This window comes from Pseudoalteromonas sp. NCIMB 1079 (assembly GCF_040567695.1).
Classification (GTDB): Bacteria; Pseudomonadota; Gammaproteobacteria; order Enterobacterales; family Alteromonadaceae; genus Pseudoalteromonas; species Pseudoalteromonas distincta.
This window is the reverse complement of record NZ_JBEWZA010000001.1, coordinates 3287272-3402614: the sequence shown is the minus strand read 5'-3', so window position 1 is coordinate 3402614 and position 115343 is coordinate 3287272. Positions and strand designations below refer to the sequence as shown.

General features: G+C 39.5%; 115 protein-coding genes, 3 tRNA genes, 1 other RNA gene, 1 pseudogene and 1 riboswitch (2 of these 121 only partly in view). Of the genes and pseudogenes, 70 read left to right on the top strand and 50 right to left on the bottom strand.

All coding sequences use genetic code 11. From position 1 onward, the window contains the following. The 19 genes from ABX891_RS15880 to ABX891_RS15790 all read left to right on the top strand — a co-directional run. On the top strand, positions 1–2211 hold the 3' portion of the coding sequence (locus tag ABX891_RS15880; RefSeq protein WP_354629898.1) for a glycosyltransferase. Its footprint begins 471 nt before the window's first position; only the last 2211 of its 2682 coding nucleotides appear in the window; its start codon lies beyond the left edge, outside the window; its stop codon occupies positions 2209–2211. Between the two features lie 37 nt (positions 2212–2248). Next, the gene (locus ABX891_RS15875) at positions 2249–2875 is read left to right on the top strand and encodes an SCP2 sterol-binding domain-containing protein (RefSeq protein ID WP_354629896.1); all 627 of its coding nucleotides are present in this window, start codon (positions 2249–2251) and stop codon (positions 2873–2875) included. After that, complete coding sequence (locus ABX891_RS15870) at positions 2876–3070, top strand: hypothetical protein (protein ID WP_354630145.1); 195 nt, start codon at positions 2876–2878, stop codon at positions 3068–3070. Between the two features lie 624 nt (positions 3071–3694). Then, positions 3695–4765: an HAD family hydrolase gene (locus tag ABX891_RS15865; protein WP_354629894.1), complete on the top strand. Its 1071-nt coding sequence runs from the start codon at positions 3695–3697 to the stop codon at positions 4763–4765. Next, positions 4765–6783, top strand: coding sequence for a rhamnan synthesis F family protein (locus tag ABX891_RS15860; RefSeq protein WP_354629892.1), 2019 nt, complete (start codon positions 4765–4767; stop codon positions 6781–6783). The genes ABX891_RS15865 and ABX891_RS15860 overlap by 1 nt, the downstream gene beginning before the upstream one ends. A gap of 6 nt (positions 6784–6789) precedes the next feature. After that, positions 6790–7674 (top strand): hypothetical protein, encoded by an 885-nt coding sequence (locus ABX891_RS15855; protein WP_354629891.1) that lies wholly within the window; start codon positions 6790–6792, stop codon positions 7672–7674. Beyond that, positions 7665–8375, top strand: coding sequence for a glycosyltransferase family 32 protein (locus tag ABX891_RS15850; RefSeq protein WP_354629889.1), 711 nt, complete (start codon positions 7665–7667; stop codon positions 8373–8375). Before ABX891_RS15855 ends, ABX891_RS15850 begins: the two co-directional genes overlap by 10 nt. 8 nt (positions 8376–8383) lie before the next feature. Further along, positions 8384–9595, top strand: coding sequence for a hypothetical protein (locus ABX891_RS15845; RefSeq protein WP_354629887.1), 1212 nt, complete (start codon positions 8384–8386; stop codon positions 9593–9595). A 66-nt stretch (positions 9596–9661) separates the two neighbouring features. Then, on the top strand, positions 9662–11482 hold the full coding sequence (locus ABX891_RS15840) for a glycosyltransferase family 2 protein (protein WP_354629885.1): 1821 nt from the start codon (positions 9662–9664) through the stop codon (positions 11480–11482). Between the two features lie 140 nt (positions 11483–11622). Next, a complete protein-coding gene (locus tag ABX891_RS15835) occupies positions 11623–12516 on the top strand; it encodes a glycosyltransferase (RefSeq protein WP_354629883.1) in 894 nt (297 codons plus the stop codon). A 3-nt stretch (positions 12517–12519) separates the two neighbouring features. After that, positions 12520–13389, top strand: a complete 870-nt coding sequence (locus ABX891_RS15830) for a glycosyltransferase family 2 protein (protein WP_354629882.1) — start codon at positions 12520–12522, stop codon at positions 13387–13389. 430 nt (positions 13390–13819) lie between these two features. Continuing rightward, on the top strand, positions 13820–14728 hold the full coding sequence (cysD, locus tag ABX891_RS15825; RefSeq protein WP_354629880.1) for a sulfate adenylyltransferase subunit CysD: 909 nt from the start codon (positions 13820–13822) through the stop codon (positions 14726–14728). Positions 14729–14824: 96 nt separating this feature from the next. Continuing rightward, positions 14825–15169: a four helix bundle protein gene (locus tag ABX891_RS15820; RefSeq protein ID WP_024596727.1), complete on the top strand. Its 345-nt coding sequence runs from the start codon at positions 14825–14827 to the stop codon at positions 15167–15169. Between the two features lie 89 nt (positions 15170–15258). Continuing rightward, positions 15259–16671 carry a sulfate adenylyltransferase subunit CysN gene (gene cysN, locus ABX891_RS15815; protein WP_024596726.1) on the top strand — a complete coding sequence of 471 codons (1413 nt, stop codon included), beginning with the start codon at positions 15259–15261 and terminating at the stop codon, positions 16669–16671. A gap of 75 nt (positions 16672–16746) precedes the next feature. Beyond that, positions 16747–18477 (top strand): SLC13 family permease, encoded by a 1731-nt coding sequence (locus ABX891_RS15810; RefSeq protein WP_354629878.1) that lies wholly within the window; start codon positions 16747–16749, stop codon positions 18475–18477. A gap of 93 nt (positions 18478–18570) precedes the next feature. After that, positions 18571–19176 carry an adenylyl-sulfate kinase gene (cysC, locus tag ABX891_RS15805; protein WP_002963143.1) on the top strand — a complete coding sequence of 202 codons (606 nt, stop codon included), beginning with the start codon at positions 18571–18573 and terminating at the stop codon, positions 19174–19176. 84 nt (positions 19177–19260) lie between these two features. Next, positions 19261–20217 (top strand): DHH family phosphoesterase, encoded by a 957-nt coding sequence (locus ABX891_RS15800; protein WP_354629876.1) that lies wholly within the window; start codon positions 19261–19263, stop codon positions 20215–20217. A 1047-nt stretch (positions 20218–21264) separates the two neighbouring features. Further along, positions 21265–22431 (top strand): nucleotide sugar dehydrogenase, encoded by a 1167-nt coding sequence (locus tag ABX891_RS15795; RefSeq protein WP_354629875.1) that lies wholly within the window; start codon positions 21265–21267, stop codon positions 22429–22431. Positions 22432–22736: 305 nt separating this feature from the next. Next, complete coding sequence (locus ABX891_RS15790) at positions 22737–23741, top strand: NAD-dependent epimerase (RefSeq protein ID WP_354629873.1); 1005 nt, start codon at positions 22737–22739, stop codon at positions 23739–23741. Positions 23742–24063: 322 nt separating this feature from the next. Here the strand turns inward: ABX891_RS15790 and ABX891_RS15785 are convergent, their stop codons facing one another. The 7 genes from ABX891_RS15785 to lptD all read right to left on the bottom strand — a co-directional run bounded on the left by ABX891_RS15785 (position 24064) and on the right by lptD (position 32792). Then, positions 24064–26079, bottom strand: a complete 2016-nt coding sequence (locus tag ABX891_RS15785; protein ID WP_354629872.1) for a methyl-accepting chemotaxis protein — start codon at positions 26077–26079, stop codon at positions 24064–24066. 136 nt (positions 26080–26215) lie between these two features. Continuing rightward, positions 26216–27034, bottom strand: a complete 819-nt coding sequence (locus ABX891_RS15780; protein WP_354629870.1) for a symmetrical bis(5'-nucleosyl)-tetraphosphatase — start codon at positions 27032–27034, stop codon at positions 26216–26218. A gap of 8 nt (positions 27035–27042) precedes the next feature. Next, a complete protein-coding gene (apaG, locus tag ABX891_RS15775) occupies positions 27043–27432 on the bottom strand; it encodes a Co2+/Mg2+ efflux facilitator ApaG/CorD (RefSeq protein WP_354629868.1) in 390 nt (129 codons plus the stop codon). Then, entirely contained in the window at positions 27416–28222 is an 807-nt protein-coding gene (gene rsmA, locus ABX891_RS15770) for a 16S rRNA (adenine(1518)-N(6)/adenine(1519)-N(6))-dimethyltransferase RsmA (protein WP_002960838.1), read from the bottom strand. The genes apaG and rsmA overlap by 17 nt, the downstream gene beginning before the upstream one ends. Then, positions 28219–29211 (bottom strand): 4-hydroxythreonine-4-phosphate dehydrogenase PdxA, encoded by a 993-nt coding sequence (gene pdxA / locus ABX891_RS15765; RefSeq protein WP_039485530.1) that lies wholly within the window; start codon positions 29209–29211, stop codon positions 28219–28221. The genes rsmA and pdxA overlap by 4 nt, the downstream gene beginning before the upstream one ends. Positions 29212–29216: 5 nt before the next feature. Continuing rightward, entirely contained in the window at positions 29217–30509 is a 1293-nt protein-coding gene (gene surA / locus ABX891_RS15760) for a peptidylprolyl isomerase SurA (RefSeq protein ID WP_182681674.1), read from the bottom strand. Positions 30510–30539: 30 nt separating this feature from the next. Beyond that, complete coding sequence (gene lptD / locus ABX891_RS15755; RefSeq protein ID WP_309168288.1) at positions 30540–32792, bottom strand: LPS assembly protein LptD; 2253 nt, start codon at positions 32790–32792, stop codon at positions 30540–30542. Positions 32793–32892: 100 nt separating this feature from the next. Here lptD and ABX891_RS15750 point away from each other — a divergent pair, with 100 nt between their 5' ends. Genes ABX891_RS15750 through djlA form a run of 3 tightly spaced genes read left to right on the top strand, consistent with a single transcriptional unit; the run spans position 32893 to position 35445 of the window. Beyond that, positions 32893–33894 (top strand): aminoglycoside phosphotransferase family protein, encoded by a 1002-nt coding sequence (locus tag ABX891_RS15750; protein WP_354629865.1) that lies wholly within the window; start codon positions 32893–32895, stop codon positions 33892–33894. After that, entirely contained in the window at positions 33891–34547 is a 657-nt protein-coding gene (murU, locus tag ABX891_RS15745) for an N-acetylmuramate alpha-1-phosphate uridylyltransferase MurU (RefSeq protein ID WP_354629863.1), read from the top strand. The genes ABX891_RS15750 and murU overlap by 4 nt, the downstream gene beginning before the upstream one ends. 31 nt (positions 34548–34578) lie before the next feature. Continuing rightward, positions 34579–35445, top strand: coding sequence for a co-chaperone DjlA (gene djlA, locus ABX891_RS15740; protein ID WP_002960826.1), 867 nt, complete (start codon positions 34579–34581; stop codon positions 35443–35445). Here the strand turns inward: djlA and ABX891_RS15735 are convergent. The 3 genes from ABX891_RS15735 to rsuA form a co-directional block, all read right to left on the bottom strand. Next, on the bottom strand, positions 35428–36378 hold the full coding sequence (locus tag ABX891_RS15735; RefSeq protein ID WP_354629861.1) for a DUF3530 family protein: 951 nt from the start codon (positions 36376–36378) through the stop codon (positions 35428–35430). The two genes, djlA and ABX891_RS15735, sit on opposite strands and share 18 nt — an antisense overlap. 92 nt (positions 36379–36470) lie before the next feature. Further along, positions 36471–37124, bottom strand: coding sequence for a bifunctional tRNA pseudouridine(32) synthase/23S rRNA pseudouridine(746) synthase RluA (gene rluA / locus ABX891_RS15730; protein ID WP_165743705.1), 654 nt, complete (start codon positions 37122–37124; stop codon positions 36471–36473). 120 nt (positions 37125–37244) lie between these two features. Next, the gene (gene rsuA / locus ABX891_RS15725; protein WP_138488517.1) at positions 37245–37943 is read right to left on the bottom strand and encodes a 16S rRNA pseudouridine(516) synthase RsuA; all 699 of its coding nucleotides are present in this window, start codon (positions 37941–37943) and stop codon (positions 37245–37247) included. 59 nt (positions 37944–38002) lie between these two features. On the opposite strand from rsuA, the gene zapE (ABX891_RS15720) reads away from it, so the two are divergent. Next, positions 38003–39112 (top strand): cell division protein ZapE, encoded by a 1110-nt coding sequence (gene zapE / locus ABX891_RS15720; protein ID WP_165743703.1) that lies wholly within the window; start codon positions 38003–38005, stop codon positions 39110–39112. 210 nt (positions 39113–39322) lie between these two features. Here the strand turns inward: zapE (ABX891_RS15720) and ABX891_RS15715 are convergent, their stop codons facing one another. The 6 genes from ABX891_RS15715 to ABX891_RS15690 are packed head-to-tail and all read right to left on the bottom strand — an operon-like array spanning position 39323 to position 44308. Continuing rightward, positions 39323–40750 (bottom strand): tetratricopeptide repeat protein, encoded by a 1428-nt coding sequence (locus ABX891_RS15715; RefSeq protein WP_165743701.1) that lies wholly within the window; start codon positions 40748–40750, stop codon positions 39323–39325. Positions 40751–40769: 19 nt separating this feature from the next. Beyond that, positions 40770–41426, bottom strand: coding sequence for an energy transducer TonB (locus tag ABX891_RS15710; protein ID WP_165743699.1), 657 nt, complete (start codon positions 41424–41426; stop codon positions 40770–40772). Position 41427: 1 nt separating this feature from the next. Beyond that, positions 41428–41832, bottom strand: a complete 405-nt coding sequence (locus ABX891_RS15705; RefSeq protein ID WP_036981164.1) for an ExbD/TolR family protein — start codon at positions 41830–41832, stop codon at positions 41428–41430. 4 nt (positions 41833–41836) lie between these two features. After that, positions 41837–42217, bottom strand: coding sequence for a MotA/TolQ/ExbB proton channel family protein (locus tag ABX891_RS15700; protein ID WP_002960812.1), 381 nt, complete (start codon positions 42215–42217; stop codon positions 41837–41839). Then, complete coding sequence (locus ABX891_RS15695; RefSeq protein ID WP_024596705.1) at positions 42210–43535, bottom strand: MotA/TolQ/ExbB proton channel family protein; 1326 nt, start codon at positions 43533–43535, stop codon at positions 42210–42212. The genes ABX891_RS15700 and ABX891_RS15695 overlap by 8 nt, the downstream gene beginning before the upstream one ends. Further along, positions 43535–44308 carry a DUF3450 family protein gene (locus ABX891_RS15690; protein WP_024596704.1) on the bottom strand — a complete coding sequence of 258 codons (774 nt, stop codon included), beginning with the start codon at positions 44306–44308 and terminating at the stop codon, positions 43535–43537. Before ABX891_RS15690 ends, ABX891_RS15695 begins: the two co-directional genes overlap by 1 nt. 217 nt (positions 44309–44525) lie before the next feature. Here ABX891_RS15690 and ABX891_RS15685 point away from each other — a divergent pair, with 217 nt between their 5' ends. After that, positions 44526–46706 (top strand): TonB-dependent receptor, encoded by a 2181-nt coding sequence (locus ABX891_RS15685; RefSeq protein ID WP_354629857.1) that lies wholly within the window; start codon positions 44526–44528, stop codon positions 46704–46706. An 89-nt stretch (positions 46707–46795) separates the two neighbouring features. Then, positions 46796–47476: a Fe2+-dependent dioxygenase gene (locus ABX891_RS15680; protein WP_354629856.1), complete on the top strand. Its 681-nt coding sequence runs from the start codon at positions 46796–46798 to the stop codon at positions 47474–47476. A gap of 219 nt (positions 47477–47695) precedes the next feature. On the opposite strand, the gene galE is transcribed toward ABX891_RS15680, so the two are convergent. Beyond that, on the bottom strand, positions 47696–48712 hold the full coding sequence (gene galE / locus ABX891_RS15675) for a UDP-glucose 4-epimerase GalE (RefSeq protein ID WP_002960801.1): 1017 nt from the start codon (positions 48710–48712) through the stop codon (positions 47696–47698). Positions 48713–48989: 277 nt separating this feature from the next. On the opposite strand from galE, the gene ABX891_RS15670 reads away from it, so the two are divergent. Further along, positions 48990–49481: a DUF3016 domain-containing protein gene (locus ABX891_RS15670; RefSeq protein WP_024596701.1), complete on the top strand. Its 492-nt coding sequence runs from the start codon at positions 48990–48992 to the stop codon at positions 49479–49481. A gap of 47 nt (positions 49482–49528) precedes the next feature. On the opposite strand, the gene ABX891_RS15665 is transcribed toward ABX891_RS15670, so the two are convergent. Beyond that, positions 49529–49819 (bottom strand): hypothetical protein, encoded by a 291-nt coding sequence (locus ABX891_RS15665; RefSeq protein ID WP_007585044.1) that lies wholly within the window; start codon positions 49817–49819, stop codon positions 49529–49531. Positions 49820–49890: 71 nt separating this feature from the next. Here ABX891_RS15665 and ABX891_RS15660 point away from each other — a divergent pair, with 71 nt between their 5' ends. After that, positions 49891–50100, top strand: coding sequence for a hypothetical protein (locus ABX891_RS15660; RefSeq protein WP_002960797.1), 210 nt, complete (start codon positions 49891–49893; stop codon positions 50098–50100). An 8-nt stretch (positions 50101–50108) separates the two neighbouring features. Here ABX891_RS15660 and epmB read toward each other — a convergent pair whose 3' ends face one another. Further along, positions 50109–51122, bottom strand: coding sequence for an EF-P beta-lysylation protein EpmB (epmB, locus tag ABX891_RS15655; RefSeq protein WP_033013297.1), 1014 nt, complete (start codon positions 51120–51122; stop codon positions 50109–50111). Between the two features lie 41 nt (positions 51123–51163). On the opposite strand from epmB, the gene efp reads away from it, so the two are divergent. Together efp and epmA are read left to right on the top strand one after the other, a co-directional pair. Further along, on the top strand, positions 51164–51730 hold the full coding sequence (efp, locus tag ABX891_RS15650) for an elongation factor P (protein WP_077536047.1): 567 nt from the start codon (positions 51164–51166) through the stop codon (positions 51728–51730). Positions 51731–51786: 56 nt separating this feature from the next. Beyond that, a complete protein-coding gene (epmA, locus tag ABX891_RS15645) occupies positions 51787–52761 on the top strand; it encodes an elongation factor P--(R)-beta-lysine ligase (protein ID WP_354629853.1) in 975 nt (324 codons plus the stop codon). Between the two features lie 184 nt (positions 52762–52945). On the opposite strand, the gene ABX891_RS15640 is transcribed toward epmA, so the two are convergent. After that, the gene (locus tag ABX891_RS15640; protein ID WP_354629852.1) at positions 52946–55063 is read right to left on the bottom strand and encodes a TonB-dependent receptor; all 2118 of its coding nucleotides are present in this window, start codon (positions 55061–55063) and stop codon (positions 52946–52948) included. A gap of 84 nt (positions 55064–55147) precedes the next feature. Between ABX891_RS15640 and ABX891_RS15635 the strand changes: the two genes are divergently transcribed. The 8 genes from ABX891_RS15635 to ABX891_RS15600 all read left to right on the top strand — a co-directional run bounded on the left by ABX891_RS15635 (position 55148) and on the right by ABX891_RS15600 (position 62860). Continuing rightward, positions 55148–55546 (top strand): acyl-CoA thioesterase, encoded by a 399-nt coding sequence (locus ABX891_RS15635; protein WP_010555268.1) that lies wholly within the window; start codon positions 55148–55150, stop codon positions 55544–55546. A gap of 126 nt (positions 55547–55672) precedes the next feature. Next, positions 55673–56071, top strand: a complete 399-nt coding sequence (locus tag ABX891_RS15630; protein WP_306344991.1) for an META domain-containing protein — start codon at positions 55673–55675, stop codon at positions 56069–56071. Positions 56072–56178: 107 nt separating this feature from the next. Continuing rightward, positions 56179–56293, top strand: a riboswitch (TPP riboswitch). 143 nt (positions 56294–56436) lie between these two features. Next, positions 56437–58389 carry a phosphomethylpyrimidine synthase ThiC gene (gene thiC, locus ABX891_RS15625; RefSeq protein ID WP_220492788.1) on the top strand — a complete coding sequence of 651 codons (1953 nt, stop codon included), beginning with the start codon at positions 56437–56439 and terminating at the stop codon, positions 58387–58389. Between the two features lie 130 nt (positions 58390–58519). Next, positions 58520–59530: an FAD-dependent oxidoreductase gene (locus ABX891_RS15620; RefSeq protein WP_354629851.1), complete on the top strand. Its 1011-nt coding sequence runs from the start codon at positions 58520–58522 to the stop codon at positions 59528–59530. Between the two features lie 7 nt (positions 59531–59537). After that, positions 59538–59732, top strand: coding sequence for a sulfur carrier protein ThiS (gene thiS, locus ABX891_RS15615; RefSeq protein WP_002960781.1), 195 nt, complete (start codon positions 59538–59540; stop codon positions 59730–59732). Between the two features lie 5 nt (positions 59733–59737). Then, a complete protein-coding gene (locus ABX891_RS15610; protein ID WP_165744953.1) occupies positions 59738–60529 on the top strand; it encodes a thiazole synthase in 792 nt (263 codons plus the stop codon). Positions 60530–60539: 10 nt separating this feature from the next. Next, positions 60540–62075 carry a thiamine phosphate synthase gene (gene thiE / locus ABX891_RS15605; RefSeq protein WP_354629850.1) on the top strand — a complete coding sequence of 512 codons (1536 nt, stop codon included), beginning with the start codon at positions 60540–60542 and terminating at the stop codon, positions 62073–62075. A 35-nt stretch (positions 62076–62110) separates the two neighbouring features. Continuing rightward, the gene (locus ABX891_RS15600) at positions 62111–62860 is read left to right on the top strand and encodes a HesA/MoeB/ThiF family protein (protein ID WP_354629849.1); all 750 of its coding nucleotides are present in this window, start codon (positions 62111–62113) and stop codon (positions 62858–62860) included. 144 nt (positions 62861–63004) lie between these two features. On the opposite strand, the gene asd is transcribed toward ABX891_RS15600, so the two are convergent. Beyond that, positions 63005–63871 (bottom strand): archaetidylserine decarboxylase, encoded by an 867-nt coding sequence (gene asd / locus ABX891_RS15595; protein WP_309168315.1) that lies wholly within the window; start codon positions 63869–63871, stop codon positions 63005–63007. 15 nt (positions 63872–63886) lie between these two features. Then, positions 63887–64945, bottom strand: coding sequence for a small ribosomal subunit biogenesis GTPase RsgA (gene rsgA / locus ABX891_RS15590; protein ID WP_004336055.1), 1059 nt, complete (start codon positions 64943–64945; stop codon positions 63887–63889). 121 nt (positions 64946–65066) lie between these two features. Between rsgA and orn the strand changes: the two genes are divergently transcribed. From orn to ABX891_RS15565, 5 genes are all read left to right on the top strand, one after another. Then, the gene (orn, locus tag ABX891_RS15585) at positions 65067–65612 is read left to right on the top strand and encodes an oligoribonuclease (RefSeq protein ID WP_004336052.1); all 546 of its coding nucleotides are present in this window, start codon (positions 65067–65069) and stop codon (positions 65610–65612) included. Positions 65613–65873: 261 nt separating this feature from the next. After that, positions 65874–65949, top strand: a tRNA-Gly gene (locus ABX891_RS15580). Positions 65950–66054: 105 nt separating this feature from the next. Next, a tRNA-Gly gene (locus ABX891_RS15575) sits at positions 66055–66130 on the top strand. Positions 66131–66173: 43 nt separating this feature from the next. Continuing rightward, positions 66174–66249: transfer RNA gene (locus ABX891_RS15570), tRNA-Gly, on the top strand. 338 nt (positions 66250–66587) lie between these two features. Continuing rightward, complete coding sequence (locus ABX891_RS15565; protein ID WP_354629848.1) at positions 66588–67571, top strand: IS110 family RNA-guided transposase; 984 nt, start codon at positions 66588–66590, stop codon at positions 67569–67571. 117 nt (positions 67572–67688) lie between these two features. On the opposite strand, the gene ABX891_RS15560 is transcribed toward ABX891_RS15565, so the two are convergent. The 3 genes from ABX891_RS15560 to ABX891_RS15550 all read right to left on the bottom strand — a co-directional run bounded on the left by ABX891_RS15560 (position 67689) and on the right by ABX891_RS15550 (position 69094). Continuing rightward, positions 67689–68117, bottom strand: coding sequence for a secondary thiamine-phosphate synthase enzyme YjbQ (locus tag ABX891_RS15560; RefSeq protein ID WP_309168316.1), 429 nt, complete (start codon positions 68115–68117; stop codon positions 67689–67691). Continuing rightward, positions 68114–68581 (bottom strand): chemotaxis protein CheX, encoded by a 468-nt coding sequence (locus ABX891_RS15555; RefSeq protein ID WP_024595807.1) that lies wholly within the window; start codon positions 68579–68581, stop codon positions 68114–68116. Before ABX891_RS15555 ends, ABX891_RS15560 begins: the two co-directional genes overlap by 4 nt. Before the next feature lie 75 nt (positions 68582–68656). Beyond that, entirely contained in the window at positions 68657–69094 is a 438-nt protein-coding gene (locus tag ABX891_RS15550; protein WP_007580267.1) for a transcriptional repressor, read from the bottom strand. Between the two features lie 95 nt (positions 69095–69189). Here ABX891_RS15550 and ABX891_RS15545 point away from each other — a divergent pair, with 95 nt between their 5' ends. The 8 genes from ABX891_RS15545 (at position 69190) to ABX891_RS15510 (ending at position 74860) form a co-directional block, all read left to right on the top strand. Further along, positions 69190–69810, top strand: coding sequence for a MarC family protein (locus ABX891_RS15545; RefSeq protein WP_007580269.1), 621 nt, complete (start codon positions 69190–69192; stop codon positions 69808–69810). A gap of 123 nt (positions 69811–69933) precedes the next feature. Further along, a complete protein-coding gene (gene dusA, locus ABX891_RS15540) occupies positions 69934–70866 on the top strand; it encodes a tRNA dihydrouridine(20/20a) synthase DusA (protein WP_354630144.1) in 933 nt (310 codons plus the stop codon). Positions 70867–71108: 242 nt separating this feature from the next. Further along, on the top strand, positions 71109–71789 hold the full coding sequence (locus tag ABX891_RS15535; protein ID WP_354629847.1) for a PspA/IM30 family protein: 681 nt from the start codon (positions 71109–71111) through the stop codon (positions 71787–71789). A 9-nt stretch (positions 71790–71798) separates the two neighbouring features. After that, a complete protein-coding gene (locus tag ABX891_RS15530) occupies positions 71799–72005 on the top strand; it encodes a PspC domain-containing protein (RefSeq protein ID WP_002957924.1) in 207 nt (68 codons plus the stop codon). 170 nt (positions 72006–72175) lie between these two features. Further along, positions 72176–72502, top strand: a complete 327-nt coding sequence (locus ABX891_RS15525; protein ID WP_024595804.1) for a hypothetical protein — start codon at positions 72176–72178, stop codon at positions 72500–72502. Between the two features lie 79 nt (positions 72503–72581). After that, positions 72582–73091: a copper chaperone PCu(A)C gene (locus ABX891_RS15520; protein ID WP_024606365.1), complete on the top strand. Its 510-nt coding sequence runs from the start codon at positions 72582–72584 to the stop codon at positions 73089–73091. 8 nt (positions 73092–73099) lie between these two features. Then, positions 73100–74086 carry a DUF2333 family protein gene (locus ABX891_RS15515; RefSeq protein WP_024603343.1) on the top strand — a complete coding sequence of 329 codons (987 nt, stop codon included), beginning with the start codon at positions 73100–73102 and terminating at the stop codon, positions 74084–74086. A 3-nt stretch (positions 74087–74089) separates the two neighbouring features. Then, a complete protein-coding gene (locus ABX891_RS15510) occupies positions 74090–74860 on the top strand; it encodes a TIGR04219 family outer membrane beta-barrel protein (protein ID WP_354629846.1) in 771 nt (256 codons plus the stop codon). A 33-nt stretch (positions 74861–74893) separates the two neighbouring features. Here ABX891_RS15510 and ABX891_RS15505 read toward each other — a convergent pair whose 3' ends face one another. Together ABX891_RS15505 and ABX891_RS15500 are read right to left on the bottom strand one after the other, a co-directional pair. Then, positions 74894–75781, bottom strand: a complete 888-nt coding sequence (locus tag ABX891_RS15505) for a TIGR03899 family protein (protein WP_002957930.1) — start codon at positions 75779–75781, stop codon at positions 74894–74896. Then, positions 75750–76331, bottom strand: coding sequence for an SRPBCC family protein (locus ABX891_RS15500; RefSeq protein ID WP_024595802.1), 582 nt, complete (start codon positions 76329–76331; stop codon positions 75750–75752). The genes ABX891_RS15505 and ABX891_RS15500 overlap by 32 nt, the downstream gene beginning before the upstream one ends. Positions 76332–76442: 111 nt before the next feature. Here ABX891_RS15500 and ABX891_RS15495 point away from each other — a divergent pair. Together ABX891_RS15495 and ABX891_RS15490 are read left to right on the top strand one after the other, a co-directional pair. Further along, positions 76443–78631 (top strand): annotated as a pseudogene (locus tag ABX891_RS15495) (bifunctional diguanylate cyclase/phosphodiesterase). A 400-nt stretch (positions 78632–79031) separates the two neighbouring features. Further along, positions 79032–81209: a YgiQ family radical SAM protein gene (locus ABX891_RS15490; protein WP_354629845.1), complete on the top strand. Its 2178-nt coding sequence runs from the start codon at positions 79032–79034 to the stop codon at positions 81207–81209. A 160-nt stretch (positions 81210–81369) separates the two neighbouring features. On the opposite strand, the gene ABX891_RS15485 is transcribed toward ABX891_RS15490, so the two are convergent. The 13 genes from ABX891_RS15485 to ABX891_RS15425 all read right to left on the bottom strand — a co-directional run bounded on the left by ABX891_RS15485 (position 81370) and on the right by ABX891_RS15425 (position 91293). After that, positions 81370–81921, bottom strand: a complete 552-nt coding sequence (locus ABX891_RS15485; RefSeq protein ID WP_354629844.1) for a protein disulfide oxidoreductase — start codon at positions 81919–81921, stop codon at positions 81370–81372. 58 nt (positions 81922–81979) lie between these two features. After that, positions 81980–83338: a magnesium transporter gene (gene mgtE / locus ABX891_RS15480; protein WP_002957935.1), complete on the bottom strand. Its 1359-nt coding sequence runs from the start codon at positions 83336–83338 to the stop codon at positions 81980–81982. 132 nt (positions 83339–83470) lie between these two features. Beyond that, complete coding sequence (locus tag ABX891_RS15475) at positions 83471–83743, bottom strand: HPr family phosphocarrier protein (RefSeq protein WP_002957937.1); 273 nt, start codon at positions 83741–83743, stop codon at positions 83471–83473. 42 nt (positions 83744–83785) lie between these two features. Beyond that, entirely contained in the window at positions 83786–84631 is an 846-nt protein-coding gene (gene rapZ / locus ABX891_RS15470) for an RNase adapter RapZ (RefSeq protein ID WP_002957938.1), read from the bottom strand. An 18-nt stretch (positions 84632–84649) separates the two neighbouring features. Further along, a complete protein-coding gene (ptsN, locus tag ABX891_RS15465) occupies positions 84650–85102 on the bottom strand; it encodes a PTS IIA-like nitrogen regulatory protein PtsN (protein ID WP_024595797.1) in 453 nt (150 codons plus the stop codon). A gap of 4 nt (positions 85103–85106) precedes the next feature. Beyond that, positions 85107–85394, bottom strand: a complete 288-nt coding sequence (hpf, locus tag ABX891_RS15460) for a ribosome hibernation promoting factor (RefSeq protein WP_007580301.1) — start codon at positions 85392–85394, stop codon at positions 85107–85109. A gap of 26 nt (positions 85395–85420) precedes the next feature. Then, entirely contained in the window at positions 85421–86920 is a 1500-nt protein-coding gene (locus tag ABX891_RS15455; RefSeq protein ID WP_002957941.1) for an RNA polymerase factor sigma-54, read from the bottom strand. Between the two features lie 69 nt (positions 86921–86989). After that, positions 86990–87715 (bottom strand): LPS export ABC transporter ATP-binding protein, encoded by a 726-nt coding sequence (lptB, locus tag ABX891_RS15450; protein ID WP_002957942.1) that lies wholly within the window; start codon positions 87713–87715, stop codon positions 86990–86992. Beyond that, positions 87712–88257, bottom strand: coding sequence for a lipopolysaccharide transport periplasmic protein LptA (gene lptA / locus ABX891_RS15445; protein ID WP_002957943.1), 546 nt, complete (start codon positions 88255–88257; stop codon positions 87712–87714). The genes lptB and lptA overlap by 4 nt, the downstream gene beginning before the upstream one ends. After that, positions 88247–88801: an LPS export ABC transporter periplasmic protein LptC gene (lptC, locus tag ABX891_RS15440; protein WP_024606357.1), complete on the bottom strand. Its 555-nt coding sequence runs from the start codon at positions 88799–88801 to the stop codon at positions 88247–88249. The genes lptA and lptC overlap by 11 nt, the downstream gene beginning before the upstream one ends. Then, positions 88798–89349 (bottom strand): 3-deoxy-manno-octulosonate-8-phosphatase KdsC, encoded by a 552-nt coding sequence (gene kdsC / locus ABX891_RS15435; protein ID WP_007580311.1) that lies wholly within the window; start codon positions 89347–89349, stop codon positions 88798–88800. Before kdsC ends, lptC begins: the two co-directional genes overlap by 4 nt. Next, positions 89350–90321, bottom strand: coding sequence for a KpsF/GutQ family sugar-phosphate isomerase (locus ABX891_RS15430; protein ID WP_002957946.1), 972 nt, complete (start codon positions 90319–90321; stop codon positions 89350–89352). 3 nt (positions 90322–90324) lie between these two features. After that, positions 90325–91293 carry a calcium/sodium antiporter gene (locus ABX891_RS15425; RefSeq protein WP_354629843.1) on the bottom strand — a complete coding sequence of 323 codons (969 nt, stop codon included), beginning with the start codon at positions 91291–91293 and terminating at the stop codon, positions 90325–90327. Positions 91294–91548: 255 nt separating this feature from the next. On the opposite strand from ABX891_RS15425, the gene ABX891_RS15420 reads away from it, so the two are divergent. The 7 genes from ABX891_RS15420 to murA are packed head-to-tail and all read left to right on the top strand — an operon-like array spanning position 91549 to position 96213. Continuing rightward, the gene (locus ABX891_RS15420; RefSeq protein WP_101163663.1) at positions 91549–92364 is read left to right on the top strand and encodes an ATP-binding cassette domain-containing protein; all 816 of its coding nucleotides are present in this window, start codon (positions 91549–91551) and stop codon (positions 92362–92364) included. Next, positions 92364–93143 (top strand): lipid asymmetry maintenance ABC transporter permease subunit MlaE, encoded by a 780-nt coding sequence (gene mlaE / locus ABX891_RS15415; RefSeq protein ID WP_002957949.1) that lies wholly within the window; start codon positions 92364–92366, stop codon positions 93141–93143. Before ABX891_RS15420 ends, mlaE begins: the two co-directional genes overlap by 1 nt. Positions 93144–93156: 13 nt before the next feature. Beyond that, on the top strand, positions 93157–93705 hold the full coding sequence (mlaD, locus tag ABX891_RS15410) for an outer membrane lipid asymmetry maintenance protein MlaD (RefSeq protein ID WP_002957950.1): 549 nt from the start codon (positions 93157–93159) through the stop codon (positions 93703–93705). A 5-nt stretch (positions 93706–93710) separates the two neighbouring features. Continuing rightward, positions 93711–94391, top strand: coding sequence for an MlaC/ttg2D family ABC transporter substrate-binding protein (locus tag ABX891_RS15405; protein WP_354629842.1), 681 nt, complete (start codon positions 93711–93713; stop codon positions 94389–94391). Next, positions 94384–94677, top strand: a complete 294-nt coding sequence (locus tag ABX891_RS15400) for an STAS domain-containing protein (RefSeq protein WP_002957952.1) — start codon at positions 94384–94386, stop codon at positions 94675–94677. The genes ABX891_RS15405 and ABX891_RS15400 overlap by 8 nt, the downstream gene beginning before the upstream one ends. Before the next feature lie 5 nt (positions 94678–94682). Then, on the top strand, positions 94683–94940 hold the full coding sequence (locus tag ABX891_RS15395; protein ID WP_002957953.1) for a BolA family protein: 258 nt from the start codon (positions 94683–94685) through the stop codon (positions 94938–94940). Between the two features lie 13 nt (positions 94941–94953). Then, complete coding sequence (murA, locus tag ABX891_RS15390; protein ID WP_002957954.1) at positions 94954–96213, top strand: UDP-N-acetylglucosamine 1-carboxyvinyltransferase; 1260 nt, start codon at positions 94954–94956, stop codon at positions 96211–96213. 86 nt (positions 96214–96299) lie between these two features. Here the strand turns inward: murA and ABX891_RS15385 are convergent, their stop codons facing one another. The 3 genes from ABX891_RS15385 to ABX891_RS15375 all read right to left on the bottom strand — a co-directional run bounded on the left by ABX891_RS15385 (position 96300) and on the right by ABX891_RS15375 (position 99410). After that, positions 96300–97382 carry a trypsin-like peptidase domain-containing protein gene (locus ABX891_RS15385; protein WP_024595792.1) on the bottom strand — a complete coding sequence of 361 codons (1083 nt, stop codon included), beginning with the start codon at positions 97380–97382 and terminating at the stop codon, positions 96300–96302. Positions 97383–97484: 102 nt separating this feature from the next. After that, a complete protein-coding gene (locus ABX891_RS15380) occupies positions 97485–98837 on the bottom strand; it encodes a Do family serine endopeptidase (protein WP_024606350.1) in 1353 nt (450 codons plus the stop codon). A gap of 129 nt (positions 98838–98966) precedes the next feature. Further along, entirely contained in the window at positions 98967–99410 is a 444-nt protein-coding gene (locus ABX891_RS15375) for a Z-ring associated ZapG family protein (protein ID WP_002957957.1), read from the bottom strand. Between the two features lie 134 nt (positions 99411–99544). Here ABX891_RS15375 and zapE (ABX891_RS15370) point away from each other — a divergent pair, with 134 nt between their 5' ends. From zapE (ABX891_RS15370) to ABX891_RS15335, 8 genes are all read left to right on the top strand, one after another. Beyond that, positions 99545–100633 carry a cell division protein ZapE gene (zapE, locus tag ABX891_RS15370; RefSeq protein ID WP_354629841.1) on the top strand — a complete coding sequence of 363 codons (1089 nt, stop codon included), beginning with the start codon at positions 99545–99547 and terminating at the stop codon, positions 100631–100633. Between the two features lie 282 nt (positions 100634–100915). After that, entirely contained in the window at positions 100916–101344 is a 429-nt protein-coding gene (rplM, locus tag ABX891_RS15365) for a 50S ribosomal protein L13 (RefSeq protein WP_002957960.1), read from the top strand. 8 nt (positions 101345–101352) lie between these two features. Then, positions 101353–101745, top strand: a complete 393-nt coding sequence (gene rpsI, locus ABX891_RS15360; protein ID WP_024595789.1) for a 30S ribosomal protein S9 — start codon at positions 101353–101355, stop codon at positions 101743–101745. 581 nt (positions 101746–102326) lie between these two features. Then, complete coding sequence (gene petA / locus ABX891_RS15355; protein WP_002957962.1) at positions 102327–102917, top strand: ubiquinol-cytochrome c reductase iron-sulfur subunit; 591 nt, start codon at positions 102327–102329, stop codon at positions 102915–102917. Next, the gene (locus ABX891_RS15350; RefSeq protein ID WP_002957963.1) at positions 102917–104182 is read left to right on the top strand and encodes a cytochrome b; all 1266 of its coding nucleotides are present in this window, start codon (positions 102917–102919) and stop codon (positions 104180–104182) included. The genes petA and ABX891_RS15350 overlap by 1 nt, the downstream gene beginning before the upstream one ends. Then, complete coding sequence (locus ABX891_RS15345) at positions 104179–104928, top strand: cytochrome c1 (RefSeq protein ID WP_002957964.1); 750 nt, start codon at positions 104179–104181, stop codon at positions 104926–104928. The genes ABX891_RS15350 and ABX891_RS15345 overlap by 4 nt, the downstream gene beginning before the upstream one ends. Positions 104929–105008: 80 nt before the next feature. Further along, positions 105009–105635 carry a stringent starvation protein SspA gene (gene sspA / locus ABX891_RS15340; RefSeq protein ID WP_002957965.1) on the top strand — a complete coding sequence of 209 codons (627 nt, stop codon included), beginning with the start codon at positions 105009–105011 and terminating at the stop codon, positions 105633–105635. Next, a complete protein-coding gene (locus ABX891_RS15335) occupies positions 105635–106072 on the top strand; it encodes a ClpXP protease specificity-enhancing factor (protein WP_002957966.1) in 438 nt (145 codons plus the stop codon). The genes sspA and ABX891_RS15335 overlap by 1 nt, the downstream gene beginning before the upstream one ends. Before the next feature lie 58 nt (positions 106073–106130). On the opposite strand, the gene dolP is transcribed toward ABX891_RS15335, so the two are convergent. The 4 genes from dolP to ABX891_RS15315 are packed head-to-tail and all read right to left on the bottom strand — an operon-like array spanning position 106131 to position 109589. After that, complete coding sequence (gene dolP / locus ABX891_RS15330; RefSeq protein WP_002957967.1) at positions 106131–106697, bottom strand: division/outer membrane stress-associated lipid-binding lipoprotein; 567 nt, start codon at positions 106695–106697, stop codon at positions 106131–106133. After that, positions 106690–107283: an SIS domain-containing protein gene (locus tag ABX891_RS15325; RefSeq protein WP_002957968.1), complete on the bottom strand. Its 594-nt coding sequence runs from the start codon at positions 107281–107283 to the stop codon at positions 106690–106692. The genes dolP and ABX891_RS15325 overlap by 8 nt, the downstream gene beginning before the upstream one ends. 32 nt (positions 107284–107315) lie before the next feature. Next, positions 107316–107687, bottom strand: a complete 372-nt coding sequence (locus ABX891_RS15320; RefSeq protein ID WP_002957970.1) for a YraN family protein — start codon at positions 107685–107687, stop codon at positions 107316–107318. Between the two features lie 24 nt (positions 107688–107711). After that, positions 107712–109589: a penicillin-binding protein activator gene (locus ABX891_RS15315; protein WP_002957971.1), complete on the bottom strand. Its 1878-nt coding sequence runs from the start codon at positions 109587–109589 to the stop codon at positions 107712–107714. 61 nt (positions 109590–109650) lie between these two features. On the opposite strand from ABX891_RS15315, the gene rsmI reads away from it, so the two are divergent. Then, on the top strand, positions 109651–110508 hold the full coding sequence (gene rsmI, locus ABX891_RS15310) for a 16S rRNA (cytidine(1402)-2'-O)-methyltransferase (RefSeq protein WP_024595588.1): 858 nt from the start codon (positions 109651–109653) through the stop codon (positions 110506–110508). Between the two features lie 41 nt (positions 110509–110549). Continuing rightward, an RNA gene (gene rnpB, locus ABX891_RS15305) (RNase P RNA component class A) lies at positions 110550–110927 on the top strand. Positions 110928–111001: 74 nt separating this feature from the next. Here the strand turns inward: rnpB and ABX891_RS15300 are convergent. Continuing rightward, a complete protein-coding gene (locus tag ABX891_RS15300; protein ID WP_354629840.1) occupies positions 111002–112081 on the bottom strand; it encodes a mechanosensitive ion channel family protein in 1080 nt (359 codons plus the stop codon). 127 nt (positions 112082–112208) lie between these two features. Between ABX891_RS15300 and ABX891_RS15295 the strand changes: the two genes are divergently transcribed. After that, positions 112209–113162 carry a YihY/virulence factor BrkB family protein gene (locus ABX891_RS15295; RefSeq protein ID WP_024595416.1) on the top strand — a complete coding sequence of 318 codons (954 nt, stop codon included), beginning with the start codon at positions 112209–112211 and terminating at the stop codon, positions 113160–113162. 3 nt (positions 113163–113165) lie between these two features. Here the strand turns inward: ABX891_RS15295 and ABX891_RS15290 are convergent, their stop codons facing one another. Continuing rightward, positions 113166–114050: a LysR family transcriptional regulator gene (locus ABX891_RS15290; RefSeq protein WP_165723745.1), complete on the bottom strand. Its 885-nt coding sequence runs from the start codon at positions 114048–114050 to the stop codon at positions 113166–113168. 88 nt (positions 114051–114138) lie between these two features. Then, positions 114139–115343, bottom strand: the 3' portion of a protein-coding gene (locus ABX891_RS15285; RefSeq protein ID WP_024596386.1) for a bifunctional diguanylate cyclase/phosphodiesterase. 1900 nt of this gene lie beyond the right edge of the window; 1205 of the gene's 3105 nt are visible here — the last part of the coding sequence; its start codon lies beyond the right edge, outside the window — the gene reads right to left on this strand; the stop codon is at positions 114139–114141.

Below are 115343 nucleotides of genomic sequence, written 5' to 3'. Positions count from 1 at the left end.
GCGTTTTTAATTACGGTACCACCACAATTTAGCTGGCTTACTGCCGGCTTTTTTCGTTTGGCGGTTAATGGTTTTCCTTGTTTTGTTTGGGGGGATTATATTGAATTGTTACCCCTAGTGGCTGGGAGCACCAATGTTGTTAAAAAAAATCGCGAGCAAAAAGGGTGTATAAATACAAATCGGTTAGCGCTACTTGCTAACAAAATTAATACCGTTGCTGCTAATAGCGTTGATAGTACCAATGTGATTAATGCGTATCATGATTTGACGCTTAATCGTTCCAATGGTTTTAGTTTTCCAAGTGCTGCTAAACCTAAAGTTAGTATCATATTACCGGTTAATATCACTGATAAACTAGGCAAAATGCTAGCATCGCTTTATCTCAGTATGCCAAATGAAGATTATGAGGTTTTAGGGTTAAGTAATGTACTTGTTGGTAGTTATATAGATGGTCATGCGAGTCATATTGTTAATGTAGACGTCGCAGAGCAAGCGCCTTTGGCTGAAAAAATAGCTGCATTACTCAGCCGTGCCAAAAGTGACTATGTTGTTTTTTGCCCTCGCGATTGTGAATTTGGTATTGCGAGTATTGAGCGTTTGGTTGACGCTTTAGAATTTGAACAGGTTGGATTTGCCGCTCAACGCTTAGTTGATGACATAGGGCTTTTGGTTAATAGTTCAGGTTTATTGTCCGAGTTGTCTACCACATTAACTGAGCCTACTGATCCTATATGCTTTGCATCACCAGAACGCCGATATTCTGCGAATGATAGCCGTAAGCGTTTTGTTAAAACAATTGACTTTGCTATTGGTACGGCTGCAGCTTACCGTAAGTGTGATTTATTGTTTCAATCTATCCCGCCTGATTGCTATAGTATTGAGGATGTATTTTTTTATTGGCAGACAGAGTTTAAACAACAAGGCAAGCTTGGTCTTGAGGTATGTGAAACCCAAGATTATTGTCATGTTGCCCCTAATGTGAATAAGCCACTACTTTCTCCAATTAATCCTGATTTATTACAGCTGCTTTATCAACAAAGTGTCGATTTACCAACACTTTCGGTGGTGACTGGCAAAGCGATATTAGGCACTGTGATGATGTTAGACCTCCAAACACCATCACCAGACCAAGATGCAGGTTCGTACGCGGCAATACAAGAACTGCGATTAATTCAGTCATTAGGTTACAAGGTCATATTTGTGCCAATGAATTTCGTTGAGACAGATAACTATACTGCACAGTTACAGTCACAAGGGGTTGAAGTGTGCTATGCGCCTTATTATCCGACCCTTGGAGATGCGATTTGTCAGCGTTTGCCAGAGCTTAGTGCCATTTATATCACACGTTATAATGTTGCAACCCATTTTATCGATTTTCTAAAAGAAACCGCGCCAAACCTACCAATAATTTTCAACAATGCTGACTTACACTTTTTACGTGAAATTCGTTCAGCATTGGCCGCTCAATGCTCGTCTGAACACACTCAGCAAGCTTTAGCTAACGCTTTAAACACTAAACGGCTTGAGTTAGATGTGATCAGAAAAGCTGATGCGGTATTGTCATATAACGAAACAGAGCACGCAGTGATTGCCTCGCATGTGTTAAGGCAAGACAACATTTTTAAGTGCCCATGGGTATTAGATGAAAAGCCGTTACCCGCTTCGTTTGAAAGCAGGGAAGGAATTGCTTTTTTAGGTGGGTATCGTCATTTACCTAACGTAGAAGCGGTTGACTTTTTTATGGCAGAAGTTTTTCCTCTCTTGATTGATAACAACCCAAGTGTGACCGTTTACTTTTACGGCAGTAACATGCCAGATTCTTTTAAAAAATATCTACATCCGCAAGTGAAATTTATTGGTTATGTGGCAGATTTAGATGATGTTTTTCAGCGTCATAAAGTCTTTATTGCGCCGCTATTGTCTGGTGCGGGGATTAAGGGAAAAGTGCTTGAGTCTGCCGCGTATGGATTACCTAGTGTGCTATCCCCTATTGCGGCAGAAAGTACAGGGCTAAGCCATAACATCAGCACACTTATTGCTGAAACACCGCAACAATGGGTTGAGTATATTGCTTGTTTAAATACTGACAATGTTTTATGGAAAAGGTTATCAAGTAATCAACGCATCCTTGCCAATGAAAAATACTCTTTTAGTCAGGCTCAAGCTAAAATGCGTAAAGTGTTTACCTACTTAAAGATGGCCACTTGTTAAAGATTAATATAAGAGTAAAAGAGATTAAATCACACTTATGAATACAAAAATTTTAATCGCAGCAGTAAAAATTATACCTAAAAAACTACAGTATAGGGCTATTTGTAAAGCGCTAAATTTACTTTTAGCTAAACCGCTAAGCCAAAGTAAAGGGAAAGCAATTAGTATTTCTGTTACTGATTTAAACAAAAAATGGTTTGTTACTATTGATAACAATGGTTTTACGCCTTTAATTGTCGATAAAAATGCAGATATAGATATTAACGTTGAGGCATCTATAGGTGCTGTAATGGCTGCGCAACGTAAAAGTAGGCTTTTAAACGCTATAAACTCAGAGCAAATCAAAATCACCGGTGCAGCTCCTTACCAGCAAGAGTTTTTAGAAGCCATTAAATCAATAGAACAGCCTAAAATTGATGGCTTAGTTCAACGTGGCTACCGTTACCTGCGCATGAAACCACCAGTTAGATTAAATTTATCAACTGTTACGCTTGAGGATGTTGAGTGTCAGAAGGATGTTGACTTTATTCGCGATCAAGCCGTGCTGCTTGAAAGTAGCAATCTCGAACAAGCTTTAAGGTTAATGGAAATAGCTCACAAAGCCAGACCTGAAGGGCCATTTATTAAAGGTAAGCTTTTCGAGTATCGTAAAAAGTTATCTTAGATTTTATATTTAAGCATTACGAAGATTGTTATAAACGTTACAATTGCTGGCACAAGTTATGTTGGTTCATCTAATGTAATTTTACTCGCCCGACATAATAAATTGATTGCATTTGATATTACGCAAGAGAAAGTCGATTTATTAAACAATATAGTGTTGCCTATTGTTAATAATGAGATTGAACATTATTTGTAAAATGAAGTATTAGGTTTCATTGCAATTTTAGATAAAAGCTTAGCCTTACAAAATGTTGATGTTGTTATCATTGCCACACTTACGGATTATGGTTCAGTCAACAATTACTTAACACAAGCTCTGTAGAGGCTGTGATTGCTGATGTATTCGATAAAGTGTATACCCGTGACTTATTTGGCAGTGGTTAATTGTGCTGGGATAGGTGTTCCCAATACGTCATATATTTCAACGCCCTTGGCTCTGTTTTTGTTTGTGTTGATGATAACTATTATGCATGAGGTGACTCATTAGGCCTGGTGGGTAATGACATTGTTATCATACATACCTCAATTTTATATTGCTAACTTACATCTCTAAATCAATATCGTGTGGAGTGGTTATCTAAGTGAAAGGTCCTGTGGTTGTGTTGTTATATGTTAACGGTTGTGCTCTTTACATTTAGCCAGTTCTCTATAATTGAATCACAAGTGATCATTATTGCTAAAGTAGGGGACGTTCAGGTTTACTTCACTCTGTGTGCCACTTACACTAGCTTCTAATTTATGAAGATTGGCAATCATCGACAGTGAAATAGTTCTTGTATTAGGGTGATTTTTTGGTTTTAAATATCAAGGTGTTAGTTGAATGATGGCAAATGTAAACGAATCTAGAGTACACGAAGCGCGCTTTACGTCTTTTGGGGCGACTTTTATGGGTCCGTTACTGAGCTTCTTTTCACGAAACTTAGTTAATAATGCCCCAGCTAATACCCCTCTTTATTTTTTAGCGCGTGAAGGTTATTGGCTAGAAAAGGCTTATACACACTATCTTTGTGGTGCAAACTTACAGCGTGAGAGCCATTATTTGCTGGCATCACGTGCCTTTTTGTTCAAAATCCTTTTCAGTGATAGTCGTAGTTATGTTTATTCACTTAAAAGCGACTTCAGTGGTTCATTTTATGACTTAATTCGTACCCGTTTTTTACTGTCTAATGCGCAAATAAAGCATATTTTTGCTCAAGACATTCGTCAGCAACAGGTGTCGTTACCTGAAGATAGACAGAAAATTATTAAGGTACTTTGTGAGCATACCTCACGAATAGAAGAGATTATCTCACCGAGTAAGCACGCATACCTTCTTTACCTCGATAGTATGGGGGTTAGCCAGCAGGATAAGCTGCATATAGTTGATTTAGGATATTCTGGTACGATTCAGTCTTTGCTGGGTATATTGCTTGATAAAGATACCCATGGCCATTATTTAATTTCTTCTAACCCTGGTGAGCACATTATTGAAAATGACAATGCGACCATGCAGGGATATTTGAAAGAAAATGTCAAAATTGGTGATGGCTACCTACCGCTTGATCGGTCAATGTTTTTAGAATGTTTACTGACGGCTCCTTTTGGCCAGTTTAGAGGTATTCGCTTGAATACTTTTGACCTAAGCAAATTCGATTTTTATTATGGCCGCAAAGTGGCGTCGCAGCGATATTTTCATGAACTTGAACAAGTGATGGTAGGCGCTTTAGATTACTGCGAACATACTGCAAAAAACGGTGTTATATTCAGTGTTGAAGAGCTTGAAATGCTCTTGAACAGTTATATGAGTAAACCGAATATGATACCGCATACGGTTAGGCATATTTTTGATATAGATGACGATGTTACTGGTAACGGTACGGTAAATGCCCTTCAATTTTTTGGTTTAGCATAATGATTAATAAACAGTTTATTAAAACGAAAATGCCTGCAGTATTTAATTTCGTTAAACAGCAGCCATTTCTCTTTAGAGTTGCCAAGGGCATTGATAGGCGCTTGAGCGCTCGTGCCTACGCTAAACTTAACAGTGATGATAAAAGTTACACTCAATATGAAGTAGAGCACTTACTTAACCTAGCTAAAGCTCAAGGTTTATTTGACTATGCTTGGTATAGCGCGAATCAATGCCGAGTGTTTAGTTGTGAGCAAGAAGCATTTGAAGATTACTTATTAAAAGGGGCTTTTTCGTGCGTTAACCCAAGCCCAGCATTTGATACTGAGTTGTATTACAAGTGCAATACCGACATATATTTGCAAGGTGAACAAGGTTTAGTCCAGTATTTAAACCACGGTAAAGCAGAAGGGCGAATGTCACCACCTGCAACGCCTAAATGGCACCCTAAAGCCATTCCAACCACAGCTGATGGCGAAGCGACAACACATAAAATAGCCATGTGTTTTCATGTGTTTTATGGTGAGTTTATTGATTACTATTGCAATGCTTTAGCTAAGTTTCCGCAATCGGTGGATGTTTTTGTTAGCGTCAGTAGTGAAGATTTAGTTGCTAAAGCGCAAGCGCAATTTACTGAATGCGCAAAGGTTAATAATGTCTCAGTGAAGGTAGTTCCTAACCACGGGCGTAATTTTGGCCCGATGTTGGTTGAGTTTGCTCAAGATTTACAAGCGTATGACTTATTTTGTCATATGCATTCTAAAAAGTCTTTGTATTCAGGCCGAGCTCAAACGCAGTGGGCTGACTATTTGGGCGAATATTTATTGAATGATCAGCATGTGATTAAACAAATGCTTAATCATTTTAGCGATAACCCCCATACCGGTATGTACTACCCAACCTCGTTTTGGATGATGCCTAATTGGGTTAACCATTGGCTTAAAAACAAGCATCACGCTAAAAAGATGGCGCAAGAGTGGGATATTGAATTAAGTAACGACTTTTTGGCTTACCCTGCTGGTGGTATGTTTTGGGCAAGGCCAGATGCATTAAAGCAATTACTTGATAAAAACTATCAATATGAAGACTTTCCTGCAGAGCCTTTACCTAACGATGGTTCCCAATTGCATGCGCTTGAGCGAATGCTGGGGTTACTGGTTGAAAAAAATGGTTATAAACAGCTGTTTTATTACCCTACTACTGGCCAGTTTACACACGACCAAAGTTATATATTAGCGCAATACGTAAATAGCGCTGAAGGTATAAAAAACCAGCTTTTTAACTTTGAACACGTGAGCTTTGATGTGTTTGACACACTTGTTAGGCGCAAGTACTTTGTGCCCGATTACGCTAAATTATTATTAGGTAAAAGTTTAGTTACGCAAGGCATTGTTGACGATGCACATACTTTTGTTAAAACGCGTAACAATGCCGAGTTTGAAGTAAGGCAGCAGAAAAACTTTATAGGCGATGTAACTATTTTTGAAACTTACGAGCATTTGGCTGATAGTTACAATTGGACGAGCGAGCAGGCAAAAAACTATGCTGAGCAAGAGTTTGCTTACGATTTAGCAATGATTGAACCTAAAGATGAGATGGTTGATGTGTTTAACGCTTTAATTTTAGCGGACAGGCAAGTAACCGTAGCGTCAGATACTTATTACACTCAAGAACAAGTGGCACTTATGCTTGCCAAAGTAGGCGTCAGTGTAGGGTTTGAATTGTTGGTATCGAGCGGTTTAGGCAAACGCAAAGACAATGGCACGTTATGGCAACATATAAAAGACAGCATTCCAGAAGGACAAAGCTTTATTCACGTAGGTGATAACGCTGTTGCCGATGCGCAAATAGCGGGGGATTTTGGTTTGCAAAATATGCATATTTTAAACCCGCTCGATAAATGGTATGCCGCAGGATTCGAAAACCCTTTTGTGGGTGATTTAAGTTTAAATGAAGAACAAATTCTCAAATGGGGTTTGTTGGTCAGTGATTTTGGCCGTTTTCCGTTTTTAGGTGAGTAGTAATTAATGTTTGAAACTTTATATTTGCATATCGGTTGGTCTAAAACGGGCACGTCAGCGATTCAATTTCAGTTAGATTTGCAACGTGATACGTTAAAAGAAAAAGGTATTTTATACTCTAAATCTTTGCAAATGAACGACCAAGCGCATCATCATTTTGCTTTAGCTTTTGCCCCAATTCATGGTTACCCAGCTCAGTACACAGTTGCTGAAGCACTTAACCTATTGGATGAAGAAATGGCGGTAGAACAGTGTCACTCCGCAATAGTCTCAAGTGAATTGTCGCCATTTTTCTTCAATAACCCTCGATTTGCTGAATGGGTTAAAAAGTTTAACAAAGTCGTTGTTATTGGTACGGTTAGGCGACAAACAGATTTGTTGTTGTCATTGTTTAATCAGCTAGTTAAAGATCCTCAAGTACGTTATCACGGCCGTTTTTTTCAAATGGCTTTGAACAACTTTCCTCGATTAAATTATTTTCAGCAATTAAATCGTTGGGCAGAGAAGGTCGGTAAAGAGAATATTCGAGTTATTAATTATGATGATGGTGTTGTTGAATCATTTTTGTCTCTCTTTGAATTGACACTGAAAAATAACGAAGATAATGTGGTTGTTAACCCCTCGTTGCCTACCTCTGCATTGCTATATGTTCAAGAGCGTACATTGAATATTGAAGACATTCCGCAATATACCAAAATCCGTAACGATATTATTGAAGAAGTAAAGTCTTTTTCTGATGAGCAGTTACCTAAGCGTATTTTACTTACTGCAGGTGAAATGTACGCTATAGATAAGCACTTTGAAGCTTCAAACAATCATTGTGCCAAAAACTTTCTCAACAAAGATGAGTTGTTTAAAGGGAAGGGGCATAAGGATATTTTATGCTTTTAAAGACTCTCTTTAATAAAAGCAAAGTTTCAGCAGTTGATACAAGAACTCCAGTTGTAGGCGAACGTAACATTTTTCAATTTGCGCATGATATTACTCAATTGCCATCTTTGTTATTAGACGTTGTTGAGCATCATAAAGTTAATAATCCAACATGGAATGTTTATCTTGTTGATGATCTTTTTATGCTTGATTTTATTGGTACTCATTATGGAAAGGACGTTAAATCCTTGTACGAGCATAATAAAATTCCTGCATCAAGATGCGATATGGCAAGAATAATGCTTATTCAACATTATGGTGGTATCTACGCAGATCTTTCTTTCAAGTTTAATCAACCATTTGACAAAGTAGTTGCAAACTTTGACTTGGTATTGGTGCAACGTGATGATTTTGAAAAATATAAAGATGATTCCAGCAAAGCTCATTTTACGAACTCATTTATTTATGCGCCAGCAAAATCTGTATTTACGACGGCTTGTTACAATCAAATCGTTAAGAATTTAACCACTAAGAAGTTTAATTTCGATGTTATTAATGCTACTGGTCCTGGAGTGATTAACTCTAATTTATCGCACAGTAAAAATAATAATTTAGGTATTGTTAGTTTTAAAAATGGAAAGAATACTTTATTTGATTATGTTCGTGTGAGCGGCTTTTCTAACTCATGGTTAGCAGAGCAATCTAAGGGTATTTTCCGGTAAAAATTAGCATGAATGTAATTATCCATATCGGCCCTCCTAAAACGGGCACCTCTGCTATTCAAAAATGGCTTAAAGACAATACTGCTTTACTACTTCAGCATGGGATTTATTACCCACAACACAATGAAGACAGCAACGGTATTAGCTCAGGCAACTTTTTATCTGTTTTTGAACCTTTTGAAGACGACTTTCAGGTTTCGCCAAGCCGTTTAAATATGCTGTTATCACAAGCTAAAGCCGAAAACTGTCATACCGTTCTGTTAAGCTCTGAGTACTTTTTTAGTCGCTTAAAGCCTGTGGTTGATGCTATAGCATCTGTAAAATGTATTGCCTATGTTCGAAACCCGGCTGAGTTACATGAGTCGCATTACAATCAATCGGTTAAGCGTCATGGTAATATTGAGCAGATACGTAAAGCTGAATCTCTACCTATGCATACCATTAAGGTGTTGGGTGAGCATGCGCAATTACTCAGTGAGCGACTGATTTTACGGGCTTATCATGAACAATTATTTGTAGGCGGTAACATTGTTGCTGACTTTGTTGATGCATTGGCGCTTAACGATGATATTATTGCAGCTATTGGTGATGTTAAAATAGTCAACCGCAGTTATTGCTTAGAGGCTTTAGAGGTTAAACGTTGGTTTAATGCTTATGAATTAGGTGACTTGGGTAACCGTTTAGACCGCACCTTACAAGCATATGATAATGGCATTACGGCTTTCTCTTTTGTTGACCGTGACCAGTATAACGATTACAAACGACAATCAGTTCGTTGGATTGAGCGGTTAAATGAACAAGTTCCATTTGAGAATGCAAAAGCCTTAATTGAATTGGTTAGAGAGCAACAACATAAACCTTTTTTTCGTCAAACATTAACCGCCGAGCAATGCAATGAGGTGTTAAACTTTATTGCTAGCCAAGATGGCGATTTATTAAAAAGGTTAGCATTTTGCGTTTATGGGCAACCTTCAGTAAAAGATACTGCTCCATTTACGCAGTGTATTTTTGATCTTGTACCACCAAGACAAGCATTACCGAGTTTGAATAATTACATTGTTAGTTGCTTAAAGTCGAAAAGGAATACGACAACCCGTGAGCCGAATGTGTTAATAGATAATTATACGAATCACAAAGAGTTTAGATTTTATGCGCAACAATTACTGCAATCTAGGGTAAACTTATGGGCTTACTGGAATGCGTTTAGGTATTCTCGATAGTCATATCGTTATGTGGATTTTAAGTACATAGTGTATTAGTGTACTGGGTTGTATAAGGACAGGGCGATGCAAACAGTAAGAAAACTTGCGGTTAAATTAGTTAAATCTATTATCGCTATTACCCCGAATACTTGGGTTGAATACGTTAAACGCCACCCCAAGTTGGTCGCCGCGTATAGCCGTAACTTACATAAAAGTGGTTTGCTGTACCAACTACAAACCATTGAAGAGCTAACACGCTCCTATGATGCCTTTCAAGCTTACCAACGAACTTATATTGACTCTTTGTTATCCGTTGCAGCCAAGCAAGATGCTAACGCATCAAACCTGTCAAAAACCTCTACTTTACCCGCCTTAAACTTACTCGTTTGTATATCTAAATACGATCCTGAATTAATCCAGCATACTTTAGACAGTATTGCTGAGCAGTCACATGCTTTTTCTGCAATAATTTTTTTATGCCATGAGGAGCATGAAAAAAGCTTGAATGCATTGTTAGCGTCGCAATTAGATAGCCCATTTATTGTGGTGTCAGAGACTACTGCTATTGATTTAACCGTACTCGAGCAAGCCTGCTTTGTGATGTACGCAGGCGATAAGCTTGCCAAAAATATTCGCCTGCTAATACCTGAGGTTGTGGATGTAAATACTCAGGTGGCTTATGTTGACACCGACAGTTACAACTCGCTTGGTGAAGTATGTTTTCCTGATTTTAAACCTGATTGGAACCCAGATTTACAGTTAACCACTGGGTATATTCATTCTGGGGTGTGGGTAGACTCATTAAGTCGCCTATTTAAGGTTTGGAGCGAAGTGTTTAGTGGCAAATCTCATGCGATATCTAATTTCGATGTGAGTGCTTTTTTATGCTATAGCTATCTTTATTTTGCCGATAAAAATATTCAGCATATTCCATTGGTGTTGTTATCTCGTCCAGGCGATACGCCTTGTTTTACCCAAGCAGCTGCTTTGGTTACTGATTTATACCAACCGTTTGCCGACTTATTGCCCTCAACAAACCCTGCTTTACGATTACGTTGGCATGCTGATGATTCATCTCTTGTGTCTATTATTATTCCTACTCGTAATGGTTTGGCTTTAGTTAAAGCATGTATTGAGTCAATATTAAATAAAACCACCTACGTGAATTATGAAATTTTGTTGATAAACAATAGCTCTGATGATGCAGAGTGTTTACAATATTTCGCAGAGCTTGATTTACACCCTAAGATTAGGGTGATTAATTATGACAAAGTGTTCAATTATTCTGCCATTAACAACTTTGCGGCTAAGCACGCCAAAGGTGACATTTTAGCCTTGGTGAATAATGATATAGAAGTGATCTCTGCTGATTGGTTACGCGACATGGTGTGCCAAGTATTACGACCTGATATTGGCTGTGTAGGTGCAAAGCTGCTTTTTTCTGATGATCGCATTCAACATGCTGGCGTGGTGATGGGCTATGGTGGTGGTGCAGGACATGCACATAAATATTTTCCTGCGGAGCATAATGGTTATATGAACCGTCTAGTGGCAAGTCATAATTATAGTGCGGTCACTGCGGCTTGTTTGCTTGTAACAACCAATGATTTTTGGGCTGTGGGTGGTTTGAATGAAGAAAAGCTTTCGGTTGCATTTAATGATGTAGATTTATGCTTAAAAGTACAACAACTTGGGCGGCGTAATTTATATTGCGCAGAGGCTATTTTATATCATCACGAATCGGTTTCTCGTGGGCACGAAGATACGCCCGAAAAAGTATTGCGCTTTAATGCTGAGCTTAATTACTTGCAAACTACGTGGTGTGATGCAATTGCTCATGACCCTGCATATAATCCTAATTTAACCCGTAGACGTGAAAACTTTGCGATTAAGCCTTTTAGGTAGTTAATAAAAGATACAAGTCGCGTTAGTATTAGCTGTATATTTTGTATTGTTAATTAAAGTGCACTAATATTAGGCTTTGTTATTTTAAATAACTGTTTTTAGTTGTTTTATGTTTTTATTGAGAGAGTGTGATTCCCATTTTGACAACTAATAATCAGTTTGTATTACAGTCTACTTACCCTATTGCTGACAATGTGAATGTGGTTTGTGGTATGTCTGTTTATATAAATGATCGCTTGGAGTGGGTTACACAAGCTATTGAAAGTGTTTTAAAGCAAACACTACCCCCTGATCTTTTTATGGTTGTGATTGATGGTAAAGTCTCTGATGATATTTCACTTTACTTAACTAAAATTGAAAAAGAGTATGTAAACTTAATGCTTGTGCATGGTATTAAAAACCAGGGGTTGAGTGCATGTATGAATCATATTATTAATATTACTTTGCCTTTAAAGCCTAAATACTTTTTTAGGATGGATGCCGACGATATATGCGTTTTGCATCGCTTTGAAAAGCAAATTAATTTACTAGAAAAACATCAAGATGTAGATATATTAGGCTCTGCTTTGTGGGAAGTTGATGAGCAGGGGAATAGAGCTGGTATTCGCAGACTTCCATTAAGCCATACTAAGCTGCTACAGGCCTTTTCACGACGCTGCCCTATCAATCATCCAACAGTGGCTATTAGATATAATGTATTTGAACGTGGACACCGTTATTTAGTGGCTATGCGTAATACCCAAGATTATTTTTTATGGATTGCCTTGGCTAATGATGGCTGTAGATTTGCTAATGTAAAAGAGCCTTTACTTCACTTTAGACGCATTAATGGTTTTTATAAAAGACGTGGCAGAGGTAAGTCGGTTAATGAGTTTAGGGCAAGGTTGCTTGCTATGGATTTACTTTCACAAAAGTCTATTAAAAACTATTGCTATGCATTGTTTGTTTTGGCTTTGCGTATGATGCCGTCTTGGGTAATTAAATTGGCCTACAAGGCTGACCGTTTTTTACTTAATTTAAAGAAGCATAACTAAATTATGATTGGTACAGTATTAGTTGTGTATAAGCCAGACTTACCTTTGCTTGAGCGTTTATTAACCCGTTTATACGGTCAAACAGAAGAAGTGGTTATTGTAGATAATAGCCCGACCCCTCACGATTTTAGTAAAATTATAGAGCACTATCACTATATTCATCTCTCTTCTAATTCTGGGATTGCGTCGGCGCATAACGCAGGCTTAATACATTTGCTAAAAGCGGGTTGCGAGTACGCTATTTTACTTGATCAAGACAGCTCAATACCTACTGATATGGTGTTTAATTTAAGTAGTTTGCTTAAGGCATCGAATAAAATCAAACAAAATGTGGTTGCTATTGGACCTAGGATCCGTTGTAGTTTTTCGGATAAAAAAGTAAACCCTATGGTTCAAAAAGAGGTGTTCGAATACGACGACCTAGTTGGTGTTACTCAAATAATCGCTTCTGGGATGATGATAGATTTAAGCGCTCTTGATCATATAGGTTTAAAAGACGAATCTTTATTTATTGATGGGGTTGATCACGAGTGGTGCTGGCGTGCTCGAAGTATGGGATTTGATGTTGCTAAAGCCAAAAATGTAGAAATGGTTCATCGCTTAGGTGATTCTCGCAGCAAGTTTGTGGGTATAACTTATAAAGTAGGGGCTCCTATTAGGCTATATTACCAGTTTAGAAATATTTTGTTGCTGAGCCGTAGGGCTTACGTTCCTAATTATTGGAAAGCGAGATGTTTGTTTTTTATGCCAATACGCTTTTTTTTAAATTCAGTCATGCAAAAAAATAGACGCAATCGTGCTGGATTTATGCTCAAAGGCATTTACGATGGGTTGCTAGGTCGAAAAGGCCCTTATGATCAACATTGGAAATAGTTTTAAAATTTACTATTTAGATGAAATTTTGTATTTAGCTCATAAAGAGAATAAATAATTATCACCACCGAGAACACAGAGAAGTGAAGGAGAAGTAATTAGAATTTGTAGACACGCAGCTTGCTGGCGTTACTTATTACCAATTACTTCTCAGTGTAGCGCGCAGCGCCTCGGTGCCCTCGGTGGTAAAATTGTCTTATAGGTAAGGTTTTATACCTCGCTTATAGAGTAAATAAGGATTATTTATTTTCTTGATGAAGCACTCAGCACCTTAGTGAATAATATAGTACTATGAACGCATACTTGCGCATTGAATGCGGTGTTTATAATATTTAAACTAGTACGCATAATAGTTTTAGTTTAGCCAAATAAAGTAATGAAGATAATTGGCTTGGATGGATTTTGATAATTTAGGATATAAACAAACGTTATGAATGAAGAAAAGTTAACCCACCTAAAGGCGCTCGAAGCTGAGTCAATTCATATAATGCGTGAAGTGGCCGCAGAGTTTGGTAATCCGGTAATGCTTTACTCTGTAGGTAAAGATTCTTCGGTGCTATTACACTTAGCCCGTAAAGCTTTTTATCCTGGTAAAATCCCTTTTCCGTTAATGCATGTAGATACAAACTGGAAATTTAAAGAAATGATTCAGTTTAGAGACCAAATGGCTGACAAGCATGGTTTTGATTTAATTGTTCATAAAAATCCAGAAGGTTTAGAAATGGGGATTAGCCCATTTGTTCACGGTAGTGCTAAACATACTGACATTATGAAAACTCAGGGTTTAAAGCAGGCGCTTGATATGAACGGTTTTGATGCTGCGTTTGGTGGTGCTCGACGTGATGAAGAAAAATCTCGTGCTAAAGAGCGTGTTTATTCATTCCGTGATAAAAACCATCGCTGGGATCCTAAAAATCAACGCCCAGAGCTTTGGAATGTTTATAACGGCAAAGTTGATAAAGGTGAAAGCATTCGTGTATTTCCACTAAGTAACTGGACTGAGTTAGATATTTGGCAATACATATACCTTGAAGGCATTGAAATTCCGTCATTATATTTTGCACAAGAGCGTCCTGTTGTTGAGCGTGATGGCACATTAATTATGGTTGATGATGAACGAATGGAGCTTGAAAAAGGCGAAGAAGTTCAGCAAAAAATGGTTCGCTTTAGAACATTGGGTTGCTATCCATTAACTGGTGCTGTTGAGTCTGTGGCTCAAACACTACCTGAAATTATCCAAGAAATGCTGCTTTGTACTACGTCTGAGCGCCAAGGTCGAGTAATCGATAACGATTCAGCTGGTTCTATGGAAAAGAAAAAAATGGAAGGGTATTTTTAAAACAAAGCTATAAGTTTAAAGCCGTAAGTTGTAAGTAAAACAAGTGATATATAGATTTTAAATCTTAGATCTGATGACTTTATAAAAAGGATTATTATGAACTTTGAAAAGCTAGAAGTATGGAAACGTTCAGCAAGGTTATCCGCACAAATTTATAAAATAACAGCAGACTTACGTGACTATGGCTTTAGAGATCAACTCACACGTGCAGGATTATCTGTACCGAGCAATATAGCAGAAGGGATGACTAGAGATAGTAATAAAGAAAAGCGCCGCTTTTTAGATATTGCACGTTCATCTCTTTCAGAAGCCCGAACCCAGATTTATATCGGCATAGAAATTGGTTATATAAATAACGATACTGGCCGTGAATGGGTTATAGAATCCAAAGAGTTACACGCTATGATCAATAGCTTAAAAAACTCAATAGCAACAGAATAATGCTTATAGCTTATAGCTTATAGCTTATAGCTTATAGCTTATAGCTTATAGCCCGCAGCTCGTAGCTTACAGCTTATAAAGGAATTAAAATGACTGAACAAACCCAACCAAACTTACTTGCAACCGATATTGAAGCTTATTTAAAAGTACACGAAAACAAAGATATGCTGCGTATTTTAACCTGCGGCAGTGTAGATGATGGTAAATCAACGTTAATTGGCCGTTTACTTTACGACAGCAAAATGATCTTTGAAGATCAGATGGCTGCTATCGAAAAAGATTCAAAACGCTTTAACACTACAGATAACGATTTTGACTTAGCGCTTTTAGTTGATGGCCTTCAGTCGGAGCGTGAGCAAGGTATTACAATTGATGTTGCATATCGATACTTTGCAACGGATCAACGTAAATTTATTATTGCCGATACGCCAGGGCATGAGCAATATACTCGTAATATGGCAACGGGCGCTTCAACATGTGATTTAGCAATTATTTTGATTGATGCTCGCCATGGTGTGCAAGTTCAAACACGTCGCCATAGCTATATTTGTTCTTTGTTAGGAATTAAAAATGTAGTTATTGCCATTAATAAAATGGATGCAGTCGGTTACGAGCAATCTGTTTATCAAAACATTAAAAAAGATTACCGAGAGTTTGCTGAAAAATTATCTTTTGATGATATACGTTTTGTACCAATTTCGGCACTGCGTGGTGATAACGTAGTAAATGAAAGTGAAGCGATGTCTTGGTATCCTGGTTCTACGCTAATGAAGCTTTTAAACACGGTTTCAGTGACGCATGCTAAAAATGATGAATTTAGACTGCAAGTACAATATGTTAACCGCCCTAATTTAGATTTTCGTGGCTTTAGTGGCACTATAGCTGCTGGCGATATTAGAGTAGGGGATACTGTTGCGTCATTACCTTCAGGTAAAGAAAGTAAAGTTAAATCAATAGTTACTTTTGATGGCAACCTTGAAAAAGCTTCTGCTGGTATGGCTATTACATTAACGCTTGAAGATGAGATTGATGTTAGTCGTGGCGATATGCTAGTGCGCCCTCATCAAAAACCTCATTCATCTGCTAATTTAGAAGCTGATGTGGTTTGGATGACTGAAGAGGCACTACAAGTTGACCGTGAGTATGAAATAAAAGTTGGCAGTAAGTCTGTTTTTGGCCACGTAGAAGCTGTTAACTATAAAGTTGACGTGAATACGCTAGAGCAAAAAGAAGCGTCGCAGCTAAACTTAAATGAGATTGGTAACTGTCAATTTGCTTTGACAGCACCTGTACAATTTGATGCTTATGATACTAATAAGCACACAGGAGCGTTTATTATTATTGATCGCTTAACTAACGTAACTGTTGGTGCTGGGATGATACGTAAGCCTCTGGATGCTAAAACGAATAAATCGCAAAGCCAACACTCTGTTTTTGAAGTTGAGTTTAATGCGTTGGTTCGTAAACACTTTCCTCATTGGGATGCAAAAGTAATCCGATAGATTGCTCGTGCTAAGCATTGTGGGCTTTTTGAGCCCGCACTTTTGTTTTATTAACTATGGATGGCTACTATAATTATGCCATTAGATGCTTATCTAACGCTTTTTATTTTTGCACTTACGGTTACTGGATTAATTGTTATTCAAGGAAGGCCTGTCGCTGTTTTTGGAGCGACACTTATTGCTTTGATAGCTTGTGATTTGGTTACTAAAGAACAATTTTTAACAAGCATTGCAAACCCTGGTTTAGTGACTTTAATTTTACTTGTATTGTGCTCTTTAGCACTTGAAAAAACACGTTTGTTAAGGGTTGTAGCATCTAAAATAATTGTGAGTAGTTACCATTCTACTTGGTTTAGGTTATTTGGAGTTACTACACTTTTTTCGTCTATTTTAAATAATACAGCTGTTGTCGCTACGTTACTTTCTCCTATACGTAATAATCCTCACCACTTTTCGAGTAAACTACTTTTACCTCTTTCCTACGCTTCTATTTTAGGTGGTACTTTAACACTTATAGGAACGTCAACTAATTTGATTGTTAACTCAATGTATATTGAGGTTTCTGGACGTTCACTGTCGTTTTTTTCGTTCACAGCAATTGGGGCTATTTTAGTTGTTTGCTGTGGTGTTGTTATGTATTTTTGCACGAATATGTTACCCAGTATTGAGCAAAAAAAGGCGACCTCTGAAGGGTATTTTATTGATGCTAAGGTTGCTGAAAACTCTGAGCTTATCGGGCGTTCCGTTGAAGCTAATGGCTTGAGGCATTTAGAGTCATTGTTTTTAGTTGAAATAGTGAGAAAGGGGCACTTAATTAGCCCCGTGTCTCCTTCGGAGGTTATACAGTGCTCTGATAGGCTTATATTTTGTGGCGAAGTTACTAAGTTACTTCAGCTTGGACAATTTACAGGCTTAGAGATTTTTGCTGAAAAAAACGGTACGTTAAATAGCAATTTAACTGAAGTAGTAGTTAGACAAGAAAGTATTATTGTTGGTAAAACCTTAAAAACAACAGGTTTTAGGGCTTTATTTGATGCTGCTGTAGTTGCAATTAGACGCGATGGTGAGCAGGTCTCTGGAAAGTTAGGGGATGTTGTAATTCGTTCTGGTGACTTTTTAGTCTTAGCGGTGGGTAAAGATTACAAAACAAGAACCAATATTAATAAAAACTTTTTAGTACTTTCTGGTGTTGAGCCTGAATCAAGAATAAATGGGTGGCGTGCTTGGCTATCTATTGGTGGTTTTATTTCAATCATTGTACTGGCCGCTTTTGGTATTCTAGATTTATTAGAAGGTTTGGTATTATTACTCGGAGCGTTATTATTCACTCGTAGTTTAACTACGAATGAGCTGGTTAGACGCTTTCCAGTTGATATTTGGTTAGTTGTTTCGTCGGCAATTTTGCTTTCAAATGCTTTAGTTAATTCTGGTGTAGTAGTTACATTAGGCGATTTTATTGGTCAGTATAACGATCCGAGTTATGTATATATTGCTTTAATTTTTGTTTATATAGCAACTTGGTTAATGACTGAGTTTGTGACTAATAACGCGGCAGCTGCATTAATGTTTCCTATAGGTTATACGATTGCGCTTGGGTTTGGAGTAGATGTTTTGCCGTTTGTTATGACAGTTGCTTTTGCTGCAAGTGGAAGCTTTATAAGCCCTTATGGTTATCAAACTAATTTAATGGTTTTTAATGCCGGTAACTATAGATTAAATGACTTTGTTAAAATGGGCTTACCTGTCAGTGTTGTTTATGCAGTGGTTGTTTTAGTTTGTATTCCGGTGTTTTTTCCGTTTAAGTAGACATGTAATGGACTATAGTGTCACATTTTAAATTATATTACGTCGGTGTGGGGTTACCTCGGGCCGTACAAGAATAAAAGGTAAGGTATATTAATGAGCCAGGATGAAAATATAGTATGGCACACGCAAACGGTGTCACGAGAACAAAAGCAAGGTCATAAAGGACATAAGCCGGTTTTGCTTTGGTATACGGGATTAAGTGGCTCAGGTAAGTCTACTATTGCTAATGCGGTGGAATTAAAATTATTTGAATTAGGTTGTCATACTTATTTGTTAGATGGTGACAATGTTCGTATGGGTCTCAATAAAGGGCTCACATTTAGCGATGAAGACCGTATTGAAAATATTCGTCGTATTAGTGAAGTTGCTAAGTTATTTGTTGATGCTGGCTTAATAGTGTCGACAGCATTTATTTCTCCATTTGCTACAGATCGTGCCCAGGCTCGCAGTATTATGGCCAACGGTGAGTTTATTGAGGTGTTTATTGATACTCCAATAGAAGTATGCGAAAGCCGCGATCCTAAAGGTTTGTATAAAAAAGCGAGAGCTGGCGAAATACCTAACTTTACGGGGATTAGCTCTGCTTTTGATGTACCAACATCACCAGAGTTACATGTAAAAACAGCACAGCAAAGTATTGAACAAAGTGTTGAGCAAATTATTCAGTATTTAAAAGAAAAAGAAGTTATAAAATTATAGGTATTCAGATTTTGATACCTGAATAATTTAAAGATTAACCGCTTTGTTAAGCTAAGTACTTTGTTTTCTGACTTTGAGACTATTATGAAATACGATGTTTTTAATGGTGATGCTGATGGTATTATCGCATTACTTCAGTTACAACTCGCTAATCCGACAGACACAGTTAAAGTAACTGGGGTTAAGCGTGATATTCAGTTACTAAAAAAAGTAACACCACAATCAGGCGACTGTATTCGTGTGCTTGATATTTCAATGGAAAAAAATATGCCAGCTCTTCATGATGCTTTAACGGCTGGCGCTAAAGTTATGTATGTTGACCATCACAAAGCAGGTGACATTCCTAATCACGCAAATTTATTTCCTCATATAGATCTGGATGCAAATATGTGCACCAGTTTAATTGTGAGCGATTTACTTAATAATCAATTCCACCTGTGGGCAATTACTGCTGCATATGGTGATAATTTATTTGCAAAGGCTGATGCTGAAGCTGATAAGTTAAAACTGACTGAATTACAAAAATCGCAGCTAAAGGCATTTGGTACGTATATTAATTATAATGGTTATGGGAGTGAAGTTGCTGATTTACATTTTGCACCAGAGAAGCTTTACGAGCAACTTTTGCAATATAAATCGCCGCTTGATGCCATTAACGATGAAAACTCTGCTTACTATACTTTAGAGCGTGCTTATAAAGCTGATATGAAAAAAGCTGCAGGAGCCAAAGTTCTGCATGATTGTGATACTGCAAAAATTATTTTATTGGATGATGAGGCTTGGGCTCGTCGTGTTAGTGGTGTATTGGGTAATGATTTAGCTAACCAAGCTCCGGCTAAAGCTCATGGTGTTATTACAAGTAACAATAAGGGAAGTTACACTGTTAGTGTGCGTGCTCCGCTTAGTAATAAGCAGGGAGCTGTTGATATATGTAGTAAGTTTGCAACTGGTGGTGGGCGAGCGGCTGCTGCTGGAATTAATGAGCTGCCTGAGTCGCAACTTTCAAGTTTTATAACTGAACTAGTAGGTTACTATAAGTAATGTATTTATATGAGTTCTAAATCTTATTTATTAAGTGAATTCACGAAGTGAATAAGCAATAGTTATCAACACAGAGGGTAAAGAGAAGTGAAAGAGAAGATCTAATAACTTCTCTGTGTAGCGCGAAGCGCCTCGGTGTTCTCGGTGGTAAAATTGTTTTGGGCTAAATGCTCATAAAGTGATTAAGACATTATTACCACCACCGAGAAGACAAGGAGAAGATCAAATAACTTCTCTGTGTAGCGCGAAGCGCCTCTGTGCTCTCGGTGGTAAAATTGTTTTGGGCTAAATACTCATAAAGTGATTAAGACATTATTATCACCACCGAGAAGACAAGGAGAAGTGAAGGAGAAGATCAAATAACTTCTCTGTGTAGCGCGAAGCGCCTCGGTGTTCTCGGTGGTAAAATTGTTTTGTAGGTGAGGTTTTATACCTCGCTCATAAAGTAATTAAGACATTATTATCACCAACGAGAAGACAAGGAGAAGTGAAGGAGAGGATCTAATAACTTCTCCGTGCAGCGCGAAGCGCCTCTGTGTTCTCGGTGGTAAAAATGTTTTGTAGGTGAGGTTTTATAGCTTGTTTATAGAGTAAGTGATTAAGACATTATTATCACCACCGAGAAGGCAAGGAGAAGTGAAGGAAAAGATCTAATAACTTTTCTGTGTAGCGCGAAGCGCTTCTGTGTTCTCGGTGGTGAAATTGTTTTTAGGCGAGGTTTTATACCTTGCTTATAGAGTAAGTAATTAAGACATTATTATCACCACCGAGAAGACAAGGAGAAGAGCTAATAACTTCTCTGTGTTGCGCGAAGCGCCTCAGTGCTCTCGGTGGTGAAATTGTTTTTAGGCGAGGTTTTATACCTCACTTTTTGTAAAGTTAAATTAGATGAACGCGAAGTAAATTCGCACCTACGGGGTGGGTTTTTATTGTGCTAATAACTTCTCGATGTAGTACCTCTGTCTTATGGGTGATAAAATTGTTCTTAAGTGAACGCTCATAAAGTAAAATTAAAATGATTAATACTATAAATATTAAGGGAATAAAATGAAGGTTTCCGTAGTGGGTACAGGTTATGTAGGCCTTTCTAATGCTATGTTGCTAGCACAACACAATGAAGTAGTTGCATTAGATATAGATGAGCAAAAAATAGCACTTTTAAATGACAAAAAGTCACCTATTGTTGATATCGAAATTAGTGAGTTTTTAACACGAAGCAACTTAAATTTTACAGCCACTACAGACAAAGTGGCAGCCTATAAAAATGCTGATTTTGTCATTATAGCTACACCCACTGATTACGATGTAGAAAACAATTACTTTAATACAAGTTCTGTAGAAGCTGTAATTAAAGATGCGATAGCGCATAACCCAAATGCGGTTATGGTGATTAAGTCGACTATACCCGTTGGTTTTACGCAAAATATTAAAGAGACGTTGGGTATTAGTAATTTAATATTTTCACCGGAGTTTTTACGTGAAGGTAAAGCGCTACACGATAACCTATACCCATCGCGTATTGTTGTTGGTGAGCAAAGTGAGCGTGCAAGTGTATTTGCTAACTTACTTAAGCAAGGCGCTATCAAAGAAGATATTGAAGTACTTTTTACTGACTCAACAGAAGCCGAAGCTATTAAGTTATTCTCAAATACTTACTTAGCAATGCGCGTCGCTTATTTTAATGAGCTTGATAGCTACGCTGAAGCACATGGCTTGAACTCTAAACAGATTATACAGGGCGTTAGTTTAGACCCGCGTATTGGTGGTCATTACAATAACCCATCATTTGGTTATGGTGGCTACTGCTTGCCAAAAGATACAAAGCAATTGCGAGCAAACTATGCAAGTGTACCAAACAACATTATTGGTGCAATTGTTGATGCCAATACCACACGTAAAGACTTTATTGCAGACTCAATAATTAAGCGCAGCCCTAAAGTGGTTGGTGTTTATCGCTTAGTAATGAAAACAGGATCTGATAACTTTAGGGCTTCTGCTATTCAAGGCATTATGAAGCGTATTAAAGCGAAAGGTATTGAGGTTGTAGTTTACGAACCTGTACTTAAAGAAAATGAGTTTTATCACTCTCGTGTAATTAAAGATTTAAACGAGTTCAAGCAAATATCTGACGTTGTTGTATCTAACCGTATGGTTGAAGAGCTCAGTGATATTGCTGACAAAGTTTATACTCGCGATTTGTTTGGTAGCGATTAATAAACAAAGTTCAAAGGTTAAAGGCTTATAGTTGAAATTAGTGTTTTTTGTACGTGCGCAAACTTTACGCCTACGACTCAGCCGTATAATTGCGATGTTATTGTTGTAGGCGCCTTGCTTGCTGGCGCGTTAGAAAATAAGTATAGCTTTAAAAGTTAAAGGCATTGAGGTAAAAGTACGGACTTGGATAGAAGAGTCTAGGCAGTTATCAAAAATAATATCTGCCTTAATGAAAACTATTGAAACTTGGGGTTAGGCTTTTAGTCTTCAACTTTCAACTTTATCTACTTAAAGCATAGGAAATTATGAAATATTTAGTAACGGGTGCTGCTGGTTTTATTGGTGCGGCAACATGCCAAAAATTGTTAGCGGCCGGCCATGTAGTCGTTGGTATTGATAACCTTAATGACTATTACGATGTAAATTTAAAACTAGCTCGTTTAGCGCAGTTTGAAAGCCATGAAGCGTTTACATTTATTAAGCTTGATATAAGTGAACGCTCAGCAATGAGCGAGCTATTTAAAGCACAGCAGTTTGATAAAGTAATCCATTTAGCGGCGCAGGCCGGTGTTAGGTATTCAATAGAAAACCCAGATGCTTATGCAGACTCTAACTTAGTAGGGCACTTAAATGTGCTTGAAGGGTGTCGTAATAATAAAGTTAAACACTTGGTTTATGCTTCATCGAGCTCTGTATATGGCTTAAACGAAAAAACACCGTTTGAAACAACTGACAGTGTTGATCACCCGGTATCGTTTTATGCCGCAACTAAAAAAGCGAATGAGCTAATGGCGCATAGCTATTCTCACTTGTATAGCCTACCTACAACAGGGCTGCGCTTTTTTACCGTTTATGGCCCATGGGGTCGCCCTGATATGGCGCCGTATATTTTTACTAAAAAAATACTTGCCGGCGACACGATTGATATAAACAACAACGGCGATATGTGGCGTGATTTTACTTACATAGACGACATAGTAGAAGGGGTTGTACGTGCAGCCAATGTTATACCTGTTGCGAATCCGGATTGGAGAGTAGAAACTGGCTCGCCAGCATCTAGCTCTGCTCCTTATTCAGTTTATAACATTGGTCACGGGAGCCCAATAAATTTAATGAAGTTTATTGAAGCTATTGAGGCTGAGTTAGGTACTGAAGCTAAAAAGAACTTCCGTGAAATGCAAGCAGGTGATGTTTATAAAACCTTTGCCGACACTACAGATTTATTTAATGTAACAGGTTATAAAGCGCAGGTTGACGTTAAGCAAGGTGTTAACGAATTAGTTAAATGGTATAAAGATTTTTATAAATAAAAGCAGTATTTTCAGTTGCATAAGGGTGAAGTAAATTCGCACCTACAGGTGGGCATATATTGTAGGTTAGGTTTTATACCTCGCTTTGGTGAAGTTTAATTACATTAGCGCGAAGTAAATTCGCACCTACAGGGTGTGTATATTGTAGGGGAGGTTTTATACCTTGATTTGGTGAAGTTAAGTTAGATGAGCGCGAAGTAAATTCGCACCTACAGGGTGTGTATATTGTAGGTGAGGTTTTATACCTCGCTTCTAAAGTACAGATAAACAAAAACCCCGATGATACACTGTATCATCGGGGTTTTTAATCGTTTTAGTAAACCTAAACTTTGAATTCGTCTACCGACAAGCGAAGTTCTTCGGCAAGTTTTGCTACTTCTGAACTTGAGATGTTGGTTTGATTAGCACCTTCGGCTGTTTGCTCTGCTATGGCTACAATCGACTCAAGACGTTCGCTAATTTCTTGTGCTACTTGTTGTTGCTCAAGCGCTGCTGTCGAAATCTCTTCACTTACATCATGTGCTTGCGAAACGGCAAATGTAATCGAATCAAGTGCGCTACTTGCTAGGTCTGTTTGCTCAACACACGATACAGCGCGTTGCTTACCTTTGCTCATTGCCGTTACTGCGGCTTCTGCGCCTGTTTGTAGCGATTCAATCATCGCTTGTATCTCTTGGGTCGACTCTTGAGTTTTACTCGCTAGTGAGCGTACTTCGTCTGCTACAACAGCAAAGCCTCGGCCATATTCACCAGCACGTGCGGCTTCAATTGCGGCATTTAGTGCAAGTAAGTTAGTTTGATCCGCTATTCCTCGTATTACATCTAAAATACTGCCAATTGATGCGCTATCTTGATGTAGTTTATTAATAACTTGTGAAGCGTCATCTACTTCACGAGCAAGCTGTTCAATAGTTGCTTTATTGTTGTTCGAAATACCTTTAACACGCTCAGCTTCTTTGTCAGCATTTTTAATTTCGCTAAGTGCTTGTTGAGCGCTGTTGCTAACTGTTTGCGATGTACTGCTCATTTCGGTTGTTGCAGTAGCCGCTTGTTCAACTTGTGCTTGTTGATTACGGATTGCTTGGCTTGATTCAGCGGTAATGGCAGATGTTTCCTCTGATGCTGCTGCAAGCTGAGTAGAGCGGGAAATAATGCCTTTAATTAAGCTGCGTAAGCTATCAATTAGCGTATTACAACTTTTAGATAGTTCGCCAAATTCGTCTTTAGCGCTGTCGTCTAATCGTTGTGTCATGTCACCACTGGCAACAATATCTAAAATACGGTTGACTTCAGCAAGGGGCTTAGTAATGCGGCTAACGGTAATAATAGCAATCGCGATAGCTAATAAAGTGGCTATGATCATACCAACCCAGGTCCATAAATTAGCTGAATCTACGTCGCTACGTACACCTTGCTGTAATTTGAACGCAACGTCACTTGCTTGATTAACTAACTCATCAATTTGGTTAAGTGCCATTTTGGTTGCTTGCTCCGACTGGGCAAGCTCTGTTTGCGTAAGTGTAATTGAATCAATTAAACGCTTTTTGTTTGCTGCTAGGCCGTTGTTACCTTTGATATTATTTTCTAGGGTATCAACATACCCTTTTAAGCTTGAATATAGGTCGGTATGTGTTTGCTCAATAGCAGGTTGAATTAACGCAACGGTACGTATTACTTCTTCTAAGTAATACGTTTGCTCGTTTTTAACGATGTCGAGTGTATTAAGTGTTTTAACAGTTAGCATATCGGTGCTGTTACTAACTACCGACATAAAGTTGTTTTCTAAATTATTTGCAGCTTGATAAGCACGTGGATAGTTTTGCTCAAACCCATCTATATCAATAATATCAAGTACAACTGAATTGGCATCCTCAGCTGTAAGCTCAATGCTTTCGAGTTGTGCATTCAAAGATTTATTAAGCGCAAGTTGTTTGCTTTTGTCTTCTAATAAATTTTCAACAGTACTTAAAAAGCTTAAATAGGTTTTTTCAACGTTTTGGCTACTTTGATTAAGCGCTGTATCGTTTTTTACTACGTCTTGAAGTTCACGGTGCAAAGTGTTGAATAACTGTTTTTGCTCAAGTACCTGAGCTTTTATTGGCGCAAGCTCATTGGCTGATGTTGTGTAAAAGCTCGCTTGGGCTGCTTTACTCATTAAAATAAATTCGGCTTGCAGCTCAGAGCTTTTATTTAATGCAGGAAGTGATAGTTGGTTCACCTTTTGAGTAGAACGATCGATGTTTGCTATTTTTATTAAGGAGTTACCACCAATTATTAATAATAATAAGGTGATAAATATAAAACCACCCCAAATACGTTGGCTTACTGTCAGGTTCATAAGATTTCCACTCAAAAGTACTTCAATTAAGACTTATCGGCTTTAATTCAGATAAGTTAAGTAATTAAAATCAATTACTTTAACTAATTTTAACTATTAATTGATAAATCTAACAGATGTATTAGTTTTTTTCAGTTTATTTAGACGAAAGGTGGGATTTTTCTGTAATTACTTTTTTAGTACTCAGCTCCATTAGGCTCATGGTGTTACCCCATACGCAGCCTGTATCTAGGGCGTGAACCCGTGAATTACCTGTTCTACCTTCAAGTGCGGCCCAGTGACCAAAAATAATATCGTGTTTAGATTTAGCTATATTGGGGTGGTTAAACCAAGGAGTGAGAGTTTCGCTGTCGGTTATTCCACCCTTTGCATTAAGCTCGAGTGTGTTATCACTTGTTAAAAAACGCATGCGGGTAAAGTAATTAACTATGTATCTAAACTTTGCAAAGTCATCAAGGGTGTTAGACCACTTTGCGGGGTGAGGCTGATACATGTGTTCAAAAAACGCTTTTGCGTTACTTGATTGATAACAGCTTTGTGCAAATTGAGCTTGTTTTAGCGCATCTTCAACAGACCAATCGGGATTTAACCCCGCATGAGATATAAAGCAGTTATGTTTTATAAGCTCTAAAGCCAATGGCTGGGTTTGTAAAAAAGCGATGTAGTTAGCCAATTTAGGGCTTTCAAATATTGAGTTTAATTTATCTTTTGGATTGATAGGTTTGTTAAGAAAGTAGCAGGCAACCATGTGAAGGTCGTGATTGCCTAAAGTGATGGTCATGCTATTTTGATGTTGGTAAATATAGTCTAAGCAGGCTAGGGAGTCAGGCCCGCGAGCAACTATGTCGCCAACTAAATATAGGTGATCTTTACTTGGCTTAAAATCAACCCGTTGTAAAAGGGTGTTAAATTCACTAAAACACCCTTGTAAATCACCTATCGCATAATCTGCCATCTAAGTGCTTAATGCAAAATGTTAGGGCAAGCCAAACGAAACACATTAATAGGCGCCTGAAACTCAGAGCCAAACTCGTTGCGTAACGTGTAATGGCCTTGCATAGTGCCTACAGGTGTATCTAAAATTGCACCGCTGGTGTATTTATAGCTTTCGCCTGGGCCAATATCTGGCATTTCGCCAACAACGCCTTCGCCTTCAACTTCTACTTGTTTGCCATTTGCATCGGTAATTAACCAATAGCGGCTCAGTAATTTTGCACTGCATAAACTATGGTTTTTAATTGTTACCGAGTAAGCAAATACGTATTTTTCAAGCTCAGGTTGAGATTGGCCTTCTACGTAAAATGTTTCTACAGATACCTTTACAGGCGATTCAATGTTACTGCTTGTTGTCATAAATCCAGTTAGCTATATCAATAAATTGTTGTAAAGATAAGCGCTCAGCACGCAGCGTTATATCAATGCCAATGCTAGTTAGTTCTTCTGCGGTAAGTAAGTTACCTAAACTATTACGTAGCGTTTTACGGCGCTGGTTAAATGCTTCTAAACACACGGTGTTTAAAATTTTAACGCTTTTTGCTGTACGTTGCTCTGGCTTTTTAGGTATTAAACGAATAACAGCAGAGTCAACTTTTGGCGCTGGTTTAAAGCACTCAGGTGGTACTTCAACAACCGGCATTGCATTACAGTAATATTGAGTCATTACGCTTAAGCGACCAAATGTTTTACTACCTGGGCCTGCTACCATGCGTTTTACTACTTCTTTTTGAAGCATAAAGTGCATGTGCTCAATATGATCTGAAAATTCAAAAAGGTGAAACAATAACGGTGTCGAAATATTGTAAGGTAAGTTACCAAACACTTTTAATTTTTTGTCATCGCGAACCAAGCTTGCAAAGTCAAACGTCATTGCATCGCCTTGGTTAACGGTTAATTTAGGACCCAAAAATGGATGTTCAATTAATCGCTGTGCTAAATCTTTATCTAATTCAACAACCGTTAAATGGCCGCTTAAGTCGGCTACTGGCTCAGTAATTGCGCCAAGGCCGGGGCCAATTTCTACTAAGTTGTCTTCTGGTTTAGGATCAATCGCAGAGACTATTTTATCGATGATAGATTCATCAAATAAAAAGTTTTGCCCAAAACGCTTACGAGCGCGGTGTCCTAAATGTACTTTATCGGTCATTGATTTTGTGCTTTTTCTTGGGCGAGCTTAATTGCTTCGCGGATCGCTAATTCAAAACTGCCAACGTCAGCTGTACCAGTACCTGCTAAATCGAGTGCAGTACCGTGGTCAACTGAGGTGCGGATAAATGGTAAGCCAAGGGTAATATTTACCGATTTACCAAATCCTTTGTATTTTAGCACAGGTAATCCCTGATCGTGATACATAGCAAGTACTGCATCTGCTTCAGATAGGTATTTATGTTGAAATAAGGTATCGGCCGGTAGTGGGCCAATTAAATTCATCCCTTCGCTTCTAAGTATTTCAAGCGTTGGGGTGATTGTTTCTATTTCTTCACGACCTAAATGGCCATCTTCACCTGCATGTGGGTTTAAGCCACACACTAAAATACGTGGTTTTTCTATCCCAAACTTAGTTTGTAAGTCGTGATTTAAAATACCCGCTACTTTAGTTAAGCGCTCAGGAGTAATGGCACGCGATACATACGCAAGAGGAATATGCGTGGTTACAAGTGCAACACGTAAACCTTCAGTTGCAAGCATCATAACCACATCTGCAGTATTTGATTGCTGCGCAAAATACTCAGTGTGTCCGCTAAATGAAATGCCCGCTTTGTTAATAATGCCTTTGTGAACAGGGCCCGTAACAACCGCATCGAACGTGCCATCCATGTTTTTTTCACTTGCTATACGCAAGGTATCTAACACGTATTGGCCGTTACCGTCGTTTAGTACGCCAAGCTCTACATCCGCACCTAAATCAACCTGATGAATATACAAACTGCCTGCAGGTGCTGCTATGGCGGGGGCATTATCATCAAATTTAATTAAGTTTATTGTTAAGCCTAAATGCTTTGCACGCTCTTTTAATAGTTTGCCATCAGCAATCGCTATTAGTTGAGCGTCCCACGCTTGCTGAGCAAGCGTGAGTAGCAAATCTGGGCCAATACCGGCTGGTTCACCCGGTGTAATAGCAATTCTTAGAGTCATATTTATTAGTCTATAGGGAAAATTTCAACGTGAGCTTGCTCGCGCATTTCTTGCTGCCAGTTAAAACTTTCTTCCTTAAATTTACGGTTAAACAACATACCGTGAGCACGGTTACGTTTAGCTAGTTCAGTTTTATCAGCTACACGTTTGCCAAGTAACTGCACAATATGCCAACCAAACTGTGTTCTAAACGGTTCGCTTATTTCATTTTCTTTAAGAGAAAGTAATGTATCTTTAAACGCAGGTACGTAGGTAGTTGGATCTGTCCAATCGTACTCGCCACCTTTAAGTGCAGAGCCAGGATCTTCTGAGTACTCTTTAGCAAGTTCACCAAAGTCGGCTGTTCCTGCACGTAAGTCTTTTGCAAAGCCTGCAAGCATTGAGCGTGCTTTTTCTTCACTTAAAATAATTGAAGGTTTAATAAGTATATGGCGTGAACGTACTTCAGTTGTTTCTACAACTTGTAGGCCACGAACGTCTTGTACTTTAATGATATGAAAACCAGCACCAGAGCGAAGTGGGCCAACAATAGCGCCTTTCTTTTGCCCTTTTACTGCTTCAGCAAAAAGCGATGGCATTTCGTTAATGCCCATGTAACCAAGTTGTCCACCTTCAAGTGCTTTAGAGCCGCTTGATGATGAAATAGCAATACGCTTAAACTCTTGGCCATCGTTTAATAGCTCAATAACCTTATCTGCACGTGTTTTTGCATCAGCAATTTCGTCAGCTGTCGCATCGTTAGGGATATCTATTAAAATATGACCAATGTCGTACTCTTCAGCACTTTGACCTTGGGTTTCCATAATTTTTAAAAGGTTATCAACTTCTTGTTCGCTAATATAAATACGACGATCAACGCTTGCACGTGTTACTTGCTGCGTTGTGATTTCTTTACGAATTTCTTCACGGTAAGCTTGAAAGCTTTCGCCCGAACCTTCAATAGTGCGGCGTAAGTCGGCAATTGTTCCGCCTTGCTCTTTTGCCATGTTAGCGAGAGTTTGATCGAGTTGGCTGTCTGAGATTTGTAACCCCATACGCTCAGCCATTTGCATCATAAGCGCTTGATTAACTAAACGCTCTACAGCTTGTACACGAAGTGTTTCATCTTTTGGTAATTGCTGGCCTTGTTCTTGTGCTTGCTTTTTAACACGATCAATTATGGTGTCTACTTCGCTTTTTAAAATTACGCCTTGGTTTACAACGCCAATAACTTTATCTATTTCTACTGGTGCAGCCATTACACTTTGACAAAGGCTGGCACTTAAAACTGCTGATGTTAATAATTTTTTTAAATTCATATTCTTTTTACTACTCTTGCTGATAGTACTCTAGTTACTAAGAAAATACGGTCTACGATAGCCAAAAATACCTTGTTGTAATAATTTTTGTGCATCATAACGGCTTTTACTGCCAAGTCCTTTTAATACAAAATTCAAACTAATACCTGAATCAAAAGTTGCTTGTTCTTGTCCTATTGACTGATTTAAATCAGTTTCAATTTGGCGATGGCCAGTAATTTGGATAGCCCAACAGCATGATTCATACTGTAATCCGCTCAATACTTCGATACTTCTGTTGTTTTCAAGATCTCGATGATAGCTCGCAATAAATTGCCATTCGTCGCTAATAGGAATACTTGTAAATACACCTGCTTGCTCGATTGTATTTCCTGAGACATCATTTGCATAGCGATGGTTCAATTGTACTAGCTGATTATTATCACCTTTATAATCAAGCGTTACATTTGACTGTACCATTTGCTTGCCATCTGTATCATATTGAATACCTCCAGCGAGGTACCAACGGCGGTGCCAATGTAACATGGTTTGAGCTGCAAATAGTGCATTATAATTAGTGTCTGAGTTTAAGCCTTGCTCTGTTGGCTTGGCATCGTCACTTAAATAAAATATTTGGCCCGCACTAAAGTTAAACACTTCTTCTTGTTTTTTATCAAATAAGCGCGTTGTAGCACCTAAAGTAAACTGATTAGCAGCTGCTATACGGTCAACACCCGAAAAGCGCACGTCTCTAAATAAACCATAATAATCATCTTGCAGTTTGGTTGTATCAAACAAGCCAATGTCTGACTGATCTTTATTAGGTGTATATAAATACTGAATTTGCGGCTCTAGTGTTTGTATACCATCTTCGAAAAAGTAAGATGCTTCACGCTCAAAGTTAAGTTGAGAGTACAAACGTACTTTTGGGATAGTACGCGATACGGTATCGCTGTATTGCGTGCCGGTTAAGTTTCCGCTTTGCTTATAATTTGTTTGTAATAAGCTCACTTCAGATAAAAATGACCACGCATGCGTAGCGTAGTTGTAGCGTGCTTTTGGCTCTACGTGTACACGAGTTGCGCTGTCTATGGCCACTTCTGATGAATCATTAGTAAAATGGCTAATCTCGCCCGACACACTAAAGTCAAAATTATCAAAACGCCAAGGCGCTGTTTGCGTAAAATTAACTTGTGGTATTGCAGTGTATGACTCTAAGTGATCGCCGAGTACTTCAAAGTTTTGCACTTTTATATCGGTGCGCCATGTATCACCTAAATGGGTAAGTGAGCCAGTACGATACAATTGAGTATCGGTTTTACTTGCGTAGTTTGAAGTTAAGTCGGTGATGTAGTTATCATCACTCACATTGGTTATATCAACGTTTGCGCGCCAGTTTTCACCTAGGTAGCTTTGCTGTTGCCAATGAAACATGTAGCGTTCATTTAAATCAGGCTCAGAATCATCACTATCTAAGTATTCAATCCCTACTAAGCCTTCGTGTTGCTCTGTTAGGTATCTAAATTCTGTTTGTAATTGCAGCCCTTTGTTAGACATATAACGAGGGGTAATAGTGGCATCAAAATTAGGTGCAATATTTAAATAATACGGCGTAATTGTTTCAAGGCCGTATTTGTCAGAGCTTGAAATGGTCGGGGTAAGTAAGCCCGATTTACGACGCTCATCCAGCGGGAATGTAAAATAAGGTAAATATAAAACCGGTGTATCTAAAATACGCAATACGGCGTTATATGTTTCGCCCCAGCCTTCTTCGCGTGAAAGGTTTATTTCGTCAGCTTCAATTTCCCATGCTGGGGTGTCACTTGGGCAAGTAGTAAAGCTTGCATTCATGAGTAATAGGCCAGACTGATTAACAGTGAGCTTTTCAGCGCCGCCTTTACCTTGTTGTTCGGTTAGGCTGTAGTCTGCGCCTAACAAACTGACTTCTGAATTATTTAAATCGGCATTTAATCCGGTGCTGTTTACTTTACTTACGTAGTCTTGATAAGTAATTGGCCCCGTTGCATTTAATAAACCACGCTGTTTGTCTATCAACGCAGTTTGTGCGGACAAACTCATCTTAAGGGTGTTAATATCAACATTGCCGGTAAATTCAGCGCTTTGAGTGCCAAGTAGCTCAACATCATCAGCTTGGATATCAACTTCACCAAGGTTAAGGCCTTCAAGTGGTTGCCAAGCTCTGGTTTGCATTGAAATGCCACAAAGGTTGTGTGCCAGTTCAGTTTCGGCAAGCGATGGTGCGCTAACTACGCTTAGCATCAATATGCCCCAGGTTTTGCTCATTTATCGACCTTAATACTTTGTGTTTAATATAATATACACATAATAAAGGAAAATAATGGCAATTACAGTAATTGACCTATAAAAATAGATATCTAATAAAATGACACGCTTTGAGAATTTACAACAATTTATAAACACACACCTTAATGCCAAGTCGCATACTTTAAACGCGATCACGGGGGATGCTAGCTTTCGCCGTTATTATCGTTTAAATCACGATAATAAACATTTAATAGTGATGGACTCAGATCCAAAAAAAGTGAATAACGAACCTTACATTTCGCTAAACCAGGTGTTTGTTGAGCAAGGTTTTTTACTTCCCACTATTATTGCAAGCGATGAAAAGCAGGGCTTTTTTATCCTCAGTGATTTAGGCAGTACGCACTTAGCTGACATGCTTGATGATGCAAATCGCACCGAGCATTACCAAGCATTAATTAGTTTAAGTGCTCAGTGGGCAAAAACGCCCACAGCTTCTGCTATGCAAGCGTATAACGAAGATTTTATAAAGCTAGAGCTTGATATATTTAGCCAGTGGTTAGTAAGCGACTTTATTAATGAGCCACTCAGTGCCGAACAAAAAATAATATGGCAAACAAGTTCAGAGCTATTAATAAAGGCCATGCTTGAGCAACCCACTGTTACCGTTCATCGCGATTACCATAGCCGTAATATTATGAACAGTAACGGCCAGTGGGCAATTATAGATTATCAAGATGCTGTACGCGGGCCGCTTTGCTACGACTTAGTATCGCTACTACGCGATTGCTACTTTAAACTGCCTCAAAAAGAGTTAACAAGTTTACTTGATTTTGCTTATCAAGAGTTTACAGCTCAAAATTTAATGGCTAACACTTCATTCGATGAGTTTAAATATTGGTTTGATTTAACCGGATTACAGCGCCACTTAAAGGCTGCGGGTATATTTTGTCGATTGTATTTACGCGATGGTAAAACAGGTTATTTAGATAATATTTTACCGACGCTTGATTACATTATTGAAGTAGCAGCAAATTACCCAGAGCTTAAAGCATTGAGTGAGTGGACAAAAAATACCATAGTGCCAAAAGTGACTGAAAAGTTAGCAAAGGAGCGCTCATGAAAGCGATGATTTTAGCTGCAGGGCGCGGTCAAAGAATGATGCCACTAACGCAAAATATGCCAAAGCCAATGTTAAAAGTGACAGAAAAACCACTTATTGAGCACCATATAAATAACCTTAAAGCTGCCGGCATTACCGATATTGTAATAAACCTTGCGTGGCAGGGTGATAAAATAAAAGACTACTTTAAAGATGGCAGTCAATTGGGCGTAAATATACTTTATAGCCAAGAAGTTGAAGGTGGCCTTGAAACTGCCGGCGGTATTATTGAAGCGTTACCGTTGTTGGGCGACTCGTTCATTGTAATAAATGGCGATGTATACACCGACTACGATGTAAGCGCGCTAATGCAACTTCATTTACAACCCGGTGAGGCGCACATAGTGCTTATAGAAAACCCGCCACACAATCCAGATGGCGACTTTGCGTTGAGCCATTTGCCGGCCGAGAGTCAAAAATATACATTTTCAGGGATTGGCCGCTATCAGGCTGATTTTTTTAAAGGATTAACGCAAGGTATTCGCCCTTTAGGGCCTATTTTACGTGAAAAGCTAAATGAACATTTAGTCTCTACTGAGCTCTATATAGGGCAGTGGGATGACATTGGTACACCAGAGCGTTTAAACCAATTAAACACGCGCCTTGAGGCGTAACAACTCAATTTTTAAAAAGGCAGTATTATAGATGTGGGGAAAAATTCTCGGTTTTTGTTTTGGCTTTATGTTTGGCAAAATATTTGGTGCTATTTTAGGTTTATACCTAGGACATTTATTTGATAAAAGCTTAAAAAATAACTTTGATAAAGCAGGCGGTTTTTCTAGCTTATTTAGTGGTGACGATGTTCACGAGCGCCAAGCTTTATTCTTTTCAAGCTGCTTCGCTGTTATGGGGCACATTGCAAAATCGAATGGCCGAGTGAGCGAAATACACATAAAAGCGGCTAACTTGTTTATGGATGAAATGGGCTTAAAGGGCGAAGAACGCCGCGAAGCACAACATGCATTTCAGTCAGGTAAAGAGAGCGACTTTTCACTTAAAGAAACAGTACACGATTTTAAAGAACGCTTTGCTAAACGAAACGATCTAATACAGTTGTTTTTAGAAATACAAATACAAATGGCGTTTTCTGACGGGGTATTAGCCGAACAAGAAAAGCAATTATTAGCAGAAGTAAGTAAACAGCTAGGCATTTCTAAAACACACTTTGCATTTGTATTAAAACGTTATCAAGCTGAGTTTAACTTTAGAAAGCAACAACAGCGCTTTAATCAGCAGCAACAAAGCCAAGGTCAAAGTAGTAGTTACCGTGAGGGTTCTGGCCACCATGTACCGCCAAATAATAATATGAACCGCGCTCAAGCATTGGCGTTATTAGGCTTAAATAGCGATGCAACACAGCGTGATATAAAGGTAGCGTACCGTAAACTTATGTCGCAACACCATCCAGATAAATTAGTATCGCAAGGTTTACCAAAGCACATGATGGAATTGGCTGTTAAAAAGAGCCAAGATATTCAAGCCGCTTATGAGTATTTAAAAAAGTCGGCGTAAAAAACCGTCTATTTCTTTTGTTAGGCGTGCGTGTTGACTAGGTTGATCGCGCAGGCCAAACAATTGGCGTTGGCGGTAATCAAATTTTGCATTTCGGTTAACCCAGCGCTGACGACTTTTAAGGCTCATTAAAATGTCTGTGCTGTCATTTGCGTAGTAAATATCAAGTAAGGCGGGTGTAACAAGTGACGCTGTCTGGCTCAAACTTTCGTTACGTTTAGTATTAGGTAAGTAACTGCTCAAACTTATAAACGCATCTAGTCTCTCATCTGGAAAATCTGCATAGTACTCCAACAACACACCTGCACTTGTACCTTGTGCAATAACCACTATATTACTCGAATCTTCCATAGCGGTTTGATACAGCGCATTAAACCGAGAAATGAGATTTATTTTATAGTTATCAAGTATGTCGTCAGTTACTTTTTCAATTGCATTAACGTAATGAGGCTCATCTTTGATTTTTGCAGGCTGTGATTGTGCGTTTGTTGCTGTGTCGGGTGATGCAGGTTCATCGGTTTTACTAGGCGCAGCTTCGGTTTCGCTGGGCGTTGTTTTTGCCAGTTTACTTGCTTGCCAGTCAATGTCGGGCACTGTCATTGCGTAGGTGCTGTAACCTAAATTATTAAGCTCTTTGCGCAAGTAGCTCATACCTGAATTATTGGTAGGTGAAGAATGCCAATCGGGTATAAGTATTACGATACCTCTAAAATTACTACTCATGTACTCGCTGTAAAGGCTTAAAAATTCTGTTTCACCCGCCAATATAGGCTTTATTTCATCACTTGGCAGTAGTCGCTCAATATCGCTATTTTCAATACTTGATAGGCTAGGTGGAGCAATATATTCAGCCGCGCTGATGGGGTTAGCTAAAAGTAGGGCACAGCTGAGCTGTATATAAAAAGCCCCTTTTAAAAACCGTGTAAATAGCATAACGCACCTAACTAATGACAATTAGTTAGGTATCGGCAAGGTTATCTAAAAGTTTAATGTATAGAGCGAATTAGCTAGTAAATTTAAACCTGTTAAAACTCTAATTCGGCTTCAAAAGTAAGTACTTGCTCAGTTACGGGGTGCTTTAATTTCAGCATTTGTGCATGTAATTGTAAGCGAGGAGCGGCAGCAAGTGCCTCTTTGTGGGCGTAAAGTCTATCACCTAAAATAGGATGACCCAGGCTTAACATATGCACACGTAATTGATGTGAGCGACCAGTGATGGGAGTTAGCTCTACACGGGTTGCATTTTCTTCACGCTCAAGTATTTTGAAATGCGTAAGCGAAGGTTTACCTCTGTCGTGATCAACCATTTGTTTAGGGCGATTAGGCCAATCACAAATAAGGGGTAAATCTACTGATCCTGTTTCAGCTTCAAGTTGTCCGTATACACGTGCTATGTAACGTTTAGCTGTTTCGCGCTCTTGAAACTGCATACTTAAATGTCTGTGCGCTGCTTTATTCATGGCAAGGCACAGTATGCCAGAAGTCGCCATATCTAAGCGGTGCACTATTCTTGCTGTTGGAAAAACACGATTAACACGATTAATTAAGCTGTCGGCATGTTTAGGATCTTTACCTGGGACAGTTAATAACTCACTTGGTTTATTAACTATCAGTAAGTCGTCATCCTGAAAAAGTATCGTTAAATACGGACTCATAGGGGGATTGTAGTTAACTAACACGGCCGACCTTAGTAATTTTGAAGGGCGCTATTTTAGTAGAGCAAGCCAACAGGCTCAAGTAAAAGTTTGGCTATATTGTTTTAACTAATAGTCCAAGCCTTAGGCTCCTTTAAAGCGCTTTTATAACTTAATTTCTTCGGGTGTTAATAATCGATATTCACCACTGGCCAAGTTTTCATCTAGGGTAATCCCCGCAATCTGCTCGCGATGTAACTCAACCACTTTGTTATCTACCGCGTAAAGCATACGCTTAACTTGATGATACTTTCCTTCACTTATTGATAAACGTAGTCCGTAATTAGCAAGTCGTTCGGCAATAGCTGGGCGGGTTAAATCTTTTTCGTTATGCAGCATGACACCTGTGCGTAATTGCTCAAGTGCTTCATCGGTAATCGGTTCTTGAGTTTCTACTAGGTAGGTTTTAAATTTATTGCTTTTAGGCGACGTAATTTTATGTGACCAATCGCCATCATTAGTAATAATAACTAACCCGGTGGTATCTATATCAAGGCGACCTGCTACGTGAAAGTCGCTCATATTTGGCTCATCAAGTAAGTCAAAAACAGTTTTATGTAGCTCGTCGCTGTTAGCGCATACATAGCCAACAGGTTTATTTAACATGTAATAGCGCTTACCTAAAAATACCAAAGGCGTACCTTGGTGCAGTACTTCATCTTGCTGGGCTAGCTGAAAATTATGTGATGTGATTACTTCGCCATTAACGCTTACTTCTTTTCGCTTAATACTAGCGCGAGCTTGGGTGCGCGGTATTTCAGCTAAGTGGCTAATAAATTTATCTAAGCGGCAAGGGAATTTCATTTTGGTTCACATTTTTAGTCGGCTACAATGGGCGCGATTATAGCCGATAGTGAAATACCATGACAGTGCACAGCACACAAATTTTAAGCCTTTACCAAGCAAAAATAGACACGGGAGAACTGTGTTTTGATGCAGCGCAGCAAAATGCGGTGGAAGCTTTAAATACGCTAAGCGAGCAACTTCAAGCTCACACATCATGGTGGCAAAAAGCGCCCTTAATAAAAGGCATTTATTTATATGGATCCGTAGGGCGTGGTAAATCCATGTTAATGGATTTATTTTATAAAAACCTACCTATTGAGCAAAAGCAGCGGCTGCATTTTCATCATTTTATAGCACAAGTGCATGCCCAACTTTCGCAGCTACAAGGTCAAAAAAATCCACTTATTCTAATTGCAAAACAGTGGGCTAAAAATATTCGAATACTGTGTTTTGACGAGTTTTTTGTGAGCGACATTGGCGATGCCATGATTATGGCCAGATTGTTCAATGCGTTGTTTGAACAAGGTGTTGTGCTGGTGGCCACATCGAACGCAAAGCCAGAGCAGCTTTATTACAACGGCCTACAACGAGCGCGGTTTTTACCTACTATTGATTTAATTAATAACCATTGCTATATAATTAACGTGGCAGGGGAGGACGATCACCGCTTTAGATATGGTAAAAACAGTCGTCACTATTTTATAAATTTATCAAATCTCGATTTTAAAAATGAGTTTTTAGCTTCGTATCCGGTTGTAACATGTAGCAATACAATTACTGTGCATGGGCGTGACTTACCCTATTTATTAAGAGCCAATAATGCCTTGATGATTGATTTTATGGCGTTATGCTCTGGCCCTCGTAGTGCTAACGATTATATGTTGTTAGCAACACAATTTGATGTGTTATATGTATCGAACGTGCCGCAAATGGGTGTTAAAGCAACGGGTAAAGTTATTGTTCACGGTATAGAAGATAGCTACCAACGCGAAAAACAAACGCTTGATGAGCACACATTTGACGACGAAGCACGGCGCTTTATTGCCTTAGTAGATGAGTTTTACGATTGCCATAAATTGCTGGTAATAAATGCGCAAACCGACATTGAACATTTGTATAAAGGTAAAAAGTTGAGCTTTGAATATGCGCGCACGCAATCACGCATAGTCGAAATGCAAAATTGGTAACGCTTTAATATATATTGTAAACGAGCTTGGTAAACGAGCTTGCTCACGCGAAAAGCGCAGCGCCTTCTCAACCTCTTTGTGAATAAATCACTTAAGATCTTATCGCACAAAGAGGAGTAAATGAGAAGACATTAAAACATAGAAATTACGAGCTTTGCTCGTCACGCCAGCAAGCTGTGCGTACAAGTAAATTTAACCACGGCGTTAAACTTACCCTTCTTGGCGCACTATATTCTCAAGGGCGCGAATATTAGTAATTAAGTCCTGGCGTTGTGGGTTGGCTTGTAATGCTTTTCTAAGATGCTTTAGCGCACTCGGGTAGTCTTTAGAATCAATCGCTATTTGCGATAATCCAAGCCACGCCGATAGTTGGTAATCAGGTAGAGCTTGTGCACGAACATACATAAGTTTAGCTTGGGTAAGTTGGCCTTTACTACGATATATACTTGCTAAACTAAGTAGGGCATCACCTAAATTCGGATTTATTTTAAGTGCATTATTTAAGCTTTTAAGAGCACGTTTAGTATTACCTTGTTGCATAGCAATTTGTGCGCTGTATACAGAAAACTGCGCTTGTTCATCACGGGGTAGCTGCTTAGTTAATCTTTTTGCGCTGCCTATTAGCTCTTTAGCTAAATCCCATTTTTGTTGAGATACAAGCCAGCCTAAAGTTTGCATCGTGGTATTAATAACCTCAACTTGCTGCTGTTTAGTGGCGTGTTTTAAACCTTGCTTTAATAAACTCACTGCGCGTTCAGTGCTGCCTTCAGTTAAATGCAGCTGGGCTGCTAAAAGCTGATTACTGGCATCTTTAGGGTTGAGTTTTAGGGCTACTTCAATAGCAGCTAGCGCTTGCTTTTTTTGATCAAGTTGTAACGCTATTTGCGCACGTTGCAGCCAAAGTTCAGCTTTATCAGGGCTTTTATTAAGTAATTCTTTTAGTAATGCACTTGCCTGACTTAAATCACCCGATTCAATTAACGCAAACAATAGACCTTGTTGATATTGGCTTGTTTCTGGCGCTAGCATAAGCGCCTGGCGGTACGCCGCTACTGCGCTCCAAGGTTGGCTATGCTGCACGTGTATATAAGCAAGTTGCGCATAACTTTGTGCGTCAGCTTGGCCTAGTTCAATACTGTGAACTAGGTGTGTTTGTGCTTTGTCATACTTTGCTTGTTGCATGTATAAAAGGCTCAAACCTTGGTGTGCTTTTACTAAATCAGGTGAAGCTTTTAAACACGCTAGGTAAGCTAGTTCAGCGTTATTAAAGTCTTTTGTTGAAAGCAGTACTTGTGCACGTAATAAGTTTAAAGCAGTGCTATCTTGGCTTATATCTCGGCCTTTAAATAGCGCCGCAACTTCACTGTAATTACCGGCTTGTAATAGTGGTTGTACTTGGCGAGCAAAACCGCGCTCGGTCGGCTCAATAAGAACCTCTGTAGGGCCTAGTAATTTATTATTTATAGCCAACTGCCATGTTGGATCGCTAGGTGATAAGGTTACTTTTAGTGGCGCACTTTTCAATGGCGTACTAGCAGCGCTTGCATGCACGCTACTTACACCTAATAAAGGGAGTGAGCACATTAAAGTAGTGATAACTGCGCGAGTTAATGGTTTTAGCGTTTTAAATATATTCATATTTTTCATTTTAATAGGCTTAAGGTTTAAATTCGATTGGCCAAATAAAGCGAGCGCGTACGGTTTCACCTTCTTTTTTAGGTGCACTAAAGCGGCTTTGTTTAATAATTTTGTCGATAGCTGGTTTAAGTTCAGGGTATGGGTTTTGTACTACCTCAATTAAACTTAACTTGCCACTTTCATCAATAAATACATCGAGTTTTACAGTAAATACATCAACACCTCGGCGGGTTAAGCTTTTTGGTAAAACGGCCTTGACGGGAGTAAGTAAAGTGGGGAGACCATCGAGTTGATTTAAGCTAAATGCATCCCAATTTACACTCATTGATTGCCATTGTGGCGCGCTTACTTTTACGTTGGGTGTATCGGGTTTTACAATACTTAAATCACTCTTTATCTTAATTTTTACGGCTTGAATTGACGCGCCTGCACCTTCTACCGCTAAGCTTTGCATTGGCTCATTTGTTTGCTGTTGTGATATTGATGGAGGTGGCGGAGGTGGCAGTGCCACCATGGCAATCTCACGTACAACCACTTTGTCTTGTATATGATGTTCTGCAAGTTGTCCAAGCCATAAAAGCAGTAATGCAGCACTAAGCACAATGAGGCTAAGGCCAAATGCAAACAGCGGATGGCGATTGTTTTTTGTTTTTTGAAGCGGGTTAATCGTGTGCATATTATTGTTTCGTAGCTAAGTTAACTTGCGCTGCGCCTGCCAGCTTTGCTTCGTCAATTACTTGAACAAGTAATTCAGTAGGTACTGTTTTATCAGCTTGAATAACTACAGGGCGTTGTTGCTGTTTTAACATTTGCTCGACACTACTACGTACACCCGCAACACCAATTTGGCTGCCATCAAAAAATACTTGTTGGTTGTCGGTTATTGCTAAAAATATAACTTGCTGCTCAAGACGACTGGCCGATACGGCTTGTGGTTTATCAACCTCAACGCCGCTTTCGCGCACAAATACGGTTGTAACAATAAAAAATATTAGCAATATAAATACCACATCAAGTAGCGGCGACATATCAATATGTTGCCCCGCTTCTTGCTCTAGCTTGTGCTTTAATCGTGATTGCATAGTGTTACCCTAACTGCTTACTTAACGTATGTAATTTAGGATTACGCTGTGAATATGCTAAGTAAGCTTGCATTAACCACGCGGGAATAGCGCACACAAGGCCCAATTGAGTTGTTAGTAATGCGTCACCAATGGCGTCACTCATTAACTCGTTATGGCCCAGCGCCATTACTTTAAATGTATCAAGCAAACCAACAATGGTGCCTAATAAACCAAGTAGCGGAAGCGCTGCAGTTAAAATAGAGCTAACTTCTTGCCAATAACCTTTGCGCTGTGCTTGGTATTGTTTAAGGTGCAGTAAGTCATGAAAAATCAGCTGGTATACAAATAAAGCGAGTAAAAGAATACACCAGCAAATAGGGTTACTAACGATTTTCTCAAACATTGTTATCTCCTTTTTCTAGTTGGCTTAGCTGTAATGCAAAGCCTTCTAGTTGGCTGTAGTACGCTTTTGCTTTACGCGATAACAGTGCATTTAATACCAATGCAGGTATGGCCACGACTAAACCTAATTCAGTTGTTATAAGTGCTTGTGCAATACCGCCCGATACAACTTCTGGGTCACCTGAGCCAAACAAGGTCATCATTTTAAATGTTTCGATCATGCCGCTAACAGTGCCTAATAACCCCAGTAGTGGGGCTACTGCTGCAGTAACGGCAATAGCGCCAATAAAGTTATCGAGTTTATGCTTATCATGAATTAACTGATTAAATAATTGATCGTCTCGTACTTGGCCTTTTTCGCTTTGCAGCGTTAAGTTAAATAACTGCTGCTGCATGCCTGCAAATTCACTGCTATTTTCAGCTTTAAAAAATTGCTGTAATTGCATTTGAGAGTGCATTTTAATTTTACTTAAACGTAGTAGCTGTGCGGCTTTTAATAGCGCAATGGTAAGTGCAAAGCAGGCAAATAAAATAATAGGGATAGCCCATAAACCGCCTTTTTCTAGGTGTTCAAGCGGACTTTCTTGTTGGGCTTGGCTAGTTACTAAGTGCGTTAAACTAGGATCAAAAGTAAGTAATGTAGAGCCTACACCGTTTTGCTTTAAAGTATTATCGAGTGGGTTGTCGTCACTTGTTGATTGTACTAACGCTACTTTTAATGCATTAGATTCATCATCCAAATTTAATAAACCCATAAGTTTAGGTGTTTGCGTACTAAACCATGCAACAGGCCCGACTTGAAGGGTATTAGCTTGGCTTAATTCGCCATTACTTAGCACAACCGATTGTTTTTTTAACTGTGGATAAAGTGCCTGCTCTTGATTATTAATTAGCGATACAACACGGCTTAATAACTCGTTTTGGCTATTAGCCGACTCGTTACTGCTAGCACTATTGCTGGTGTTTTGGCGTACAAAACGGCTAAGTAAGTTTAATTGATATTGCTGCTGCTGTTGCCAAGTGTCTAATCGGGTTTGTAACTGATCAAGGCTTAATGTGTTTTCGTCAGCTAGGCGGCGATTAACGGCTGCTTGTTCGCGTAATTTACTGAGCGATTGCTGCTTGGTAAAAATTTGCTTTGCAAGGGTCGCTTGCTCTTTTGAAATGCTCTTTTGAGTTTTACTTAGAGTACGCTGCGCTGTTTTAATATCACTTAAAATACTTTGCTTAGCATCATCACTGCTAGCTGCAAAAGAAATGTTTGCACTAAAAAGTAAAACTGTGGCGCTAAATACTTTAATTATGCTGTTAGTAGCCATTATTTAGCCCCTTGCTGGTTTTTATTTACATAACTTAATATTGGGAGTGTTACCCAATCAGCAGCGCGCTTTTTTTGCTGTACAGCAATACCCAGTGCAACTTGTTCTGCATTAATGCTTGAATCAAACTCCCACTGCCAACCTAAGTCACTTGGAAAACCAATACCTACGTAACTTAAGTCTTCGCTTACAAACCATGCTTGAGCTGCACCTAAATAAAGCTGCTTAACCCATACTTCTTGCCCGTCAGGATGCTTAATAGCCATTTCGTGAATAGAAATACGTTGTTGAAAATCATTAAGTAGAGTCAGCATTTTTAGTGCTGTTTGTAATTTGTCAGTTGTACTGAGTTTTGAATCGCTTAAATCACCAGCGTTTTTCCAACTACTCAAAAGTGGCGGGGGGAGTTGCACTTGTAATGAAAGTAATTGCCCAGAAATACGTGCTAGTTGATCATTTAATTGCTGTTGATCATTTTCAAGTTCTGATTGCTGAGTTACAAGCTGTTCGCGTTTTTGGGCAAGCTCACTGGTGCTTTTTTTTCTACGCTGATTAAGCTCGCTAAGTTGCTGCTGCTCGGCATTAAGAAGCGTTAAGGTTTGCTCCATACTGCTTTTTTGTTCAAGCCAATGAGTATTTAATTCTGTGTTTTGATTTTCTATTTGTAGCCATTTATTAACGAGTTGTTCTAGCTCACTAACAGTGTCGGCTTTTACTGCCATAGTGCTACAAAGCGCGATAACTACGCTAATTGGTTTAATTAAGCTTCGCATTACTTAACAACAATCCTGAAAGTTACGACGAGCAATTACAAGGACGTAATTACTGTTAATTTTTGAGTGTGTATACAATATAGTAATTCACATAACAATGCAATTGATAACAGTTATCGTTTACATTGCGTTGTTTGAGTGGTAGGATTTCGCCGAAATTAAATATGTACCTTAAATTAACAATAGTTAAGTGCTTAATAAAAACTACGGAGTAACCATGAGTAAGCCATCGAATAAAGGAAATGCGTACGTGAAGCCAATTGCAGCGGTTGTTACAGCTACGCTTTCAACTTGGGCAAGTGCACAGGATGTTCAAGAACTATCGGTAACCAAAGCAGAAACTAAAACTGAGTCTAGTTATGTTGTAGAAAAATCAACGTCGCATAAATACACTCAACCGCTACTCGATACAGCTAAAACGGTAACAGTAATCAACCAAGCGGTAATGAAAGACAGAAACGTAGATAGCCTACGTGATGCTTTGCGTAATGTTTCAGGTATTTCTTTAGCAGCAGGTGAGGGTGGCTCACCTACTGGCGATAGCATGTCGATTCGTGGTTTTAGTGCAACAAATGATATTTTTGTTGATGGTATTCGCGATGTTGCAGGTTACACACGTGATATTTACAACATTGAAGCCGTTGAAGTTGCAAAAGGCCCAGGCTCTGCAGTTTCTGGTCGTGGCGCAACAGGTGGTAGTGTTAATTTAGAAAGTAAAAAAGCGAAGTTAGACAACTTTAACGACGTTTCTCTACGTTTAGGTACAGAAAACGATTACCGTGGTCGTTTTGATACTAACATTCAAGTAAACGACACAAGCGCACTACGTATTAATCTTCTTACTGATAAAGGTGATGTTGCAGGTCGCGATCATGTTGAAAACGAAACAAATGCTGTTGCGTTTGCATTTGCAACAGGGCTTGGTACAAACAGCCGTTTTGATTTAAACCTAGAGTATCAACGCCAAGACAATTTACCAGATTATGGTATTCCTTGGGTTTACAGTGATACGCCAGTAGCTGAACTTGCAGATAGTGCACGCTCACCTTCTCCTGTCGACTTTGATAACTTTTACGGTAATATTTACCGTGATTACGAAGATATTGAAGCTTACTCAACAACAGCTCGTTATGAGTATGATTTTTCTCAAAATACTACGTTACGTGTGCAAGGTCGTTTAGGTAAAGTTAAGCGTGAGTCAGTAACAACTGCACCGCGTTATTTCTCGGTTACAACAGACACTGATATTACCTTTGCGGATGAAAAAACACGTGATACAGAAAATTCACTTGCTGCACTTCAAGTTGATTTAATTGGTAACTATGAATTTGCTGGCTTTACTCACGACGTAGTAGTGGGTGTTGAACTTGCAAATGAAACGTTTACACGCCATAACTTTGTTGCAACTACGCCTGATAACCTAATTGAAGATGGAATACGTAACGACTTATACAATCCTGATGCAACAATTGCATTTACGGGTGTATACGGCCGTGATGGTACAAGCATTGAAGCTAAAGCTAAAAACCAAGCTATTTATGCATTTGATACAGTGACGCTTAACAAGCAATGGGAAGTTACAGGTGGAATTCGCTTTGATAGCTTCACTACGGATTATCACAACGATTACAATGACTCAAGCGCTTTAATTTCTACAAGTGACGACTTATTTAGCTGGAATGCAGCTGTAGTTTATAAACCTACAGAAAATGGCAGTGTATATTTAGGCGCAGGTAATTCATTTAATCCATCGGCTGAAAGCCTAACGGTATCTACGCGTTCAAATGCAGCTGATTTAGACGCAGAAGAAAGCCGCAGTTATGAATTAGGAACTAAATGGAGCCTAATGGATGGCCGCCTGCAAACTAATGCTGCACTTTTCCGTACTGAAAAAACCAATGCCCGTACTGATGACCCATTTGCAGATAGCTCAAGTGACGAAATACTCGGTGGTGAGCAGCGCGTTCAAGGTTTAGAGCTTTCAGCAACAGGCCTAATTACTAAAGAGTGGACTGTAATTGCTTCATACACTTACCAAGATAGCGAAGTAACTGAAGCATTAGGCGACGACGCAACTCAAATTGGTAACGAGCTTGCGCGTACGCCTAAAAATAGCGCAAGTGTTTGGACTACGTACGATATGTCGGATAAGTTATCGTTTGGTTTAGGTGCGCAGTATGTAGGTGAGCGTTACAACGGCACTACGTCAACACGCTCTCGTGCGCCAGGTTATACTATTTTTGACCTGATGGTTGCGTATGACATATCAAAAGATTTGAGCCTGCAGCTTAATGGTGAAAACCTAGGTGATAAAGATTACGTTGATCAGTTAGGTGGTGGACACTTTGTACCAGGTGATGGTCGTAAGTTTAGTTTAACAGCGAGCTACTCTTTTTAATTTTAAAACAAATTAAAAAATAAAAGTAAGCATAAGGGCAGGCCTATTACCTGCCCTTAATTATTTGATGAAAATGTGAGAGGGCGCACATGATAGTTAAAGTTCCAGAGCTATTAACGAAAGAAGAAGTGGCGTATTGCCATGAGGTTTTGCTTAAAGCGCAGTGGGCCGATGGCAGTATTACAGCAGGTCATCAATCAACCAAAGCAAAAAATAACTTACAACTACCTGAAAATAGTCCTGAATGCCAAGAGCTTGGCGATATTATTATGGCAGCACTTGCGCGTAGTAATTTGTTTATGTCGGCTGCACTTCCTGCAAAAATTTTTCCTCCATTATTTAATTGCTATCAAGGCGGGCAATCGTTTGGTGTACATGTAGATAATGCAATTAGACAAGTGCCGGGTACGCCAGTAAAAATTCGTACAGATGTATCAATGACGTTATTTATTAACGACCCTGAAGACTATGAGGGCGGTGAACTTGTTATTGAAGACACTTATGGCTCACATAGCGTAAAGCTCCCAGCAGGCAGTATGGTGTTGTACCCTTCAACGAGTTTACATCGTGTAATACCAGTAACGAGTGGGCGCAGATTAGCCTCATTTTTTTGGTTACAGAGCATGGTAAACAGCGACGAAAAACGTGGTTTGTTATTTGATTTAGATATGTCGATTCAAAGTCTGCGCAGCAAAGTAGAAGATAGCCCAGAGATTATTCAATTAACAGGTGTGTACCATAACTTACTAAGACAGTGGGCACAGACATAACGAATATACTCGTTATTAAATACTGGATATAAGTATTTAAATATAAGTATTTAAATATAAGTATTTAAATATAAGTAATTAAAAGCTGCGCTTTTCGCGTGGTAAGCGCTACGCTTACAGCCAAAACTTAACGCTGTGGTTAAATTACAAGGCGCTCAGCTTGCTGGCTGTGACGAGCGAAGCTCGTAATTTCTATATTTGCTCACTTGCCGTTTTTGCTTAACCTTTATAACCGTTAGGGTTATTTGACTGCCAGCGCCAGGTATCTTGCATCATTTCATCAATACCGCGCACTGCTTCCCAGCCAAGTTCATTAAGTGCTTTTTCTGGCGCTGCATAACACGCTGCAATATCACCAGGGCGGCGAGGTGAAACCTGATAGGGTACAGCCTGATCGCTTGCTTTAATAAATGCATTAACCATTTGTAGTACAGAGTAACCATTACCAGTACCTAGGTTATAAACTAATGCCCCCGTGCTGCTGGCAATTTTATCAAGCGCTTTTAAATGACCAATCGCTAAATCTACAACATGTATATAGTCGCGCACGCCTGTGCCATCAACTGTGTCGTAGTCATCACCAAATACAGCAAGCTGCTTTAGTTTACCTACTGCAACTTGGGCAATAAATGGCAGTAAGTTATTAGGAATACCGTTAGGGTCTTCGCCAATCAAGCCCGATTCATGTGCACCAACAGGATTAAAGTAACGCAAAATAGCAAACGCAAAGCGCTCATCTGATTTAGCGATATCTTGTAGCATCATTTCAACCATTAGTTTAGATGTGCCGTAAGGGTTAGTAGTGCCGCCTACAGGAAAGTCTTCTTTGATTGGTAAGCTTGCAGGGTCGCCGTAAACCGTGGCTGACGAGCTAAATACCAATTTAAATACACCCGCATCGCGCATCGCATCAACAAGAGTAAGCGTACCTTGAACGTTGTTTTGATAGTACTCAACTGGCTTTGCAACCGACTCGCCTACTGATTTTAAACCCGCAAAATGTATAACACTATCAACCGTGTGTTTTGCAAATACAGAATCTAAAAAGGGTTTATCGAGAATATCGCCTTGGTAAAAAGTGGCTTCTTTACCTGTTATATTTTTTACGCGCGCAAGTGATTCTTGTGATGAGTTACTTAAGTTATCAATAACAACAACATCGTTACCTTGCTGTAAAAGTTCTAAAACAGTGTGCGAGCCAATATAGCCTGCGCCACCGGTTACTAAAATAGTCATGAAAGCTCCGTGGGTACCTTTTATCAATTAAGTTAATTTCACCATAAATAGAGGTGATTTACATGTTTTATCTGTAATTTATATGATTTTAATCGTATTTTTTTGATATCAGCACATTAAATGCTTTTGATTACATTTTGTGCAAAACAAGTAACACTTGATTGGTAAGATTAAGTTATAGTTAATAAACAAGTGCTAAAATAGCTTTAGTAATAGCTAATACTAGGTTTACTCCAATCCACATTTTTGTGATTGGTTTACCTCTTTGGAGAAAGATATGAATTTAGTTAAAAAAATAGCAACAACAATGTGTATCGCATTACCTGCGCTTGCCCATGCTGGTGAGTCTGTTGTTAAATGGAATGACTTTAATGATTATCGTGATGTGCGAGCGTCTAACCAAGCTAAGAGCTCATATCACAAAAGTGTGGCAGCAAGTTTCGAAAAGCATATGGCTAAACTAGCCGAGCAATTGCCAAAAGACTATAAATTAAATGTAGAGTTTACAGATTTAGATTTAGCAGGTGATGTGCGTTATGGTGGTATGGACGAGATTCGTGTAGTAAAACCAATTTATTTTCCACGCATTAAGCTAAATTATTCGTTAACCGATAACGACGGTACAGTGCTAAGTAAAGATACTGATGTGGAGCTTAAAGATATGGGCTTTATGGATAAAATTAAAATGGGCCGCGACGAATCATTTTATTACGAAAAACGCTTACTAACAGAGTGGTTTGGTGAGCAAATATTACCAAGTTTAGATTAACTGAAAATAAAAATGCCGCTAAATAGCGGCATTTTTATTTTTAAGCTTTACTTAAAAGTAGCTAACAACGTGAGTATTTGTTGTAACTTAATAACGGTTGTTTTCAGTTTTTCTTCTTCAAAACCATCGTTAGATAAGCTTTCAACATCAGCGGCTACGTCAAGTACGTAAGGCTTAAAACGTTTAGCTTCAAAGCTAAAGCCAGAATCGGCAGTAAATAAGGCTTTAAACTTACCGTGACCTTGCTGTTGAAGCTCGTCGAGTTTTTTGTCAGCATCAAGTGCCTGACGGTAAACAATTTTTAAGTTGGCATTGAGTTGTTCAATAATAGAATCCATGGTTTTCCTAAAGCTTTGCACTGCATTGCCGACATAATACTTGGATTACATTTAAAAGTCAGGTTTGTTATATGAATATATCAGGCACAAGTTTACCCGCTGTTTCTGGCTCAGGCCAAGGCAGTGAGCTTTATAGCGCTGCTTTATCTAAAAAGCAGCAACTCGCAGATGGCGCAGCAGCACTTGCACTTATTGAAGGTGCTGCACAATCGTCAAGTGCGCAAACACCGGCTAAATCGGTAACAGCATCATTGGGTAACAACGTAAATATATACGTTTAAATGCTGTTTTAAATTAGCTTAAGATCGATAGGTGTTTTGCTTTTTTGACCACCGATTTCTCTTACTAATTTAGGCACTAAAAATCCAGGCAGAGCTTTTAATAGCTCTGCCATTATTTCAATTGCTTGCGCTTCATTAATATCAAAGTGGCTCGCCCCTTCAACTTTATCGAGCAAATACAAATAATACGGCAATACGTCTGCGTCAAATAACGCTTCGCTTAAATTTATTTGCGCATCGAGCGTATCATTCACATCTTTTAAAATTACAGCTTGGTTTAAAAGCGTTACGTTTGCTTGTTTAAGCTTTTGCATAGCTGCTTTAAAATCAGCGTCTATTTCGTTGGCGTGGTTTATGTGATTAATAAAAATAATTTTTAATGGCGATTTTGCTAATCTCTCACATAACTCATCGGTCACTCGCGCCGGTATAACTACTGGCAAACGGCTATGAATTCGCATTCGTTTTATTTGTGGTAATTGCTCAAGCTCATCCAAAAACCAGCTTATTGCATCGTCTTTGGCCATGAGCGGATCGCCACCACTTAAAATCACTTCGTTTATATTGGCATCAGATTTTATGTAGCTTAGTGTTTCAAGCAGGCTTTTTTTATTAAGTTGGTTTTCTTGATACGGAAAATGCCTTCTAAAGCAGTAACGACAATTGACTGCACAGCCGGTTTTAAACATTACTAAAACACGTGATTTATACTTATGTAAAAGGCCGGGTTGTTCGTTGTCTTGCTCAAGTAGGGGATCTTTATTAAAACCCGATTTAGTCAAAAATTCTTGATGGCGTGGCATAACTTGTAGCAAAAGAGGATCGTTTGGATCGCCTTTGCGTATTTTTTTTATAAAAGGGATAGGCACGCGTACCGGAAATAAACTGCGGGCTTTTAGGTCGTTTTCATGGACTTGGCTCGATAAACCGACCATTTCAAGCAAGGTTTTTGGGCAGGTAACTACATTTGCTAATTCTTTTTGCCAGTTTTTATGCAAATTTGCTTCATTTCTTTGTATCATTGGCATGTAGATTACTCGAAAAAATATAAATAGAGGAAACGATGGCGAATTATAGCACCAACGAGTTCAAGGGCGGCCTAAAAATTATGATGGACGGCGAGCCTTGCAGTATCTTAGAAAATGAAATGGTAAAACCTGGTAAAGGCCAGGCGTTCAACCGTGTTCGTATCCGTAAACTTATCTCTGGTAAGGTGCTTGAAAAAACCTTTAAATCGGGTGAATCAGTTGAAGGTGCTGATGTAATGGATACAGATTTAGCGTATCTATACACAGACGGCGAATTTTGGCATTTCATGAACAACGAAACATTTGAGCAAATTGCTGCTGACGAAAAAGCACTAGGCGATGCAGTTAAATGGTTAGTTGAAAATGATGTATGTACAATCACATTATGGAACGGCAGCCCTATTGCTGTTACACCACCTAACTTTGTTGAGCTTGAGATCACTGAAACAGATCCTGGCCTTAAGGGTGATACAGCGGGTACTGGTGGTAAACCAGCAACGCTTAGCACAGGCGCTGTAGTACGAGTTCCATTATTTGTACAAATTGGCGAAGTAATTAAAGTAGACACTCGTAACGGTGAATACGTAAGCCGTGTTAAGTAAGCTTTAACATTGTTTATAAAATCCCAGCTTAAGCTGGGATTTTTTTTGGAGAAAATATGTCAGCAGATCTTTGGGCCCCAAGCGCAAGCATTGAAACACTAAAACAACGTGCAGCAATATTACGTAACATTCGTGAGTTTTTTTATACGCGTAATGTAATGGAAGTAGAAACTCCTAGCTTAAGCAGTGCCAGTGTAACCGATGTGCATTTGGCCAGTTTTAACACCACATTTGTAGGTCCAGGGCACGCAGGTGGGCTTCCTCTTTTTTTACAAACATCTCCAGAGTTTGCTATGAAACGCTTGTTAGCAGCAGGCTCAGGCGCTATTTTTCAGCTTTGTAAAGCATTTAGAAATGAAGAAGCAGGTAGTCATCACAATCCCGAATTTACAATGCTTGAATGGTATCGCCCAGGCTTTGATGAATTTGCACTTATGGATGAAATGGATGAACTAATGCGGCTTGTTTTAGATGTCGAGCCGGCAACAAGGCTTACTTATCAGCAAGCGTTTGAACAAGCACTTGGGATCGATCCGCTAACAGCGAACATAGAGCAATTAAAGCAACTAGCGTGTGAGCATGGGTTTGCTGATATAGCCCAAAATGAAACGCATAAAGATACTTTACTGCAATTATTATTTTGTATGAAAGTGGAGCCCACAATAGGACAAGATAAGCCATGTTTTGTGTATCACTTTCCAGCTTCTCAAGCGGCACTTGCACAAATTTGTGAACACGATACACGCGTAGCAGGGCGCTTTGAGCTTTATTATAAAAATATGGAATTGGCGAATGGCTTTAACGAACTCACAAATGCCAGCGAGCAAGCTAAACGTTTTAATGAAGATAACGCATATCGCGCTGAAAACGGTTTAAAGCAAGTGCCAATGGATACGCGTTTAATTAAAGCGCTGGAGCATGGATTACCACAGTGCGCAGGGGTTGCTTTAGGGATTGATAGGTTGGTAATGCTCGCAACAAATAAAGAAAAAATTAAAGACGTAATAGCGTTTGATGTGCAAAGAGCGTAATGCTTAGCCTGTAGGCGTAGGTGTAATATTTGTAGGTGCGAATTTATTTCGCGCTCGTGTAATTTAACTTTATAAAAAAGCGAGGTATAAAACCTCACCTACAAATAAAAACACCGCGTTTAAATTAAACGCGGTGTTTTTATTTGCTTGCTGTAGCTTTCATTTGAAAGCCAACGGCTGTGCTTTACAGATTAAGTGTAAACGTAACACCTGCAACACGAGGCTCACCTAATTGTGTGTAGGTATGCGTTGTGTAACCATCTTGTGGATCGTTACCAAACTCAAAACCACGTGTAGGGACTGTCTCGTCAAACACGTTATGAGCCCACGCGCGAACTGCCCACATGTCTGATTCGTAACCAAAGCTTAAGTTAACTAAGTTGCTGCTTGGTGCCTGTGAGTTATGACTATCTGAGAAGTAGTAGTCGTCCTTACCTTCAACACCAATCATACCGTAAAGCTCACTTGTAAAGTTATAGCGAGCAGTAAACGCATACTGGTATTTAGGTGACTGTGCTTGCTCACGACCGTCTTGGTTTAAGCCAGACTGCGTTACAAAGTCATCTATTTCAGTGTTTAAGTAACCAGCACTACCCGTTAAAAATAGATTATCAGTTAGTTGGTAACTACCTTCAACTTCTAATCCGTAGTTGCTACCAGAACTTGCGTTATCAACATAACCGGTAAATTGCTGACCTTCTACTTGCCATGCTTTTAACTGAATATCGTCGCGGTGCATGTAAAATGCAGCTAAGCGAAGCGTAAATTTGTCATCAAGCGATGAGCCTTTAACACCAAATTCGCCACTCCATAAATATTCAGGGTCGAAACTGGTGTGTTGCTGGAAAAAATCAGCGCTTAGGTTTAAGCCTTCATCTTTGGCTTTAGCAAGCGCTTCTGAGTTAATACCGCCAGCTTTGTAGCCACGCGTAATGCTGGTGTAGATCATAGTGCGATCAATTACTTGATATTCTAGAGCAATTTTACCGCCAACCATTACGTCGTCGGTGTCTTGTATAAAGCCATTGCTATCGGTGTAGTCGCCTTGGTATTGCTCTACACGTAAACCTGTAATTAATGTTGTTTTAGGGCCAATTGGAGTCGCTACTTGACCATATACTGCAACGTTACTCGTTTCGTAAGTTGAAGAAAACGGGCTTGCTAACCATGTGTATTGGCGCTCTAAATCAACGTCACGGTTTTGGTAATAAATACCCGCAACCCAGTTACCCGTTTTAGAATTAAACTGTAAATCTACAGACTGATCGTCGCGATCGCGGCTGTATAAATCGGTTGAGCTGTATCCATCTGGATGTAAGCCAGCAGCACATAACTTTGGCTCACTTGTATCGTTACATACCCAGTCTTCGTCAAAGCTGTAAAGTAATTCGGTATCAATAGCCGATAGGTTTAGATTTAAATCAAAAGCGTCAAAACCCGTATAAGTATTCTTAACACCTATAGCGTAGCTTTCTTGATTATCTTGGCCTGGTTCATCGGCAACACTATTGCGGCTGTTATCAAGCGTAAACGCATCGTAACCATTGTTTATGTCAATATAGTGAAGGTTTAACTCAGTATTTAAATGCTTTGTAAGCTGACTGTTTATTTTAAAGCGGGCTACTTGTTCGTCTTGATTTTGTGTTTCGTCATTTAAGTACAAGTTATCTACGTAACCGTCTGACTTTCTGCGAAAGTAGCTAACGCGTGCGCTAGTGTCATCTGTTAAGCCTGTGCTTGCTGCAATGCCTGCTTCGCGGGTGTTGTATGTGCCGGCACCTACTTGTAATTTTAAACTTGGATCGCTCGTGGCTTTAGCTGAACCCATTTGGATCATACCGGCCATACCGTCTGCGCCAAAGCGTGTACCTTGTGGACCACGGTAAATTTCTACTTGGTCTATATCAAATAATAATGAGCTGCCACCAAGGCCAGAATAGTTAATACCATCAATTACTAAGCCTACAGATGGATTAATAGGATCTACAAATTGTGAACGAAGTCCCACGCCACGAATTTGAATATAACGACCGCGCGACGCACCAGATGCAAAATTTACATTGGCGGTACTGCCTAACATTTCGTCTAAGTAACTTGCACCACGTTGATTAATTTCATCTTCGCTGAATAAGCTCGCACTCGCGCTTAAAGTTTGAATGCTTTCGCGCTGAAAATCGCCGGTTACAACAATTCTTTCTAGGTCGCTATCATCAGCGTTAGCTGCAATTGGTGCACCAAGCAGCGGTAAAAGTGCGGCAGTAATTAAAGACAAACGTAAGTTCATTGGGTTACTTAACTCCATTTTAGGGACTCGTATGGTAGCAATTATTTAAACACATGTGCTATAAACGCGGCAATTATACGTTAAATAATCAGGATTACTAATATGACCTTTAAAGTTGACTTCAAGGTACGTGATTACGAATGTGACTTACAAGGTATCGTAAATAACAGTGTTTATTTTAATTATTTAGAGCATGCTCGCCATGAATTTTTGTACGCACACGGTATTGATTTTGCTCAATTAGCGAAAGATAAAATTAACCTAGTCGTGATGCGCAGCGAAATGGACTATAAACATTCACTATTACCAGGTGATGAATTTTATGTGGCTGTGGAGCCGCAGCGTATTAGTCGTTTAAAATTTGCGTTTAAGCAAACGGTTATACGTAAAAGCGATGAAAAAGTAATGCTCAATGCACTGGTTATAGGAACGTCTGTTAATGAAAAAGGTAGACCGTTTTTACCAGAGCAAATAGATAACGTATTTAAAACTACAACTTAGTACTTAATCGCATAACTTTTGAACTATCATAGAACAAAAATTTACATTTAAAACATGCATTTTTAACGGATAAAGGGCATAAATATTGTTACAATTACATTAATTAGACAATTAGTTAGTAGTAGCATGAAATTAGCAGCAATACCGATGCTTATAGTCGGTTTATGTGTTGGTTGCGCATCAACAGGGACGGTTACCAGTGAGCAGCTTAAATACACCCAATGGCAATTATCACGTGTTGATGGTTTAGCAATTCCACCTTCGTTTAATGCATCAATGAGCTTTATTGAAGCACTGCAAGTAAACGGTTTTGCTGGCTGTAACAAATTTTTTGGTGAAGGCTCGCTTGAAGAAAGTAACCTTACCGTAAGTAAATTAGGAATGACGCGCAAGTCGTGCGGCGAAGACCTTGATGAGTTTGAGCAGCAGTTATTACAAGCCTTAAAGCAAGGTGCCGAGCTTAAAATGCAAGGCCAGCAATTAGTCATGCAAGGCGAGCAAACATTTGTGTTTATCCCTAAATAATTTTAAGTTTTTGAAAAACAGCCCCTTGCGGGCAGTTTTTAACTGACGTACACTCAGCGCAGATTTGTTGGGTAACACCTTCAAATTAACGAACAGAATTTATATATCAATACTTGTCGGAGTGCCAAAGCTAAGTAATTAGTTTTTGGCTGAGATCGCGAAAGCGGGATCCGTGAACCTGATCAGGTTAATACCTGCGTAGGGAACAAGCTGCCTAAAATGGGACGCTTGTGCGTCTTTTTTTATGCGCACAATAAAGTGATTTTGTTTATTTTAGGCTGCAAAGTAGCATGTACGCTACTTTACGATCTTTCTCTATTCCTCGGAATATCTGACAAGACAACCCTTAAGCAATGAGGCAAGTCATGTCAAATACTACAAATAAAGCGTCACGCCGAGAAACCCGTGCTGCCGCGTCTGAATATATTTATAACTTAACGGGTCAACCGTTTCCAAATTCTCATAAAGTATACGTTGAAGGCACTCAACCTGGTGTGCGTGTTGGTATGCGTGAAATTACGTTAAGTGATACGTTTATTGGCGGTACAGATGAAAACCCTGTTTATGAGTCAAACGATCCGCTTCGTGTTTACGATACGTCGGGCCCGTATACCGATCCTAATTTTGAACTTGATGTACGCAAAGGCTTACCAAAATTTCGTGAGCAGTGGATTGAAAGCCGTGGCGACACCGAGGTTTTAGAATCAGTGACGTCGCAGTTCTCGCAGCAACGCATGGCAGATGAAGGGCTGGATCATATTCGCTTTGATCACCTTCCAAAAATTCGCCGTGGTATCGCGGGTAAAAACGTAACGCAAATGCACTACGCACGCCAAGGGATTATTACCCCTGAAATGGAATACGTAGCTGTTCGCGAAAATATGGGGCGTGCAGAAATTCGTAAAGAATTACTTGCCGCGCAGCATAAAGGCGAGTCGTTTGGTGCGAGTATTCCTGAATTTATTACCCCAGAATTTGTACGCGACGAAATAGCCCGCGGTCGCGCTATTTTACCAAATAATATAAACCATCCAGAAACAGAGCCTATGATTGTAGGCCGTAACTTTTTAGTAAAAGTTAATGCCAATATTGGTAATTCATCGGTTAGCTCATCTATTGAAGAAGAAGTAGAAAAAATGGTGTGGTCTACCCGCTGGGGCGCAGACACCGTGATGGACTTATCAACGGGGCGTTACATTCACGAAACGCGCGAATGGGTTGTACGTAACTCGCCTGTACCTATTGGCACAGTACCGATTTATCAAGCGCTTGAAAAAGTAAACGGTGTGGCTGAGGATTTAACGTGGGAGATTTTCCGCGATACGCTTATTGAACAAGCCGAGCAGGGTGTTGATTACTTTACTATTCATGCCGGTGTACTGCTTCGTTACGTACCAATGACCGCTAAACGTGTAACCGGTATTGTGTCGCGCGGTGGCTCGATTATGGCTAAGTGGTGTTTAGCGCATCACAAAGAAAACTTTTTATACACGCACTTTGAAGACATTTGCGAAATTTTAAAACAATACGATGTGTGTTTTTCACTCGGTGATGGCCTTCGCCCAGGTTCTATTGCTGATGCCAACGATGAAGCGCAGTTTAGTGAGCTGCGCACATTAGGTGAACTGACTAAAATTGCGTGGAAGCACGACGTACAAGTATTTATTGAAGGCCCAGGGCATGTGCCAATGCACATGATTAAAGCCAATATGGATGAGCAATTAAAGCATTGCGACGAAGCGCCATTTTACACTTTAGGCCCGTTAACGACCGATATTGCACCAGGGTATGACCATATTACTTCTGGTATTGGTGCCGCTCAAATAGCATGGTACGGCTGTGCAATGCTTTGCTATGTAACACCTAAAGAGCATTTAGGTCTGCCAAATAAAGAAGATGTTAAAGAAGGCTTAATTACCTACAAAATAGCTGCACATGCCGCCGATTTAGCAAAAGGTCACCCTGGTGCGCAAGAGCGCGATAACGCCTTATCAAAAGCGCGCTTTGAATTTAGATGGCATGACCAATTTAATATTGGTTTAGATCCAGATCGAGCTCGCGAGTACCACGACGAAACCCTTCCGCAAGAATCAGGTAAAGTGGCTCACTTTTGCTCCATGTGTGGACCTAAATTTTGTTCTATGAAAATTAGCCAAGAAGTACGCGATTACGCTAAAGATTTAGAGACACGCGGTATTGATCCTAATAACGCTGGCGACGCTATTGAAATAAAAATGGTTGATGTAGAAGCCGAAATGAAAGCTAAGTCAGCTGAGTTTAAGCAAACAGGCTCAGAGATTTACCACAAAGCGGTATAAAGTAATTACCGGCTAGAAGTTAGATATAAATGATAGGTGAGATTTTATGCCTCGCTTTTTAATTAATTTTAGAGGCGAGAAGTAAATTATCATCTACTTATATTACTAATAACTGCTTTTGGAGGTTTTTATGTTTTATAACATTGCGGTGGTTGGGTTTGGTTTAGCGGGCAGGTTAGCTGCGCTTGAGCTAAGTAAACAGCACCAAGTAACTGTTTTCGAAGCGGACGACGAGCATACAAAAAGCAGTGCGGGCAAAGTAGCTGCGGCAATGCTCGCCCCGCTTGCTGAGTCGGTGTTATGTGAGGCTGATTTAGCTTTAATGGGTCTTGATTCAATGAAGCGTTGGCCCGGCATTATTGCAGAGCTTGAAAGTGACGTTTTTTTTCAGCAGCAAGGCACTTTGGTCATTGCGCACCAGCAGGACAAAGGCGATTTACAAAGCTTTGCACAGCGTATAAAACCACTAGCTGATCACACTGCCGAGCATATAAATGCTCAACAAATTACAATGCTTGAACCTGAACTGGCAGGGCGCTTTAATCAAGGCTTATTTTTACCCTGCGAGGGGCAAATTGATAACCAAGCATTTTATAAAGCCAGCTTTGCACAGCTCAACAAACGCAAAGTAAAATCTGTATTTAATCAGCGCGTAACCATTAGCGACAACAAAATAAACAATCGACCATTCGATTATATTATTGATTGCCGTGGGCTTGGTGCTAAAAATACTCAAGATGATAAACCGCTTAGAGGTGTGCGCGGCGAAGTAGCAAGGTTATACGCACCAGAGGTAAGTTTAATCAGGCCCGTGCGTTTAATGCACCCGCGTTATCCAATTTACATAGCGCCTAAACCTAATCATAAATATGTAATTGGTGCGACTGAAATAGAGTCACAAGACAATGGTGCCGCTACAGTGCGCTCAACTCTTGAGTTACTTTCAGCGGCTTATACCGTACACAGCGGATTTGCCGAAGCACGACTACTTAATATTCAAGCCGGATTACGCCCTGCATTTAGCGATAACCGCCCAGAAGTATCACAAGTTGGCAATGTAATTAGCATTAACGGCTTATATCGCCACGGTTATATGCTGGCACCGGCATTAGTGGCGCAAGCAGTTTCACGAATAGAGTGAGAATAAAATGAACATTACAATTAATGGCGAGCTACTTAATGTTAATAGCAAAGCGCTCGTTGAGGTACTTCAAAGTTTTGGTGCAGTTGCGCCTTTTGCTGTGGCTGTTAATGGCGAATTTATTCCACAAAGTCGGCACAGTAACTATGTACTTAATGAAGGCGACAGTGTTGAGTTGCTGTCACCCATTCAAGGCGGATAAAGCTCATGCAAACTAAAGACTGTTTAACTATTTATGGTGAGCAAGTAAATAGCCGTTTATTAATAGGCTCTGCGCTTTATCCGTCGCCTGATATCATGACCCAATCGATAGTCGCCTCTGGTGCTGAAATTGTAACCGTGTCGCTTAGGCGCCAACAAAGTGCAGCAGCCGGTGATGACTTTTGGCAGTTAATAAAAAATACAGGCTTAAAAATACTCCCTAATACTGCAGGGTGCCACAGTGTAAAAGAGGCGATTACACTTGCAAAAATGTGCCGAGAGGTATTTGCCACCGACTGGATTAAGCTGGAGCTGATTGGCGATGATTACAATTTACAGCCTGACCCTTTTGCGTTACTTGAAGCCACAAAAATATTAATTAATGATGGCTTTAAAGTATTGCCTTATTGCACCGATGACTTAGTACTTTGCCAGCGCTTAAATGAGCTAGGGTGTGAGGTGCTTATGCCGTGGGGAGCGCCAATAGGCACCGGTAAAGGCTTGTTAAATAGCTATAATTTAAAAACTATTCGAGAGCGTTTACCCGATACTACATTAATAGTAGATGCAGGTTTAGGTTTGCCATCGCATGCCTGCCAAGCACTCGAAATGGGGTATGATGCGGTATTATTAAATTCAGCCATTGCAGGGGCGGGCTGCCCAATTACTATGAGCCGCGCATTTAAAGTCGCAGTTGAAGCAGGGCGCTTTGCATATCAAGCAAAAGCAATGCCTGAAAAAGACGTTGCAGCCCCATCAACCCCAACAATGGGTATGCCATTTTGGCATCAGCAGTGAAGGAAAGAATATGAATGACGTAGTGTGGACAATTGCCGGTTCTGATTCGGGCGGCGGTGCCGGTATTCAAGCTGATATAAAAGCAATGCAAAGTTTTGGTGTACATGGCTGCACGGCAATTACGGCGCTTACTGCACAAAATAGTTTAGGCGTAGAGGCTATTAATGCAGTGTCTACCGATATTATTGAATCGCAGTTACTAGCGCTTGAAAAAGACATGAAAGCCAAAGTGATAAAAATTGGCATGTTAGCCAATGTGCAGCAAATTCAGTTGATCAGCGAACATATAAGTCATTATAAAGCTAAATGGCCGGTGCCTCCCGTTATTGTATATGACCCTGTCGCTATTGCCTCAAGCGGTGACTTACTAACAGAAGAAGACACGGTAAGCGCAATAAAAGAATGCCTACTGCCGCTGGTGGATGTAATAACCCCAAACACCCACGAAACACAGTTATTAACCGGTGTGTATTTAATTGGCCCGGCTGCAATAAAAGAAGCGGCTAATAAGCTATTAAGCTGGGGTGCAAAAGCCGTTGTTATTAAAGGCGGGCATTGGGATTACCCAAGTGGCTACTGCATTGATTATTGTATTGATAGTAATACACAAAATGGCGAAGAATATTGGTTAGGTAATCAAAAAATACAAACACCGCATAACCACGGCACCGGATGTAGCATGGCTTCGGTCATTGCTGCGTGTTTAGCTAAAGACTACCCATTAAAAGATGCCTTTATTTTAGCTAAAGCATATATAAACCAAGGGCTAAAACAGTCGGTACGCTATGGCGAAGGGATTGGACCGGTTGCTCATACATCGTTCCCCACTAATTTAGCTGACTACCCACAAGTGATTGAGCCGGGGAGCTGGCTGGGTGATGAGCTTGATTTTGATGTGCCGCTTGATTTTAATATGGCTGCTGATTTTGCACCTTGTGAAAGTAAGTCGCTTGGCTTATATGCAGTTGTAGATAGTACCGATTGGTTAGAAAAGTGCCTACAACAAGGTATTAAAACAGCGCAGTTACGCGTTAAAAATAAAACGCAAGACGAGCTTGATGCGCTCATTAAGCAAGCTGTTGAGCTGGGCAAGCAATACAACGCACAGGTATTTATAAACGATTACTGGCAGCTAGCTATTAAGCATGGTGCGTATGGTGTGCATTTAGGGCAAGAGGATTTAGAGATTGCTAATTTGGCAGCAATTAAAGACGCTGGGTTAAGGCTTGGGCTTTCTACTCATGGTTTTTATGAAATGCTGCGTGCGCATAATTATCGCCCTAGTTATATGGCATTTGGTGCTATTTACCCAACCACAACAAAAGACATGACAGGGCAAATACAAGGCCTTGAAAAGCTGATTAAATTTGTACCGCTTATGCAAAGCTATCCAACGGTAGCAATAGGTGGGATTGATTTAAGCCGTGCTGAGCAGGTAGCTAAAACCGGTGTAGGCAGTGTTGCCGTAGTGCGTGCTATTACCGAGGCTGATAATTACGTAGAGGCTATAAGTGCTCTGCAAGTAGCCATAAGCAGTGCACATTAATATTAACAAGGGCAATACTAACAAGGCTGGTAAACGTGAATGAGCTAAGCGAAAAAGAAACCCTTCGTTATAGCCGCCATTTGTTGCTTGAAGAAGTTGGGCTTGAAGGGCAGTTAGCACTTAAATCCTCAACGGTTGCAGTAGTAGGGGCTGGTGGTTTAGGTAGCCCAGCACTTTTGTATTTAGCTGCGGCGGGCATTGGAACGCTTATTTTAATTGACGATGACGAAGTTGAGCTTTCAAATTTACAGCGCCAAGTGCTTTATAAAATAAACCACTTAGGGCAAAACAAGGTCGCTGCAGCGGGTAAAGTATTAGCGAGTCTTAATAATCAAATAGACATAGTAACGGATTGCCAAAAGTTAGATGAGAGTAACGCCACTAATATTCTAAAAAGTGCTGACATCGTACTTGATTGCTCTGATAACTTTAGCACTCGCTATCGCGTTAATCGTTATTGTATTGCTAATAAAACACCGTTAATTTCTGGTGCTGCACTCGCAACCAAAGGGCAGTTAATGGGCTTTGATTTTAGGCAAAATGATAGCCCATGTTATGGCTGTGTTTTTCCACAAAGCGAAGCTACACCGGTTATAAATTGCAGTAACGCAGGAGTAATTAGCCCGCTACTGGGTGTAATAGGCTCTATGCAGGCGCAACTTACGCTCAACTTATTACTGGGGCATTCAGAGGGGGGGGAATTTATAACCTTTGATGCGCTTACTTTAAAGCAGCAGCACTTTAAAGTGATTAAAGATTCAGAGTGTAAAGAGTGTGGAAAATAGGTTTTTGAGAGGCTTGTGCCTGTTACTACATTTGGCGTTAAAGAATTAAAAGCGGCGCTTTACGCGTGTGCAGGCTTTACCCCTTCAAAAATAAAAAACCGCGTTTAAATAACGCGGTTTTTTGATTTCTAATTAACGATTGATTTAGTCGTTAATTTTTGCAAACGCAGTACCTAAGCGAGTAACCACTTCTGGTAGTTGGTCATCCAGTATTTCAGCTTTATCAGCACCCCATGCTAGTACCACAGTAGAGCCTAATTTAAAGCGACCCATTTCTTCACCCTTTTTAAGCGTGATGGCGTTATCGCCAGTGGTTGGGTATTTCCAACTAAATACATCGCTACCTGCTGGTGGCGTGACAGTACCTGCCCAAATAGTTTCTATGCTGGCTACAATTGTTGCGCCAACAAGTACCATAGCAAGCGGACCAATCTCAGTTTCAAAAATTGCTACTACTCGTTCATTACGCGCAAACAAGTTAGGCACGTTTTGCGCGGTAAGTGGGTTTACTGAAAATAAATCACCTGGCACGTAAATCATTTTGCTTAGTGTGCCATCAATTGGCATATGAATACGATGGTAATCTTTAGGTGCTAAATAAATCGTTGCAAACTTACCGCCTAAAAATGGTGTTGTATCATCTTGTGAGCCGCCTAGTAGCGCTTGTAAGCTGTAATCGTGACCTTTAGCTTGTATTAGCTGTCCGTCAACAATATCGCCTAGCTGGCTGATTGCGCCATCCACTGGATGAATGATGATATCGCTATCTTCTACTATTGGGCGCATGCCGTCTTTTAAAGGGCGAGTAAAAAATTCATTAAAGCTTTTATAATGAGCAGGATCTGGGTATTGGGCTTCGCTCATATCTACTTTATATTGCTTAATAAATAGTTTAATTAAAGTCGTTGTTAAAGCGCCAGCTTTAGCTGCGGCTAATTTACCCACTACGCGTGAAATAAAATGTTTTGGCATTGCGTACTGCATTGCGATTTTAAATTTGTCTAAACTCACAGTATTTATCCTAAATTATACGCGAGGCGCACGGGCGCCTGCACGGCCATCGGCCATTGTTTCTAAAATTCGGTGGTAGCTGTCAAAGCGCAATTGAGAAATTTTGCCATCTGCTACAGCTTCTTTAACTATACAGCCCGGATCGTTTAAATGTTTACAGTCTCTAAAGCGGCACCCGCCTATAAATTCTCTAAACTCTTTAAAGCACCAGGTTACACGCTCAACATCTAAATGCCATAAACCAAACTCACGAATTCCTGGCGAGTCGATTAGGTTACCGCCACTTGGTAAATGGTGAAGGCGTGAAACAGTTGTTGTGTGCTGTCCTAGGCCGCTGTTTTCAGATACTTCTTTAGTTAATATTTCAGCGTTAGGTAATACAGTATTAACGAGGGTGGATTTACCCACACCACTTTGGCCAACAAAAATGTTATTTTTACCAACAAGTACTTCTTTTAATTCATCAATACCATTGCCCGATATATTACTAACAAGGAGTACTTGGTAATCAAGTTTACGATAGATATCGAGAACTTTTTGTATTTCGCTAAGACCTGCGTCATCAATTAAATCTATTTTATTGAGTACTAAAATTGGCTCAATACCCATATCTTCACAGGCTATTAAATAGCGGTCGATAATACTTGGGGTAAACTCAGGTAATACCGCCGATACCATGAGTATTTGATCAATGTTAGCTGCAATAACTTTTACGCCGTCGTAAAAGTCAGGACGGGTAAGTTGCGAGCGACGCTCTTGCGTGGCTTCAATTACTCCGGCTAAATCACCTTCACTTACTTTGGCACGGCGAAACAATACCTCATCACCACACACCAAATTTGACACGGTACGTCGTATATTACAACGAAGTACATCGCCATTTTCAGTTTCGACATCGGCGTGTTGGCCAAAACGACTGATCACAATTGCGCTCTCGACCTGACCTAAATTATCGGTTTGCCACTCTTGCGCGCCTTTTTTAGCTGGTCTTGAGTCTGCGCTATTAATGCGCTTTTGGTGGTTGGCCTTGATCTGACGCGATTGGCCTTTACTTAATTTTTTCTGTTTTGCCACTGGAGGCCTATAACCTTAGTTAAATGTCGCTTTTCCTAAAAAAAGCTTTAGCTCGACGGTTGATGCTAATATGATATATCGAAATGCGTTGGATCTAAAGGAAAGCACCGCTTAGGTAATTATGACTATTAATAAATCAAATTTAATTTGGCTCGATCTTGAAATGACAGGACTCGAACCAGAGACCGATAAAATACTCGAAATTGCGACGGTTGTCACTGACGCAGACCTGAATATATTAGCTGAAGGGCCAACCATAGCTATTCATCAAAGTGATGAATTACTAAATGGTATGGACGAGTGGTGTACTACGCAGCATGGTAAGTCGGGTTTAACAGCGCGCTGTAAAGCAAGTACATTCGATGAAGAGTATGCCGTGGCACAAACGTTAGATTTTTTAAAACAGTGGGTGCCTGCAGGTGTATCACCAATGTGTGGTAATTCAATTGGGCAAGACCGCCGCTTTATGAATAAATACATGCGTGAACTTGAAGATTTTTTTCATTACCGCAATCTTGACGTGAGTACTATTAAAGAATTAGCACGTCGTTGGAAACCTGAAGTGCTTGCAAAAGTGAACAAAAAAGGTTCGCACCTTGCTTTGGATGACATTAAAGATTCGATTATGGAATTAAAAGTCTATAGAGAAAATTTCTTTAATTTGTAAAAAACACTTGCAAACACATTGGATTATTGTAGAATCCTGCCCCGCTCAAGACGATAACCCACGCGGGGTTAGTGTGTTTGAGTGATTGAATTACCATCAATAAATATGGTGCTAGCTCAGTTGCTAGAATGTTGAACGCGACCTGTCGCGCTTAAGCGCAAAATAACTGAAGAAATAAAAAATGCGGTACTAGCTCAGTTGCTAGAATGTTGAACGCGACCCGTCGCGCACCAACGTAAAATAACTGAAGAAATAAAAAATGCGGTACTAGCTCAGTTGGTAGAGCGCGACCTTGCCAAGGTCGAGGTCACGAGTTCGAGCCTCGTGTACCGCTCCAATTTCTAACCAAAAGAAATTGAAGTGAATAAAAGCTAGCTCAGTTGCTAGGATGTTGAACGCGACCTGTCGCGCTTAAGCGTAAAATAACTGAAGAAGTGAAAATGCGGTACTAGCTCAGTTGGTAGAGCGCGACCTTGCCAAGGTCGAGGTCACGAGTTCGAGCCTCGTGTACCGCTCCAATTTCTAACCAAAAGAAATTGTAGTGATAGTAAATTTAGTTATGCGGTACTAGCTCAGTTGGTAGAGCGCGACCTTGCCAAGGTCGAGGTCACGAGTTCGAGCCTCGTGTACCGCTCCAATCTTTTTATATCCTTTCAAAATTCTCTGTATTAAAAATCATAAATAGATTTTTAATTTAAAATCTCTCTTATCTACTTTATTCTTTGTGCAATATTCAGCATTAAAGTTTTGGTTGTTAGAAGCTATGGTTTCTCGCGCGAGCTATGCGCCTTGTATCTCTCATTGATAAATGATTAGCTATCATTTATCACATCGAAGTCAGTGAGCTTGCCTGTGCGTCTAGTATTTAATACTGCTCCGTAGATAAGGCCCTGACTTTCTATTCTCAGAAACTGAATGGTATCCAAGCACACTTTTTTTAAGTAGATGCTGTATGTACAAGGGGAGTAAGTAGAGATGATGTTTATCGGCATTGATATTAGTAAAGAGAAGATTGATTTATCATGGTTGAGAGACCAGCTTACAAACAAAATTAAAACAAAAGTCTTTAAAAACAAGCATCAAGACTTTTTAGCAATAGAAAAATGGCTTTTAAATACAACTAAAAGCGCTGCTAATGAGCTCGTTATCACCCTCGAACCAACGGGTGTTTATCATGAAGCACTGATGTATTTTTTACACGAGCAAGGCTTTAATATTATTTTAGCGAATCCCGGTAAAGCTAAAAAGTATGCAGACGCTTTAAACATAATTCATAAAACAGACAAATCTGATGCAACGATGCTTGCGCATTACGGCTGTGCTAAGCACGCAGTCGTTAGTTATTGGCAACCTGAAGCGTTAGAAATTAGAGAGCTTAAAGCCCTTATCCGTCGTTTAGATGCGCTTGAGAGTAACCGACAACGAGAAGTTAACCGGTTAGAAGCAAGTGAATTCAGCAACGTTTCAGCACGTGTTTGCCAATCGATAAAAGTGACTATCGCGTTTTTAGACGATGAAATTAAACAGCTTAAATCTGACATTGATAACCACATAGATAATGAACCTGATTTAAAAAGAAACAGGAAACTACTTGAGTCTATCCCTGGCATTGGGCCCGTATTATCGAGAGAGCTGACGTATTTGTTTGCGGCTAAAAAATTTAATAAAGCCAAAGAAGCGGCCGCTTATTGTGGATTAATTCCACGGCACAATGAATCGGGTAAATTAAAAGGGCGAACATCAATCAGTAAACTTGGGCCAGCCAGAATTCGATGCAAACTTTATATGGCAGCCATTGTCGCCGGGCAATGGAATAAAACAATAAAACGACACAAGTTAACGTTAATAAATAATGGTAAAACACCGATGCAAGCTGTGTGTGCAAATATGCGAAAGCTCATTCATATATGTTTTGGTGTAATAAAAAACCAAGAAGCGTTTAAGCTCCAAGAAAGTTAAATACGACCTTGAAGCTTAAAATGAGAGATGGTATCTACAATAAAGCTGTTGTACTTTGAAGTTATGAGGTATGAGTGAGGTACAGAGGAGTCAATACTTTGAAACCGAGAGCTTTTATTAAAATAGCTCACCCTGAATAGTTGCTATAACTCCTCTAGAGCCACCAGAATCGCGATGTTCACCTAAATAAATACCTTGCCATGTACCTAACGCTAAATAGCCATTTGAAATAGGAATACTTAACTCGCAGCCTAACGTACTGGTTTTTATGTGTGCAGGCATGTCATCGTCACCTTCATAATCGTGGCGATAATAAGGTTGACGCTCAGGAACGAATTTATTGAAATGGCTCTCCATGTCCATACGAACAGTAGGGTCTGCATTTTCGTTTATTGTAAGGCTCGCTGAGGTATGCTGAATAAATAAATGTAACAAGCCAACTTTATAACTCGCCAGTTCAGGAAGCTGAGACAATATTTCGTCATCGATTATATGAAAACCTCGCGGGCGAGGCTTTAATGTAATTTGCTTTTGCTGCCAACTCATAATTTATCGAAACTAACTTCAATGTTTGCATTACCAGCATCACAGCTAAATGGCATGATGATTTTTTTACCTTGGCTTTTGTGAGTGATTGTATGACCCTTACCAGATACCACAATAGGCGTTGCCATATCAAAGTCGAAGCCTTTCTCGCCAAGTAAATTTTTAGCACCACCTGTTACCATGTTGGTTATTTCACCAACCATATCGGTAACTTCTTCATCTATAGCATCAGGGCGTTCGCCAAGCATACGCTCCATGATGGTCAATGCTAGTTCTTCATCAAATGTAATTGAAAATGATCCTCGCGTTTGCGGGCCAACCATACCAATCAAACCTGATACATCACCACAGGCTATCTCATCAGTTTTAATGCGAGGTTTACCTGGCTTCAATTGAGTTTGAGCCATAGTACTCAAAACATTAATTAAAGAAGATAAAAAAGGATTGATGAATTCTACATTCATAGTGGCTACTCTTAAATTTGTTCTGTGAAATGACTATATAGTTTGAGTATAGTCACTAAGGATAACTTTGAAGGATTATGATGCTCTGCAAGATTCACATTTACCATGTGCTTCTATTGTTTGCCCTGATACGACAAAGCCACCTTCGGCAGCTAGATTATTAAGCTCATGCGAAATTACACTCGAGTGTAATTCTTTAACAAAGCCACATGTATCGCAAATTAATAATTGTACCGGGTGAATATGATCAAAATGATGGCACAGCATAAATGCATTTGTGCTTTCAATTTTATGAATAAAACCTAGTTCAGCTAAAAAGTCTAATGCACGATAAATAGTTGCAGGTTTAGCACCTGTTTCAGTTACTTTTAATTGCTCAAGCAAATCGTATGCACCAACACCACCTTGTGCACTGGCTAATAGACGAAATACCTTCTCGCGGATAGGCGTAAAACGCGCACCACGGTTGTCACAAACTTGTTTTGCTTTACTTACGAGTGATTCTATATTCATCATTACTCTTATCCTTATGCTACCGTGATATACTAACATACTGTGTTGTAGTTGCAGCGTTTTTATTAAGCGCTTTTTACCTAGGAAACCCAGTAATGCACGAACTATTGGCTATATTTATTTTCTTTTTTGCGGTTATTGACCCCATTGGCACTGTACCTGTATTTATTGCAGTCACACGTGGTGATGATGAGAAATTTAAACGTAAAGTTATATTTAAAGCGGTAGGCGTATCTGCATTAGTGCTCTTATTTTTTGTACTCGCAGGTGAGCAATTACTTAACGCAATTGAAATTCCACTTTCGGCTTTTCAAATAGCCGGCGGTATCATATTACTTATTTTTGCGCTTTCAATGATATTTGGTGAAAGTAAGCCTGAAGCCGAAATTAAAAGTGTACGCGACAGCACTGAAACCGCTATTTTTCCGCTTGCGATTCCGTCTATCGCGAGTCCTGGCGCTATGTTAGGTGCTGTATTAATGACCCGCAATGAAGAATATACCTGGGTTGAGCAGTTACTAACGTCTTCAATGATGCTTGCTGTATTAGCGGTTGTACTGGTTTTATTGCTGCTTGCAACGCACGTACATAGATTAATTGGTGATAGTGGTGCAAGTATAATAAGTAGAATTATGGGGCTTATTTTAAGCTCGGTTGCGGTTACCAATATTTTAAATGGTATAGCCCATTATTTTGGCTTGCAGGTTTTCTCTTAACATTGATGCTCGCTAGGCTTTTGTGTAAAATGCAGCGCATTTTAAGCTGTGCTTAATAATTTTAATACCCTGAGGTTTGCTTTGAATAAATGTACTTTGGATAGACGCTTTTCTGTGGCCCCAATGCTTGATTGGACTGATCGCCATTGTCGTACTTTTCATCGCAAAATGACTAAACATACTGTGCTTTATACTGAAATGATAACCACAGGGGCTATTTTATTTGGTCGAGGCGACTACTTACATTTTAATAAACACGAAGGCCCAGTTGCACTGCAACTTGGTGGCTCTGATCCTAAAGCGCTTGCGCAATGTGCAAAACTGGCAGGTGAGCGTGGTTATGACGAAATAAATTTAAATGTAGGTTGCCCGTCAGACAGAGTTCAAAATGGTCGATTTGGCGCATGCTTAATGGCTGAACCTCAATTAGTTGCTGAGTGTGTTGCAGCAATGAAAAGCGAAGTAAGTATTCCTGTAACTGTTAAAACGCGTATTGGTATTGATGAGCAAGATTCGTATGAGTTTTTATGTGCGCTTATTGAAGCGTCTCATAAAGTAGGATGTGATGATTTTATTATTCATGCTCGTAAAGCATGGCTTAATGGTTTAAGCCCGAAAGAAAATCGTGAAGTCCCACCGCTTGATTACCCACGTGTTTATCAACTTAAAAAAGATTATCCGCAGTTAGACTTAAGCCTAAATGGCGGTGTTAAAACAGTTGAGCAGAGCCTAGAACATTTGCAACATATTGATGGCGTAATGATTGGGCGTGAGGCTTATAGCAACCCATTTATGCTCAATGACGTTGATGAGAAAATTTATGGTGATTTTGCAAACACGCAGTCACGCCACGACGTAGTGCGTTCAATGTATGACTACATTGAAGAAGAAATGCGTTTGAGTGCTAATTTTTGGCATATTGCACGTCACATGCTCGGTATTTTTCAGGGGCAGCCTGGTGCGCGAGGTTTTAGACGCCACCTTTCTGAAAGTGGTCACGGTAAGCAAGCTGATTTATCGGTAATGGATAAAGCATTAAGCTTTGTACCAGAATAAAATTAAGCTTTAAAAATTCTAAATTTTAGCCACTTTCGAGTGGCTTTTTTGATCCTAAAAATTAGTCAAAATCATAATTTATTGGCCAATTACACTCTATGTTGTTCAGCTTGAAGTCACTAAAATTTAGAGTGCTTGTTGTTTATCATTATGATTTTAAATGTTTTATTTTTTTTGATGGACTTGGCACAACTCTTGGAATCTTCTTGTTGAAATTAATTAAAAATCAACAGGAGAATACCATGGGAATATTTAACCGCGTAAATGATGTAATTCAATCAAACATTGTCGCCATGCTTGATAAAGCAGAAGATCCAGAAAAGCTTTTAAACCTAATGCTTACCGAGATGCAAGATGCGTTGAATGAGTGCCGTAGTACAGCAGCCGCTTTATTGTGTGAAGAGAAAGTAATTAATCGCCAAATTGATACTAAAAAAACAGAATTAGCAGCTTGGCAAATTAAAGCAGAACGTGCGGTTGAGAAGGGCAGTGATGATCTTGCTAAATCAGCTTTACTTGAGAAGCAACGCGTTAACGAAAGCATTGAAAATAAGCAAACTCAACTAGAAACTTTGCAAGAGTCTATTGCAAAAATTAAGTCTGATTGTGAACGCTTGCAGCAAAAAATGGCTATGGCTAAAACTAAGCAAGCTCAGTTAATGCAGCGCCACAATGTTGCTATTGCTAGAGGGCGGATCAGTACGCAACTACAAAGCGATAAAGTAGCTCATGCGTTGTCTCGTTTTGAACAAATAGAGCAGCGTGTTGAAGGTATTGAAGCTCAAGTAGAGGCTTATGAGCTAACTGATACAGCAAGTTCTACCAGTGCCCAAATTGAGTCGTTAGTTAAAAATGAAAAAATTGATGCTGAGTTGGCTCGCTTAAAGGCGAACTTAAATACTAATTTAAAACACACTGCTTAGGAGATTGCTATGAACAGCTTTAATCGTCAACAAGGTTGGTATAAAGATACTCTGAATAAAAAAATATCGGGTGTTTGTAGTGGTTTAGCCCATAGATTGGACTTTCCGGTATGGGCAACACGCGTAGTTACTATCTTGTTGTTTTTGAGTTTTCCGTTTGCAGTTGCACTTGGCTATTTTATAGCGCATTGCTGCCTTGAAAATAAAGAGTATTAATACCAACAGGCATAAATATTTGAATAATTTAACGAATTAAATCACTCTATAATGTTGTTAAAATTTTATATAGAACAACTAGGTATAAAAATCTTTGCCTAGTTATAGCGCAATTTTCTTATCGTTAAAGAGACCTCATATATAAGCCGGTTGGTATAAGGAGAATTACTATGAAAGCTTTGGCAGTATGTGTATTTATCTATTTATTACTGTTTACTGATTTAATAACGTTTGTGCAGATTGATTCTTGGCAGTTGCCGTTATGGATTGCTGATATTAGTTGGGCTGGGCTCGAGCTTGTAGGTGCTTTGGCCGCAATTATTGCTGTAGTTGCGGTAGTGGCTTTAATTACTATGGGATTAGTTGGTGCGGGTGTAGTGGCATTAGCAGGGACTGTTTTAGCGCTTTTATTCGGATCTATAATGATTGCATGGCCGTTACTATTTGTTGCAGTGTTGTGTTGGCTTGTTGCCGATAACAAAAAAGTAGCCTCTTAATCCTTAATTTGACTGACTATTATAGGTTAACTATGTTAAATTTAGCCTGTAATTTAAAGTTTTCATAAGGATAAGAATGATGACGAAACTATGTTTTTCGATGGCTTCTGCATTAATATTTAGTTTTTTTTCGTCATCGTTGGCGGCGCACTCAGGGCATGATCATGGTTCTGATGTGGCTGTGCTCGAAGTAACTAACGCGCAAGTTAGAGAGTTTTTACCTGGCAGTACTTCAACTGTAGGTTATTTAACCCTTATTAATCACAGTGGAGCCGCAGCAACTTTAACTAAGGCAACTATTGATGGCTTAGGGCGTGTTGAAATACACGAGCATTCACATGTAGACGGCATGATGAAAATGCAACAAGTTGAATCGGTTGAAATTAAGGCGCACGAAAGCGTCAGCTTTCAGCCTGGCGGTTATCATTTAATGGCATTTGAACCACAAGAGCCATTAAAAGTAGGACAAGATCGTAAACTCACACTATATTTTAGTGACGGTAATCGCTTATTTACTAATGCTCAAGTCGTGTCGCTTGAAGCGCAAGCTAAGCAGTCAAAACCATCTACTCAACACGCTCATCATTAGGAGTACACATGTCGCAACATAAAGGAAAAATAGCAGGAATAATTGTTTTACTGCTTATCATTTTTTACGCAATTGCTGTTTATTGGAGCACAGAACCTTCACGTTTTGACGTTGTTGCAAACGCGAAAGAGCAAGCGCAGCTTCGTAATGAAAAAATAGTAACGGGTTATGTAACTACTTCTACATTAATTACGGTAGCCAATACCTTACTAGATAAACCGGGTGGCTACTTATCAAATGATGTAATACCACCAAGTATTATTATGGATGATATGCCAGCGTGGGAATATGGCGCACTAGAAATGGTACGTGATTTATCGCTTTCTATGCGAAAAGATTTTAGCCGTTCTCAATCACAGTCTACGGAACATGAAGCCCTTAAAAAGGCGCAGCCGCAGTTTAATATAAGCTCTGAGGCATGGGCATGGCCAAGTGCCGAAGGTGAGTACCAAAAAGGTATTGACTACTTAATGGTATATCGTGGACAAATTGCTAATGAGCATGAGCGCGATAGCCAATTTTACGCACGAGCAGATAACTTACGTAGTTGGCTTAAAGAAGCTGAAAAACGTTTAGGTAGCTTAAGCCAACGTTTAAGTGCGAGCGTAGGCCAAGAAAAAGTGAACACCGATTTAGCGGGTAATTCATCTAATAAACAAGCAACTCTTGCGCCACTGCAGCAGCAAGTAAGAACACCATGGTTGGAAATTGACGATGTGTTTTACGAGTCGCGCGGTGCAACTTGGGCATTACTGCATTTTTTACAAGCGATAGAGTATGACTTTAATGACGTACTTGAAAAGAAAAATGCACGTGTAAGCTTACAACAAATCATACGTGAACTTGAGGCCACTCAAGAAACAGTATGGAGCCCACTTATTTTAAACGGCAATGGTTTTGGCTATGTGGCAAACCATTCTTTAGTTATGGCAAATTATATTTCTAGAGCCAATGCGGCTTTAATCGAACTCAGCGAACTACTAGCTCAAGGATAAAAAATGAAAAAGTATTGTTTAGCAGCAGCCCTTTCAATGGCATGTTTAGCACCAGCAGCGCAAGCTGACACTCTACTAGGTTTATACGTAGGTGTTGATGGGTGGAAGTCAGATAACGATGGTCAATTTTCTTATAAAAATAATGCATCTCAAGATTTCAATTTTGAAGATGAGACGTTTGTAAGTTATTACGCGGCGCTTGAGCACCCAGTGCCATTAGTACCAAACATCAAATTAAAGTATACAGAGCTTGAGTTAAATGGTTCTGCGCTGCTTACAGATACATTTAGCTTCAATGGTTCTGATTATGTTGTTGGTTCTACTGTAAATACGGTAAGTGATTTAACGCATATTGATTATATTTTTTATTATGAAATTTTTGATAATGACTTAATCTCAATTGACTTAGGTTTAAATGCTAAGCAGTTTGATGGTGATATTGTTGTAAATGGCACTACTCAAAATGGTGGTACTAACTTTACCGAAACAAAAGATTTCTCTGGTTTTGTTCCTCTTGCATATGGCCGTGCCGAAGCTGGCTTACCTTTTACTGGTTTAAGTGTATTTTTTGAAGGTAGCTTTTTGGCTATTGACGATAGCAAATTACAAGATTACCAAGTAGGCGTAGCGTGGGAACTTATTGATAACCTAGCAGTAGATGTTGCTGTTAAAGCAGGTTACCGCTCTATGGTATTAGAACTTGATGATGTAGATGATATTACTACTGATATTGATGCATCTGGCCCATTTGCGGGTATTCAGGTTCACTTTTAATTAGTATTTTCTAATTAAACAAAGCGTGGCATATTATTTTATTGCGTGCCACGCTAAATCAAACTCTCCCTCCAGCGCATTATTAATTAACTGCTTATAAATTTTATTTACAGGAAAATTAATGAGTTTAGATAACTCATCACCTGTTTGCGTGAATTTATAATAGCTTAATACCAAGTCACTGCTTTTTGCTTTTAACGTTACTTTTTGCGATAAAAATGAAAGGGTAAGTTCTTGCCCCGCTTTAAGTACTGCAGATTCAATTTCTTTTCTATACAGTAAATTAAGATCCATAAGTGTTAAAATATCAGGAAAACTAATACCTGTTTTTCCTAAATTTAGAGACACTTTATTGCCTTTTCGTAGCAAATCAAACAATGACGGTTTTTTGTAAAAGCCGAGTAAAATAAAGTGGCTGTCGTCTTTTTCGTTATAGCCTGAGAGCGACACACATTTTTGCAAAGAGTCAGCTTCTCGCTGTGTCATATGCTTTAACGTTTGCAGGCTTTTAATTGAAAACGTACCAGGGTTGAGTGTTTCTCCCGTTAAAATTTTGGCCCATAAAGTTTGCATTGACGCATTTGAAGTATCTTCGCACAGTGCGATAAAGTGCTCTACCCAGTCAGCATCGGGTTGTTTACTACTTGCTACATCGGGGCAAAACCCCATAGCCATTGCTAAAATTGACTCTATATTTTGTTGTTGTTTTATTAGTAGTAAATCTTGGCGCTTTTGGGCACGAGCTAAAACAGAGTTTTCACTGTTGATATGATAAAGCGGCTTAACTTGGCCTTTAATATCGTAATTTTGTTCGGGGGTAGGCAGTATTCCGTTACTGCCTATTTTTGTTATAGGGTAACCAAGTAAGGATTCGATAATGTTAGCAAGGTTAATTCTCGCTTGTGCTGTCTTGACTGGCATGGCTGTGCATTGTCCTTTGTGAATGACTAAGCTGAGCAACAGTTTTAAGGTTATTTAACCCCATTGAAACTGTATTACGGAGCACATTTTCGCTCAAAATTGCGGTGTAACCCGATATTAAAGGAGCGGTTGTTTGTCCGTTAATCTTACATATTAGAGTGACGATACCGTTTTGCTCACTAAAATTAAAAGTCCCCCTAATAATATGCTCAGCATTTAAAAGTATATTAAAGCTGACCTTATTTTGACTCACCGAAGTTATGATCATTTCACCATACCCCCATTTTCCCTTCCAAGACTGATGAGCACCCAGGCCAGAGTTCGGTTCGCCCAAAGTAAAACGTATACTGGGGTCTACTTTTTCCCATGGAGACCATTTTTGCCATTGATTAAAGTCAGTAATAAGCGGTTTTACTGCGTCAATATTTGCATTGATTTCTATTGTTTTATTTACATTATAACTTTGGGGAAGTATCAGCCCTACCAGTACTAATACCAATAACAATAACAGTACGCCTTTGATTAATATTTTTAATGGTTTAATAAGCACACCTTCTATTAATTTTTTGAGTTGAAATACAACAACTTTTTATTAATCGACTATAGTATGAATTAGATTATAAACCAAAAATAATTTATAAATTGCTACCTAGGAGAGCGAATGTCGTCAGATCAAAACGATTTTTTATTTTTTGAACAAGACTATGAAGATGAGGCAGTTATTGAGCCGACTAAGTTTTGGGATATTTTAATTGTTGATGACGAACCTGAGATCCACTCTGTAACAAAGTTGGCTTTGTCTGGGGTTGAGTTTTGGGGGGCAGGCTTGCGATTTCATGATGCCTATTCGGGAGCTGAAGCAATAGAGATTTTAGCTAAAAATAACAATATTTCAGTTATTTTTTTAGATGTTGTTATGGAAACTGACGATGCTGGCTTGCAGGTTGTAAAAAGGGTGCGTGACGAATTAAATAATCAACATGTAAGAATTATTTTAAGAACAGGGCAAGCTGGTAATACACCAGAGGAAAAAGTAATACGTGAGTACGACATAAATGATTATAAAACTAAAACAGAACTCACTCGCTCTAAATTAGTAACATCGCTCATAACCGCTATTCGCTCTTACGAGCAGGTATGCCAGCTTGAATATCAAAGTGATGCAATGAACACGATTGTTTCTGCATCAAAGTCTATTTTAGGGCTTACTGATATTAAGCAACTATGCAAAGAAATCATCAAGCACATGAGTATTATTTTAAAGTGTTCACCTCGAGGGCTTGTGTGCAGCAAATTAGATGGCGATGACTTTATTCAAGTATTAGGTGGTTGTGGGCATTACGAAGACTACTTTGGTGAAAAATTAATTAATGTTGATAGCAAAGTATTTAAACAAGTTGAGTCGTGTTTTGATTTATCAAAGCATCAGCATACAGACTCAAGTGCAGCATTTGTATTAAAAAGTAAGCATAGAAAAGCGGCTTTATATATAGAATGTGACCATGTTCCTTTGCAAGCACAATTGCAGTTCGCTGAAATCTTCTTAACAAATGTGAGTGTGGCCCTGGATAATATAAGGCTGTTTGTAAAGTTAAGAGATGCAGCTTATAAAGATGTGCTTACAGGTATTTCAAATCGTACCAATTTTATTGAACGGGTAGAGCGTTATCAAAAGCCGCACGTTAATGATTATGTATTTGTATTAATTGATATAGTTAATTTTGCAGATATTAATAATGGCTTAGGGCAAGAGGTCGGCAATAAAGTATTAATTGGCATTGTGCAAAGGTTAAAAGAAAACTACCCAACAGCTAAATTACTATCTCGTATTGGTGCTGATGTTTTTGGTTTTATTATTCGCCGTGATGAACTCGACTTAAAAAAATTGAATGAGCAGTTAGGTGTTCCATTTTGCGCAGAAGAGCATACATTACCTATCGATTTTAGATTGGGTTTATGCCAACAGCAAGACTTTCAAAGTAGCGGGGTTGATACACTTAAAGTTGCTTATATTGCACTTAATCGAGCTAAAAAACAAAACACAAAGAGGGAATTTATTACAGTGTAGACATGCAAGATAAAATGGCTTGGCGCATAGGAATTATTAGACAATTACGTCATGATTTTGCTCGAAACAAGTTAGAGGTATGGTATCAACCTCAACTTTCATTAGGAGACTTGTCTTTAATTGGATGTGAGGCATTACTTAGGTGGCCCACCGGTAATGGATCATATATATCGCCAGCGGTATTTGTTCCACTTGCAGAAGATGCGGGCTTGATTGTTGATATAGGGCAGTGGGTTTTAGAGCAAGCTTGCCAACAACAAAAGCGCCTAGAAAATATGGGCACCGAAATTTGTATTGCGGTTAATGTGTCTGTTCCGCAGTTTAAAGTAAAAGGTTATGCTCAAAAAGTTAAAAATACATTATTAAAATATGCTGTTAAGCCAAAAAACATAGAGTTAGAAGTCACTGAAAGCGTAGTAATGGATGAACTCGAAACTGTTATTAATACACTTAGAGAGCTTCAAGAGTTAGGGATTGAGGTTGCTATTGATGACTTTGGGACTGGCTTTTCATCGCTTAGTTATATACAAAGTTTACCCTTGGATAGGTTGAAAATAGATCGTGCATTTATTAAGGATCTGCCAAATGATGACACTGGCGCTATTGCTGCCTTAGTTATTTCTCTTGGTGCTAAGTTGGGTTTAAAAACGATTGCTGAAGGCGTTGAAACACAAGAACAAGCTCAGTTCTTAAAAAACTTAGGCTGTGATGAGGTACAAGGTTTTATGTATGCTAAACCAATGCCTGAGCATGAATTGATAGAATTTATAAATAAACGCTAAAAAAGATTAACTTATTATTATTTAAGTTAGGGCGTGTTGAACTTTTGTGATTAATTTTGCAGCAGATTGTTTGGTATTTAGGCAATGCAGAGCCTATGTAGTGTGGTTGTTCCCCATAAATAGGCGATAACGCAGCATAAATGCCAAACATGCGCTGCCCTTTGGGTTCTTTCTAGGGACGATTAACTCTTTGTTGCTCGGTTTTTACTTAGCCCGCTAGGTTACAAACCTCGCGCCGCGATTAAATCGCCCCTAGATTGAACAAATTTCAATCCACAAAGATCAACACGCCCTAATGAACGATTTAGAATTTAAAGCGCGATATGCTTTGACTACTTTGTATATATAAAGAATTTAGTAGGGTATAATTCGCGCCTTTTGTTATTCTACGGCCACAATTATGAGCACACTCAAAGCTAAGCGCGCCTTATTTTCATACCCTAAATACTGGGCTGAATGTTATGGCACCGCGCCATTTTTACCAACTACACGTGAAGAAATGGATGCACTTGGCTGGGATAGTTGCGACATAATAATAATTAGTGGTGATGCGTATGTTGATCATCCTAGTTTTGGGATGGCGGTAATTGGCCGTGTACTTGAAGCGCAAGGCTTTAGAGTGGGGATTATTGCCCAACCTGCATGGGACTCTAAAGATGCATTTATGGAGCTCGGCAGACCGAATTTATTTTTTGGTGTAACAGCCGGCAACATGGATTCGATGATCAACCGCTATACAGCGGAAAAACGCATGCGCCACGATGATGCTTACACGCCTAATAACGTTGGCGGTAAGCGCCCTGATCGCGCCGTGATGATTTACTCGCAAAAATGCCGTGAAGCATACAAAGGTATCCCAATTGTTATTGGCGGTATTGAAGCCAGCCTTCGCCGTATTGCTCATTACGACTATTGGCAGGAAAAAGTACGCCGTAGTATTTTGTTTGATGCAAAAGCCGATATTTTAATTTACGGTAACGCAGAGCGCCCGCTAGTTGAAGTTGCACACCGTATTGCGGCGGGTGAAACGATGGATACGATTCAGGATATTCGCGGCACGGCTGTTATTCGAAAAGAGCCTCTACCTGGTTGGTGTGGCAGTGATTCTACCGCTATTGATAAAATTGGTAAAATCGACCCTATTCCAAACCCATATGGCGCGGATGATGTTGGCTGTAGTAAATCAGAATTTAAACAAGCCGGTATTGATTTAAAAGCAGAAGCAGCAAAACCAATCATGGTTCAGCCTGCACGTCCTAAGCCGTGGGAAAAAACCTATGTTAAGTTACCTGCTTATGAGCAAGTAAGTGTTAACAAACCTCTATACGCCCATGCCTCGCGCATTTTACACCAAGAAACAAACCCTGGTTGTGCAAGGGCGCTTTACCAGCGACATGGCGATCGCTCTATTTGGGTAAACCCGCCAGCATATCCATTAGAAACACATGAAATGGATGCTGTATTTGGTTTGCCGTATCAGCGTATTCCTCACCCAAGTTATGGTGATGCTAAAATACCTGCTTACGATATGATTAAAACGTCAGTTAATATTATGCGTGGCTGTTTTGGTGGTTGTTCGTTTTGCTCAATTACAGAGCATGAGGGGCGCATCATTCAAAGTCGTTCGCAAGAATCTATTATTGAAGAAATTGAACAGATTAGAGATAAAGTCCCCGGCTTTACTGGTGTTATTTCTGATTTAGGTGGCCCAACGGCGAATATGTATAAGCTGCGCTGTACTAGTAAAAAGGCCGAGAGTACCTGTAGACGCTTATCATGTGTGTATCCAGATATTTGTAAACACATGGATACAGATCATACGCCAACAATAGATTTGTATAAAAAAGCACGTGAAGTTAAGGGTATTAAAAAGGTATTGATTGCTTCAGGTGTACGTTACGATTTAGCTGTACGCGACCCGCGTTACGTTAAAGAATTAGTAACGCACCATGTAGGCGGTTACTTAAAAATAGCGCCAGAGCATACAGAGGATGGTCCATTATCAAAAATGATGAAACCAGGTATGGGAGCGTACGATCAATTTAAAGAACTATTTGATAAGTACTCTAAAGAAGCCGGTAAAAAGCAGTATTTAATTCCTTACTTTATATCTGCTCACCCAGGTACAAAAGATGAAGACATGGTAAACATGGCTTTATGGCTTAAATTAAACGACTTTAAGCTTGATCAGGTACAAAATTTTTACCCATCACCTATGGCTAATGCGACGACTATTTACCATACAGAGATGAACTCTTTGCGTAATATAAAAAACAACTCAGAAGTTGTTCCTGTACCTAAAGGCGCACGCCAACGTAGATTACATAAAGCTATTTTACGCTACCACGATGCAGCTGGTTGGCCAATGATACGTGAAGCTCTACGTAAAATGGGTAAAGCTAATTTAATTGGTAAAGGGCCTAACTGTTTAGTGCCAGAAGAAGGGCGCGATGAAAAAGCAGGTAAAGATGGTAAAAAAAGTGGGCGTCCGGCACTAACGCGACATACTGGTTTTAGCCAATTTAAAAAGGCAAACACTAAGCCAAAAGTAGGCGGTAATAGTCAAAGTACACGTTAGTAATTTTATTTGCTAATAGATAAGGCTAATTGCGGTACGCGCTTTTTCATACGCAAATTAAGTAAGCCTTGCTCTTTATTATCTATATTATTGTAGGTGATAAAGAGTGAAGTTTTAGAGCCCCTCTCTTTAGATATCCAGTGCTAAGTTTAGCTTTTTTTTAAAGCATTGATGATAACCACAAACGCAATTTAAGTGACCATAACGGCTGAATGCCGGTGAGTCCTTGCGTCATTTTATTATCTTTTAAGATTATATAAGATGGCGTGACTTGTCCCTGCCAATCGGAAAATATCTCCCCGTGTTGATCGTTAACAGTACTGAAGCTGTAGCCTTGCTCATTTAAATAATCATGCAGCTCTTGAGCAGAGCCTGACTTTATCGCGATGCTCACAACAGGGTATTTATTCTCGTTTGCGAGTTCGTTTATGGCAGGGGAGGTAATACTACAAATAGGACACCAAGTTCCCCAAAAATACACAAGCGTGGGTTTATCTTGGCTCATTGCTGCTAAATCAATGTTTTGCCCTTTATAGTCGATTAATTGTAATTGAGGATTTGCTGGCATGACAGGTTGCCGCCACCAATTAACGGCGGTATAAATGACGAAAAATATAGAGCCATATACCAGTACACTTTTTAATATGGATACGCTTTTTTGTTTTAGCGTTTTTTTAGGTATGTCATTTTTATGTTTGGTATCCGTTGCCATAGCTACTGATTTACCCTAAGTATTTTTGCTGTAGTTTTTTACATTTAAAGCGTTTAATTTATATCAGCAACCATGTAGCAGTACCTAAAAAGGCGAATATACCAACAATATCAGTCACTGTGGTTAGCACCACACTCCCTGCAAGAGCAGGGTCTATATTCATTCTTTTAAGAATTATTGGAATACTTGCACCAGCAACACCTGCCACCACTAAGTTCATAAACATAGCGAAGGCGAGTACGCCACCAAGCATAAAGTCCCACTGCCATAGCGCAATAACACCCGCAATTAATAGTGACCACAAAATACCGTTTAGCGCGCCAATGGCCAGTTCTTTCATCATCAAGAAACGTTGGTTTGTTTGGTTTATATGACCTACTGCAATACCACGGATAACAAGCGTTAATGATTGGCTACCAGCAACACCACCCATAGAAGGGACAATACCGTTAAGCACAGCCAAAATAGGGAGCACATCTAAAGTGCCTTCAAAAAAGCTAGCTACAAAAGCAGCTGCAAGTGCGGTTAGTAAATTAACTCCTAGCCAAACTGAGCGTTTTTTAGAGCTTTTTAGTACAGGCGCGAATGTATCCTCTTCATCATCAAGACCGGCTAGGCTTAATAAGCTATGCTCGGCATCTTCTCGGATTACATCAACGATGTCATCGATAGTAACACGACCGAGGAGTTGGTCGTTATCGTCCACCACAGGGGCCGATATCCAATTATGGCGCTCAAATAATTGCGCTACTTCACTTTCATCCATTGAGATTGGGATAGACTCACAATCTTCATCCATTAAATCGCGCACAATTTTTTCTGGCGGATTAGTTAATAATGTACTCAGCGATAAAGCGCCTATAAAGCAGTTATGTTTATCAACAACATATAAATCATCTGTACCCTCTGGTAACTCACCACGCAGTCTAATATAACGAAGTACAACATCGAGTGTTACATCAGGGCGAATGGTCACCGTATCGGTGTTCATTAGCGCACCTGCTGAACGCTCTTGATATGACAGTGCTTGCGTGGCACGTTCACGGTCTTGAATGTCCATCGCGCTAACAACGTCTTTATAGACGGTATCTGGCAGGCTACGTAATACTTCACCTAAGTCATCGTGGCCCATGTCTTCAGTTGCGGCGGCAATGTGCTTAGGTTCCATTTGGGCAATAATGCCTAAACGAACATCTTCAGATAATTCTTCAAGAACATCACCCTGCACATCAGGATCGACCAATTGCCAAAGCAGTCGGCGAATTTTATGCGGTGATGATTCTAATAATAATGCGGTATCACAAGGAGCCGTTTTTGCGAGCATGCGCCTAACTTGAACAAATTGACCACTATTGAGTGACTTCGTCACCTGTTTTAGTTGCTGTAGTGGGTAATCTTGTTCAAAAGCTTCAGGCATTGGCGTCCTTTATAAATTGTTATATTACTTTATGGGGGGGAGGTGAGTTAACTGGCGTTACTAACCTATCTATTTTATATATCTGTTTTAATTGAAGCATTAGTAATGCGAATATTGTTTTTATAAAACAGGTTATTCTTGTTCATTAAAGCGTTGTGCTATTAATTCTCCAACAGCGTGTAAAGCTTGCTCAGAATCAGGGCCTTTACAAACAACTTTAACTTCTTTTCCTTGGCTACTTTCAAGTAACATTAGTGCAAGTACGCTATCGCCTGCTGCTTCTTTGTCATCTTGGAATAATGTGATTGTCGCATCAAATTGTACTGCTAATTGCGCAAGCACAGTAGCTGCTCTGGCGTGCAAGCCTAATTTGTTTTTTATTAAAAAGGTATCTTCACAATGCATAACTTACTCTACCTAAGCTGAACAGGTGATTATTCAGCTATATTATTTTTCTTGCTCGCGATGGCGAATTTTTACATTGGGATGTGTCATTGCAAAACTTTCACCGATAGTTTGCGCTAAATACACAGAGCGATGTTGCCCGCCTGTACACCCAATAGCAATGGTTAAATAACTGCGGTTATTTCGTTCTAAATGTGGTAACCACGTTTGTACAAATGTTTGAATTTGCCATGTGAATTTTTGCACTATGCTGTGATTAGCTAAATAGTCTTTAACCGGTTGATCTAACCCATTTAAAGGCTTCAACTCTGGTTCCCAGTGTGGATTTGGTAAAAAGCGTGCATCAAATACGTAGTCTGCTTCTTTTGGTATACCGTGTTTAAAACCAAATGATTCAAATGTGACAATCAGTTGCTTATCTTTTTTACCTAAAATCTTTTCACGAATAGATTCAGCGAGTTGATGAACACTTAAATCAGTCGTATCTATCATAAAGTCGGCGCGAGTGGTTAACACATCAAGTAATTCTTTTTCTTTTTTGATGGCTAAATCAAGGGGCAACGAGTCTATTGATAGTGGGTGTAATCTGCGTGTTTCAGAAAAGCGTTTGATCAATGTCTGATCGTCGCTATCTAAATAAAATAACGTAGGGTTTGCAAAGCCTGGTAAGTATTCAAGAATATCGTTAAATTCATCTTGTTCTTTAGGGATGTTGCGCACATCTATGCTAACAGCAATTTTATCGTAGCTATCAGACACACTGCGAACTAATGAAGGTAGTAGGTTTACTGGAATATTATCAACGCAATAATAACCTAAATCTTCTACAACGCGCAAAGCAACCGACTTTCCAGAACCAGAACGGCCGCTTATGATAATTAACTCCATTTAACACCCTTTATAAAACTATGATTGATCGACAATAACTTGGTAAAGCTCAGTATCAGATTTTGCACTGCGTAACTGTTTACAAAAATCTTTGTTGTTTAGTTTATCAGCAATGGTTGCTAGAGTCTTTAAGTGCTGCTGGTTATCGCCATCTGGTACGATGAGTGCGACAAAAATATCAACAGGGCGATTATCGATTGCATCAAAGTTTATTGGAGTTTCGCTAACGAGCACTAAAGCCAAAGGCTCTTCTGCACCGCTCATTCTTCCATGAGGAATAGCAATGCCACGCCCTATACCTGTACTACCTAATTTCTCTCTGCTCATTAAAGCATTAAGAATATCTTGTTGCGGTAAATACGGAAGTTTGTCGTGAGCAAGTTCGCTAATGAACTCTAAAATTCTTTTTTTGCTATTAAAAAGGACCGCAGCTTTGCTGCAGTCCTGGCATATAAGTGAACTTAATTTCATCATATTAGTGTCGAGCAAGCTTCTCTTTGTGTTTGATTACTTGGCGATCGAGCTTGTCGATCAACGAGTCAATAGCGGCATACATATCTTGATGTTCTGTAGAGGCAAATAGCTCAGCACCGCTTACGTGTATTGTGGCTTCTGCTTTTTGATTTAATTTTTCTACATCGAGAATGACATGAACATTATTTATATGATCAGAGTGTCTTTCAAGCTTCGCAAATTTAGTATTAATATAGTCTCTTAGTGAATCGGTTAATTCTACGTGACGACCAGTTAAGTTTAGTTGCATAAGCATTACCCTCTTAGTTTAGCGTCTTAAATCAGACTTTTACGCTGATTTGACGGTGGAATAGCAAGAGATTCGCGGTATTTTGCGATTGTACGTCTTGCTACTTTAATTCCTTGCTCAGCCAATATATCCGCTATTTTGCTATCACTCAATGGTTTTGCTGAGTTTTCTGCTGCGATTAATTTTCGGATAAGCGCACGTATTGCTGTAGATGAACATTCACCACCGTTTTCAGTACTTACATGGCTTGAGAAAAAGTATTTAAGCTCAAATATACCACGGGGTGTATGCATGTACTTTTGAGTAGTTACGCGCGAAATTGTCGATTCGTGCATTTCTACCATTTCAGCGACATCATTTAAAACCATTGGTTTCATGGCTTCAGGGCCATGTTCAAAAAAGCCTTGTTGTTGCTTAACAATACAATTAGTAACTTTTAATAGCGTGTCGTTTCTACTTTCTAAGCTTTTAATAAACCATTTAGCTTCTTGTAAATGTGAGCGAATAAACTGGCTGTCGCCACTTGATTTTACAGTGCGAGACATTGCCGCGTATTGGCTATTAACACGAATTTTAGGCATGCTATCTGGGTTTAATTCGACAACCCAGCGGCCTTTAATTTTTTTAACTGACACATCAGGAATAACATACTCAGATTCTTCCCTTACTATAGTATCTGCAGGTTTTGGGTTGAGAGTATGTATTAGTGTCATTACTTCTTTAAGCTCTTCTTCTTTGAGCTTAGTTTTTTTCATTAATGTACGATAGTCGCGAGCTGCTAATAGATCAATATGCTCGGTTAAAATCATTTTCGTTTCATTAATGTAAGGTGTTTCTTTATCAAATTGATTAAGCTGAATACACAAACACTCTTGTAAACTACGTGCAGCAATACCAACAGGATCAAACAGTTGGATGCGTTTTAATACCGCTTCAATTTCATCAAGTTCGACTTCGTTATCATCTTCGTTTTCTTGATTAAAGCTTTCTAAAATTTCTTCGCAGCTTAGTGTTAAAATACCTGAATCATCGACGGCTTCTACAATCGCAATAGCGATGGCTTCATCGGTAGGGCTAAATGGCGTTAGTTGTAATTGCCACATTAAATACTCATGGAGCGTTTCAGTAGAGGCGCCTTGGTATATAGATTCATCTTCAGGCATTGGACCTGATGAGGCTGCAGGAGCGGCACTCATGTACTCATCCCAACTAACATCCATAGCCATGTCGTCACTTAGCGTGTCTTTTGCAAGTGCTTCACCAGTATCTTGTTCGTATTCGCTCGGAGCATCATCAGCAGATGCGCTAACAGTTATGTCATCGGTATCAGCTTTTTGCTCGTTTTTACCAGCAGCGTCTTCGGAATAGTCTGCCTCTTCAACCTCTAATAGTGGATTACTGTCGAGAGCTTCTTGTATTTCTTGCTGGAGATCCAATGTACTGAGTTGCAACAAACGAATAGCTTGTTGCAACTGTGGAGTCATTGTAAGTTGCTGGCCCATGCGCAGCTGTAGTGATTGCCTCATGTATCTCTAACAATCCTTTTATGTTGTTATAATTAATACTAGCAGATGCTTAAAGACATGGCGTAAATGTTACAGCCTAAATTGCTCGCCTAAGTAAACATCGCGTACTGTTTTATCATTTAATACGTGTTCTGGAGTACCTGATGCAATCAGCTCCCCATGAGAAACAATGTAGGCTTTTTCACAAACATCAAGGGTCTCTCTTACGTTATGGTCGGTAATTAATACTCCAATCCCACGATTTTTAAGATGTTCTATTATTTTCTTTATATCTAATACCGAAATAGGGTCAACACCAGCAAACGGTTCATCCAGTAATATAAATTTAGGATCTGCTGCCAGCGCTCGTGCTATTTCTACACGACGACGTTCTCCACCCGATAATGCCATACCTTGGCTATCACGAATGTGTTGTATGCTAAATTCATCTAATAAGTTATTGAGCGTGTCTTCTCTGGCTTGTTTATTTAGTTCTTTGCGCGTTTCTAAAATGGCCATTAAGTTTTGATAAACAGTCAGCTTTCTAAAAATCGATGACTCTTGTGGTAAGTAGCCTATGCCTAATCTAGCACGACTATGCATAGGTAAAAGAGTAATATCGTTATCATCAATAGATATTTTACCTTTGTCGCTAGGAACAAGCCCTACAATCATATAAAAAGTCGTTGTTTTACCAGCACCGTTAGGGCCAAGTAAGCCAACTATACTGCCAGCTTGTACTTCAAGGCCGACGTTTTTTACAACTTCACGACCTTTATAGCTTTTTGCTAATAGTTCTGCTTTTAATGTGCTCATGGTTGACCTTTATCGCCTTTTTTACTTTTTTTAGTTTCGATCGGTACTAAAATTGTGTGAACGCGGTCAGTTGAGTTTTCATCTTTTTCGGCACTGATGAGCTGCTGCTCTATGTCGTAGGTAATGCTTTTAGCATTTATTTTTTGTCCGGCTTGCGATACTTGTGCATTACCAACAAGCGTTAAAAAACGCTTAGATACATCATAACGTACTTCGTCAGCACTGGCGCTCATAGTTGTGCCGTCTGATTGCTTTTCTTCAAAGTGCGCAGGGCTACCTGTGGCAATTAATAATTGTTTATTATCACCAAGTTCATCACGTTTGTGTACTTCGAGGCGATCGGCTGTAATGCGGCGATTACCGTGAATAATCTCAACGTTTTTCTCAAAAATACCCACATTAGCTTTCAATTGACCTTCTTGCTTGTCGGCACTTATTGAAATTTGATTGGCAGCAGGTTGCGTGTTTTGCTCTGCAGCACTACTATTAAACGCTAGTATAAGTGTAGGAATTATAAGTGATTTTAATATTTTATTGGTCATAGTATATGGTTCGCGTATGGTTAATTAGTTTTATCACTTCGGTTTTTAAGTCGGCTTCTAGGCCTTTACCGGTGATTTTTAAATTGGGTCCAGTGATGATGACGGGTTGCTCCGAACGCATTGTTAATAGCTTTATATCAACCTGAATATTATCAGCATTGATTTTGTCTATCATGGCGTTATCGGTTAAATTTTTGGCAACCACATTACCTTCTAAAATTAATTGTTTATCTTCGTATAATGTTGCTTCGTCTGCATTTATTTGCCACGTTTGTTGTTCGTTATATAAAGTGAAAATGGGTTTTTCGAAAAACGTGAAACCTAATTGCTGGTATAGCTCCATTTTAGCCGCAGTGACTTTGTGGCTAATTTTACCTTGCTCATCATAGGCTGTCTGTTTGAGCTCAATAGCTATGTAATCAGGCTTAGCAATAACTTCAGGCTCAGCCTGAGGCACAATATTTGTTTGTGTAAAATAAGGGTACCAAAGCCAAACCATACAGCTAATGAATAAAACGCTTAATATTATGCGCGCTGCATTCATGAACTAGTGCCTTGTGTAGTCAATGCTTTACCATTTTCAAGCATGAGCAAATCGGTGAGTTCTCTCACAGCACCAAAACCACCAGGCATTTGCGTTACATAGTGTGACAAACGCTTAATAAGTGGGTGGGCATCATTTACTGCAACGGCAAAGCCTACTAACTCCATAACAGGCATGTCAGGACCGTCATCACCAATATAAGCAATTTGTTCATCGCTAAGGTTGAGTTTATCTTTTAATTCTTGATAGGCAATGAGCTTATTTTCTTGGCCTTGATAAATATGCTGTACGGTTAAGCTGCTCATACGTTGTTGTACTATCTGTGAATGACGACCAGTAATAACAGCTACTTCAAAGCCACTGTTTATAAGTGCTTTAATGCCAAAACCATCTTTTGTATTAAATGCTTTTAGCTCTTCACCTTGATTGCCAAGGTAAATACGGCCATCAGAAAATACACCATCAATATCGCATATAAGTAGTTTTACTTTTTTAGCGCGTGCTTTTGCATCATCGCTCAGCGGTTGATAGAGTTCTTCAAATTGCATTTATAACACTCCTGCTTTCAATAGGTCTTGCATATTTAATGCGCCAATAGGTTGGTTTTTCTCATTGACGACGATTAGGCCATTTATACGTTTACGTTCCATAATATTGAGCGCTTCAGCGGCTAAAATATCTTGCGTAGCTGTAGTGCATGACTTAGTCATAACAACATCTATTTGTGTTGTATGAATATCAATTCTTTGTTCTAAAATGCGACGTAAGTCACCATCGGTAAATAACCCTACGAGTTGCTGATTTTCATCAACAATGGCTGTCATACCTAATCCTTTAGCTGACATTTCTATTAGAGCATCTTTAACTGTTTGTGAAACATCAATAATAGGTGTATTTGCGCCGCTGTGCATAACATCTTTTAAAGTAAGTAATAAGCGCTTGCCTAAACTACCACCTGGGTGAGATAGCGCGAAGTCATCAGCTGTAAAGCCGCGAGCTTCTAATAATGCAACTGCCATGGCATCGCCCATCGCAAGCGTTGCAGTGGTACTTGATGTAGGGGCTAGACCCAATGAACAAGCTTCTTTTTCTACTTTAATACACACATGTACATTAGCAAGGGTTGCCATGGTTGATTGCGTATTGCCAGTCATCGCTATCATTTTGGCACCAAGTCGTTTTAAAACCGGAATGATATTTAAAACTTCGCTGGTTTCCCCTGAATTAGAAATAAGCATAACCACGTCATTTTTAGTGATCATACCTAAATCACCATGACTTGCTTCACCAGGGTGAACAAAAAACGCAGGGCTGCCAGTGCTTGCAAGAGTTGCCGCTATTTTATTGCCAATATGGCCTGATTTTCCCATGCCAATAACAATAATACGGCCTTCACAGTCGTACATTAATTGGCACGCATTATGAAAATTTTCATCTACATATTGTGCAATATCACTAAGTGCTTGGCGCTCAACATCTAAAACGCGAAGGCCTTGTTCAATAAAGTTTAGCGTTGCCATCTTTTACCCTACTTGACTAAAAATATACCCTTGGTAACCCAAAAACGCTATTAGTAATAAGCCGCCTTCTACTCTATTGATACGCTGGGTGCCTCTAAAGTTCAATGACATAATAATAAGAGCAAGTGTTGCACCAATCATAATTAATATATCTCGGCTTACTAACGATGGATCAATTGCTGAAGGATTAATAATACCTGCTAGAGGTAATACAGCTAAAATATTAAATATGTTTGAGCCAACAATATTACCTAGTGCTAAATCATCTTCATTTTTAAGTACGCCTGCAACCGAGGCGGCAAGTTCAGGCAAGCTAGTACCAATGGCAATAATTGTTAAACCAATGACTAAGTCGCTTAAGCCGAAGTATTTAGCAATATCAACAGCTGAGCCGATTAAAAAATGAGAACTAACCGGCAGGAGTATCATGCCGACAATTAACCAAAATACCGCTTTTTTAGTAGGTACATCGTTTGGTACATCGTCGCAGGCTTCTGAGACAAATGGGTCATCTTTGTTTTTTGCACGCATAGATACAATGATTAACCCACCGATGAATACGATAAAGCCAACTAAAAGTGCCACACCCTCACTGAATGAAAAGTAGTTATCTGAGAACACATACCAAGTAGCTAAAGATACGAGCATCACCAATGGCATTTCGCGTTTTAACGTACTAGATGAAACTGAAAGAGGGCGAAATAGAGCCGTGATACCTAACACAAGTAAAATGTTTGTAATATTAGAGCCAACAGCATTACCAACAGCTGTGTCTGTTTTGTTAGCTAGTGCGGCAGATGCCGAAACCATCATTTCGGGTGCTGAAGAACCCATTGCTACAACGGTCAAACCAACAATAAGTGTAGGTACACCAAAGTTTTTAGCAAGAGCCGCAGCGCCATAAACAAACCTGTCTGCACTCCAAACAAGAGCTGCAAAACCAAGAATTAAAATAACAAACGAGGTAACCATTGTGTTAAGCCAGTTATACAAAATACGGATGGCGCGAATAGTAACAAAAGCCAAGATGAAAGTATAAATAAAAGAGTAAGGTCAACTGCGTAACAATGCTGCTTTTAAACAGCTAATTTAAAAATTTAAGCCGGGGTTAAGCTGTTTTGAGCGAGTCTTATAATCCTTTTCATGGGTGTATTACAAAATCTTACGAATTGTTTTTTCCATCTTTGACAAAAAAGCTTTAAAATAGGGGCACTAGTGAACATTTTTATGGAGAGCGACTTGTCGCAATCAATAGTAGAAGTCAAGGATGTTAGCTTTTCGAGAGGCAATAGAACCATATATAAAAATATGAGTTTTAGCGTTCCTAAAGGTAAAATTACTGCGATTATGGGGCCAAGCGGAATTGGTAAAACCACTATGTTGCGTTTAATTGGTGGTCAGCTTAAACCAGATTCAGGTGATATTTTATTTGAAGGTGGCAGCATTCCTAAAATGTCTCGTAAAGAGTTATACGAAGCACGTACTAAAATGAGTATGCTTTTTCAAAGTGGTGCGTTGTTTACTGATATGTCGGTATTTGACAATATCGCGTTTCCTATAAGAGAGCACACAAAGCTAAGTGAAGACCTGATTCGATTAGTTGTGTTAATGAAATTGCAAGCTGTTGGACTACGTGGCGCTAAAGATTTAATGCCCTCTGAGTTATCCGGCGGTATGGCAAGGCGTGCTGCGCTTGCACGCGCTATAGCACTTGATCCAGAGCTAATCATGTACGATGAACCATTTGCAGGACAAGATCCTATTTCGATGGGCGTATTGGTTAAGCTAATTAAGTCGCTCAACGAAGTATTAGGTTTATCGTCTTTAATCGTGACGCACGATGTAACAGAGGTAATGAGTATTGCCGAACACGTTATAATTATCGCCGATCAAGGGGTAATTGGTTGTGGTACTCCAGATGAAATGCGTAATCATGAATCTCCTTTAGTTCAACAGTTTTTAAAAGGCTTGTCGGATGGTCCAGTACCATTTCATTTTCCGGCTCAGGCTTATGCAGACGAACTACTTGGAGAAAAAGCATAATGTTGGATTTATTTCAAAAGCTAGGACATAAAACGCTAGGACGCTTTGCGGCCCTTGGTCGTTCTGCTTATATGCTGTTTAGTGCATTAGCGCATGTTCCTAATTTTAAAAAAGGCACACCGTTACTTGTTCGCCAGCTTTATATGGTTGGTTCGCAATCGTTACTCATTATTATGGTGTCGGGTTTGTTTATCGGTATGGTGTTGGCTTTACAAGGTTACACCGTATTGGTTGGTTATGGCGCTGAGGATAGTTTAGGGCCGTTAGTGGCACTGAGCTTATTGCGAGAACTAGGCCCGGTTGTTACTGCATTATTATTTGCAGGACGCGCAGGTAGCGCTTTGACAGCTGAAATTGGCTTAATGAAAGCAACAGAGCAACTTTCATCACTTGAGATGATGGCAATCGATCCGCTAAAACGTATTATTGCACCGCGCTTTTGGGCGGGTTTTATAAGCATGCCATTGCTTGCATTGATATTTTCAGCTGTAGCAATTATAGGCGCTCATTTAGTGGGGGTAGATTGGCTGGGGGTTGATACAGGTAGTTTTTGGTCAATCATGCAATCGCAAGTGTCGTTTCAGCAAGACATACTAAACGGTATTATTAAAAGCTTTGTATTTGCCATAGTGGTGACCTGGATTGCGCTTTATAAAGGATATGACTGTGTGCCGACTTCAGAAGGGATCAGCAAAGCAACCACCGAAACGGTTGTTCATTCGTCATTAGCAGTTTTAGGTTTTGACTTTATTTTGACAGCGGTAATGTTTACCAGCTAATAGGGTATAGATAATGAATTCACGGAAATTAGAAATTTTAGTTGGTTTTTTTGTAGCACTTGGCATTTTAGCTTTTGCGATGCTTGCACTTAAAGTTGCCAATTCAGGTATTAGTGGCTCTGGCGAAACATATACGCTTAATGCCAAGTTTGAAAACATCGGCTCGTTAAAAGCGCGTGCGCCGGTAAAAGTAGGTGGTGTTGTAATTGGTCGTGTTGAATCAATTTATGTTCACCCACAAGAATTTTTACCAGTCGTTAATATGACCATTGACGCACAGTACTTATGTCGTTTTTCAGACACAAGCTCAATCTCTATTTTAACGTCGGGTATTTTAGGTGAGCAGTACTTAGGTATTCACCCTGTAATTTCTCCAGATTCTGCTAAGCAACGTTGTTTAGGCGAAACAGTGACAGAAAACAAGCAAGATGAAGCAATTGACGATTTATTTGGTGTGGAAAGTAAAGCACTAGGTGATGGCGATTCAATCACTGATACTAAGTCTGCCATTGTACTTGAAGAATTAATCGGGCAGTTTTTATTCAACCAAGGTAGTGAGTAATTATTATGTTGAAAAAGTTTTTAGCTATTGTAGCAATTGGCACAATGACGCTAACTCAAAGCGTAAGTGCAGCAGATGTGAAATTAATCGATCCTAATAAAATGGTACGCCAAGTTGCCGATAATACATTTGCGCGCATTAAAAAAGATCAGCCATTAATTGTTAAAGATCAGGAATACCTTCGCGTAATAGTCGAAGAAGAATTAATGCCTTATATCGACTATAAATATGCAGCACTTCGTGTACTTGGCAGTGAAGTATCTAAAGTTCGTGCAATTACCGACGAGGCTGAAAAGGCCAAAGCAATTAAAGAAATTCAACGCTTTATTGGTGTATTTAGAGAGTACTTAGTTGCTACTTATGCAGGTGTATTTACTCAATACACAAACCAGAAAGTTGAGCTTGGTGCAGAGCAAGCGTTTAAAGGTAAAGACGTCGTTGTTATTAAGACTAAAATTATTGAAGACGGTAAACCTGATATCAGAATCGATTTTAAAGTACGCGAAGACCGCGACGGTGAATGGCGCGCGTACGATATGATTGCCGAAGGTATTAGTTTACTGGATGCAAAGCAAAGCGAGCTGCAAGGTATTTTGCGTCAGCAAGGTATTGATAATGTAAGTAACCTTTTAGAGCAAAAGAGTCAGCTACCAGTTCAGTTTAGAGGCAGTAACTCGAATGACTAAATTGGCAATAAGCCAAGTTGATGGACAACATTTTGGAGTAAGCGGTGAGCTTACTCGAAATTCAATTGGCGATGAACAGCTTCTGAACAATAAGTTATTAACTAAGCATAAAATCATCTATTTCGACCTAAGTGGAGTATCAAGGGTTGACACAGCAGGCTTAGCTTGGTTAATTCACTCTTTTGCAGAATTAAAGCAGCAAGGCATTCGCCTTGAATTGCAAAACCTACCTGAGCAATTGCAAAATTTAATGCAATTGGGTCAGGTTACAACCCTATTTGAGTGAGAGTTATGGAAACTAGCCAAGTCGAAACATTATTACGCGAAGAACTTCAATTAGCTGAAGTACATGTAAAAGCCAATGGTAGTCATTATGAAGTTGTTGCAGTAGGCGAATGCTTTGACGGTTTAAGCCGAGTTAAAAAGCAGCAGCTAGTTTATGGTCCATTAATGAATACAATTTCAGATGGGACAATTCACGCAGTATCTATTCGTGCATTTACTCCTGTAGAGTGGAAGCGTGAACAAAAATTCATTTTACCGCAATAACTAGGGCCTCCTAATGGATCAATTTGTAATTCAAGGTGGCACTTCACTTGCTGGTGAAGTGACTATTTCGGGCGCTAAAAATGCCGCACTGCCTATTTTATTTGCTTCACTATTAGCTGATGGCAAAAGTATATTTACTAATGTACCGCGTCTTCGCGACATAGTGACCACTGAAGCCTTATTAAAAACTTTAGGTGCAGATGTTAATTGGCAGGGCGATACCCTAGTAATTGACGGTGCAACGGTTAATAAAACATTAGCGCCTTACGACTTAGTAAAGCAAATGCGTGCCTCTGTGCTTGCATTAGGACCTCTAGTTGCACGTTTTGGTGAAGCTCAAGTGTCTTTACCTGGTGGGTGCGCCATTGGCGCTCGCCCAGTTGATATTCATATTCAAGGTTTGGAGCGCATGGGCGCACAAATAAACGTTGAAAATGGTTATATTAATGCCAAGGTAAATGGTCGCTTAAAAGGCGCTGAAATTTTTATGGAAATGGTAAGTGTAGGCGCTACCGAAAACCTATTAATGGCAGCGGCCCTCGCTGATGGTAAAACCATACTTGATAATGCGGCACGCGAGCCTGAAATAATTGATTTAGCTAACTGCCTAATTGCTATGGGCGCTAAAATCACAGGTGCAGGTACTAGCCGCATTGAAGTTGAAGGCGTTGAGCGTTTAGCTGGCTGTGAACACAGTATTTTACCTGACCGAATTGAAACTGGGACGTTTTTAGTCGCTGCAGCAATGGCAGGCGGTGAAGTACTTTGTAAAAACACTGACTTTCATTCTCTTGAGCCTGTGATTGAAAAGTTACGCGCAACAAATGCACATCTAGAAGTGCATAACGACAGTATTTATCTTGATATGCGCGGCCGAGAACTGAAAGCCGTGAATATTAAAACAGCTCCACACCCAGGTTTTCCTACGGATATGCAAGCTCAGTTTACAGCATTAAATGTAGTAGCAAATGGTAGTGCAACGATCACAGAAACGATTTTTGAAAACCGTTTTATGCATGTACCAGAGTTGCAGCGTATGGGCGCTAATATTCGTTTAGAAGGGCATACCGCAATTTGTGGTGAGACTGAAAGCTTAACGGGCGCGCAAGTGATGGCAACCGATTTACGCGCTTCAGCTAGCTTAATCTTAACGGGTATAGTGGCACAGGGTGAAACGGTTGTTGACCGTATTTATCACGTTGATAGAGGCTATCAGCGCATTGAAGATAAGCTAAGTGCGTTGGGTGCAAACATTAAACGTAGAAGTAGCTAAGTAGATAACTAGTTAAGCTATTTTAAAAAGGTCGGATACGCAAATTGCTATCCGACTTTTTTATTGACGATTGGTATTACTATTTATTAAAGCTTTGTTTCAAGTTCAGCTACCACCACCATGATTTTTTCTATTTTCCCATCTCTGTATAGCTCAAATTCTATTTCTTTACCGGGCTCCGTATTACCTATTTTTTCAAGCACTTTCTGTGGGTTTGCTACCGAAAGCCCTGCAATTTTAATGACGATATCTTGCTCTTCAATACCCGCTTGCCATGCTGGCCCCAAAGGGTCTAAATTAGTAATGCGCATGCCGGTAACCGGCGTTAGGCTGTCGTTTACTTCTTTACCTGTACTATCTACTGCTGTGCCTTCAAAGCCTAAATAGCCGCGTACAACGCGACCGTGACGAATGAGTTTACCCATCACTTTTTTAGCAAGTGAGTAAGGAACCGCAAAAAATATTCCTTGAATATTCAAGTTCTCACGCGTTTTAAATTGTGCAGAAGTAATGCCGACTAAATCACCATTGGAGTTAACTAATGCGCCGCCGGAGTTGCCCACGTTAATAGCTGCATCCATTTGCAATAAGTTATTGTAAGGGCTATCTGTAATTTTTTGCTTACCCGTTGCACTAATAATGCCTTGAGTGATTGTTTGCCCTAAGTTAAGCGGGTTGCCTATAGCAAGTACAACATCGCCTACATTTGATACATAGCTATCGTTTACGGGAATCACCGGGAGGTGATCTGCATTGATTTTAAGTAAGGCTAAATCAGTAATGGTATCAAAACCAATTAGTTGCACATCAAAAAAGCGTCGGCCATCGGTTAAGATAACCATAATTTGGTCTGCATTATTCACAACATGGTAGTTAGTAAGAATATAACCGTCTTGCGACATAATGACGCCAGAGCCTAGCTCTTGTACCGTGTTTTTTCTTTTATAACGAGGTTCTTTGGAAATGCTTTCTGAAAAAATAGTAACTACAGAAGGAGCTGCTCGTTTAACTGCATCAGAAAAACTCAGGTGACTCGCACTCATCGCGCTTGGAAGGGGAACATTAGGGAGTAAGGCGGCTCGCATATTAGGGCTGAAAAAAACCACTAAAAAAGCAATACTTAGACCTGCAAATAAAGGGGGGAGAATAAATTTTATTAATTTCAGCACAGTTTTCTTATTATGTAAGTGAGCAATCTCTTTATGATGACATAAAAAAAATAACAGCGGCAAGTGCCACTGTTATTTTTATTACATTAATAGTGCTATTTATTACTGAATTAAAATAAATATAGACTCACGACCACGTTGTACGCCAAGTACGATATTACCTTTAGTGTTTTCGATAATCTTATTCATATCACGAATAGTCTCTACTCGTTGGCGATTCACTTGCATAATAATATCACCTTCTTCAAGGCCAACACGGGCAGAAGGTGAGCGAGGGTCTACAGACGTAACCTCAACACCTTTATTACTATTTTTTTGCACGTTTTCAAGTGTCGCGCCTTGGAACGCAGGATGCAGCTCTTCGCCAGTCGCTGTAACACCTGATGCACCATCAAGAGTTACTTTTACCGTTTTAATTTTACCATCGCGGTAAATACCAAGTTTTATTTCGCGGCCTTCACCTAGCGTAGCAATTTTGCTGCGTAGTTCATGGAAACCACTAATATCACCGCCATTAATGCTAACAATTACGTCACCTGCTTTTATACCTGCTTTACTTGCGGCAGTGTCGTCCATTACTTGCATTACATAAGCACCTTGTTTAACGTCAAGTTGCTGCGCTTTAGCAAGGCCTGCATCAAGTGGGCGGCCAGAGATACCCAGCGACCCTCGGCGTACTTCACCGTGTTCAACAATTTGATCAACTAAGTTTTTCATCATGTTTGATGGAATGGCAAAACCAATACCCACGTTACCGCCAGAAGCACCTAAAATAGCAGTGTTAATACCAATCAATTCACCGTTTAAGTTAACTAGTGCACCACCAGAGTTGCCTTGGTTGATAGCAGCATCGGTTTGAATGAAATCTTCGTAGCCCTCAATATTTAAACCACTACGGCCAAGAGCGCTAACAATACCAGATGTAACTGTGTGGCTAAGTCCAAATGGGTTACCAATAGCGACGGCAAAGTCGCCCACTCGTAAACTATCTGAATTTGCGAGTTTTATTTCAGTTAAGTCATCAGCGTCTATTTGTAAAAGAGCGATGTCTGATTCTGTATCAGTACCAATTTTAGTTGCTTCAAATTCACGGCCATCTTCGAGGGTTACTACCATTTTTTCGGCATCTTGGATTACGTGATTATTAGTGACTACATAACCCTCATCAGCATCAATAATTACCCCAGAGCCTAACCCACTAAATTGACGCTTTTGACTGCGAGGCTGTTGCTGTCCAAAAAAGTATTCAAGCGGATCTGCACGGCGGCGTACTTCTTTTGAGCCTGAAACTTGGATACTTACAACACCTGGAGATATTTTCTCTAACATGGGGGCAAGAGTTGGTAGTTGTTGACCATTTACTGCAATTGGCATTTTTGCATAAGACGCTACAGGGCTCATTAACAAGCTTGTAGATAGAATAGCTGCGCTGATAAGTGATAATTTCATTTTCATAGTCAGGGGTAACTCCACTTAAGATAAAGCAAAACAAAAAGGGCTACTTTACAGCAGCCCTTTTCGGTTTATTAAGATAAAACAACAAAGCTGTTATATCTAAAGACTATGGGGTCAAAAAAAAGTTCATCAAGATGCTTTAGAATGTTCTGAAACTTTATTTTGACCAGCAAATAAACCTGATTCACCTGATACATAATCAGCTGGTTGTGCTGCGGCTGTAGAACGATCGCATTGACGCTCTTTTAATGAAGCCTGCAGTTGTTCTGTAGTTTCTTTTGAAAAGAATGGTTCAGCTGGTGCTTTATTTCTATCTTCTAGAAGAAGCTGGTTTGTTTCTTCAACGTGACTAAGCAGTTGATCATAGTTTTCTTTCATTTTATTTACGAGCTTACCAGTATTCGCTAAATGATCAGCGACATCTTGGCGATACTGCTCTAACGCATTTTCAGCTTGCTCTGCTTGCTCTTTTAATTCATCTTGTTTGAACTGTTTTTTAGTAACAAATGCGCCAATAAAAAATGCTACAACAGCAACAATAACAATCAAACCTACCCACATAACTGTGCCCATAAAAACTACCCCTTTGGGAAAATAACTAACGAATACCGATTCAATTATAAATCATACTAAGTGTAATATACCCCGAGTTATGATGCGTGTTAATATGCTTTGCAAATTAAACTGTGTTTTAACTGTAAATAGATATGACTCCTTGGCAAACATACCAACAAGACTTAAAGCGAGATGACTTTGTACACGACGCAGCACAAGAAAATGCTGTGCGCCATTTACAACGTCTATACGATGACCTAACTCAGACAAAGCCAAAACAAAAAGGCTTTTTTGCTAAGCTATTTAGTAAAGAAGAACCTGCGCCTGTAAAAGGTTTGTACTTTTGGGGGGGAGTAGGGCGTGGTAAAACTTATTTAGTTGACACTTTTTACGAATCATTACCGGGCACACGTAAAATGCGTGTGCACTTTCATCGATTTATGCACCGAGTGCATAATGAGCTTAAAAAGCTAAATAATACGGCTAATCCATTAGAAAAAATTGCTGACACTTTTAAAGCTGAAACAGACATTATTTGCTTTGATGAGTTTTTTGTACAAGATATTACTGATGCAATGCTATTAGGTGGCTTAATGGAAGCGCTATTTGCACGGGGTATAGTACTTGTAGCAACCTCTAATATAGTGCCTGATGAACTTTACAGAAATGGCTTACAGCGAGCACGTTTTGTACCCGCGATTGAACTTGTTAAAAAAAATACCGAGATAGTTAATGTAGATTCAGGTATCGATTACCGATTACGTACTTTAGAGCAAGCTGAAATTTTTCATAGTCCGTTAGATGAAGATGCGGATAAGAACCTATTTGAGTACTTCGATAAGTTATCGCCAGAGCCAGGGCAATTAGATGAGCCGATAGAGATAGAAGGGCGAAAAATCAAAACGCGTAAAGTAGCTAAATGCGTTGTGATGTTTGAGTTTAGTGAATTGTGCGAAACAGCACGTAGCCAGGTCGATTACATGGAGATTAGCCGCTTATACAATACGGTGATTATTTCTAACGTAAAACAGCTAGGGCAAACTAATGATGATGCTGCTAGACGCTTTATTGCTTTAGTGGATGAATTTTACGAGCGCCACGTAACTTTAATTATATCGGCTGAAAAACCTATTACCGAACTTTATACCCAAGGTAATTTAAATTTTGAATTTAAGCGTTGTATTAGTCGTTTACAAGAAATGCAATCCTTAGAATATTTAGCTAGAGAGCATTTAGTTTAAATAAGTAAGTAAATGTGTAATAGGGCAACTATAAAAAAGAGGTACATATATAGTACTTCTTATTTCTGAAATTTCTTGTGGAAAAAACAACCGGCGAGTAGCAATGTGTTTTAAGTGCTGGTATACTCCCGCGTCTGCCACGTTGCGTTCTATGTCCTCATATAGTCTAGCCACTTGTGAGCGGCGCAAAAGTCTAAAACTCGAAGGGGTTATAGCAAACTTAGAGCAGTAGTTAATATTAACTACTTGTGGTTTTAATTGAAAAACATTGGATTTTTATAAATGAAAACGTTTGTTGCTAAACCAGAAACAGTAAAACGTGACTGGTACGTAGTTGACGCTGAAGGTAAAACTTTAGGTCGCATCGCTACTGAAATCGCTCACCGCCTACGCGGTAAGCATAAAGCTGAATACACTCCTCACGTAGATACTGGTGATTACATCATCGTTATCAACGCTGAAAAAGTTACTGTAACTGGTAACAAATTCAAAGATAAAGTGTACTACGCTCACTCTGGTTTTCCAGGTGGCCTTAAGTCTACTACTTTTGATAAACTTCAAGCTGCAAAGCCTGAAATGATCATCGAGAAAGCTGTAAAAGGCATGTTGCCACGTGGTCCTTTAGGCCGCGCTATGTACCGTAAACTTAAAGTTTACGCAGGTACTGAGCATAACCATGCTGCACAACAGCCTCAGGTTCTAGACATTTAAGGAGCACCATCATGGCAAATCAATACTACGGTACAGGTCGTCGTAAAAGTTCAAGTGCTCGCGTATTCTTACGCCCAGGCACTGGTAACATCGTAATCAACAAACGCTCTCTAGAAGAGTATTTTGGTCGCGAAACAGCACGCATGGTTGTTCATCAAGCTCTTGAGCTAGTTGATATGACTGAAAAATTTGACCTTTACATCACCGTTTCTGGTGGTGGTACAACTGGTCAAGCTGGTGCTATCCGTCACGGTATCACTCGTGCACTTATGGAGTTTGACGAGTCACTACGTCCACAACTTCGTAAAGCAGGTTTTGTTACACGTGATGCACGTAAAGTTGAACGTAAGAAAGTGGGTCTTAAGAAAGCGCGTAAGCGTCCACAGTTCTCAAAACGTTAATCTATACGTTATCAAGAATTCAAAAACCCAGCTTATGCTGGGTTTTTTGTTTTCAAATCAAAAAGTTTACATTTGCTACTTAATTTAAATTTGTTTATAGCGGTCGCGATACTTGGTATTGCTGTAATTAATGATGATCAAATTTATTAATAACTGCGTATTAATCGAACGAAAGTTAAAAAACACTCAGATAGCTGCAAAAAAGTTAAATAATTATCGTAATTAGTTTAAATCCATCAGTTAATTGGTGGAATTTTTTGCTACAATTGGCGTGGAAGTAAAATGAGTGAGTTTAACGACACTATGTACAGTTTTTACTGTTTCCTCTTAGTGGTGTTGATCTCGGTCAGTATATTGTTTTTACAGAAGCGTTATTATAGTCGTTCGGCTTTATTCTCGAGCTAGCTTAATCAAATTTTTGATCAAGTCAGGTTTATTCGAGCATGGGGCTTTGAATAACCTTGTTTTAATCAAGGGTTTTAATTATGATCGCTTCTATTTTAAAAATTTCGAATAATTAACCTGCTGTAACTGATGTTCTCAATATAGCAAGTGTTGAGAATCATAGTGGAGATAAGTGGATGAGCAATGCGCCTGTAGACAATGGCCGACGTCGCTTTTTAACCATAGCTACCTCTGTTGTAGGTGGTGTTGGTGCGGCTGGGGCTGCTGTTCCTTTTATTGCGTCTTGGAATCCAAGTGAGCGAGCTAAATCTGCGGGTGCGCCTGTAGAAGTAGATATCAGCAAACTTGAGCCTGGACAATTAATACGTGTCGAGTGGCGTGGTAAACCTGTATGGGTTGTATCACGTACCCCAAAAATGCTTGAGCAGATGAAAGAACATGAAGGTCAACTTCGTGATCCGCAATCGCAAGAGCCACAACAATTAGAATCATCAACAAATGATTACCGTTCATTACGTCCAGAAATATTTTTGGCTGTAGGTATTTGTACGCATTTAGGATGTTCACCAGGCTTTTTACAAGGTAATTTTGGTGAGAAAGTAGAAGGGACTGATGACGGTTTCTACTGCCCGTGCCACGGTTCTAAATTTGATATGGCTGGTCGAGTATTTCAATCGGTACCTGCACCATTAAACTTAGAAATACCACCTTATACTTTTCTAGATGACACCACTATTTTAGTGGGCGAAGAAAGAGGGGTAGCCTAATGTTTGGTAAGATTATTGGTTGGATAGACGACCGAATCCCAATGACACGTGTTTGGAACATGCACATTGCACAGTATCCAGCACCTAAAAACTTTAACTTCTGGTACTTTTTTGGCTCACTAGCCATGTTAGTACTAGTAAACCAAATCCTAACAGGTATTTGGTTAACGATGAACTTTGTTCCGTCTGCTGAAGGTGCTTTTGCTTCGGTAGAGTACATCATGCGTGATGTAGAATATGGCTGGTTACTACGTTACTTGCACTCAACAGGTGCATCAGCGTTTTTCATCGTTGTATATATGCATATGTTCCGTGGCATGATCTACGGTTCTTACCAAAAACCGCGTGAATTACTGTGGTTATTTGGTATGTTCATTTTCTTAGCGCTAATGGCTGAAGCATTCATGGGATACTTATTACCATGGGGCCAAATGTCGTTCTGGGGCGCACAAGTAATCATTTCATTATTCGGTGCTATTCCGGTTATTGGTGATGACTTAACACTTTGGATCCGTGGTGACTACGTAATATCAGGTGCAACGCTTAATCGCTTCTTTGCATTACATGTAATTGCACTACCACTGGTTATTGTAATCTTAGTTTTCTTACACATTGTTGCTCTACACGAAGTGGGTTCAAATAACCCTGAAGGTATTGAGATTAAACGTAAGAAAGGCTCAGTAGCTGAAGAAGATAAGCCTAAATTTAAATTCCACGAGTATTACACTAACAAAAAAGACATTGTTGATGCGATACCGTTCCACCCTTACTACACAGTTAAAGATATTGTGGGTGTGGTTGGTTTCTTAATACTGTTTTGTTGGGTTGTGTTCTTTATGCCGGCGATGAATGGCTTCTTTTTAGAAGGTCCAAACTTCGAGGCAGCTAACCCACTTAAAACACCTGAGCATATTTTCCCAGTTTGGTACTTTACGCCATTCTATGCAATCTTACGTGCAATCCCTGATAAGTTAATTGGTGTTGCGGCGATGGGTGCATCGATTGTAGTACTTGCATTACTACCTTGGATAGACCGTGGTAGAGTTAAATCGGTTCGTTACCGTTGTGGTTTCCATAAATGGAACATTGCAGGCTTTGTTGTAACTTTCGTTCTTCTTGGTTGGGTGGGTGCAACTCCACAAACTGATATGAAAACGATTATTTCTCAAATCTGTACTGTGACTTACTTTATGTTCTTCGTACTGTTGTTTGTATACAGTAAGAACGAAAAAACTAAGCCATTGCCAGAGAGGTTAACGAAATGATGAAGAAGCTTATTATTGGTTTATTTGCTTTATCAGTAAACTTGTTGCCTAACATGGTTATGGCAGCAGGTCCGTCGGTTCCTTTAATGGAAGCGAATAACGACCTTACTGATCAACCATCTTTACAACGCGGTGCAAAGTTGTTCATGAACTACTGTCTTGGTTGTCACCAAATGCAGTATCAACGTTATGAACGTACTTTTCGTGATATCGGTATCCCAACAGAAGTCGGTTTAGAGCAGTTAATTTTTGACGGCTCTAAAGTAGGTAGCCATATCACCAACGCAATTACAAAAGACGATGCAGCAAAATGGTTTGGTGCGGCTCCGCCGGATTTAACTCTTATTGCACGTGTAAAATCACCAGATTATATTTACACGTACCTAAAATCGTTTTATAAAGATGAATCTCGCCCGTTTGGAGTTAACAATATTGTTTTTCCATCGGTAGGTATGCCTCATGTTCTTCAAGAACTACAAGGTTTACCAACGCCTATCACTAAAGAAGTAGAAGAACATGGCCACACTGTGACCAAAGTTATTGCTACTGAAACTGATGGTACGGGTGAATTAAGCGTAGATGAATACGACCAAGCGGCTCGTGATTTAACAAACTTCCTTGAGTACGTGGGTGAACCTTCACGTCTTGAATCGGAAGCGCTAGGTATTAAGGTAATAGGATTCTTAATAATTCTATTTATCTTGGCATTTATGCTTAAGAAAGAATACTGGAGAGATGTTCATTAAGTTGAACATTTTTAAAGGTAATTTTGCAATAGGGGCTTAAGCCCCTTTTGCTGTTTTAGTTATTTAATGGAGGTATAGGCATGGCCGTAGCTGCCAATAAGCGCCCTGTAATGACCCTTTTTTCTGGTGCTAACTGTATGTATAGCCACCAAGTACGTATTGTACTTGCGGAAAAAGGTGTAAGTGTAGATATTCATTTGGCTGAAAAAGATAACTTGCCAGAAGCACTTCACGAAATTAACCCTTACGGCACAGTGCCAACACTGATTGACCGTGAGCTTGGTTTATACCAGGCAAACATCATCATGGAATACCTTGATGAGCGTTTTCCTCATCCTCCACTAATGCCTGTTTACCCGGTAATGCGTGGTCGTAGCCGCTTAATGATGCATCGTATTGATACTGATTGGTACAGCCTAGCTGACAAAATCAGTAACAACACGTCAGATGCTGCTCAAGCTCGTAAAGAGCTAACAGAAGCATTACTTGCTGTAGCACCTATTTTTAGCGAAGCACCTTACTTTATGAGTGAAGAGTTTAGCTTAGTAGATTGTTATTTAGCTCCACTATTATGGCGTTTACCAGAGTTTGGTATTGAGCTTAATGGTGCAGGTTCTAAAGAGCTTAAAGAGTATATGATCCGTTTATTTGAACGTGAGTCATTCCAAGCCTCTTTAACTGAAGCTGAGCGTGAGATCCGTTTATAATGACGCCTAATCGTCCTTATTTATTACGTGCTTTTTTTGATTGGATAGTCGATAACGAGTGTACACCGCATTTAGTGGTAGACGCTGGGTTTGCAAATGTACAAGTGCCAACACAGTTTGTTCAAGACGGACAAATTGTTTTAAACATAAGTCCATCAGCGGTCACACAGTTTTCGTTAGACTTAACCCAACTTAGCTTCAATGCGCGCTTTGGTGGTCAGCCAATGCAAGTGTATGTGCCTCTAGGTGCTGTGCTTGCAATATACGCGCGTGAAAATGGCGAAGGAACAGTCTTTACTGCAGATGAGTTTTTAGAGGACGAAGACGATTTTGTGCCTGAGCTTGAAAGTGTTGATTCATCAGCTGAATTTATTGATGAAACACCACCAGAAAAGCCACAGAAGAAAAAAGGCTCTCATTTACGCGTTATTAAATAATAAGTAAATGCAAAAAAAACCGCTTAATAAGCGGTTTTTTTATGTCTGTATTTTGTGTTTACAAGTATTCAAATACTTTAATTACACGCTCTACGCCAGATACATTTCGGGCAATGTTTACAGCTTGAGTAGACTCAGAGTCAGATACTAAACCCATTAAAAATACTTCAGCGTTTTCAGTAACTACTTTAATGTTATTACTGCTAATGTCTTTTGCTGTTAGTAGCTGAGCTTTTACTTTAGAAGTTAACCAAGAGTCATGCGTTTGTGTAGTAATGCCAATATTTGAGCCAATACGAATTTGGTTATGTATCTTACGAATACCTGAAACGCCCTCAATGGTACGCTGTGCTTCGTTTCTCATTTCTTCATTAGATACTTGGCCTACAAGTAAAACAATACCGTTAACGCTTACAGCGCTTATATTGGCAAACTTTTCAAGGCGTTCTACTTCGCTAAGTGCAATACTCGCTTTTATTTCAATATTGTTATCGTCAATTTGAGAGCCAATGGTACGGCGATCGTTCGCTGCAGTTACTGCACTGGCTGTACCTGCAACAACAGCAGCTGCGCAGCCTTGTAGTAATACAACAGTACCTAAAACAATAAGAGAGCGTTTAAACATAATTTTCATCCTGAGGGAAAAGCGTTAAATCAACAAGTTCGCTTAAACAATGTAAGTTAACTAAATGGGATTCGATAATGCGGCTAGGGCGTTTAGATGGGGATCTAATTTCAACATCGTTAGGGCCAAGTAGGCCAACCAACTCGCCACCATCATCACCAACCATAACTATGACCTTCATATCTTTAGTTAGTGCAGCTTCAACGGCAGAAATAACATGTTTTTCGTTACCGTTAATAGCCAGTACAAGCAATAAATCACCTTGCTGGGCAAAAGCGCGGACTTGACGAGCAAATGTATCGTGATCGTCTACCTGAGTACTTTGTCCAAGGTTAACGTTTTCTTGCGATAGAGCAATTGCCGGCAAACAAGGACGCTCGGTTTCATAGTGATTAACCAATACACCCGCCATGTGCTGGGCGAGCATGTGGCAATTAGCAGTACCGCAGCAAATGAGTTTATTTCCGTTGATCAGACTTTGTGCAATAGTAAATGCAGCTGACTCAAGCGCACTAGGTAGCACTTCACCAGCAGCGATTTGAACTTGAATGCTTTCTGTAAAAATTTCTTTAATTGTGTCTTGCATAGCCTACCAATAATTTATCTTTGTATTTGCGTTTAAAATACATTTTTAAGCCAATTAATATTAGGAGATGCTTCTCCTGTAATGGCTACATAATCAATTCTTAGTGCTTGGTTAGTTAAATTTTTAGCTGCTAAGTAATGATAAATACTACGTTTTAATCGAGCTTGTTTTTGTGGGCTAAGTGCATAGTTGGCACCGCCACGGGCATTATTTTTGCGAAACTTGACCTCAATGAATACAAGGGTGTCGCCTTCTTTCATAATGACATCAAGCTCGCCAAAGGGGCAGTAATAATTACGTTCAATGGGTGTTAAGCCCTGAGTAACTAAGTATTTTTGCGCTTCAAGCTCATAATACTGGCCTTTTTCGCGACTATTGTGCCACAGCTCTTTAAACCACGACATGCCGCCCCCTTAACTTAATAAAGTTTAATTTATAGTTTGTATATCACCCGCTGATTGCATAAACAATGGTACCGGGCGTTGTGTTTCTAATTGCACAGGCTTAATGCGACGGTTTGTATATTGAGCCCAGTCGAGCATACGTTCTATATGGCCGCTGGTATTAACAGATAGCTTACCGCTTAAACCACTATATTGGTTGCCTGGCATTACGCTTAACTGTCTAATGTCATGTAATATTGATACTGCATCGTACGCCATTGCAAATAAGCGTTGGCTAATATCAATTTGCTCAGGCCATAGAGAGTTGTACTGCTGGCGTAAATTATGTTGTTTAATTTGTGAATCAAGCATCCACGGTAATTCAGTGAAGTATAGGCCGTCTAAGTCGCCTTTGTCTGTACTGTCAATTTGTTTACTATGACTTTTAGAGCTTGCATAAAGTGGGATACGATCAGCAAATGTACTGACGTTTACATCAAGGTAAGGTTTAATTAAGCGAGTTTCTATTGCATCACCCAAAATATAAATAACGTCTATATCACTGCGTGAACGCGTTTCGTTTTCTACTTCTTGCTTAAATAATGCTTTAACTGTTTGTATGCGATCTTTTGACTTATCAACTTCTAATAAGCTGGTAATTGTGTTCGGCATATCTTTTTTATCGTTATAAAAACCGATTTGTGGCTTGGTTTCGCTGTAGCGTTGCCACTGTAGGTTAAAATAATCAACTAAACGTTGGCCATTTGCATTATTTGGCGCAAGCAACATAGGCTTTTGATAGCCCTTAGTTAAAAAGTGCTCCAGAGCTTGCTGTACTTCGTGTTCAGGGTTCAATGCAAAGTAATAATGCTGAAGCGAAATGCGCTCACCATCAAAAGTGTTTAAATGCAGTACCGGAGTATCAATAAGAGTTTGTGCATTGGCTAGTTTATCAATATTTGCTTTAAGTAGAGGACCAATTACAAAATCAGGCTTTATTTCTTCAAGTTGCGCTGCGATTTCCTCAGTGCTTAGGTTTTCATCAATAAAAATAGTGTCGTTGATAGTTTGCGTATCAAGTGCAGCTAACACACCGGCTTTAAGCGCATCACCTAAGCGTTCGTTAGGGCCTGATTGTGGAAACAACACAACTAAACGCTCTATATTAATAGGGGCGAGCTCAGTAAGCATTTCGTCCTGTTCAGGTAATACAGAAAAAGCCGGATGCCCAATATAGCGTCTGCGCCAATTATTAATTGCTTGGTCTAGCTCCACGCCGCTACTTGCATATACTTGATAGTATAGACCAAGGTTTACCCAGCCTTGCTGGATAACCGAACCACGGTTAAAACGTTCAAGCGCATATGAAGAGAGCTGTTTTAAGTTATCCCACAAATTTTGATTGAGCTGAGGGATTTCTATATTGTTTTTTGTTGCTGTTTCAGAGGCTCTAAAGAAGTAGGGGGCAGCTTTTTTAGGAAAATTTTGCGATGCATAAATACTGGCTGTTAAAAACTGATGCCATGCAAAATGCTCAGGTTGAGTAAGTTGTCCGTCTAGCGATTGTAAAATCACCAAAGCTTGATCATTCTTATTCTGTTGTTTTTGTGCAAATGCAATATAAAGACGGTTTTGGATTTGATCAACACTTGCGGTTAATTCAAGCTCATTACCAATTTTCTCTAACAAAGGCCAATTTTGCTCACTAATCGCAGCATCACGGGCACTATACAATAACTGTATTTTATCGGCACCTTGGCGGTTTTGCGCCAATTGGTAGATAGATTGCGCACTGGTTGCCTGATTTTGCAGAGCATTAGTGCGGTTACTTACGTTATCGCTGTTTTTAGTTGGTTTTTCGGTTGTGCTACACGCCGATAACCCTGACAATATAATTAATAGACTAACTAGTTTAAGTCGCACAATGATTTCCCAATACGTTAACGCGATTTGCTTATATTACTGACTGACGCAGGAGACCTCAATGTTAAATGAGGAGAATTCACAGAAAATTGGCACTCTTTACATTGTTGCCACCCCAATTGGCAATTATGACGACTTAAGTCACCGTGCCATTGCGACATTATCGCAAGTTGACTTAATAGCTGCTGAAGACACTCGCCATACCGGCAAGCTACTTAGCCACTTTGGAATTAAGGCAAAAACGTTTGCATTACACGACCACAACGAAAAGCAAAAAGCACAGCAAATTATTGATCAACTTAATCAAGGTTTAAATATTGCTTTAGTATCTGACGCTGGTACACCGCTAATTAGTGATCCAGGCTACGCTGTGGTAAATCTATGTCGCGAACAAGGCGCTCATGTTACACCTGTTCCAGGTGCATGTGCTGCAATTACAGCCGTATGTTGTTCAGGCTTACCAACTGACCGCTTTCAGTTTATTGGTTTCACGCCAGCTAAAAGCAAAGCTCGCCAAGACTTTTTTACCGAAGCTGTTAACTCAGGCATTACCAGCATAATGTACGAAAGTACGCACCGTATTATGGCAAGCCTTGATGATTTAGCACTAGCCCTTGGTGATGAGCAGCAAGTCGTGTTTGCTAAAGAGCTAACCAAAACCTTTGAAACATTTTTTAATGGTAGTGTAAGTGAGCTTAAACAATTTTTAACTGATGATCCTACCAAGCAGCGCGGCGAAATAGTGCTTATGCTTGCGGGTAAACCAAAGCAAATAGACGATGTTCCGCCAGAAGCGCGCAAAATGCTGGCACTTCTTGAGAGTGAAATGCCAATGAAAAAAGCCTGTGGCGTTGTAGCCGAATACTTTGGTATGAAGAAAAACGCTTTATATAAAACAATTATTGAAGAAAAAGAGTAAATTTTACTGCGCTTAGTATTAGCCTCATGTATACTGCGCGCCGAGTCAGCCAAGATGATCGCTGCCTGTGACGAAAATGATCAGGGGGAGGAAAGTCCGGGCTCCATAGGGCAGAGTGCCAGCTAACGGCTGGGGGGCGTGAGCCCACGACAAGTGCAGCAGAGAGGAGACCGCCAATCTCGATTGGTAAGGGTGAAAGGGTGCGGTAAGAGCGCACCGGGCCGCTAGTAATAGTCGGTTGCAAGGTAAACTCCACTCGGAGCAAGACCAAATAGGGTTCTATCATTTTAAATAATGAACGCGTGGCCCACGTGAGAACCGGGTAGGTTGCTTGAGCCATAGAGCGATTTATGGCCTAGACGAATGATTATCACTTTCTTCGGAAAGGACAAAACCCGGCTTATAGGCTGACTCACTCATTCAATAAAAAGCCCGCAGTTAACACTGCGGGCTTTTTTGTGTCTAAATTTTAGTTAATACAACTTCAGCATCTTTAAATAATATTTTTACCTTGTTCTGGATCGCGAGATTGCTCTGCTTGTTCACGTATTTCGTCGGTATCACTGCTTACATCATCAAGTGTTTTAGTTTGCTCAACTGTTTCATTCTTTTCGTTTTGTATTTGCGATGGTTGTTCTTCCCCTAAACTAGAAACATTTTCATTAGGGTCGGTGAGTATAATTCTCTCTCGTGCGTCATCAGGCATGCTGATGTTTTGTTTTGTGAACTCATTGACTAATTCGCGCATAAGCTGGGAAGCTACTTTTAATGGACTGTGTTGCTCGCTATTAACCCAAAAATACAAAACGAAGTTAATAGTAGATGAGCCTAAGTTTTTTATTAAAACCTGCGCAGGTGGATCGCTAAGCACCGCATTTTGTTGATTGGCAATAGCTAGGGCGAGGGTTTGTGCGCTACGTATATCGTTATCATAGCCAATACCAATTTCTACTTTTCCGCGCATTTTTGGATTGGCAGTCAGGTTTTTAATAGTATTTTTATATACCGTCGCATTGGGTATTTGAATATGATTGCCATCGTAATCAACAAGTGTGGTTGCTCTTGCGGTTACTTTTTTAACAACACCTAAACGATTGTCTACTTCAATTACATCGTCGATTTTAAAAGGCCTTTGTATGCTCAGTAATAAACTGGCGATAAAGTTCTCAGCTATGTCTCTAAAGGCAAAACCCAATATAAGTCCTATTAGTCCCGTGCCACTCATAATGGCGACAGCAAACTCGGTAAGCCCTGCTAAGCGCAGGAATAAGTACACGCCAAATAAAATAATTAAAGTGCTTATACTGCGCCTTACAACTAGATGAATTAGTTTACTGTCAGTCATGTAGTCAATAGGCTTTATAAGCAATCGAGAAAGTGGCCCTGCAATTAAATAGCTTAATGCTAAAAGTATTATACCGAGTAATAGTGTGGGTAATATTTGCGCTGTTGCATGAAGTAATTGCACAGCTTGTTCATGAAAAAACTGCCACGTAAACACATCGCCTTGAAAACTTTGCGTGCTGGGAGGCGTATTGTTTAAAGCTATAATGTTTGATTGGCTACTAGGCATGGCTTATCGTCCGTGTTTGGTTTTTATAATCGTTAATATTAGGTAACAGCAAGTTTAGTACCAAATACTTTATTTAACTTGGCAAACATTTTGCTGTAGTAATGTAATACAAATATTGAGGTTTAGAATGAAAGAAGCTAAACGAGGACAGCAAGCTGAGCAGCCTGGTCATATCCCTTTTATAGGTTGGTGGGATATTGTTAAGCGCATTTTTAAGCAAATGAGTGAAGATAACTTATCTATAGTGGCTGCGGGTGTGGCATTTTATGCGTTACTTGCTATTTTTCCGGCCATTGCGGCGATGGTATCTGTGTATGCATACTTTTCATCCCCTGCAGATATTAGTGATCATTTAAGTAAAATAGTTACTTTGCTCCCACCAAGTACCAGTGAACTAATCTTATCTCAGGTTTCTAGCCTTGCAAAAACATCAAGTGCCAGCTTGAGCTTAAGTGCAATTGGTACGCTTATACTTACCATTTGGAGTAGTTCTAAGGGCAGCCAAGCACTTATTACTGCGTGTAATATTAGTTATCGTGAATATGATAAACGTTCATTTTTTAAAGCTCAATTAGTACGCTTTTTATTTTCGGTAGGGGCGATTGTTGTCGCAATTTTTGCGTTATTAATTATTGGTATTTTACCTATTGTGCTTAATTTAGTGGGGCTAAAAGAAAGTATAGATTTATTAATTAAACTCATCTCTTGGCCATTATTAGCTTTTACCTTTAATTTTGCATTGGTACTTTTATATCGTTATGCCCCACACCGTAAACCGGCCAAATGGCGTTGGATCACGATGGGTTCGTCTATTGCTACTGTACTTTGGATTTTGGCATCTATAGGTTTTTCTTTTTATGTGTCGCGTTTTTCTAGTTACAACGAAACTTACGGCTCACTAGGTGGTGTAGTGATCATGTTGATGTGGTTGTATATCAGCGCTTATATAATCACATTAGGTGCTGTTATTAATGCAGCTACTGAGCAGCAAACAGGTAAAGACAGTACTATAGGCCCAGCTAAAGAGCGTGGGCAGCGAGGCGCCTATGTGGCAGATCACCTCGATGTAAAAAACGAATAGCTATTAGCTAAAGTTAGTGAGAGCTATAAGCTGCTCTTTAAACTCTTGTGCTGCAGGACCAAGCCTGTCGTTGTCGTTGCACATTAAATATAAATTAAGGGTACGGGTTGTACCTTGGTCTAAATTAAGTGGGATGAGCGTTTTATCTTCAATTAAATGTGCTATTTGTGTTTTTGGCAGCCAAGCGTAACCCAAATTTTGACTAACCATATCAATAGAGTTGCGTAAATGGCTGACTGTCCAGCGCATATCAGCACCTAACCAGCCATCATTGTGACTGGTGTGGATTGCTGAGTCGCGAACTACTATTTGCCGGTGTAGCTTTAAATCGCGAAAGTTGAGTTGTTCAGTTTGTTGGTGTAATACATGGTCTTTATGCGCAACGGCTATAAACTCTATATCGCATAACGTACTGCAACTAATTCCATAGATAGGAATTGATGAAATGGCTAAATCAACCACTGAGTTATGTAGTAATTCGTTTGCACCGGTTAGCACGCTTTCTACTAAATCAATCTTTAAAAGCGGGTAAAGTTCACTCGTTTTAGCAAGTGCCTGGTATAAAATGGTGTGTGGAAAAACTTCATCAACAGCTATTTTTAATGTGCTTTCTACGCCTTCGCTTAGTGTACTTGCTACCGATTCTATTTTAGTTGCTTCTTCAATTAAAAATTCAGCTCTGCGTAAAATTAGTTTACCGCTATCGGTTAAAAATGCTTTACGACCTTTTACTTCAAGCAACTTAATTTGCAAGGCGGCTTCAAGTTTTTGAACAGCATGGTGTACGGTTGACTGACTTTTATGTACAGCCGCACTTGCGCCTGCAAATCCGCCGTGATCCACAACCGCTTTAAACATTCGCCATTGCTCTAATGTTGCTTTTGCCATTTTTAAATCCTGTTACTACTTATATCTGATTGCTTAACTTGACCGCGCAGACGCATTATTTATTGCGTAACAGTAATTTTTTGTTTATTTATTTTAATAAAGCGACTTTTTTATCAGATAGAAGTGCCATAAAGCTGCTTTTATTTAAAGGTCTTGAAAATAAATAACCTTGTCCGTAATCACATCCGGCTTCAAGTAATAGCTGCATTTGTAATTTAGTTTCAATTCCTTCGGCGATTACTTTTAAGCCCAGTTGATGCGCCATAACAATTATTGCTTCACACAGTGCAAGTTCTTGACTGCCTACTTGGATATTATCAACAAAACGTTTATCTATTTTTAAATAATCGGTATCCATTTCTTGTAAGTAAGCGAGTGACGAATATCCTGTACCAAAATCATCAAGGGCAAGCTGCATACCTGATTTTACTATTTCTTTTAAGCGACGTTGCGTTAATGCTTCGGGGTTAATCATTAGGCCTTCAGTTATTTCTGCCACAATTGAGGATGCAGGTAATTTTGCAGCTTTTAGCATATCGTACCATTCATCTATACCACTCTCTGGCGTGGATAACTGCACTGGCGACACGTTTACACTTATTTGAAAAGTATCATCGGTTAGGGTTTTTATATCGTTAAGCGTTTGCAAGGTTTGAGCAAATACAAATTGGCCAATTGCATTTATTTGCCTGGTCTCTTCAGCAAGTGAAATAAATGCGACAGGGCTAATTAGGCCTTTTTCGGGATGTTGCCAACGAATAAGTGCTTCAGCTTTATGAATATGTAAATCATTCAAAGCAACAATGGGCTGATAAAACAATTCAAATTGTTCAAGTTCAATGGCACTTCGTAAGTCTTTTAATAGCACCATGCGCGCGTGTGCATATTCGCGCATGTCAGCAGAGAAAAACTCAAAACAGTTACGACCATTACTTTTTGCTTTATACATAGCCTGATCGGCTGCTTTTAAAAGCTGTTCAGTATTTTCACCATCATTAGGGGCGCATGCTATGCCCATGCTGGCGCTAATAAATAACTCTTCGTTTTCAAGATGCAAAGCCGACGATAGGCTAAGCAAAATATTACTGGCAATTTGATTAATATGACGCGTACTTTTTATACGATTAAACACAATAACAAACTCATCACCACCAATACGTGCCACAAACTCAGCATTTTTTGCCGACTGAACTATGCGTTGCGATACGAGTTTTAATAAGTTATCGCCATAGTGATGGCCTAATGTGTCATTAATATCTTTAAAGTGATCTATATCTAAAAGCATGACAACCA

Bases quoted from the DNA above. Each gene is read 5' to 3' on its own strand.
- ABX891_RS15875 (WP_354629896.1), top strand. From the start codon at position 2,249: ATGAATACAAAAATTTTAATCGCAGCAGTAAAAATTATACCTAAAAAA.
- ABX891_RS15865 (WP_354629894.1), top strand. From the start codon at position 3,695: ATGATGGCAAATGTAAACGAATCTAGAGTACACGAAGCGCGCTTTACG.
- ABX891_RS15860 (WP_354629892.1), top strand. From the start codon at position 4,765: ATGATTAATAAACAGTTTATTAAAACGAAAATGCCTGCAGTATTTAAT.
- ABX891_RS15855 (WP_354629891.1), top strand. From the start codon at position 6,790: ATGTTTGAAACTTTATATTTGCATATCGGTTGGTCTAAAACGGGCACG.
- ABX891_RS15850 (WP_354629889.1), top strand. From the start codon at position 7,665: ATGCTTTTAAAGACTCTCTTTAATAAAAGCAAAGTTTCAGCAGTTGAT.
- ABX891_RS15845 (WP_354629887.1), top strand. From the start codon at position 8,384: ATGAATGTAATTATCCATATCGGCCCTCCTAAAACGGGCACCTCTGCT.
- ABX891_RS15840 (WP_354629885.1), top strand. From the start codon at position 9,662: ATGCAAACAGTAAGAAAACTTGCGGTTAAATTAGTTAAATCTATTATC.
- ABX891_RS15830 (WP_354629882.1), top strand. From the start codon at position 12,520: ATGATTGGTACAGTATTAGTTGTGTATAAGCCAGACTTACCTTTGCTT.
- cysD (WP_354629880.1), top strand. From the start codon at position 13,820: ATGAATGAAGAAAAGTTAACCCACCTAAAGGCGCTCGAAGCTGAGTCA.
- ABX891_RS15820 (WP_024596727.1), top strand. From the start codon at position 14,825: ATGAACTTTGAAAAGCTAGAAGTATGGAAACGTTCAGCAAGGTTATCC.
- cysN (WP_024596726.1), top strand. From the start codon at position 15,259: ATGACTGAACAAACCCAACCAAACTTACTTGCAACCGATATTGAAGCT.
- ABX891_RS15810 (WP_354629878.1), top strand. From the start codon at position 16,747: ATGCCATTAGATGCTTATCTAACGCTTTTTATTTTTGCACTTACGGTT.
- cysC (WP_002963143.1), top strand. From the start codon at position 18,571: ATGAGCCAGGATGAAAATATAGTATGGCACACGCAAACGGTGTCACGA.
- ABX891_RS15800 (WP_354629876.1), top strand. From the start codon at position 19,261: ATGAAATACGATGTTTTTAATGGTGATGCTGATGGTATTATCGCATTA.
- ABX891_RS15795 (WP_354629875.1), top strand. From the start codon at position 21,265: ATGAAGGTTTCCGTAGTGGGTACAGGTTATGTAGGCCTTTCTAATGCT.
- ABX891_RS15790 (WP_354629873.1), top strand. From the start codon at position 22,737: ATGAAATATTTAGTAACGGGTGCTGCTGGTTTTATTGGTGCGGCAACA.
- ABX891_RS15785 (WP_354629872.1), bottom strand. From the start codon at position 26,079: ATGAACCTGACAGTAAGCCAACGTATTTGGGGTGGTTTTATATTTATC.
- ABX891_RS15780 (WP_354629870.1), bottom strand. From the start codon at position 27,034: ATGGCAGATTATGCGATAGGTGATTTACAAGGGTGTTTTAGTGAATTT.
- apaG (WP_354629868.1), bottom strand. From the start codon at position 27,432: ATGACAACAAGCAGTAACATTGAATCGCCTGTAAAGGTATCTGTAGAA.
- rsmA (WP_002960838.1), bottom strand. From the start codon at position 28,222: ATGACCGATAAAGTACATTTAGGACACCGCGCTCGTAAGCGTTTTGGG.
- pdxA (WP_039485530.1), bottom strand. From the start codon at position 29,211: ATGACTCTAAGAATTGCTATTACACCGGGTGAACCAGCCGGTATTGGC.
- surA (WP_182681674.1), bottom strand. From the start codon at position 30,509: ATGAATTTAAAAAAATTATTAACATCAGCAGTTTTAAGTGCCAGCCTT.
- lptD (WP_309168288.1), bottom strand. From the start codon at position 32,792: ATGAGCAAAACCTGGGGCATATTGATGCTAAGCGTAGTTAGCGCACCA.
- ABX891_RS15750 (WP_354629865.1), top strand. From the start codon at position 32,893: ATGACACGCTTTGAGAATTTACAACAATTTATAAACACACACCTTAAT.
- murU (WP_354629863.1), top strand. From the start codon at position 33,891: ATGAAAGCGATGATTTTAGCTGCAGGGCGCGGTCAAAGAATGATGCCA.
- djlA (WP_002960826.1), top strand. From the start codon at position 34,579: ATGTGGGGAAAAATTCTCGGTTTTTGTTTTGGCTTTATGTTTGGCAAA.
- ABX891_RS15735 (WP_354629861.1), bottom strand. From the start codon at position 36,378: ATGCTATTTACACGGTTTTTAAAAGGGGCTTTTTATATACAGCTCAGC.
- rsuA (WP_138488517.1), bottom strand. From the start codon at position 37,943: ATGAAATTCCCTTGCCGCTTAGATAAATTTATTAGCCACTTAGCTGAA.
- zapE (WP_165743703.1), top strand. From the start codon at position 38,003: ATGACAGTGCACAGCACACAAATTTTAAGCCTTTACCAAGCAAAAATA.
- ABX891_RS15715 (WP_165743701.1), bottom strand. From the start codon at position 40,750: ATGAATATATTTAAAACGCTAAAACCATTAACTCGCGCAGTTATCACT.
- ABX891_RS15710 (WP_165743699.1), bottom strand. From the start codon at position 41,426: ATGCACACGATTAACCCGCTTCAAAAAACAAAAAACAATCGCCATCCG.
- ABX891_RS15705 (WP_036981164.1), bottom strand. From the start codon at position 41,832: ATGCAATCACGATTAAAGCACAAGCTAGAGCAAGAAGCGGGGCAACAT.
- ABX891_RS15700 (WP_002960812.1), bottom strand. From the start codon at position 42,217: ATGTTTGAGAAAATCGTTAGTAACCCTATTTGCTGGTGTATTCTTTTA.
- ABX891_RS15695 (WP_024596705.1), bottom strand. From the start codon at position 43,535: ATGGCTACTAACAGCATAATTAAAGTATTTAGCGCCACAGTTTTACTT.
- ABX891_RS15690 (WP_024596704.1), bottom strand. From the start codon at position 44,308: ATGCGAAGCTTAATTAAACCAATTAGCGTAGTTATCGCGCTTTGTAGC.
- ABX891_RS15685 (WP_354629857.1), top strand. From the start codon at position 44,526: ATGAGTAAGCCATCGAATAAAGGAAATGCGTACGTGAAGCCAATTGCA.
- ABX891_RS15680 (WP_354629856.1), top strand. From the start codon at position 46,796: ATGATAGTTAAAGTTCCAGAGCTATTAACGAAAGAAGAAGTGGCGTAT.
- galE (WP_002960801.1), bottom strand. From the start codon at position 48,712: ATGACTATTTTAGTAACCGGTGGCGCAGGCTATATTGGCTCGCACACT.
- ABX891_RS15670 (WP_024596701.1), top strand. From the start codon at position 48,990: ATGAATTTAGTTAAAAAAATAGCAACAACAATGTGTATCGCATTACCT.
- ABX891_RS15665 (WP_007585044.1), bottom strand. From the start codon at position 49,819: ATGGATTCTATTATTGAACAACTCAATGCCAACTTAAAAATTGTTTAC.
- ABX891_RS15660 (WP_002960797.1), top strand. From the start codon at position 49,891: ATGAATATATCAGGCACAAGTTTACCCGCTGTTTCTGGCTCAGGCCAA.
- epmB (WP_033013297.1), bottom strand. From the start codon at position 51,122: ATGATACAAAGAAATGAAGCAAATTTGCATAAAAACTGGCAAAAAGAA.
- efp (WP_077536047.1), top strand. From the start codon at position 51,164: ATGGCGAATTATAGCACCAACGAGTTCAAGGGCGGCCTAAAAATTATG.
- epmA (WP_354629853.1), top strand. From the start codon at position 51,787: ATGTCAGCAGATCTTTGGGCCCCAAGCGCAAGCATTGAAACACTAAAA.
- ABX891_RS15640 (WP_354629852.1), bottom strand. From the start codon at position 55,063: ATGGAGTTAAGTAACCCAATGAACTTACGTTTGTCTTTAATTACTGCC.
- ABX891_RS15635 (WP_010555268.1), top strand. From the start codon at position 55,148: ATGACCTTTAAAGTTGACTTCAAGGTACGTGATTACGAATGTGACTTA.
- ABX891_RS15630 (WP_306344991.1), top strand. From the start codon at position 55,673: ATGAAATTAGCAGCAATACCGATGCTTATAGTCGGTTTATGTGTTGGT.
- thiC (WP_220492788.1), top strand. From the start codon at position 56,437: ATGTCAAATACTACAAATAAAGCGTCACGCCGAGAAACCCGTGCTGCC.
- ABX891_RS15620 (WP_354629851.1), top strand. From the start codon at position 58,520: ATGTTTTATAACATTGCGGTGGTTGGGTTTGGTTTAGCGGGCAGGTTA.
- thiS (WP_002960781.1), top strand. From the start codon at position 59,538: ATGAACATTACAATTAATGGCGAGCTACTTAATGTTAATAGCAAAGCG.
- ABX891_RS15610 (WP_165744953.1), top strand. From the start codon at position 59,738: ATGCAAACTAAAGACTGTTTAACTATTTATGGTGAGCAAGTAAATAGC.
- thiE (WP_354629850.1), top strand. From the start codon at position 60,540: ATGAATGACGTAGTGTGGACAATTGCCGGTTCTGATTCGGGCGGCGGT.
- orn (WP_004336052.1), top strand. From the start codon at position 65,067: ATGACTATTAATAAATCAAATTTAATTTGGCTCGATCTTGAAATGACA.
- ABX891_RS15565 (WP_354629848.1), top strand. From the start codon at position 66,588: ATGATGTTTATCGGCATTGATATTAGTAAAGAGAAGATTGATTTATCA.
- ABX891_RS15560 (WP_309168316.1), bottom strand. From the start codon at position 68,117: ATGAGTTGGCAGCAAAAGCAAATTACATTAAAGCCTCGCCCGCGAGGT.
- ABX891_RS15555 (WP_024595807.1), bottom strand. From the start codon at position 68,581: ATGAATGTAGAATTCATCAATCCTTTTTTATCTTCTTTAATTAATGTT.
- ABX891_RS15550 (WP_007580267.1), bottom strand. From the start codon at position 69,094: ATGAATATAGAATCACTCGTAAGTAAAGCAAAACAAGTTTGTGACAAC.
- ABX891_RS15545 (WP_007580269.1), top strand. From the start codon at position 69,190: ATGCACGAACTATTGGCTATATTTATTTTCTTTTTTGCGGTTATTGAC.
- dusA (WP_354630144.1), top strand. From the start codon at position 69,934: ATGCTTGATTGGACTGATCGCCATTGTCGTACTTTTCATCGCAAAATG.
- ABX891_RS15535 (WP_354629847.1), top strand. From the start codon at position 71,109: ATGGGAATATTTAACCGCGTAAATGATGTAATTCAATCAAACATTGTC.
- ABX891_RS15530 (WP_002957924.1), top strand. From the start codon at position 71,799: ATGAACAGCTTTAATCGTCAACAAGGTTGGTATAAAGATACTCTGAAT.
- ABX891_RS15525 (WP_024595804.1), top strand. From the start codon at position 72,176: ATGAAAGCTTTGGCAGTATGTGTATTTATCTATTTATTACTGTTTACT.
- ABX891_RS15520 (WP_024606365.1), top strand. From the start codon at position 72,582: ATGACGAAACTATGTTTTTCGATGGCTTCTGCATTAATATTTAGTTTT.
- ABX891_RS15515 (WP_024603343.1), top strand. From the start codon at position 73,100: ATGTCGCAACATAAAGGAAAAATAGCAGGAATAATTGTTTTACTGCTT.
- ABX891_RS15510 (WP_354629846.1), top strand. From the start codon at position 74,090: ATGAAAAAGTATTGTTTAGCAGCAGCCCTTTCAATGGCATGTTTAGCA.
- ABX891_RS15505 (WP_002957930.1), bottom strand. From the start codon at position 75,781: ATGCCAGTCAAGACAGCACAAGCGAGAATTAACCTTGCTAACATTATC.
- ABX891_RS15490 (WP_354629845.1), top strand. From the start codon at position 79,032: ATGAGCACACTCAAAGCTAAGCGCGCCTTATTTTCATACCCTAAATAC.
- ABX891_RS15485 (WP_354629844.1), bottom strand. From the start codon at position 81,921: ATGGCAACGGATACCAAACATAAAAATGACATACCTAAAAAAACGCTA.
- mgtE (WP_002957935.1), bottom strand. From the start codon at position 83,338: ATGCCTGAAGCTTTTGAACAAGATTACCCACTACAGCAACTAAAACAG.
- ABX891_RS15475 (WP_002957937.1), bottom strand. From the start codon at position 83,743: ATGCATTGTGAAGATACCTTTTTAATAAAAAACAAATTAGGCTTGCAC.
- rapZ (WP_002957938.1), bottom strand. From the start codon at position 84,631: ATGGAGTTAATTATCATAAGCGGCCGTTCTGGTTCTGGAAAGTCGGTT.
- ptsN (WP_024595797.1), bottom strand. From the start codon at position 85,102: ATGAAATTAAGTTCACTTATATGCCAGGACTGCAGCAAAGCTGCGGTC.
- hpf (WP_007580301.1), bottom strand. From the start codon at position 85,394: ATGCAACTAAACTTAACTGGTCGTCACGTAGAATTAACCGATTCACTA.
- ABX891_RS15455 (WP_002957941.1), bottom strand. From the start codon at position 86,920: ATGAGGCAATCACTACAGCTGCGCATGGGCCAGCAACTTACAATGACT.
- lptB (WP_002957942.1), bottom strand. From the start codon at position 87,715: ATGAGCACATTAAAAGCAGAACTATTAGCAAAAAGCTATAAAGGTCGT.
- lptA (WP_002957943.1), bottom strand. From the start codon at position 88,257: ATGACCAATAAAATATTAAAATCACTTATAATTCCTACACTTATACTA.
- lptC (WP_024606357.1), bottom strand. From the start codon at position 88,801: ATGAATGCAGCGCGCATAATATTAAGCGTTTTATTCATTAGCTGTATG.
- kdsC (WP_007580311.1), bottom strand. From the start codon at position 89,349: ATGCAATTTGAAGAACTCTATCAACCGCTGAGCGATGATGCAAAAGCA.
- ABX891_RS15430 (WP_002957946.1), bottom strand. From the start codon at position 90,321: ATGGCAACGCTAAACTTTATTGAACAAGGCCTTCGCGTTTTAGATGTT.
- ABX891_RS15425 (WP_354629843.1), bottom strand. From the start codon at position 91,293: ATGGTTACCTCGTTTGTTATTTTAATTCTTGGTTTTGCAGCTCTTGTT.
- ABX891_RS15420 (WP_101163663.1), top strand. From the start codon at position 91,549: ATGGAGAGCGACTTGTCGCAATCAATAGTAGAAGTCAAGGATGTTAGC.
- mlaE (WP_002957949.1), top strand. From the start codon at position 92,364: ATGTTGGATTTATTTCAAAAGCTAGGACATAAAACGCTAGGACGCTTT.
- mlaD (WP_002957950.1), top strand. From the start codon at position 93,157: ATGAATTCACGGAAATTAGAAATTTTAGTTGGTTTTTTTGTAGCACTT.
- ABX891_RS15405 (WP_354629842.1), top strand. From the start codon at position 93,711: ATGTTGAAAAAGTTTTTAGCTATTGTAGCAATTGGCACAATGACGCTA.
- ABX891_RS15400 (WP_002957952.1), top strand. From the start codon at position 94,384: ATGACTAAATTGGCAATAAGCCAAGTTGATGGACAACATTTTGGAGTA.
- ABX891_RS15395 (WP_002957953.1), top strand. From the start codon at position 94,683: ATGGAAACTAGCCAAGTCGAAACATTATTACGCGAAGAACTTCAATTA.
- murA (WP_002957954.1), top strand. From the start codon at position 94,954: ATGGATCAATTTGTAATTCAAGGTGGCACTTCACTTGCTGGTGAAGTG.
- ABX891_RS15380 (WP_024606350.1), bottom strand. From the start codon at position 98,837: ATGAAAATGAAATTATCACTTATCAGCGCAGCTATTCTATCTACAAGC.
- ABX891_RS15375 (WP_002957957.1), bottom strand. From the start codon at position 99,410: ATGGGCACAGTTATGTGGGTAGGTTTGATTGTTATTGTTGCTGTTGTA.
- zapE (WP_354629841.1), top strand. From the start codon at position 99,545: ATGACTCCTTGGCAAACATACCAACAAGACTTAAAGCGAGATGACTTT.
- rplM (WP_002957960.1), top strand. From the start codon at position 100,916: ATGAAAACGTTTGTTGCTAAACCAGAAACAGTAAAACGTGACTGGTAC.
- petA (WP_002957962.1), top strand. From the start codon at position 102,327: ATGAGCAATGCGCCTGTAGACAATGGCCGACGTCGCTTTTTAACCATA.
- ABX891_RS15350 (WP_002957963.1), top strand. From the start codon at position 102,917: ATGTTTGGTAAGATTATTGGTTGGATAGACGACCGAATCCCAATGACA.
- ABX891_RS15345 (WP_002957964.1), top strand. From the start codon at position 104,179: ATGATGAAGAAGCTTATTATTGGTTTATTTGCTTTATCAGTAAACTTG.
- sspA (WP_002957965.1), top strand. From the start codon at position 105,009: ATGGCCGTAGCTGCCAATAAGCGCCCTGTAATGACCCTTTTTTCTGGT.
- ABX891_RS15335 (WP_002957966.1), top strand. From the start codon at position 105,635: ATGACGCCTAATCGTCCTTATTTATTACGTGCTTTTTTTGATTGGATA.
- dolP (WP_002957967.1), bottom strand. From the start codon at position 106,697: ATGTTTAAACGCTCTCTTATTGTTTTAGGTACTGTTGTATTACTACAA.
- ABX891_RS15325 (WP_002957968.1), bottom strand. From the start codon at position 107,283: ATGCAAGACACAATTAAAGAAATTTTTACAGAAAGCATTCAAGTTCAA.
- ABX891_RS15320 (WP_002957970.1), bottom strand. From the start codon at position 107,687: ATGTCGTGGTTTAAAGAGCTGTGGCACAATAGTCGCGAAAAAGGCCAG.
- rsmI (WP_024595588.1), top strand. From the start codon at position 109,651: ATGTTAAATGAGGAGAATTCACAGAAAATTGGCACTCTTTACATTGTT.
- ABX891_RS15300 (WP_354629840.1), bottom strand. From the start codon at position 112,081: ATGCCTAGTAGCCAATCAAACATTATAGCTTTAAACAATACGCCTCCC.
- ABX891_RS15295 (WP_024595416.1), top strand. From the start codon at position 112,209: ATGAAAGAAGCTAAACGAGGACAGCAAGCTGAGCAGCCTGGTCATATC.
- ABX891_RS15290 (WP_165723745.1), bottom strand. From the start codon at position 114,050: ATGGCAAAAGCAACATTAGAGCAATGGCGAATGTTTAAAGCGGTTGTG.